Source organism: Pseudomonas sp. NFACC02 (assembly GCF_900110765.1).
Classification (GTDB): domain Bacteria; phylum Pseudomonadota; class Gammaproteobacteria; order Pseudomonadales; family Pseudomonadaceae; genus Aquipseudomonas.
Genome location: NZ_FOEO01000007.1, coordinates 1 through 114,124, shown reverse-complemented (window position 1 = coordinate 114,124; position 114,124 = coordinate 1). Strand labels below are relative to the sequence as shown.

The following is a 114,124-nucleotide window of genomic DNA, read 5'->3' as shown; positions in this document are numbered from 1 at the left end:
GCTGCGTCCAGGCCGCGACCGGGGGCGCGGTGCTGCCGTTCCTGGGGCTGATCCGCAAATATCCGGAGTGGCTGCGTGAACAACTGCTCAAACGCCCGTCATGTCGGCTCGTCGAGTACCTGCTCAGTCAACTGCCTCCCGGCATTGGCAAAGACATGCCGTGTGCGCGCCATGTCAGCGAGCCGTCAGCCTGCCATGGCAATGATTCGCTCAGCGCCCGCGAACTTGGCGTATTGCAACTCATCGCTCAGGGGTGTTCGAATCAGGAAATCAGCGAACGGCTCTTCATTTCCCTGCACACCGTCAAAACCCACGCGAGCCACATTAACAGCAAGCTGGGGGTCGAACGCCGGACTCAGGCGGTGGCGAAAGCTCAAGAGCTGGGGTTGCTCGGATAAGTAAATGATCGGTATTAAAGTGCCGATTATTTTCGACATGGGCTCTTTTCGGGGGGCCGCACGGCCCAATCTTGCGGCTCGAACGCTCAAGTGCGTGGAGCGGAAACGGCCTATCGTTCTCGCCTCTGCGGATCAACTGCATGCACGGGTATACATCGGGCCCTTGGCTTTGGTGCTGTTGAGTATGCTCGTACCGTAGAGGCGGTCTGCGCGGGTATCGCACCCTCGCATCTGCATCGGCCTTACCTGAGCATTCGCGAGCAAGCTCGCTCCCACAGGTACTGAGGCTACGGGGCCATCTGCACGCCAGATTCAAATGGGCCTCTTAACACAACCGCCGCTCGGAGCTTGGTGCGTGCCCGCTGATTGCCGTTATCTGCCTATAGGCTGCTTCGCACCGTGAAAACATTATCCCCTGTGGAAGATCAGCAACGAAGTTTTTTGTACAAGGTCGATCGGGAAAGCCCTAACTGGCTAGCTGTCGCCGAGATGTTGCCCTGATTCTGTGCCAGGGCCTTATGAATGGCATCAATCTCTAAGCGTTTGAGAGGGGATTGGCCCGAATTTTGGTCCCGATTGGACAGCAATTTGCCTTGCAGATCTGGAGGGAAGTTCTCTATATCGATGAGACTCTGTTCGCCGCTGAAAATACAGGCCACTTTCAGTGCTTGTTGCAACTGGCGAACGTTGCCGGGCCAAGAGTAATCAAGCAGTGCTTTCAGTGCTGCCGGTGATAGCGTCTTGGGGAGATCCGGAGAGAGTTGTTGCAACAAATCGTCGATCAGCGCTGCAAGGTTGCTTCTTTCACGAAGGGCTGGAAGTGTCACGCAAAAACCGTTGATACGGTAGAACAGATCCTCGCGGAATGTATGCTCTGCCACAAGTGCCTCCAGGTTCCGGTGGGAAGCGCTGAGCAGTCGAAAATCCAGCGGGATAACGCGCGTATCGCCGATGCGGCAGAGATTGCGTTCCTGCAGCACGCGCAGCAGGCGAGTCTGCATGTCTAGTGGCATGTCGCCGATCTCGTCGAGGAATAGCGTGCCACCGTTGGCCAGCTCGATCTTGCCGATTGCCCCTCCTTTTCGCCCGCCGGTAAAGGCACCATCACTGTAGCCAAAAAGTTCGGCCTCGATCAGGTTAGAGGGAATCGCCGAGCAGTTGATGGCTACGAATGGACCGGTGGCTGCGAGGTTATCGTGCAGTGCTTTAGCGAAGACTTCCTTGCCAGTGCCCGTCTCGCCCTGCATCAGGATTGGAACTTCACCTGCGAATGCCTGACTCGCCATTTTGAAGGCTTTTTCCAATATCAAATCATGAGCAAATGCACGCGATGGTGGTCGGCCAGAACTTGATAAAATCGCTGCGCTCTGCAGAGAGTGAACTCGTTCCGTCGGGCTTCGCAGGCGAGCGAAGAGCGGATGACCATTAATCAACGGTATTGAGTGGGTTTCGTCTGGAAACATCCGTAGTTTGTCAAAGATCCGCTGACCCCGAACGCCAAACAGGGTCTCCAACGAGGTCGATGTCTTTAAGGCGCTCTCCTGATCCAGGCCAAGCAAACACTTGGCACTTCGGTTGGCATGAAGCAGGCGACCTTCCGGGTCGACGGCGATGATGCCTTCAAGTGGGGTGTCGATTAATCGTGGATCGGCATGTACGTGCAGGAGCGAACAATCCTGAAAATCAAGGTACAGACGGTTCTCGATGGCCAGGGCTGTCAGGTTGAGGCGTTCTTGTAACCAAAGAGGGGGCTGACTGTCCACTCCAGTTACATCCAGCACACCCAACAAGTGGCCTTCCGGAGTGCGGATCGGTACAGCAGCGCAGAAGAATTTATCGAGTTCGCTGAGGTAATGCTGGTTCGAGTCCACGATAATGGGCCGACCTTCACGCAGCGAGCAACCTGGTGCGGTTGTCCCGATTTCATTTTCCAGTAACACACGCCCGGTGCTCAGGTATTTCAGGGTAGGAGTAGTTGCGGACTCGGAATTGTGGTGATGGATGATCAAGCCCTGATTGTTGATGCACAACAGTGTCCAGTATGGGTCTTTTAGTGATTGCCAGAGCAACTGCATTTCGGGCTGCACGTGGCTGATCAGCCACTGATTATCCTCAAGGGTCTGCTCGACTTTCAAACGTTCGGGCAGAACTTTGTCTAGGCCGCGACTATAGGGCGTGAGGCCGGCGCTGCGCGAACGCTCCCAGGAAAGTGCCAAGGCATCGGGAATCAGGTTAGGAGGAATCTCCAGCCCCTCGGCAAAGTCTTCGCGGGCTTTCAGAAGGGACTCCTGCGTAATGCTGGAGATCAACGGCATGGTGCGGACCTCTTTTTTTCTTTCATCATGCACCGACTCCCTACGCAGGTCTATCTCGTCCATGAGTCGAACTTTGGAGCTGCAAAGAAGACTGTTCGAAAAAACTACACTTCACGCCGAAATTGTCTAGAGACTGCACACTCATCTATCGCAATCCTGAAAAAATTCCTTGAATAACAATGTATTAAGGTTGTGGCACGCATTCTGCTATTTCTCATGACAGAGCTACCTTGGCGGAAATTAACACGGCCCCTGTTGAGAGAATAAAAATGAGCCAGCTTCGAAAAACACCTGCGAATACCAAACCGCTACTGCCCAATACTCGTTTCCCCCTTACTATCGCCGGCATGTCTGTCCATACCGAACGCCAGGGGGTCATTAACCCGGCAACGGGCGAGGTATTCGCTGAGCACTCAGCAGGTGGTCGAAAAGAACTCGAAGCAGCCGTGGAAAGTGCCCGGAGCGCTTTTCCCGCATGGAGCCAGACTTCGCTAGCCTATCGTCAGAGCAAGATTACCGAGCTGGCAGAGATGCTTACCCTGTACCAGGAAGATTTCATGCGCTTGCTGACCCTGGAGCAGGGCAAGGCACGTGCCGGCGCCGAGTGGGAAATCGGCGGCTGCATCCATTGGCTACAGGAGATCGCCAAGCAATCATTGCCGGAAAAGGTGATTCGCGATGATGCCGAAGGTCGAGTAGTGACCCGTCATGTTCCATTGGGCGTGGTGGGTGCTATCACACCGTGGAACTTTCCGATGCTCCTGGCGCTGTGGAAAATCGCCCCAGCACTGCTCGCCGGCAATACGCTGGTAGTCAAGCCATCCCCCTACACTCCTCTGTGCACACTGTGGTTCGGCGAACTGGCCCAGGCAATTCTACCTCCCGGCGTGTTGAACGTCGTCGCCGGTGGTAATGAGATGGGGCAGTGGCTGACTGAACATCCGCAGGTCGACAAGATCTCCTTCACTGGCTCTACCGCCACCGGTCGACTGGTGATGAAAAGCGCTGCTAGTAACATTAAGCGCGTCACTCTGGAGCTTGGGGGCAATGATCCGGCGATCGTTTTACCGGACGTGGATCCGCACGCGATTGCCAAAGAATTGTTTTGGGCCGCCTTCCAGAATAGCGCGCAGTTCTGTGTGGCGACCAAGCGCCTGTACATCCACGACTCGATCTACGACGAGGTGGCGCACGCTCTGAGTGAATACGCCGCACAGGTTACGCTCGGCAATGGTCTGGATCCGGAAACCAAGCTCGGCCCGCTGCAGAACCAAATGCAATACGACAAAGTGTGCGGGCTGATCGAAAGCAGCCGGAATGCCGGTCTGCGTTTCCTGGCCGGCGGCGAAGTGCCGCGCGGCAAAGGCTATTTCATCCCCATCACGCTGATCGATAACCCGCCGGACGACGCCCGCTGCGTGGTCGAAGAAGCCTTCGGCCCGGTACTTCCACTGTTGCGCTACCACTCCATCGACGAAGTAGTCGAGCGTGCCAACAACACTGAATACGGCTTGGCCGCATCAGTCTGGGGCCGTGATCTGGCGCAAGCCCAGGCGGTAGCCCAGAGAATCCAGGCTGGTACCGTATGGATCAATCAGGTCCACGTTTTCTCGCCACATATCGCCTTCGGTGGCCACAAACAATCGGGGCTGGGAATCGAGAACGCGCTCGACGGACTGAGTGAATACACCAACGTCCAGACCGTCATGAGCCGACCGCTGTAACCGGACTCAGCAGCAGTATTCCAGAACAAGAACAATAGGAGACGCAACCATGCTTAAGGTAAAAGCCGCTGTCGTTCGCGAAAAATTCGGCTCCTTTGGAATCGAGCAACTCCAGCTCGAAGAGCCGCGGGCAGACGAAGTGCTGGTTGAGATTGTCGCCACCGGCATCTGCCACACCGATATCGTCGTGCGCGACCAGTATTACCCTGTGCCATTGCCCGCAGTGCTCGGCCACGAAGGTGCCGGCATCGTCAGGAAGGTCGGCGGCCGTGTGACCAAGGTCGCCCCAGGTGATCATGTGGTGATGACTTATGCCAGTTGCGGCGAATGTGCCAACTGTCTGCAAGGGCTGAATGGCTATTGTGTGGAATTGTTTGGGCGCAATTTCAGCGGTGCCCGCCCGGACGGCAGCACCCCGTACCAGGATGAGCAAGGTCACAACGTGAGTGGTTGCTTCTTCTGCCAGTCCTCCTTTGGCGAAATGGCGCTGGCATCACCGCGTAATCTGGTAAAGATTCCAAAAGACGTACCGCTTGAGATCATGGGGCCTCTAGGTTGCGGTATACAGACCGGCGCTGGCGCAGTGATCAACGCCCTGAAACCCGGCGCTGGTAGCAGTATTGCAATCTTTGGTGTCGGCTCGGTCGGACTGTCCGCGATCATGGCTGCAAAGCTGGTCGGCTGTACCACCATCATCGCCGTGGACATGAATTCGACGCGTCTGGAACTTGCCTTGGAACTAGGCGCCACCCATGTGATCGCCGCGGGCACGCAAGATCCGGTCGACGCCATCCGTGCGTTAACTGGCGAGGGTGTGCAGTTCTCGCTGGAGTGCACCGCACTGCCTAAGGTCCTGCGTCAGGCAGTAGATGCTCTGCGACAAACGGGCGTCTGCGGTCTTATCGGCGCAGCCGCGCTGGGTACGGAAGTGCAACTGGACATGAACAGCATTCTCTTTGGTCGCACCGTACGCGGCATTATCGAAGGCGACAGCGTTCCCGACATATTCATTCCCCAGCTCATCGAGCTTTGGCGCCAGGGCACTTTTCCCTTTGACCGGCTCATCTCCTTCTACCCCTTCGAGCAAATCGAGCAGGCAGTGAAGGATTCCGAGAACGGCGAAGTGCTCAAGGCCGTGGTGCGCTTCAACACCTGAGGGAATTTAGATGAACGCAATAATGAGTACTCTGAGCTCACGTGCGTCGCAGCGTTTCGGCGACCGCACCGCGCTGATCATTGGCGAGGAACAACTGAGCTTCAAACAAATTGATGAACTCGCAGCAACCTTCGCTGGCGGTCTGCGCAAGCTCGGGGTCAAGCGGGGGCAGCGTGTACTGCTGCACTTGCCCAATGGCTGGGAGTGGATAGTTGCTTACTACGCCATCGCCCGTCTGGGCGCAGTGGTGGTACCCGCGAACTTCCTGCTCAGTATCGAGGAGGTCGCCTATATGCTGACTGACTCCGAAGCTGTCGCGGTTATTGCTCCTGACGAACGCTGCGCAGCATTGGAGCGCTTCGATCAAAGTCGCAATGCCCATCTGATAGGTATGCTGCGCGAGGGGAAGCAACGGGAAACCAAAAGCGCTACTGACTTTCGAACCCTGTTCGATGCACTGCCAGTGGAGCCGGTCGAGGTCGATCCTGAGGAGCTCTTCACCATCGGCTACACCTCTGGCACCACGGGCCAGCCCAAGGGCGCAATGCTCAGCCACCGCTGCGTTTTTACAAGCACTGCGCTAACGGCCACCGTTCATGGTCGCCACCCCGGTGAGCGTGTTGTCAGCGCACTGCCGTTCCCGCATGTATATGGCAACGTGGTGATGAATAGCTGCTTCCTGGTCGGTATGACGCTGATTACCTGTGAGCGCTTCGACCCCAGCTGGGCGTTGCAGAGTATCCAACGGCACAAGGCTACGCTCTTCGAGGGTGTACCGACCATGTTCTATTACATGTTGGTGGATCCCAGCTTTCTGCAAACCGACCTGTCATCGCTGCTCCATTGCACGGTTGGCGGACAAACAATGCCGACGGCCAAGATCGAGGAGATTGTCGCCGCCATGGGCTGTCCGTTGCTGGAACTGTGGGGTATGACTGAGACCGCCGGGCCTGTGATTTCCCATTCGCCCTACTTACCGCACCGGCACGGCTCAGTCGGTCAACCCTTTCCTGGAGTCGAGGCCAAGGTCGTCGATTACGAGAACCCGGAACGGCTGTTGAATACCAATGAACCTGGAGAACTACTGGTACGGGGCCCGATGATCATGCAGGGCTACTACCGCAACGAGCAGGCAACCCGAGACAACCTGCTCGAGGGTGGCTGGTTGCGAACTGGCGATATTGCATGCATCGACAAGCAAGGTTACATCCGCATTGTTGACCGCCTGAAGGACATGATCATCACTGCCGGTTACAAGATTTACCCGGCGGAACTGGAGCAGGTGCTGGCTAGCCATCCCGCCGTGGCGATGGTGGCGGTGGCCCCCATCCATGACGAGATCAAGGGCGAGTTGGCCAAGGCCTTCATCGTCCTCAAACCCGGAATGAATGCCAGCGAAAGCTCAATCCTCGACTTCTGCCGGGGCCAATTGGCCGCCTACAAGGTGCCGCGATGCGTGACTTTCGTGGAAAGCCTGCCCAAGACCAGTACCGGCAAAATCATGCGCCGCGAACTGCGCGAACTGCGCGCCTGAAATCCCTAACCTTCTTCCGTTCGTTGCGGGGGAGGGGAGATGAATAATTACAACAAACGCAAACGATAGGTGAGCTTCATGATCAATGCAGAAGATGCGCAATTCCATACCCCCGACAGTGGCCAGACCAACTGGGCGGAGACCAACTTCTTCGGTTTCTACAACGCGGAGGAGCATCTCAACATAGGCGTGTATGCGCTGTTTCGAACCAATCTGGGTATCGTCAGCTCAACGATCTGCATGAACTCCGGTCAGGCCACCACGCCTTGGCATGCTGACTATTGCGACTATCAAGCGGCGATGCCAATTCCCTCACCACGTAACTTGCTCGACTACCGCCTGGATAACGGCCTGCATGTGGTTTGCCTGGAGCCAAACAGCGTATGGAAAATCGACTTCGACGACGATGCGGGTACCCGTATTGACGTGACCTATCGCGCAATCATGCCGGCTTTCGATATCCACGATCCGGACATGGACCCAATGGTCAGCTTGCATGCCGATGACTTTTCCTGGGGGACCGCTTACAACGGGCACTTTGACCAGACCGGTCACGTCACGGGCTCAGTCACCTTGCGTGGGCGGGTAATCCCCATCGATTGCATCTCGACCATGGACCACAGCTGGGGACCGCGTCCGGAACGCGGCTCGCCAAACATGAGCTGGCTGCACGCGCACTTCTCGAGAGACCTGGCGGTGCATGCAATCTTCAGTTTCGACCCCGAAGATAATGGCCGTCAGCTTTCCCTCACCCACGGCTATGTGGTCGAGCGCGGACGCGTTTTTGGCCTCAAGGCCGGGACAGGTGAAGTCGTCCGCCACAGCGATCGCTACGCGCAGACGGTCGCCCTGGAGCTGGTCGATTGCGATGACCGCACCTGGACGCTCGAAGCCAACGGCCTGACCACCTTCCCTTGGCAGTGCTGGCCGAACATGACGTCGTTTAACGTTCTGGCGCGGTGGCAGTGCCAAGGACTGACTGGTTTCGGGGAAATCCAGGACTTTTTCGAGTTACCCCAACTGACCGCCTTGAACAGCCGGGCGATGACGCGCCATTTGCCGATTATCGAGGAGTAAACAATGAAGCCGGTACGTGCGCTTCTCTTTGACCTGGACGGCACTCTGGTGCAGACCCGCGAAGCTTCCTGGCAACTGTTTCGCCAGACAAATGAGCTGTTCGGCCTGGGCATTGATCGGCAGCAGGATTACTTCGCTCTGTTCGAGAACAACTTTTTCGAAGCCATGCATGCGCACTGCAAGGATCCATCCACCGCGCAGGCAGCCCAGGCACATTTTCTGGAACTGATGCGCCATGACTACCTGCCACCGTTCGTGCCGGGAATGCTGGATGTGGTCCGCGCCTGTGCCGGGCAGTACGCGCTGGCGATTATCTCCAGCAATGCCTTGCAGGCGATTCGAAGAATCACCGACATGGCGGGAATCACTCAATGTTTTTCCCAAGTATTTGCCGGCGACGTCATTCAAGACAAACGAGAGGCCATCCGCATGGTCATGACCGATCCGACCTATGCCACCCGACGCCGTGATTTGCCATGGTTCGAAGAGCGCGAGGAGACCGCGCTACAGGCGGACGAGGTGATGATGATCACCGATACCGTCGGGGATGTGCGTCATGCGCGGGAATGCGGCGTACGCGTGGTGGGCGTGTCTTGGGGCCTGCATTCCGAGAAGCAGTTACTGGAGGCGGGTGCCGAGCAGGTGGTGTATTGGCCTCAGGAGTTACTCAGCGCGCTATCGCTGCCTCTCGCTCCAGGGAAGGAGGTGTAGCGCCACCCGGACTTCGACAGCGAATCAACCCTACCTCCTGCCCGAGGTAAAGTTTCACAAACATTTCCATTACAAATACAAATCTAAGGAAAATCCCCATGACTACCATCGCACAAGGTTTCAACAGCTTCGAAACCAGCAAGTCCCCGGAAGGCACAATCATCTACCTGCCAGATCCGCAGTCAGTCATCAAGCTGATCCAGAGCGGCAAGCTGAAAGAGCACATCCTGCTGGTCCAAGGGGGCACTACAACCTTTCTCTCCCCCGCTTTGAGCATGGGTGCCATTGGTGTCATCACTATGTCCGGCGCGCCCGAGTCCCATCTGGGCATCCTCTCCCGGGAGTTCCAGATGCCATGTGTCATGACCACGAGCCTGCTGCATAGCAACCAGCGTTACGTCACCGGCGGCGACAACAAAAGCCACTTCGCCGAGATAATTGAGTTTCTGTCTGGCAGGCGCGTACGCCTGGAGTGCAGCGACCCCGAGATCGGGCGCATCGTTGCCCTGTAATCCCGCCAATCAAGAACAATAAGAGGCCGCGAAGATGAGCAACTACAAACAACGCTATCAAGAGTTCGACGAAGGACTACGTTTCCAGGATCTGTTGTACCAAGGCAACTTCAAGGGCATGCCACCGGTGCCAGATGGCATCCTCGGCGACCGGATCATGAAGGAGCGGGCCAAGAGCAATGTGCTGCAGCGGGTCAGCCGCGAAGACGTGCTCAGAGACCAGTTCACCCTCGACGAATTGAACGACCTGAACAACTACCTGGCCTGGAACATTTGGGACGTTCTGGTGATGCGAGCCACCGAAGGCGAGTCGGGCATGATTCCGCGCCAGGAGTACGAAATCCTCGCGTTCATGAACGAGTTCTATCGTTGGCCGGAAATTCTGCGCATGACCACTAATGAGGTCGGTGCCGAAGGTGTGATGAAGATCGGCGAAACCGCCCGCCGCGAAATCGGCACCAAGGTTAACTCAGTGCACGACTGGAGCATCGGCGCGGTAGGCTTCGGCATGGGCCGCTGCGGCCTGCTGGCCCTGGAAGCAATCAAACCCCAGGACTACATCGCCGAAAGCAACGACATTCTCAAGTTTATGCAGCGTGTGTTGTGGTCCAAGCGCCAGGACGGCTTCCTGCTGAACTCCCAGGACCGCTATCGTTGCGCGATCCACGATCAGGACGTGCTGGACAGCCTGACCCCACATATTGATTCGTTCGAAAAAGGCAGTCCTGCCTTCGAAAGCTTCGTGCGCTTCAATGCCGCCGCTGAGCTGTTGGCTTTCCTTGATCACTTCGACTGCCGACTGGGCCTGGGCGACACTGGTCCTTACGAGCTCCCGGATGGCAAGTTGATGATCATCCGCGACCTGTTTACCAACGAAGATGTCTACCACTGGAGCGATGTCTGCGACCGCGAGAATGTGCCCCACTGCTACACCTTGCTGATGGTCATCGACCCGGAAGGCATGAGTCTGGACGAGATTCGCGTCAACGACATTTCCACGACCTTTACCCGGCCGACAAACTACATCGAGCACCTGGTGGGTGGCGCGGTTTTCGTCCGCGAGAAGTGGGACACCCCGATGAGCGGAATCTACCCGGTGAAGATCGACAAGCTGGACGAGCGGCTGACGGGTATCCAGCAGGCGACCTTCGGCCTGTACTCAAAATTATCGCGTATGTCTCGTCGGCAACTGATCACCAACGGCATGTACGTGTACTACATCGACATGATCCTGCCGCACCTGCGCGTAGCCGGTACCTATGAGAAGGCCTGCAAAGACTATGACTTCTGGGAAATAGATCAGCGTGTGTCGAATTACTACTACGACATTAAGAAGCGAGGTTTCGCCCAAACGGTAGTGCCGCAAAAGATATTTTCCGGTGAAGGTTATCTGCCCTTCCCGGAAGGGAGTGACCTGCGTCGCTCCAAGTATTTCTGGAGCTGACCGCTAAAACGGTTGCCAACCGACTGGAATCGGACTGTGCGGCATACCTCGTCCAGCTGAAGTGGACGCAAAGTAATATCCAGGCAAGGCGCTAGACGCCTTCTGGCGTCGCGCCCTTGCCACTACTGAACAATGCAGGTGCACCATGCTGAGCGAACAGATTTTTTGCGTATTGAATGCCATTTACCTGCGCAAGATGGCAGCCCCCGTCCATGTGGCGGATGTGACCGGGTACGACCTGGCAACAGTCACTCACATCCTCGCAGAACAGGCCGAGGCTGAACGCGTCATCAACATCAACGATGCCTACCTGATGCAGCCAGAAGGTGTTCAAAAAGTGCTGGAGTTCTACCAACTAACCTACCAGCCAATGCGTGTGTCGGCGGGGGTGATTGCCTGGTACGAGCGTTTCGAACAAACCCTGAATGTCCAGTTCATCAAGGCCGTATCGGATTGGCAAACATCGGAGGGTGATGAGCGTGCCCGAGAGCGCATGGTTCGTATCGTTGAACGGATGATTCGCGCGCTGGGCGAACTTGTCATGGAAATCCCTCGCTACGCGGGCTACATCCAGCGCTTCGAGCGGGCGATGGCATTGGCCGACAAAGGGCAACTCGACTATGTGTGCAATCCAACCCTGGATTCAATGCACAACATCTGGTTCGAGTTCCATGAGGATATTCTGGCGGTCGTGGGCCGGCCCCGTGATGTGTGAGGTGACGACAATGAACATGCAGCAGTTTGTGTGGGACATCGAACATCTGGACGCCCTGGACAGTGCCCGTTTCGGGGGCAAGGCAACAGGGCTGGCGCGCATGGTGGAGGCAGGAATTCCAGTTCCGCCAGCCTTCGCCATCGGCACTGATGCTTTCCACGTTTATCGTCAGTCCGGGAAGCAACTCCCGCAGAGATTGATCCAGCAAGTACGAGAGGCCATGGATCAGTTGGGCGGCAAATGCGCCAAGTCGTTCAACACTGGAGGTATGCCCCTGCTGGTTTCTGTGCGTTCAGGGGCGCAGGTCAGTATGCCGGGAATGATGGACACGGTGCTCAACCTGGGGCTGGATGCCCGCGCTGCGTGGCGCATGATCGAGGCGAGTGGCAACTCTGCGTTCGTTATCGATACCTGGATGCGCTTCTGGCGCATGTACGCTGATATTGTTCTAGGGCTTGATGGTGAAGAAATCATCGGTCGGGTGACCGCGCAACGCACAGAAGCCGAGGCATCCCCCAGCGAAGCAACATTGAGTCAGCTGGAGATGGCGCTGGTGCGCTCCTTCGAGGAAGACGGTGAGCAAGTCTCACTGGACCCACACGAACAATTGTTGCATGCAGTGAAGGCCGTCTTCGACTCTTGGGACAGTTCGCGTGCCAAGGCCTACCGTAAGCATCTTGGAATCTCTGACGACCTGGGTACGGCAGTGACGGTACAGGCAATGGTGTTCGGGAATTCCGATGCCAACTCCGGATCAGGTGTGGCCTTTACCCGCAATCCGAACACCGGAGAACGCAAACTGTATGGCGAGTATCTTACTGGCCGCCAGGGCGAAGACCTGGTCTCTGGTGAAAGCACTCCCGTCGATCTGGCGCACACCCAGAGCGGTGAGCATGCAGCACTGTGTTCCGATCTGGAGGAGTACGGACGCACCCTCGAGGCGATCTACCATAACTCGGTGGACATCGAGTTCACCGTTGAGTCGGGTACGTTGTACCTGCTGCAAGTCCGTGCAGCCAAGTGCACTGCGTCAGCGGCAGTTAAGATTGCGAACGATCTGGTTCGCGAGGGCCTGATCCTTCCACGACAGGCTCTGACCATGGTCACATCCGACCAACTCAAGCGATTGCTTCGGCCAACCTTCGAGACTACGGCGTTGTCGGTAGCACAGGTGTTGACCAACGGCATTGGCTCATCCCCTGGCCATGCCGCTGGTGTGGCGGTGCTGGATGCTGACCGTGCCGCAGAACTGGCCGCCAGCGGTCAGCGCGTGATCCTTTTGCGCCCTACCACAAGCCCGATGGACATTCGTGGCATGCTCGCAGCGCAAGGTATTGTTACCGCCAAAGGCGGCGGCTTGAGTCATGCCGCGGTTGTCTCGCGGGCCCAGGACAAACCCTGCGTGGTGGGCTGTGAGTCGATCCAGATCGACTTGCAGGCACGTACCTTCGAGATCGACGGCAAGCTTCATCGCGAAGGGGACTATCTGTCCATGGATGGGGCCGCGGGCATTGTTTACGCGGGCGATCTGCCACTGACGAACAACCTTGGCGGTTCGCCTGAACTGATCCAGTTACTGGCCTGGGCAGATGAACTGTCGCAAGCGAATCTGTCGTGTTCTGTCGGTCACCTGCAAGAGATCGACAGGCTCCCATCAGAGGCACTCAGCATTTCGGTAATCGGCATGACCGATGTCGCCGAGACCCTTGGATTAATCGACGATCTGGTCAGCGCCGTCGCAAAAATAGGACAAACGGAATTCGCCCAGGCCGATGCCACAGATCTGTTATGCAGTGTCGCTGAACAAATCGGCCGGTGGCTGCTGGAGAAAATTGACCAAGGCCCAATCTACCTGCGCCTGCCACGCCTGAGTTCTGAACGTGCACGAAATCTGGTACCGGGATGGTCTGAGCTCGACCCGCGTTTGCACCTGCCGCTTGGCCATCCGGGCTTCTATCGACCTATCCTGGAAGGTCTTGAACAGGCTTGCCAGCAGGCAGAGAAGACTCTCACGGTGCTCCTCAGTGGTGTCACGGAGACCGAGGAATGGCAACGCTACGCCTGCGAACTGGAGGCGTTCCCGGCATTGAAGGGTGGAGTATCGATCAATAGTGTTGCGGGACTCGCGTCAGCGCCGGAAATGCATGCGCAAGGGGCCTGCCTGTGGCTGGATATGGACCAGATCGTACGCTCTTCTCACGGGTTCCTGGCCGAACGATATTTCTCTTCGGCATGCTTCGATGAGTTCTTGCAGCAGGGTGTAATGAGCAGGAATCCCCGGAGCGCGCTCAAGCCATTCCTTAAGGACCTGCTCGCACAACTGGGAACTCAGGCTGCACAGGCCGACGCTTGCGTGGGCGTCGACTGCGCTCTTGCCAGCGACTTGGATCTGGTCCAGGCGCTGTACCAATTGGGCTACCGTCACTTCGGCATTCCCTTGCAGCAGTGGCAGCTGGTCCGTCTGCGGCTAGGGCAAGCCGCCTCATAACGAAATGGTTGCGTAACAAAAACTCCTGGTGGCCTCCATTCCAGGCCGCCAGGGCCTGCGCGATGGAAAAACACGACGACCAAAAATAACAATAAATGATACGAAGGTGATTCACATGAAGACTCTTCTTTCTCGCTCGTCCGCAAGTTTGCTCTGCCCGCTGCTGTTCGCCTGCACACGTGCACTGGCCGGCGATGCAGATGCCGGTGACTATGAGGCTCTGCCACCTGGCAGCGATATCGGCCTGCTCTATTACGACCACAGTCATAGCAATACTTACCGAGACGCCAAAGGGCATGAAGTGCCGGGTTCCGCGCGCCTGGACACCGATATCGGCATCCTCCGCTACGCGCACTACACTCAAGTGTTCGGTATGACGATCAACCCGCAGATACTTATTCCCTTCGGTAAAATTCACGATGCAAAGGTCGGTGGGGCAGCCATCGACGGCAATGAAGGGATGGGTGATATCCAACTGGCAGCCACCCTCTGGCTACTTAATGACCCAGCCAAGCGTCGCTACTTTGGTATCTCCCCATTTATCATTTTACCCACTGGTAGCTACGACAAAAACGATCCACTTAACCTCGGTGAAAACCGGTGGAAGGGCATGTTACAAGCTGGTTATGTGCAAGGACTGAGCGATAAATTTACCTTGGACATCCTTGGAGATGTCACCTGGTATGGCGACAATGATCGCGCCAATGGCCAAAACCAAACGCTACAACAGGAAAATACATACACCGCGTATACCTGGTTGCGTTACCACCTCAACGACACCTCCCATATCGCTCTGGGGTACCAAAAGGCTTGGGGAGGAAAACAAGAGCTGGACGGTATCGACAACGGTACACGCACTCGTTGGGATCGAGTGCGGGTTAGTTACGCAAAAATGTTTACGCCTACTTTTCAAGGCATGTTCACGCTCTCGAAGGACCTGGATGCTGAAGGTGGATTCGAGCGTAGCTACGGTATTTACATGCGCTTTCTCAAGTTGTTCTAAGTGCAAGTTTAATTTACTTCCTGATACCCACTGTTTCTCAAGCATCTGCCATACAGGTCTGGTTTTTTCTCGCCAGGACAAACTACGGTGGGCTGACGTTCACCCTACGGGAAGCACACATGGCTATATTGCATACTCAACTCAACCCGCGCTCGGCAGAGTTCGCCGCCAATAGCGCGGCGATGCTCAAACAAGTCGACGCCCTACACACCCTGCTCGCCCAAGTGCAGCAAGGTGGCGGCCCGAAGGCTCAAGAACGCCACACCTCGCGGGGTAAATTGCTGCCCCGTGAGCGCATCAATCGCCTGCTCGATCCGGGCTCGCCGTTTCTCGAGATCAGCCAACTGGCGGCCTACGAGGTGTATGGCGAAGACGTTCCCGCCGCCGGCGTGATTGCCGGAATCGGCCGTGTGGAAGGCGTCGAATGCATGATCGTCGCCAATGACGCCACCGTGAAAGGTGGCTCGTATTACCCACTGACCGTGAAAAAACACCTGCGCGCCCAGACCATTGCCCTGCAGAACCGCTTGCCGTGCATCTATCTGGTGGACTCCGGTGGTGCCAACCTGCCGCGTCAGGATGAAGTGTTCCCGGACCGCGAGCATTTCGGACGGATTTTCTTCAACCAGGCCAACATGAGCGCCATGGGCATTCCGCAGATCGCAGTGGTCATGGGCTCATGCACTGCCGGTGGCGCCTATGTGCCAGCCATGGCCGATGAAGCCATCATGGTGCGCGAGCAAGCGACGATTTTCCTCGCCGGCCCGCCGCTGGTGAAAGCCGCCACGGGTGAAGTGGTCAGCGCCGAAGACCTCGGCGGGGCCGATGTGCACTGCAAGATTTCCGGGGTCGCCGACCACTATGCCGAGAGCGACGAACACGCCTTGGCCATTGCCCGACGCAGCATCGCCAACCTCAACTGGCGCAAGCTCGGTGAAGTCCAGCAACGTACGCCCATCGCCCCGCTTTATAGCAGCGACGAGTTGTACGGCGTGGTGTCGGCGGACGCCAAGCAGCCGTTCGACGTGCGCGAAGTGATTTCGCGGTTGGTAGACGGTTCGGTGTTCGACGAGTTCAAGGCGCTGTTCGGGACGACACTGGTGTGTGGTTTTGCCTACTTGCACGGTTACCCGATCGCGATCCTCGCCAACAACGGCATCCTCTTCGCCGAAGCTGCGCAGAAAGGCGCGCACTTCATCGAACTGGCCTGCCAGCGCGGCATTCCGTTGCTGTTCCTGCAAAACATCACCGGGTTCATGGTCGGCCAGAAATACGAGGCCGGTGGCATCGCCAAGCATGGCGCAAAATTGGTGACCGCCGTGGCGTGCGCCAAAGTGCCGAAATTCACCGTGATCATCGGCGGCAGTTTTGGTGCCGGTAACTATGGGATGTGTGGCCGGGCTTACGATCCGCGCTTCCTGTGGATGTGGCCGAACGCGCGGATCGGCGTGATGGGCGCCGAACAAGCCGCTGGCGTATTGGTGCAGGTTAAGCGTGAGCAGGCCGAACGCGGTGGCCAGGGTTTCAGCGCCGAGCAGGAAGCCGAGATCAAGCAACCGATCCTCGACCAATACGAAGAACAGGGCCATCCGTACTATTCCAGTGCTCGCTTGTGGGACGACGGCGTCATCGACCCGGCGCAGACCCGCGATGTATTGGCCCTGGCCTTGTCTGCGTCGCTGAATGCGCCAATCGACCCGAGCCGCTTCGGCGTGTTCCGGATGTGATCCTGTAGGAGCCGGCTTGCCGGCGAGGGCGTTTTCATGGGTGCTGCAAGGCTTAAGACCGCCTTCGCTGGCAAGCCAGCCCCTACAGAACAGAGTTGTGGAGACGGATGAATATGAGCGACTTCAACACCCTCGAACTGCTGACCGACCCACGGGGTTTTGCGACCCTGTGGCTCAGCCGAGAAGAAAAGAACAACGCCTTCAACGTGGAAATGATCCGTGAACTGATCCTCGCCCTGGGCAAGGTGTCGAGGGATGCCAGCCTGCGATTCCTCCTGGTGCGCGGCCGTGGCAAACACTTCAGCGCCGGCGCCGATCTGGCCTGGATGCAGCAATCGGCCGAACTCGACTACCCCACCAACCTCGACGACGCCCGGGAACTGGCCGAGTTGATGTACAACCTCGCCAAACTGAAAGTCCCGACCCTGGCCGTTGTGCAAGGCGCGGCATTCGGCGGCGCGCTAGGCCTGATCAGTTGCTGCGACATGGCCATTGGTGCTGATGACGCGCAGTTCTGCCTGTCAGAAGTGCGCATCGGCCTGGCCCCGGCGGTGATCAGCCCGTTCGCGGTGCAAGCCATCGGCGAGCGTGCGGCGCGGCGTTATGCGTTGACTGCCGAACGTTTCGGCGGGCAACGGGCGCGGGAAATCGGCTTGTTGTCGGAGAGTTATCCGGCCGCTGAATTGGAACAGCAAGTCGAGCAGTGGATCGACAACCTGTTGCTCAACAGTCCGGCCGCCATGCGTGTCAGCAAGGACTTGCTGCGTGAAGTCGGCAACGGTGCATTGACCCCGGCCCTGCGCTGCTACACCGAAGACGCTATCGCCCGAATTCGCGTCAGCCCCGAAGGCCAGGAAGGTCTGCGGGCCTTCCTGCAAAAACGTCCGCCGAGTTGGCAATCCGCCACCTCCACCAAGGAGCCGCGTTGATGAGCGCACCTGTTATCACCACCCTGCTGGTGGCCAACCGCGGCGAAATCGCTTGCCGGGTAATGCGCACCGCCAAGGCCCTGGGCCTGACCACCGTGGCCGTACACAGCGCCACCGACCGTGAAGCCCGGCACAGCCGCGAAGCGGATATCCGCGTCGACCTCGGTGGCAGCAAGGCCGCCGACAGTTACCTGCAAATCGACAAACTGATCGCCGCCGCCAAGGCCAGTGGCGCTCAGGCGATTCATCCGGGTTATGGTTTTCTTTCCGAGAACGCCGGGTTTGCCCGCGCCATCGAAGAAGCGGGCCTGATTTTCCTCGGCCCGCCCGCCTCGGCCATCGATGCCATGGGCAGCAAATCCGCCGCCAAAGCCTTGATGGAAACCGCCGGCGTGCCGCTGGTGCCGGGCTATCACGGGGAAGCGCAAGACCTCGACACCTTCCGCGACGCCTGCGAACGCATTGGTTATCCGGTGCTGCTCAAAGCCACCGCGGGGGGCGGCGGTAAAGGCATGAAAGTGGTCGAGGACGTCAGCCAACTGGCCGAAGCCCTGGCCTCGGCCCAGCGTGAAGCGAAATCCTCGTTCAGCGATTCACGGATGCTGGTAGAGAAATACCTGCTCAAGCCGCGCCACGTGGAAATCCAGGTGTTCGCCGACCAACATGGCAACTGCCTGTACCTCAACGAACGTGACTGCTCGATACAGCGTCGGCACCAGAAAGTCGTCGAAGAAGCACCGGCTCCCGGCCTGAGTCCGGAACTGCGTCGCGCCATGGGTGAAGCCGCCGTGCGTTCGGCACAAGCCATCGGTTACGTCGGTGCCGGTACTGTGGAGTTTCTGCTGGATTCGCGTGGCGAATTCTTCTTCATGGAAATGAACACGCGCCTGCAAGTCGAACACCCGGTCACCGAAGCCATCACTGGCCTGGACCTGGTGGCCTGGCAGATTCGCATCGCCCGTGGCGAAGCGCTGCCGATGATTCAAGCAGAGGTTCCGCTGATTGGCCATGCGATCGAAGTGCGGCTGTATGCCGAAGACCCGAGCCATGATTTCCTACCAGCCACCGGGCGTCTGGAGTTGTATCGCGAATCCGCCGAAGGTCCGGGGCGGCGTGTCGACAGTGGCGTCGAAGAAGGCGATGAGATATCGCCCTTCTACGATCCGATGCTCGGAAAGCTGATTGCCTGGGGCGAGGACCGCGAACAGGCGCGGCTGCGCTTGCTGAGCATGCTCGATGAGTTTGCGATTGGCGGGCTCAAGACCAACATCAACTTCCTGCGCCGGATCATCGGCCACCCGGCGTTTGCTGCCGCCGAACTGGATACCGGCTTCATCCCGCGTTATCAGGAGCAACTGCTGCCGGCAGCGTCCGACCTCAGTGACGAGTTCTGGCAAGCCGCTGCCCAGGCGTTCGCCCAGAGCCAGCCGCGCTCAACGCGCGCCGATGACCTGAGTTCGCCGTGGGCCAACAGCAACGGTTTCCGGACGGGTCTGCCGACAGAAATCACCCTGCACTTGAGCAGCGAAGGGCAAGACCGGGCGCTGCCCCTGGGCGGGTCCGATGCCCATACCGCACAGCTCAAGGGCGAACACTTGCTGACCGAACACAACGGCGTGCGCCGCCAGCATCGGGCAATTCGCCGTGGTGACGTTGTGTATCTGCAATGGGAAGGTGAACTGCGCCGCATCGAGTCCTACGACCCGATCAGTGCCGTCGAGGCCAGTCACAGTCATCAGGGCGGGCTCACCGCACCAATGAACGGCAGCATCGTGCGCGTGCTGGTGGCGGCTGGGCAAACGGTCGTGGCCGGAGCGCAATTGGTGGTGCTGGAAGCGATGAAGATGGAGCACAACATTCGCGCGCCACACGCCGGGGTCATCAAGGCGTTGTATTGCCAGGAAGGGGATATGGTCGGTGAAGGGACGGTGTTGGTTGAATTGGAGAGCGATGTATGAGCCTTCCCAAGTCGGTCAAAATAGTCGAAGTGGGTCCCCGTGACGGATTGCAAAACGAGAAGCAGCAAATCAGTGTGGCTGATAAGGTGCGGTTGATCGACGACCTGAGCAACGCCGGTATCAGCTATATCGAAGTTGGCAGTTTCGTCTCTCCCAAATGGGTACCGCAAATGGCCAATAGCGCCGAGTTGTTTGGTCTGATACGCCAAAAGCGCGGTGTTACCTATGCAGCGTTAGCGCCGAATCTGAAAGGATTCGACGCTGCCTTGCTAGCTGGGGTCAAAGAGGTCTCCGTGTTCACCGCTGCTTCTGAGGCCTTCTCGCAGAAGAATATCAACTGCTCCATTACCGAGAGTTTGCAACGCTTCGTTCCGCTGCTGGATAGCGCCCGGCAACATGGCGTAGCTGTACGAGGCTATGTCTCCTGTGCTCTCGGCTGTCCCTACGAAGGCACAGTGGCACCCGAGCGAGTTGCGTGGGTGACCCAGGAGTTGGTCGCTATGGGCTGCTACGAAGTTTCACTAGGCGACACCATCGGTACAGGTACGGCCCTCGAAACCCGTCGCTTGATTGAAGTGGTCGGACGAATGACGCCTCGTCAACTTCTGGCTGGACACTTCCACGATACTTACGGTCAAGCTCTGACCAACATATTTGCCAGCCTTGAGGAAGGTATTGCCGTGTTTGACAGCTCCGTCGCAGGCTTGGGCGGTTGTCCATATGCCAAAGGCGCAAGTGGCAACATCGCAACCGAAGATCTGCTCTATCTACTCGACAAACTTGGTATCGATACTGGTATCGATCTCAGCGCAGTGATTGCCGCAGGTGAACGCATCAGTGCAGTGCTGGGCCGGGGCAATGACTCGCGCGTCGCGCGAGCGCTTCGCTGAGAAGCGTTCAATAGTAAGCGTATTGCTAGACCGTCATTCAACTAGGAGACTCCCTAAACGCGAGACATAGGGTAATGTCCGCTCAACTCACCTTGCGTAAGTCAGGCCGGTACCCACTGATGCGGTAGCAACTGCCCAATCTCACTGGCCCGCTGTGTCGGCAATCGTGTCAGCACATCTTTGAGACAGGCATACGGATCATGCCCATTCATGCGCGCTGATTGGATCAGCTTTGTAGCCGGCGAAGTCATCACAGACCAACTTGCCGTTCCAGTTGCCCAAGAAGTAACGTGCGTGTTCGCCGGCACGACTTGGACTGAAGTCATACGCGACTGGGCGATGAGATGCGTGAAAACCCTTTCGTCCGTGCGTAAGCCTGTTCAGGCCCGGTTAAGGAATTTTTAACGGGGGTCGTGCTCTAATCGCCTGCATGGCCGGGCCTTTGTCACTTCCTCGACAGCGTCATGCCAACGAAAAGCAAAACAGGAGCTCTCCTTGATGTTCACCTTTCGCCGTTTGATCATCGCCACCACCGCACTTGCCGTGCTGTCGGGCTGCGCATCGCAAAATCCTTATGACAATCAGGGCCAGGCACAGAATTCCGGCGGCGTGAGCAAGACCGCCAAGTACGGTGGACTGGGCGCGCTGGCCGGTGCGCTGGCCGGTGCTGCCATCGACCATAACCACCGTGGCAAAGGCGCGCTGATTGGCGCCGCCGTGGTGGGCGCGGCTTCGGCAGGCTACGGTTACTACGCTGATAAACAGGAGGCTGCGCTGCGTGCCAGCATGGCCAACACGGGCGTTGAAGTGCAGCGTCAGGGCGACGTCATCAAGCTGGTGATGCCGGGCAACATTACGTTTGCCACCGATTCGTCGGCCATCGCCAGCAGTTTCTATTCGCCGCTGAATAATCTGGCGGGCTCGCTGAAGCAGTACAACCAGAACATGATCGAGATCGTCGGTTACACCGACAGCACCGGCAGCCGCCAGCACAACATGGACCTGTCGCAACAGCGCGCGCAGAGCGTGGCGACCTACCTGACGTCTCAGGGCGTCGATGCTTCTCACCTGTCAGTGCGTGGTGCCGGTCCTGATTCGCCGATCGCCAGCAACGCCGACGTCAACGGCCGTGCCCAGAACCGCCGCGTAGAGGTCAACCTCAAGCCGATTCCAGGCCAGCAGTATCAGCAGCAGTAAGTTGATTGAGTGACACGAACCCCGGCCTATGTGCCGGGGTTTTTCGTTTAGAAGCAATCAGCCCGGATATTGCTCGTGCATCCGTGCCAGCAGCGCATCTTTTTCTTCCCACAGCCGGTTGATCCACTGCTGGAATTCCAGGCGATACGCACCGTCCTGGTCATAACTCTTGCCGATGAACTGCGGTGGGATCTGCACTTCTTCGAAGTGCGCGACCACTTCACGCACGTTGCCGCACAGCAGGTCCCAATAGCCTGGCTGGCCTGCTGGATAATGAATGGTCACATTGACGATGGACTCCAGTTGCTCGCCCATGGCGTCCAGCACGAACGCAATGCCACCGGCCTTGGGTTTCAACAGATACCGAAAGGGCGATTGCTGCTGGGCATGTTTGCCCCGGGTAAAGCGCGTGCCTTCGACAAAGTTGAAAATGCCCACCGGGTTGTTGCGAAACTTCGCACAGGTGCGGCGGGTGGTTTCCAGATCCTTGCCTTTCTTTTCCGGGTGCCTGGCCAGATACGCCTTGGAGTAGCGTTTCATGAAGGGAAAGCCCAACGCCCACCACGCCAGCCCGATCACCGGCACCCAGATCAGCTCTTGTTTGAGGAAGAACTTCAGCGGACGAACGCGACGGTTGAGCACGTACTGCAGCACCATGATGTCGACCCAGCTCTGATGGTTGCTGGTGACCAGATACGAGTGTTGATAATCCAGACCTTCCAGCCCGCTGAGGTGCCAGCGGGTATGGCCGAGCAGGTTCATCCAGGCATTGTTGTTGCTGATCCAGGCTTCGTGAATGTGGCTCATCAGCCAGTCAGTCACCTTCTGTGCGGCGGGGAAGGGCAGGCACAGTTTGAAGATCGCAACGATAAACAGCGGGGTGCAGCAGACAATCGTGTTCAGCGCCAACAGCAGCGAAGCGATGACGCCGCGCAAGGGGGCGGGCAAGAAATCCATGGGGGATCGAACTCCGAAGGTAAGACAGCCACCGGTAGGTGCCCGGTGGCATTATTGTGAGTGGACGATGTTTCAAGCCGACGTTTATTGCGGCAGGGTCGCCGCCTGTATCGCGGTCAGCGCAATGGTGTAGACGATGTCGTCGACCTGGGCGCCGCGCGGCAGGTCGTTCACTGGCTTGCGCAGACCTTGCAGCATCGGGCCGAGGCTCACGCAGTCCGCACTGCGTTGCACCGCCTTGTACGTCGTGTTGCCGGTATTGAGGTCCGGAAAAACGAACACGTTGGCGCGGCCGGCAACCGGGCTGTCCGGCGCCAGTTGCCGAGCCACGTTTTCGTTGGCAGCGGCATCGTATTGCAGCGGGCCGTCGATCAACAGGTTGCGTTGGGTTTCCTGCGCCAGCTGCGTGGCTTCACGCACCTTTTCCACTTCCTCACCGCTGGCCGAATTGCCGCTGGAGTAGCTGATCATCGCCACACGCGGCGACAGCCCGAATGCGACGGCGGAGTCAGCACTCTGCACGGCGATTTCGGCCAGTTCCTGAGCAGTCGGATGCGGGTTCATGATGCAGTCGCCGTACACCAGCACCTGCTCCGGGAACAGCATGAAGAACACCGACGACACCAGCGTGCATCCCGGCGCGGTCTTGATCAGTTGCAGTGCCGGACGGATGGTGTTGGCGGTGGAGTGAACGACGCCGGACACCAGACCGTCGACTTCATCGAGCGCCAGCATCATGGTGCCGATGACCACCGGGTCCTCCAGTTGCTGTTCAGCCATCGGCGCGTTGAGGGCCTTGTTTTTACGCAGCTCGACCATTGGCGCCACATAACGCTCGCGAATCAGCTCCGGGTCGAGAATCTCAAGACCCGGCGGCAACTCGATACCTTGAGCACGGGCTACCGCGTGTACGTCTTCCGGTTTGGCCAGCAATACGCAACGCGCGATACCCCGAGCCTGACAGATGGCAGCGGCTTGCACGGTCAGAGGCTCCGCGCCTTCCGGCAGCACAATGCGCTTGTTCGCGGCTTGCGCGCGTTGAATCAACTGATAGCGGAATACCGCCGGGGACAGGCGCATTTCGCGCGGGGTGCCGCAACGCTGGTGCAGCCAGTTGGCGTCCAGGTGGCTGGCGACGAAATCGGTGATGATTTCCGCGCGCTCGCGGTCGTCGATCGGGATTTCCTTGTTCAACTGATTCAGCTGATTGGCGGTGTCATAAGAACCGGTACTCACCGACAACACGGGCAGACCGGCCTGCAGAGCGCCCCGGCACAGGTCCATGATACGAGGGTCGGGCCGGGTGTCGCTGGTCAGCAACAGACCGGCCAGCGGCACACCGTTCAATGTCGCCAGGCTGACCGCCAGGATGATGTCGTCCCGGTCGCCAGGCGTCACCACCAGCACACCCGGTTTGAGCAGTTGGAGCGTATTGAGAACCGTGCGCGCGCAGATGATGATCTTGGACATGCGTCGCTGTTCGTAATCACCTGCGTTGATTACTTGAGCGCCGAGCAGATCCGCCACGTCGCGGGTGCGCGGGGCATTCAGGTCTGCCTGGAACGGAATACAGCCCAGAAGGCGGAAATCACCGCTGCGCAACAGCGGCGAATGCTCTTTCAGTCGTGCCGAGAAGACTTCCATGCTTTCGTCGGTGCGCACCTTGTTGAGGATCACGCCCAACACTTTCGGGTCTTTTGGACCGCCGAACATCTGCGCCTGCAACTCGACACGCCCGGACAGTTCGGTCAGCACCTCGTTTTCCGGCGCCGACACCAGAATCACGTCCGCATCCAGCGCCTTGGCCAGATGCAGGTTGACCCGCGCCGCATAACTGGCGCTGCGGGTCGGAACCATGCCTTCGACGATCAGCACGTCGCGGCCGACACAGGCCTCCTGGTACAGGTTGATGATCTCTTCCAGCAGCTCATCGAGCTGACCTTCGCCGAGCATGCGTTCGACATGGGCCAGGCCTAGCGGCTTGGGCGGTTTAAGGCCGTGGGTCCGGGCAACCAGTTCGGTCGAGCGTTCAGGACCCAGGTCGCCGGGATGGGGCTGAGCGATAGGCTTGAAGAAACCGACTTTGAGTCCGGCGCGCTCCAGGGTGCGCACCAGCCCTAGGCTGATGGACGTCAAACCCACACCGAAGTCTGTGGGCGCGATAAAGAAAGTCTGCATGCGGGCTTCTCGAAAATGAGCAGTGCAAAGGCCGTGACAGGCCGGATAAAACAGGACGCCGTTCAGTCGCAGCGTCTCAATGGGGCACAAGGTTATCGTTATCTGCCGCTTGCGCACACCAGCCACAGCGAAAGGATTGACCTATTTTTTCCTGACGCATGGTTGCATCCAGCACCCAGGCCCGTGACTGCCAGGGCGGCTGATGGCGCAAGTGCTGAGTGTGGCCGCAGGACAGCTCGACAATCCAGTGACCGTCTTCGTCCTGACGAAAGCCGGTAATCGTGGTGTCGTTTCCAGGCAAAGTGGGGTCGTGCAATCGGGGCCGTCCGTCTGAGTTGCGTTCGCTTTCGCGCGAGTGCTTGGTTAGACTTGTTCGCTCATATCTCTATTTGCAAAAGGTCTCGCCCCATGCCGATCGCCGCCAACAAGGCTGTCTCCATTGACTATACCCTGACCAACGACGCTGGTGAGGTCATCGACAGTTCTGCCGGCGGCGCGCCGCTGGTTTACCTGCAAGGCGCAGGTAACATCATCCCGGGTCTGGAAAAGGCACTGGAAGGCAAGGACATCGGCGACGAGCTGAAAGTCTCCATCGAGCCTGAAGACGCCTACGGCGAATACTCGGCCGAACTGGTCAGCACCCTGAATCGCAGCATGTTCGAAGGTGTCGACGAACTGGAAGTCGGCATGCAGTTCCACGCTTCCGCGCCCGATGGCCAGATGCAGATCGTCACCATTCGTGATCTGGACGGCGACGACGTCACTGTCGACGGTAACCACCCTCTGGCCGGTCAGCGCCTGAATTTCCAGGTCAAGATCGTTGCCATCCGTGATGCCAGCGAGGAAGAAATGGCCCACGGTCACGTGCATGGCGAAGGTGGCCATCACCACTGATTTGTCCTGCTAAGCTCAGTTAGCTGGCCAGGCGTCCTCGCAGGCTTTGCGAAAAATCATTGTATTTTCGCAGCCTGACAGGGCGCTTTTTTCGGCCCATGGTGTTTTCGGTATGGTGAGTAGGGGGAGTTCGTCATGAGTATATTTCACGACCTGAAATTAAAAGCTCTGGATGGCCAGGAACTGCCTCTCGCGCCGCTCAAGGGCAAAGTGGTTCTCGTGGTCAATGTGGCTTCGAAATGCGGCCTCACGCCTCAATACGCGGCGCTCGAAAACCTTTATCAGAAGTACAAAGACCGAGGCTTTAGCGTTCTGGGCTTGCCTTGCAATCAATTTGCCGGACAAGAGCCCGGTACTCAGGAAGAGATCCAGGCATTTTGCTCGCTGAATTATGGCGTGACCTTTCCGCTGGGCGACAAGCTTGACGTGAACGGCCCTCATCGCCACCGGTTGTATCAGATGCTGGCGGGCGAAGGCGCCGAGTTTCCGGGCGACATCACCTGGAACTTCGAAAAGTTTCTGGTGGGGCAGGACGGTCGCGTTCTGGCGCGTTTCTCGCCACGCACTGCGCCGGATGATTCTGCGGTGATTCAGGCGATTGAAAAGGCGCTTCACTGAAGCCGCCCTTCCTTGCAGCCTTCCGACGCTCTCACGTAAACCCTGAATTCCTGTGGGAGCGAATTCATTCGCGATCGGTGGCGCATTCAGCGAGACTTTGAGGGCTGGACGACGCCTCGCAAATGACCCCGGCTGATTCATCCGCGACTCATCTATCCACCCCTGCTTTTAAGCCTTAATCACTCCAATCAATAGTGCTTCGCATCGAGGTGCACTCAGCTCATTCTGTATGACCTTCATAATATTCCCCGATGCCGAGGACGCCAGCATGCCGGTCAAAGCCTTATTCAAACCCTTTCATATGGGCAGCCTTGAATTACCGACGCGTGTGGTGATGGCGCCGATGACCCGTTCGTTTTCGCCCGGCGGCGTGCCGAATGCCAAAGTCGTCGAGTACTACCGCCGTCGTGCCGCTGCCGGTGTCGGCCTGATCATTACCGAAGGCACAACGGTGGGCCATAAGGCGTCCAATGGGTATCCGAATGTCCCTCAGTTTTTCGGCGAAGCCGCGCTGGCCGGCTGGAAAAAGGTGGTGGATGCGGTCCATGCCGAAGGCGGCAAGATCGTTCCCCAGCTCTGGCATGTGGGTGCCGTGCGCCGTCTCGGTACTGAGCCGGACGGCACGGTTCCGGCGTACGGACCGACTGAAAAACTGAAGGACGGCAACGTTGTCGTGCATGGCATGAGCAAGCAGGACATCGAGGATGTCATCGCGGCATTTGCGCAAGCGGCAAAAGACGCAAAAGACATTGGCATGGACGGCGTGGAAATCCACGGGGCCCACGGCTATATCGTCGACCAGTTCTTCTGGGAGGGCACCAACCAGCGCACCGATGAATACGGTGGCGATCTGGCGCAGCGGTCGCGTTTCGCCATCGAGCTGATCAAAGCCGTGCGCGCAGCGGTAGGTCCCGATTACCCGATCATCTTCCGTTACTCGCAGTGGAAGCAGCAGGACTACACCGCTCGACTCGTCCAGACCCCCGAGGAACTGGGCGCTTTTCTCAAGCCGTTGTCTGACGCGGGTGTGGACATTTTCCATTGCTCGACACGCCGCTTCTGGGAACCGGAGTTCGAAGGTTCCGACCTCAATCTGGCAGGCTGGACGCGCAAGCTCACCGGTAAACCGACGATCACCGTCGGCAGCGTTGGCCTGGATGGCGAGTTCCTTCAGTTCATGGTCAATACCGACAAAGTCGCGCAACCGGCAAGCCTTGAAAACCTGCTCAAGCGTCTGGGCAATGACGAGTTCGATCTGGTGGCGGTCGGTCGCGCGCTGCTGGTCGATCCGGATTGGGCAGTGAAAGTGCGGGAGGGTCGTGAGGGAGATATTTTGCCGTTCAGTCGCGATGCGCTGGGTAAGCTGGAGTAATCCGACTTCTTCTTTTCGGGCGAAGCCCGGTCGCGGGTTTCTGAATAATCCCGTTGGCCGGGCTGAACGAATGCAGTCCCACCGGTGCGATGTTCGCTCGAAGCAGGATTACGCGCCTAACGCGATCACATCCTGCGTCTCGCTGGCGGCGAGCAAATAGTGCTCAAACGCTTCGATGATCCCAGCCCAACCCTGACGGCTGGCGTGTTGCCGGGCGTTCAAACGGACGCGCCTGAGGTGCTCCTCGTTCTCCAACATCCAGCGTGCAGCATCGATAAAACCTTCTTCATCCCCCGGCATGGCGACGGCGCCATTATGGCCGTGACGAATATGCTGGGCCGCCGCCGCTTCATCGTAGGCAACGACCCCCAGCCCCGACGCCAGGGCTTCCAGTACCACGTTGCCAAATGTCTCGGTCAAGCTGGGAAACAGAAACAGATCGCCCGATGCGTAATGAGTGGCCAGGGCCTCGCCGCGTTGTGTGCCGCAGAAGATGGCGTCAGGCAGTTGCTGCTGCAAGGTGGCACGCACCGGGCCATCGCCGACGATCACCAACCTGAGTTTGCGCTCGGGATAGGCGCTGACCAGACTGTCGAACGTCGCCTTGAGCACGCCCAGGTTTTTCTCCGGCGCCAGACGCCCTACATGCAGCACCGCAGTGTCCCCAGCTTCCAGGCCCCAGCTTTCACGCAGAAATGCGGACCGTCTGGACGGGTGAAACAACTGACAATCCACCCCGCGCGACAACAGCGCCAAGCGCTCGAAGCCGCGTCTTTCCAGCTCGGTTTTCTGGCTGACACTGGGCACCAGGGTGGCATTTGATCGGTTGTGGAACCAGCGCAGGTAAGAGGTCAGAAGACGGGTGATAAACCCCAGTCCGTATTGGCGCGTGTACTGCTGAAAGTTAGTGTGAAAGCCGCTCACGATCGCAATGCGAAGCCGTCTCGCCGCACGCAGCGCCGACAACCCCAACGGCCCTTCGGTGGCGATGTACAACACATCCGGGCGATTGCGCTGCCAGCGGCGCAACAGCTTGTGCATCGACGACTGCCCCCATTGCAACCCCGGATACCCCGGAATCGGCCAGCCGCGACACAGCATCAGATCATCCCCGTTCCCACGTAGTTCGTCGTCGTTCTGCCGCGGCCGAATCACCTCCACCCGATGCCCGCGCAGCCGCAATCCGTCGCACAACCTGCTCAGCGTATTGGCCACGCCGTTGATCTCGGGTGCGTAGGTTTCGGTAATCAGGGTGATGTGCAGGGGTTTACTCATGACGCCCAGTTTCAGAGCCCGGCGTTGCGCTTGTGTGGCGGTTGGGTGATGGATTTGTGACGGTTGAACAATGGCTGTGATTGCCTGTGGTACGGGGTGCGAGGTGGTTTCATCTCCCGGCGACAAATGGCACTAGCCGCCAGGCTCGGGCTTCTAAGTAGGCAGGGCCGAGCCTGGGAGCGAGGTCGTCGGTGAGGTTGCATTTCTAAGGTTCATTTCCATGGCGATAGCACTCCTGATGTCGGGCAGCGATGCTGCCCCTAATGAGGGAGGTCCATGGTTGAACAGGTGGTGCGTGCGACATAGGGAAGATTTGAGTGGGAAACGTCCTGATTTTTGCTGCATCAATTTATAGGGCGCTGCGGTCGTTAGGATGCACGGGCTTAACAACCCGAGGGAACTATATGTCTGATTTTACTGATCTGGCGAATGCTGAGGAGCCGACAGTGGGCATCGCAAGCAGTCCTGCTTTCTTTACTGTTTCTATTTTCAAGCTCGGCCTGATGTACATCGTCACATTCGGGCTTTATGGGCCATATTGGCTGTATCAAAACTGGAGGGTGTACAAACAGTATTCAGGAAGTCCTATCTGGCCACTGCCGCGCACGGTGTTCGCGACGATTTACTTGCCTTGCCTGTTCTACAAGATTGACGAAACCTTCAAAGCCCAGGGAAGAGGAGCGATGCCTTACTGGGCTGCGTATGCATTTCTCCTCATGCTTATAAGCATTTCACCTCTGGTCATTGGATTTTTTATTGGCCTGTACCAGGCGCTTACCAACGGATCGCCTCAGCTCGGACCGCTTCTGATTATCATATTGTCAACCGTGCCGCTCATGCTTCAGTCTCTGGTGCTATGCAGGGTGCAGTCGTTTATTAACACGTTGAACGAGAACGTAGACGGCAGTGACAATTCAAGTTTCTCAGTTTGGAACTGGCTCTGGATGGCGATCGGTGTGGTCTGTTGGTGGACCTGGATGTACGCTTCGTTGAATCCTGAATACGTGCGCCTTTGATAAACGGCCTCATCAAAGGCCGCTCAATTTAACTAGCGAACCCGCTCCGCCAGCGTCTCCGCTCCACGCTCCCGGACCCAGAACATCGTTGCCCCGGCCACAGCAGCCGGCATCATCAAAATGTTGACCACCGGGATCAGCAGCACCAGGTACACGATCCCGCCGAAGCTCATGCTTTGCCAGCGTTTGGCGCGCAGCCAGGCGAGCATGTCTTGCCAGCTCATTTTGTGGTTGTCCGCCGGGTAGTCAATGTACTGAATGGCCATCATCCACACGCCGAACAGCAGCCACAGCGGCGCGGCGATGATGTTGACCACGGGGATCCAGGACAGGATGAACAGCCCGATGGCGCGTGGCAGGAAATAGCCGAGCTTGCGCATTTCGCGACTGAGGGTGCGCGGGATCATTTCGATCAGTTCGCCCCAGCTGAACGCCGGGAAGTCATCGGTGCCGCGCAGGACGACTTCGACCTTTTCCGATAGAAAGCCGTTGAACGGTGCGGCAATGATGTTGGCGATCATGGTGAACGTAAAGAACACCATCAATACCACCAACACCACGAACAGGGGCCAGAGGATGTAATTGAGAAAGCTCAGCCAAGCGGGCAGGGTCGGCATGAACGAATCGACCCACATACTGAATTCGTGACCGGCGAAATAAATCAGCGCGCTGAACAGCACCAGATTGATGGTCAGGGGCAACAGGACGAATAGACGCAGGCCGGGGCTGAGGACCAGTTTCAGGCCTTCGCGCAGGTATTGCGGACCGGACAGGGCGGGTGCGGGCATGTGATCCTCCAATGGTTGAAAACGCGCCGACCTTACCGGCTTTGTGTGGGCGGCGGAAGCCGGATCAGCGCCGTGACATTCGCCGAAACAATCTGTCGACGTTAAAGTCTATCGGCAGGACGAGAGAAACGGTTTGTCGGAATAGGTGTGGTCTATGAGCTGGATTGTGAATCGGTATTTCCTTAATCTTCCCCGCCCCGATAAGCTTGCGGGCAACTTTTAGACCTATTCCCATTCACTTTGAACCTCGAAGGAGTCTCAATGAGCGTTCTGGTAAACAAACAAGCCCCTGACTTTACCGCAGCGGCAGTGCTGGGTGACGGTTCGATCGTCGATAACTTCCAGCTGTCCTCTCTGCGTGGCAAATACGTTGTGCTGTTCTTCTGGCCACTGGACTTCACGTTCGTGTGCCCGTCGGAAATCATCGCGCACGACAACCGCATTGCTAAATTCCGCGACCTGGGCGTTGAAGTGGTAGGCGTTTCCGTCGACTCGCACTTCACCCACGCTGCATGGCGCAACACCCCGGTTGAGAAGGGCGGCATCGGTCCGGTCCAGTTCACCATGGTCGCCGACATCAAGCACGAGATCACTCGCGCTTACGGTATTGAACACGAGGACGGCGTTGCGCTGCGCGGTTCGTTCCTGATCGACCAGGCGGGTGTGGTTCAGCATCAAGTGGTGAACAACCTGCCACTGGGCCGCGACGTGGATGACATGGTCCGTCTGGTTGAAGCACTGCAGTTCACCGAGCAGCACGGCGAAGTCTGCCCGGCTGGCTGGCGTCCAGGCCAGAAAGGCATGAAGGCTGACGCCTCGGGTGTTGCCGATTACCTGGCTGAGAACGCCAAGAGCTTGTAATACCGTCGCTGCGACTTCGGTCGCAGCTTCCAGATGTACAGGATTGGCGAGTCAACCTTCCCCTAGCGTGCTCGCGGGTCCTTTTTAATTCAGCCGGTGCGCCGGTCCAGATTCAGTAACTCCGACCACACGTCACGATGGCCGGTCGATAGGAGTGTGTCATGTCTGATGTACGTCATTCGCGAGTGATTATTCTCGGCTCCGGCCCTGCCGGTTATAGCGCCGCGGTCTATGCGGCACGCGCCAACCTCAAGCCTCTGCTGATCACCGGCTTGCAGGCCGGTGGTCAGTTGACCACCACCACCGAAGTCGACAACTGGCCGGGTGATCCCCACGGTCTGACCGGCCCGGTTTTGATGGAGCGTATGCGCGAGCACGCCGAGCGTTTTGAAACCGAAATCGTCTTCGACCACATCAACTCCGTGGATCTGGCGGGCAAGCCTTTTACCCTCAAGGGCGACAGCGGCACTTACACCTGCGACGCACTGATCATCGCCACTGGGGCCAGTGCTCGCTACCTGGGTCTGCCGTCCGAAGAGGCGTTCATGGGCAAAGGCGTCTCGGCCTGTGCGACGTGCGACGGTTTCTTCTACCGCAACAAGCCAGTGGCTGTGGTCGGTGGCGGTAACACGGCTGTTGAGGAGGCCCTGTACCTGGCCAACATCGCGAGCAAGGTGACGCTGATTCACCGTCGCGAGACGTTCCGTGCCGAGAAGATCCTGATCGACAAGCTCCACGCACGTGTTGCCGAAGGCAAGATCGAGCTCAAGTTGAACTCGACGCTGGACGAAGTGCTGGGCGACAACATGGGCGTGACCGGTGCGCGTCTGAAGAACAACGACGGCAGCATGTCGGAGCTTAAAGTCGACGGCGTGTTCATCGCCATCGGCCACACGCCGAACACGTCGCTGTTCGACGGTCAGCTGGCGCTGAAAGACGGCTACATGGTGGTGCAGGGCGGTCGCGAAGGTAATGCGACGGCTACCAGCGTTGAAGGTGTGTTTGCAGCGGGCGACGTGGCTGACCACGTTTATCGTCAGGCTATCACCTCGGCCGGTGCCGGCTGCATGGCGGCACTGGACGTCGAGCGTTATCTGGACGGTCTGGCGAACGCGTCGTTCTGATCGAGCGCTTCAAAACAAAAAACCGGCTCATTGGGCCGGTTTTTTGTGTCTGATGATTGCACTCATTGTAGGAGCGTGGCTTGTCCCGCGATCGGCTGCGCAGCAGTCGTAAAGTCAGCCCCATCGTTGCATCTGGCACACCGCGCACACCGAATTCACGACGACTGCGTCGCCGATCGCGGGACAAGCCACGCTCCTACGAGGGCGAGGGGGTGTCAGTCCTTGCGCGTCAGCGGCTGTGCGCTGAACTTGACCCCAGCCAGGCCGTGGGCAATCAGCGCGCGGATGTTCCCGTGATCGCTGCCGTCCGGCGTGGCGACGACTGAGCGGTAGTGCTCGCCGAAGGCCAGCAGGGCTTCTTCATCGCTCAAGCCTTCCAGTAACGCCAGACCCAGTGTCTTGCACGAGCCTTCGTTCTGACCGGCAGCGTTCTCAACCGGGCCGTTGCTGAATGCTTGCGGCTGGTAGTCATAATGCGCAGCGATGAACGCCAGGGTGTCGGCAAAGACGTGCTCGCCACTGTTCAGGCTGCCGCGCAGGGCGTTCAGGTCAGTCATGCTTCTTTTCCTTGGCAAACGCGGCCTGCTGGTCGGCGCTGGCCTCTTTCTGATAAAGGGATTTCCACTCGCTGTAAGGCATGCCGTAAACCACTTCGCGTGCGTCATCAAGGGTCATGTCGATCTGCTTCTCGTCGGCGGCGGCCTTGTACCATTTGGACAGGCAGTTGCGGCAGAAGCCGGACAGGTTCATCAGGTCGATGTTCTGCACATCCTTACGGCTGTCCAGGTGCGCGACCAGACGACGAAAGGCGGCGGCTTCGAGTTCGAGGCGTTGTTGCTCGGTCATGATGGGCTCTGTACGAATGAAAGATGGGGCGGATGATAAGAGCGCAGGGCGGGGTGGGCAATGGCTGTCCGACGTCCACGGACACTGCAGGAGCGCGCTTGCCCCCGAATGTTCTTTCAGACACCGATGTGGCGCCTGATGTAGCGCAATCGCGGGCAAGCGCGCTCCTACAAAGTCACTGGCGCCTGTCTGGGCCGTAACTACCAGCCAGCGTGCTTCTACGGCCGCGACGGTCTAGCGTTCTGCCGCCAAAGTAATGGACACCGATTCGGCAAAGCGCAGCGCGTGCGGTTTGTCGACTTCTACTTCAGCGTACTGCACGGCGTCGTGGCTCATCACAAGATCCAGAACTTCCTGAGTCAGGCGTTCGAGCAGGGCGAAGCGGTTGCTTTCGACGTGCTGGATGATCGTTTTGGTGATGGTGCGGTAGTTGAGCGCGTGATCGATGTCGTTGTCGCGGACCGCTTCCTGCGCCGCATACAGAATCGTCAGGTTGATCAGCACGTCCTGCTTGTTGAGGATTTCGTCTTCGTTGATGCCGATGTAGGTACGCAGGCACAGGTCCTTGACCCGGATGCGTGCGGTGCCTGGTTCGAGTCTTGCCATGGGACTACTTGCTCCGTCCGATCAATTGCAGGAATTCCATCCGTGTGGTGGTCGATTCGCGGAACGCACCGAGCATCACCGATGTGTTCATCGTCGAGTTCTGCTTTTCCACACCGCGCATCATCATGCACATGTGTTGCGCTTCTATCACCACTGCAACGCCCGCAGCGCTGGTCACTCCCTGAATGGCATCGGCGATTTGACGGGTCAGGTTTTCCTGAATTTGCAAGCGACGCGCGAACATGTCCACGATGCGTGCGATCTTCGACAGTCCCAGGACCTTGCCCGTCGGGATGTACGCCACGTGCGCCTTGCCGATGAAGGGAAGCAGGTGGTGCTCGCAGAGAGAATACAGCTCGATGTCCTTGACGATGACCATCTCGTCGTTGTCGGAGGCAAAAAGCGCGCCGTTGACGATTTCTTCCAACGTCTGGTCATAGCCGTGACACAGGTATTGCATGGCTTTCGCTGCGCGTTTGGGGGTGTCCAGCAAACCTTCACGGTCCGGGTCTTCGCCCAGGCCGACAAGGATTTCACGGTAGTGCTGTGGCAGTGAAAGGGTCATCAAAGGGTCCTCGGGGCGGCTTACTTGACGTGCCGTCCACCGTTTACGGTCAGTGTGGTGCCGGTGACGTAGGGGTTGTCCATCAGGTAGCGCAGGCTCTGATAGATCACATCAGGACCGGGTTCGATGCCCAATGCCGATTTGGCCAGGGTGGTCGCACGGTACGCCGCATTGTCGTCTGGCTTGAACATCAGCATGGCAGGGGCGATGCCATTGACCTTGATGTCTGGCGCGAATCGAGCGGCGAACGACAGGGTCAGGTTGTCCATGCCCGCTTTGCTGGCGCAGTAAGCAATGTGCTTGCTGCTGCCTTTGCGGGTGACGTCATCACCGATATGGACAATGTCTGCCATGGTCGAGCGCTGCAGCAGTTCGGCGCAGTGCAGGTTGATCAGGTAGGGCGCGAGCATGTGCACATTGAACATGCGCATGAACACGTCGCCTTCGTCGCCCCGGGTTTCAGCCAGCCATTCGGAAGCGTTGTGAACGATCGCGCGCAGGCTGTCAGTGGTGTCCTTGAGCTGCGCGATGAAGGCCATCACGCTTTCTTGCGAAGAAAAATCAGCCTGAATCGCGATGGCGCCTTGTTCCCTGAGCGCCTGGACGCCGGGGCGGTCGGTCCGGTAGCTGACGATCACCGGATAACCATCGCCCAGCAACCGTTCTGCACAATGCAGACCGATGCGCTGGCTGGCGCCAGTGATCAGGACGGGGGCAAGAGAGGAGGCCATGGCTGCTCACGCGTTTATCAGGGAGAAAAAGCCGGAAGGTCGTGGGCGTACCGATGCTTGAGGCGCTGGCGGTAATTGGTTTCATTGCGCCATCAGGGATCGACCGTCAGGCGCAAAGTTAACCCAATGGTCAGTGCTGTACAACTGCGGGTTTGAGGCGGGTAACGTCCGAGTGGAAGCCAACTTGTTGCGAATGCGGTGGGTCGGTCACGGGTGATGGTGCTGACCCACTGCTTTCGCCAGCAAGCTCACTCCCACAGTATGAGGGTCGTGTCCAGATATTCGGCACGACGCGGATCCTGTAGGAGCCGTCCGAGGTTACGAGGGCAGCGAATGCGGTGTATCAGTCGCCGTTGATGGTGCTGATCCACTGCTTTCGCCAGCAAGCCGGCTCCCACAGGTCTCCGGTCTGGACACAGATTCGTGGCTCAACCCGGGACTCTGTAGGAGCCGTCCGAGGTTACGAGGGCCGCGAATGCGGTGGGTCGGTCACCATCGATGTTGCATTCCCACCGCTTTCGTCAGTAAGCCGGCTCCCCCCGTTTTGAGGCTGAGTGCCGGGACGAGCTGGGGTCAGCGTGTAGACGCCGACTCGGCGGGCGCAACGGGTATCTGAGTGCTGCGGTTCAGCCAGCCGGACAACACATGCGTGGAAAGCGGGATGAACCAGAACACCATTAATGGCGTGAGGATCAAGGTGCTGATCATGATGCGCGGCAGCAACTCGAACTGCGCAAGCAGCGGGCCCAGCACATAGTTGAAGATCAGCGACACGGGAAAGAACGCAAGCCAGATGGCCACGGCCTGTTTCCAGCGAGGAGGGCGCTGGCCGACGGTGCCGAACCAGCCGTCCATGCCACGCACGCGATGTACGGAATTTTTCGCGAACAGGCCGCTGCCACGCACCAACCAGGAGCGTCTGGACGCGGAATGCTCCCAGGCGTGCATGGTGGCTTCATCGGCGAAGCGAAAAATGATCTGGAATTCGTCGTCTCCCGGAGGCGGTGCGAGCACACCTGAACCCAGGTAGCCGGGAAAATCGGTGGCGAGTTGTTCGCCTTCATGCAGCCAGGCAATCAGTTCCTGATAGCGGCCGTGGGCGACGCGACGGGCAACCATCAGCGTGACGGGTGAGGTAGACATTGTGTATCTCCGATAAACGAGTGAGATTCCCGGGTAGGGAAATCACATGGCGTAACGCCGGGGTGATGGCGTTGCGTCAGCTTCGTAGAAAAAAGCAAGCAAGGATTATTCCTGAATCCCTGTATAAAGCCAGCAGTGTTTAGCCACGCGGCTCCCTCAAACGCCCAGCGGCAGTTGTACAATCAGCACTTCATTCGATTTGGTGACAGGCGTTCCCGATGACTCACGTGCTCCCCGATCCCTCGGTCGTCGAAGGCCATCCGCAGGCGTTGCTGCCTATCCGAGAAGTCTCACGGCTGACCGGCGTCAATCCGGTCACGCTGCGGGCGTGGGAGCGTCGTTACGGCCTGATCGTGCCAACGCGCACGGAAAGCGGTCACCGGCTCTACTCGCTGGCTGATGTCGAGACAGTGCGCACCATCATGGGCTGGATCGAGCGTGGCGTGGCCGTGGGTAAGGTCGGAAAAATTCTGGCTGGCACCCGCGATCTCGACGGCAGCATGCGCGGGCTGCACAGTGTCATCGACAGCGCCGAACAGCAGGCGTGGCAGCTGCAGTTGCGTCAGGCCGTCAACGATTTTGACGAGTGCCGCCTCGATCAGCTCTATGGACAGATTTTTTCGACCTATCCGCTGCCGGTGGTATTCGAAGACGTGGTCATGCCCGTCTGGCGTGAGTTCACCGTGCGACACGACGCGTTCGGCCAGACCAGTGAGTGGTTGTTCCTCGACAGCTTCCTGCGCGCGCGAACCCTCCAGCGTGTACAGCTGACGCGAAGCACGGCGCAACAACGCGTACTGCTGGCCGCCATGCCCGAGGGGTGTCGGGAGCTCGAACTGTGGGTGGCTGGCGTATTGATGGCTACGCCGCAGATAGCGGTCAGTGTGCTGGCGCCGGGGCAGCCGCTGGAAGAACTGAGTCTGGTCTGCGGGAAAATGAAACCCGACGCCCTGATCCTGTTTTCAACTCAAGTGCCGGCGATCGATGTGCCCAAGCGGTTGGTACGGCTCGGGCTTGGACTTGAGTGTCCCGTGCTGGTCGCGGGAGACATCTCCGATGCGATTCAGGAGAGCCTGGCAGGAACGGCGATTGGTTGTCTGGGCAGCGACGGGCTGTTGATGCAGCGTCGATTGCAGCGGTTTCTGGCGGGGCGGATGGATACCTAGGTTGACGCCGTATCAATGCACTACAGATGCATCGAGGGATGAATCTTGCGGTGTTCCTGAAGGATGTATTGGCGCAGGCGCTCGGTGTCTTCCTTGCTGTTCTGACTCAGGCGATAAGCGGCAAGGCCCTGCTCGGTCAGTCGTTCGAACGTTCCACGCAATGCGATGGGCGCAAGGCCTGCGGGTGTAAACCAGGCTGAGAAGTATTTGGGCGGTTTGGTTTGCTTACGGATTTCCAGCAGGATGCCCTTGAACGATATCTCGTGAACCCACAGTGCAGTCAGTGAACCTTTCTCCGTTTCGAGGGCGACGGGTTCGGGCAGGGACAGACGCCACGGGCGAATACGCGGGCCTTCTTCGAAAATGCTCGGGGCGCCCAGTTCCAGATGCAGAGCATGAAATTCATCCTCGACCAAGTGCAGCGGGAACGTCATCTGCTGATTGTCGAACTGAGCTTGAAGCGTAACTTGCTCATGCGCAGCCAGTCGCGTCAGCAGATCCTGGATCTGTACGCCTCCGTTAACCACCAGGCTGCGGGATTTGTCGCGCAGGTTCAGCTTGGGGTTGTGCTGCATGTTCTGGATGAAGTCCAGTTCATCCTGCGTCAGGATAGTGTCGCGCCGCATGGTCAAGCTCGATTAACCGGTTATTGAAAAAGCAGACAATTAATTCGGGGGTTGGTTGCTGCCGTTCGTCAGTTACGGATGTTACCGCTTTAACGCAGCCAGTTCTGAGCGAGCTTGCGCCAGTTCGGCCTGCAATTCGACTACTTTTTGTTGAGTCAGTACTTGCTCCGTCACGTCCTTCTGGATGCCGATGAAATACATGAGCTTTTCGGCGTCATTGAAGACCGGCGTGATCGACAGCTCATTCCAGAAAGACGTCCCGTCCTTGCGATAGTTGCGTAGAACCTGACGGCAGGGCTGGCCTTTGTTCAGCGCTTCGCGGATCGCCCGGCGCGCCAGTTGATCCCGGTCCTCGCCCTGCAGGATGCGACAGTCCTGGTAAAGGATGTCTTCCGCGCTGAATCCGGTCAGCTTCTCAAAGGCCTTGTTGGCATAAATGATGATGTTGTCGTCACCCTCATGCTCGGCAATCACGATGCCGTCGTTCGACGCATCGACCACCAACTGCATCAATTTCGCGCTGATCATGAGTTGCTCTCCTTAGCTCGAAAAGCCGGCATTCTAAGACATTGCGCCCTTCTGGGGCATAATGCTGCACGATTTTACTCAGTCACAGGATCAGAGAATGAAAGTCGCCATTGTTTCGGGCTCGGTATATGGCTCGGCCGAAGAAGTTGCCCGCCATGCCCAGCAGATCATCAAGGATGCCGGCCACGAGGTCCTCTTCGATCCGCGCGTGAGTCTGGCTGACCTGCAAGCCTTCGCCCCCGAGGCTTTTCTGGCTGTAACCTCTACGACCGGCATGGGTGAGTTGCCGGACAACCTTCTGCCGCTTTACGCCCAGATCCGTGACGTCTTGCCCGCCGCATGGCGCGGCTTGCCAGGCGGCGTGATTGCCCTGGGGGACGCCAGTTATGGCGACACGTTCTGTGGTGGTGGCGAGCAGATGCGTGAGCTGTTCATGGAGCTGGGTCTGCGCGAAGTGCAGGACATGTTGCGGCTGGACGCCAGCGAAACCGTAAACCCTGAGAGCGACGCCGAACCCTGGCTGGCTGACTTCGTCAGCAAGCTCGGCGCCTGACGCCTCTGGTGGCGTGGCCTACGTTCTCACCAGCGTCAGCCAGGCTTGGGCAGCCCTGGACAGGTAAGCGCCTTCACGCCAGATGAACGCGATGTCCCAGCGAAGACGGGTCGGCGCCTTCAAGGTGAGGTGTACGACGCCGGGTCTGACCAGCGCCCTGGCGACCACCTGAGGCAGCAGCACAACGCCTTGACCTGCCGCAACCAGTGCGGCAAGAAAGTCGGCCTGACCACTGCGTCCACCTTCTTTCGGGGTAAATCCCACCTGCTGGCAGGCCTGCAACAACCGGTCATTGAGCACAAAGCTGCGCTGATACAGCAGAAACGGCGTGTCAGCCAGCTGACTCAATTCGACTTCCTTTAGATGCGCCAGCGGATGATCGGCCGGGAGCAGCGCATCCAGCGGTTCGTCGCAGAACGGCTGGGATGCGAACGCCGGATCATCCGGTGTCAGGCTCGCGCCCAATTCCAGCTCGCCCGTCATCACGGCCTGTTCGATGGCGCGGCTGCCCCCTTCCAGCAGATGAATGGTGACGTTTGGATAACGCCGGCGGTATTCGGCAAACGCCTTGGCGAACAAGGTATCGCTGCCCAGCATGGGTAATCCCAGACGCAATTCGCCCCGCGCCAGGTTGCTCAGGTCGTCGAGCTCACGCAGCAAGCCGTTTCGCAGCATCAGCATCTCCTCTGCCCGTTGAAGCACGACCTTGCCTGCGGCCGTGAGGGTGACCTGTGAACCGTGCCGGTCAAGCAGCGTGACGCCCAGGTCTTGCTCCAGTTGAGCCACCTGTTTACTCACTGCCGACTGACTGATGAACAACGTCCGTGCCGCTTGAGTGAAGCCGCCCTCGCGCACCACTTCGACGAAACTGCGCAGCTGTTTGAATTCCATTGGGTTGAGCGCCCGTCCTGAGGATCATCGTCGAGAGTATGCGTCGTATAATTCTCATATGGAATAGCTATAAGTCGGACAATTCGTTTTTGGGATGACTGATGAATCGATAAACTGCGGTCCTCAGAGGACTTCAACATCATGAAACGTTTAGCTCGTCTCGCCCGAATCACCGGTGAACTCGTTGCCTTGTTAGCTATTTATCAGGTCGGCTGCGAGATTGCGTCATGGCTGCACTGGCCCATCCCCGGCGGTGTAATCGGCCTTGCCCTTCTGCTGCTGACGTTCGCCAGCGGCCTGGTGAAACCGTCCACGTTGCAAACCGGCGCGGGCTTGCTGCTCGCCGAGATGCTGCTGTTCTTCATTCCGCCGCTCATGAGCCTGCTGGATTACGGGACGCTCGTGCGTACCGAGGGCTGGCGGATCATGCTGGTGATCGGTTTCAGCACGCTGATGGTAATGGTGGTCACGGCGCTCACCGTCGAACTGGTCTGTCGTGTCCGCGATCGGTCAGAGGAGAAGCGCGCATGAGGTTCGAGCCGATGCCGATTTTCTGGCTGTTGGCCACTGTTGGCGCCTACGTTTCCAGTCGCTGGCTGTACCGCCGCACAGGCCGGTATCTGCTATCGCCTTTGATTTTGGTGCCGACCGTGCTGCTGGCGATTGCCTTGCCGATGCACACGGGCTATGCCGAGTATTCCACTAATACCCACTGGCTGATGTTGGTTCTGGGGCCGGTCACCGTGGCGTTTGCCATCCCCATCTGGCAGCAGCGCGCGTTGCTGGCGCGTCATTGGCCTGCGCTGCTGATCGGCATGCTGGCAGGTAGCGCGGCCTCAATCGCCAGTTCCTTCGGTCTGTCCAGGTTGTTTGCGCTGGACACCTCGGTGGCGATGTCGCTGGTGCCGCGCTCCATCACCACCCCGTTTGCCATGCCCTTGGCCCATGACCTGGGTGGTGTGCCCGAACTGACCGCTGTGTTCGTGATGTGTACCGGCGTGTTCGGTGCAGCTCTGGGCGGAGTGTTGCTCAAATGGCTGCCATTGCGCACCGCGCTCGCCCGCGGCGCTCTGTTTGGCGTAGGGGCGCACGGCGCGGGCGTCAGTCGGGCGCGTGAGGTGGGCAGTGAGGAAGGGTCGGTGGCCGGACTGGTCATGGTGCTGACCGGATTGTTGAATCTGTGTGCGGCGCCGCTTTTGGTCTGGGTGCTCTGAGCGTCCCGCGCCAGAGCCACCCTGGCGCGGCTGACTCGCCGGGTCATTAAGGTGGCTGCGAAGGCAAGTACCGCGATTGCAACGGCTGTCTAGACTGCTGATCCATTGGAGCAGGATAACCGCCGAGGATCGCCAATCGTGAACGTCGCACAGGCCGTCGCCGATACCGTCAGTCAGCTCGATAACACCGTGAAGGACCAGGTCAGTGCTATTGAATGGCAGGCACGGGTTGACCTTGCCGCCTGTTATCGGCTGGTGGCCCTGCACGGTTGGGATGACCTGATTTTCACGCACATTTCGGCCAGGATTCCCGACACTGAAGACTTCCTGATCAACCCGTACGGTTTGATGTTCCATGAGATCACCGCGTCGAGCCTGGTCAAGGTCGATCCGTCGGGCAAGAAGCTCATGGACAGCCCGTACGAAATCAACCCCGCCGGCTACACCATCCACAGTGCGGTTCATGAGGTTCGCCACGACGTCGCGTGCGTCATGCACACCCATACGGCTGCGGGAGTCGCGGTTTCGGCGCAAAAGCAGGGTGTTTTGCCGATCAGTCAACAGTCACTGTTTGTGCTGGCGAGCCTCGCTTATCACGCTTATGAGGGCGTGGCGCTGAATCATGAAGAGAAAGCGCGTCTTCAGGCGGACCTTGGGAACAGCAACTTCCTCATGCTCAATAACCACGGCTTGCTGACCTGTGGTTCCAGCATCGCCGACACCTTCCTGATGATGTTTATCTTCCAGCGTGCCTGCGAAATTCAGGTGCTTGCCCCAAGCGGCGGCGCTGAATTGATCCCCATCGACGGACAGATTCTGGCGGGCGCCAGAGCGATGATCGCGGGTGTGACGCGCAGTGCCGAAGGCATGGGCGGAGCGCTGGCCTGGCCAGCCCTGTTGCGCAAACTCGACCAGTTTTCACCGGGATACGCGCAGTGAGGAGGCTCGCGGAAATCCCCCTCCGGGTGTGGCGCACTCGCGGGCACGATTTCATGTTTCGCGGGCACACGATACGTTACTGGGTCGCCGGTCAAGGTGATCCATTGCTGCTGATCCACGGGTTTCCGACGGCCAGTTGGGATTGGCATTATCTGTGGCAGCCATTATCGCGACAGTATCGGGTGATTGCCTGCGACATGCTGGGGTTTGGCGACTCGGCCAAGCCTCGTGACCATCACTACAGCCTTGTAGAACAGGCCGACTTGCAGCAAGCGCTGCTTGAACATCTGGATGTTCAATCGCCGGTTCATGTGCTGGCACACGACTACGGCGACAGCGTGGCGCAAGAACTGCTCGCCCGGCACAACGAAGGGCGGTTTGAAATGGGCAGTTGTGTGTTTCTCAATGGTGGTCTGTTCCCGGAAACGCACCGAGCGCTGCTGGTCCAGAAATTATTGCTCAGCCCGGTAGGCTGGCTCATCGGCCGGACCTTCGACCGTGGCAGCCTGGATCGGGATTTCAGTCGTGTTTTTGGGGCGAGCACCCGTCCCAGCGAGAGCGAGCTTGATGACTTCTGGAGTCTGATCTGCGCCAACCGTGGCCATCACATCCTGAATCGACTGGTTAGTTACATTCCCGAGCGCGTCGTTCATCGCGACCGTTGGGTCCGGGCGATGCAACAGGGGCGGGTGCCGCTCAGGTTCATTAACGGCGCATTCGATCCCGTGTCCGGCGAGCACATGGTCGAGCGGTATCGCCAATTGGTGCCCAACCCGGACACCGTCCTTATCCCGGACATCGGCCGTTACCCGCACACCGAAACGCCGGCGCTGGTGCTGCGCCTTTACGAAGCGTTTCGGGCCGCTGTCGCGGACTTTCAGCCTGCCGAATCGGCCCCCTTTCTTCTTCATGACGCCAAGCTCCCCGATCATCCCTTTGTGTTATCGAGCACCATTCAGAGCGCCTCGTATTGATTGTGACCCGCGTATGACTGGTTGACACTCGATGACTGTTTCGCGCGCTTTTGATCTTTCTGCCAAACCAGAACGGGCCTGATGCCCAGGCGCAAGAACGCACACCATCCTCGGGGGAGAGCGGCATGAGTGAATCCGTACGTTTTGAAGACAAAGTGGTGATCGTCACGGGGGCGGGCGGAGGTCTGGGACGCGCCCATGCATTGTTGTTCGCCCGTCACGGCGCACGCGTCGTCGTCAATGACCTGGGCGGCTCGGCGCATGGAGAGGGCGCCAACGCGTCGGCAGCTGATCGTGTGGTGGCGGAAATCCGTGAAAGTGGCGGTCAGGCCGTTGCTAACCATGACTCAGTCACCGATGGCGACAAGATTGTGCAGAACGCGCTGGATGCGTTTGGGCGAATCGATGTCGTGGTCAACAACGCCGGCATCCTGCGCGACAAGAGTTTTGCCAAGATGGAAGATGCCGATTGGGACCTGGTTTACCGCGTTCATGTCGAGGGCGCCTATAAGGTGACCCGCGCCGCGTGGCCGCACCTTCGGGAACAAAACTATGGACGCGTGATTTTCACGTCTTCAACCTCCGGCATCTATGGCAACTTCGGTCAGTCCAATTACGGCATGGCCAAGTTGGGGCTTTACGGCCTGACCCGTACGCTGGCCCTTGAGGGCCGCAAGAACAACATCCTGGTCAACGCCATCGCACCCACCGGTGGTACACGTATGACCGAAGGCCTGATTCCGGCCAGCGTCTTCGAATTGCTCAAACCTGAGCTGGTCAGCCCGTTGGTGGTGTATCTGGGCAGCGAACAATGTCAGGACAGCGCCGGCCTCTACGAAGTCGGCGGCGGCTGGGTCGGTAAAGTGCGCTGGGAGCGCAGCCTCGGCGCCGGTTTCGACCCGCGAGCCGGCTTCACCCCGGAGGACGTTGCCGCGCAATGGAGCGTGATCGGCGATTTTACAGATGCAGCGCATCCGGCGGACAACGTAGAAGCGTTGAAAGAGATGATGGCGAACCTGCAGCGGTTTGGCGGCTGATAAGTCTTCGAGTTGTTGATAGTGGCCAGTTCGAGCGATCGGATTGGCTTTTTTGTAGGAGGATTATTCGGGCAGTTGTAGGACTGCTCTCTAAAAAAGGCAATGATCCCGTCTTCATCCTTCATCGCTCAACTTGCCAGCAATAGACCCGACAGCCCTGAACATCACGATTCATTTCAGGAGGTAACATGATCGGGAATTTGAGCAAGGTGGATCAGCGGCTGAAAGCGTATGTATGCGTTCCAGACAAGCGGTTTGAAGTGAAGTCGGGGCTGAGTCCACAGGAAGAGGCGGTGAAGCAGCGGGTTCGTCAGTACTGGGCGGACGAGTCCATTCCCGATGTGAAAAAGCTACAAGGGTTGAATATTGATTTAAGGGGGTTTGACCCCAGGCACACGACCGTGAAGGAACTGAGAAGTCTGGGCGTCATGTTGGCGGATTTAGGCCTGATCGACAATGATCTAATTGGTGCAGTGTCGAGTATTAACGTTGAGTTCGACAGTCAAGGTAATGAGATCGAGACGAACGAAACGGTCGATGCCTATGCATTTATACAAAAAAATCTGGATTTTCTGAAGAAGCACATCTCCTCGGGTAATGACTATGCGAAAAGTGCGCTGGTCGATTTAAATACTGCAACGTCGGTTTTGATGGCACTTGAACGCTTTGGGAACGCGCCAAAAATTCCTTCTCTAGTGAATATTCGTGTCTAGATCGGTTAGTCACTATCACTTGAGTCTGTCGCAAGGTACAGACTCAAGCGTTTCATGCTTGGGGCTTACATTGGAACGCTATAGCTTCCTCGGTAGCTCACTGATTGGCCGTTTCCCAGATTATCCAGCACGAGACGAAACGTTCCCGCGCCATAGCGTCCCGATGGATCATAAGTGGGCGACGTGACCGAAACCCAGCTGCCGTTTGTCAGTTTTTGCACTTTTACTGGCAATTGCCCTGACGCACCGCTGACCTGAAAGTGATGCGCGGTCGTCCCGCACCTGACTGTATAGGGTCCATAGATAACCTTCTCTTGTCGGGCTCCCACTGTCCCGACTGTAATTGTCCCTGAAAGTTTAGTGCAGAAGTTAAGGTTCACGGCCGGCTCTGCCATGACCGTACCCGCCAGTTGGCCCAGTCCGAGTGCCAAAATTATCGCTGCTATTTTATTCTTGTTCATGGTGAAACTCCGTTAGTCATTGGTGTTATTCATCGTTGCGCGGGCATCGGATCCCGTTTTGCTTCGATGACTAACGTTTAAACATATAACCAATGATGCATGTGTAGGGCTGTAGCTATTTGTCTTGTAGGAAGTTTCCGAGATGGCGTTAAAGTCATGCTAAAACAAATTTGCAGATTTTAGGGTGCCGTTACTCGTTCTGATAGAGCAAGTAACCGCTCTCTCGGAACAAGGAGATTCCCCTTGGCGTTTTCCTACACGTCACGTCGTTCATAAAATTTCGCACGATAAATAATTATTCAACGAGCGTGGTGTGTCTGACGTTTCATAGGGGCTCATTTTCGTTGTTCGTCTGTCTTCCCGCTCGGCTGGATGCCGGGAGGGAGACGAGCAACCTACCTTGGAGCTACACCGATGAACGATACATCCACCCAATCCGCCGGGCTTCCTGAAAACATTGCGCAGCACTTCGCAGACCTGACCGAGGCCTGTGCGCGCTCCAGTGAGCTGATGGCTAAGAACCTGACGTTGCGAGAAGTCGCGTCGAACCTGCTCATCTCCACTGTCCGGGCGATCAATCTGAAGGTTTGCAGTCCAGACGCCCTTTTCTTCAACCGCCCCGATGGCGATCAGCAGATTGTCTCGATTGCGATGCCCGATTTGCTCGTAGACGTCATGCGTCACGGGGATTCAGTGATGGAGGAGGCCGGCGCCGCGTTCTTCACTCGACACGATTCGCTTGACGCGGAGCACGCGCTTTCTGATGGGCAAAATCAGGAGTTGAGAGAGGCTGTGGTGCGGTTTTCAGGCACATTGTCCGAGACCTATCAGGCGCACCTCGAGGGATTGTGGCAAAAGCCCGTTGTCACCTCTGACCACCTGGAGTCCGCTGTTACGACGGTTGACGAGCTCATCCAGCAGCAGGGTGCCGCGCTGGACACCGAGTTGGCGTTGTGTGGTTTTGCGCAGCTAATGTCCACGCAAGAGCAAAAACGGCTTTCACGCGTGATTGAGGGCCATTCGACCGACGGTGTATTTGGTCTTGAATGGACCGCCGCCGATGGTTCGCGCAAGACTGTGCCTTCAGCCTACGTCGTGAGCGAGTCCGTGGAGAATGACGGGCAACCTTCAGGCGTGGTTTTCCTGGTCATGCCTGCTCGCGGTATTGAGCGCTTTGAGTCCGTGGCGTTGTTGCGAGAAGGCCTCAGCAGCAAGCTCGCGGGTTCACTGAAGGATTCACTCCTGATCCGCGATCTGACGCAGCTTGGGGAGCAGGGCACGGTCGACCCGGACGCGTGGACGTTCGAGCGCCTGAACGATCCCCTCATTCAAACCCATGTGCACCAGGTGCGGCATAAACAGACGCACGATTGCCAGTTCCTGCTGGCGCGGGACGGTGAGCCCACTGACCGTAACGCGTTCTACACGCAATTGCAGAGCGTGCAGGTGTGTGCCCATCTCGACGAAGGTATGGGTCAACGTTTCAACTCATGGATGGCCAGGCTGAGCGAGATGGCAGAACCCGATTGGCGCAAGTACGGCGACGCCGAACAGAAAGCGCATCTGCTTCGTCTGGAACAGGCTCACGATGATCGTAAAAAGGCAGTGGATGCACTCTTAGGTCATCTTCACTCCCTTGAGACATTCGCTTATTCAGAAATGACTCAGTACATGCGCCAGCATTTAGGTCGGGTGATCGATCCGAGTCGTGTCCGGATCCATGTGCATGACACTATTGAGCTGAGGCTGGATGACGCCCTGAACACTGTTTACGAATACTCGCTGCTGGAGTTCGCGGTTAAGGGGGTATCGATTGCTGCCTCAAGAATGAGGTTCTCCCCGTCACCCGATCAGCTGCATGCCGATTTTTCCGGGGCGTTCGTCAAGCAAATGCTCGATACGCTGAATCTTCACGTTCGCTATGAGAAGGCCCTGGAACAACGCTTGAATGACGAAAGCGTGCTGCGTGCCATGACGCATCATCGCGACAGTGCAATTGCGCTTGGCGCCCACGCGGCGAAGATGCAGGGACATTTACTGCAGGAGCGCAGTCATGATCTTGTTCACTTGATCCGTGGTGACAAGGCTCCTGCAGGCACCGTGCACACGATGGGCAGCTTGCACCTGACGGCGACTGATTCCCGGCTCAGGGATGTGATAGTCATCAAGGAGCGAACGCACACTGACGAGCACTATGTACTGTATGCCCCCGGTGCTCCGGGTGGACGTGACTTTTTCGAATTTGGCTCATGGCGCCAGTTGAGCTTTCACATTGGTGGGTGGCTGGCTGACGAGGCGGGTCGTAACTATCTTCATGGCCAGTTGTTCGGCCCTTCCAAGGCTGGAGCGATTGCGTTTCTGAACGAGGCGCAACTCAATGCTGCTCTCTGGACACCCGACAGTTGTCGCCTGGTGAGCTGCACTGGGCAAAATTTCGAAGGTAACCTCTCCAGTCTTGTTCGCCAAAAAGCATTGGGCCGCTTTCCTTTCTTCAACGGAGAAGCTCGACCGGCCGCGGACTTACCGTCGTCTGCCAATGCCTCGGTTCTCGCCATGCTGAATGTCCAGATCACCGCGTTGAATAACGTCTTCGCCAAGCTCAGCCCGGAAATGATGACGCTGCGCGATTACATTCATAAGGAGACGAGCAGGCTGCTTAACGAGTATCTGCAAAGCGTGGGATACCCGGGGCATATCGACCCTGACACGCTGTATCTGGCGCTTGGTATTCCGTTTACCGAAACGCCCGATTTCGGCAAAAACAGTGAATTGCGATCGCTGACGGAACTGATGATGTACGGCAGTGAGGACATTAAAAGCTACAGCCCGCTGATTCATTTGTATTCATCGGCTGGAACGGACGTGAAGGCTTTGCCTGTTAATCTCATCAGCTTCCTGGATAAGCAGGTTCGCGAAGCGGATCTCGCCGCGCGTTATATGAAATACCTGACGGATGAATTCCTGGGCCGGCAGCACCCGCTTCATAAACGTCGCAAGGCATTGATCGCAAGACGTATCCAGTGCGAGATGAGCCGAGGAGCGTTATTAACGTTTCAACAACGTCATCTGAGTCTGGCTCAGTACACCTGGTTGCGTCAGGCAATCGACGGCCTGTCGGTGGACGCACCCGTCGTGGCCGCCGTGGAGCATACAGCGGTGTCGGTGTTCAAAATCGCTAATCAGACGATTGAAGGCGTTTATATATTCAGGGATTTCAACCGTCAGGACCCGGATTACAACTTGTTGTATACACCTGGGGCACCTGACGGCCTTGATTTTCGACCGCTGTCCGATTACGCCCAATTGTTGAGTTCTGAGAAGATGCAACGCTATTTCGCATCCCGTGTATCACATGTCGGGGAGAAGCGAGTGCGCATTTTCCTTGATGAGTTCGTCCGAGGCAGCAAGTACGACCCAGACTTCATCAGGATTCATAATCGGCCGGAAAACCGGATAACTAACATTGAACAGCTCTACGGTGAAATGTTCGAGCGCATGATCGCAGACGTGGACAGCCAGACAGAAAGCGTGGCGGAAAAACGATTCGCGCTGGCGTATACGATTATCAGATGGACGGGCACCATTGTGTTTATCCCCTTCCCTGGCTTGAATGTGCCGTGGGGATTGATGATGGCCTCGCTTACTATTGTAGAGGCAGTTGACGCCTATGAATCGGGTGACCGCGCGGCTGCGCTTCCGCTGTTTATTGAGGGTGCGGTAGGCCTCGTTCTTGGCGGCGGAGGCGCCAAGGATCTGATTAAAGGAGTGGATGGGTTGACCATCAAGCTTGCAACCAAGGCCGGTCGCTGGGCGTGGAAAAAATACGATCTGGGTGTCGCTTACCGGTTACCTGCCTAATGAATGGCTTGACCCGACGGGAGTTGCACTAACCGTTGGGTCAACCGGATGCGCTGCACAGGATCGTCACTCAACATCAACGCATGCTCCAGGTCGAAACGTTCGGCCTGCGGGCATTCGAGCGCCTGGTAGAGGCTGGCACGGGCGAGGTAGTCACTGGTGTTGCCTGGACCCAGTTCCATGACCCGCGTCGCATCTTTCAATGACGACAGCAGATCATCGTTGATCTGGTGCAAGTGACGCAGGTTGCGGGACAACCGCTGAAGCATGGCTTGGGCCGTGGCCGTGCGCATGTGTTCGGCCAGCAGCGGCATGCTGGGACCGAACTGGCGCAAGAGCAGCTCCCGGCAATCCCTGGGGTAAAGCCTTCGGCCGTCGCACGGGTCCAGCGTGTGGTCGGCGCCCGGCACGCGCAGCAGAAAATGGCCGGGGAAATTCACACCTTCCAGCGGAATCTCCAGACGCCTCGCCAACTCCAGTGCAACCATCGCCAGAGCCAATGGCTGACCCCGCCGACGCTCCACCACCTTAGGCAGCAAAGCGACCTGAGGTCTGGGCTGGGCAACATCGTCTTGCTGAAAGCCGATCGTCGCCATGTTCCGCAGCAGTGGCTGGGCCAGCTCCGCCGCTGGCAATAAAGGCAGAGCGGCGCTGACACGGCGTTGCAGTTGCCCCATCCGCTCATGGGTCTGTTGCGGGTCGGCCTGCGGGTCGTGCTCGACCGCTATCCACAGCGCTGCGTCGAACGTCGACGGGGGCGTGCGCTGCAGGCAATCAAGGCAGTGTTGGCGTGGATTCATCGACTTCTCCAATCGGATCAGGCGTCTGAAAAAACGGTGCTGAAGGCTCCGTTGTAGCCCTGGCCACGCGCTTCGTCCAGTGCCGATTGTGGGCGCGGGCATTCTCACCGGTCACTGCCGACAGACCGTCTGGATATGACGGAGGACCGCCCCCGTTTTTTTTATCAGCGCCTATACTCGCAATACAAAAAAACGGGAGCACTGCCGATGTTCGCTCTCATGCAAAGTTCACGCGTTCAATCGCTGCACATGATCGTTGACCCGCACACTTGCCTGAAAGCCGTGGTCGCGATCCATAGCAGTCGGAAGGGGCCGGCGCTGGGCGGCTGTCGCTACCTTTCCTATCCAAACGAAGAGAGTGCTATCGAAGACGCGATTCAATTGGCAAGGAACATGAGTTACAAGGCGGTGATGGCTGGCTTGTCGCTGGGCGGCGGGACGGCCGTCATTTTACGGCCCGCCCATGTACCCGATCGCGCGGCCTTGTTCGAAGCCTTCGGGCGGTTCATCCAGACGCTGGATGGTCGCTACATCACGGCGATGGACAGCGGCACGTCCAGCGAAGACATGGACTGCATCGCTCAATACACCCAGCACGTCACCAGCACCACAGAATCGGGCGATCCGTCGGCGTATACCGCCATGGGTTTGTACGCCGGTATCCGCACGACCGCGATGGCACGGCTAGGCAGCGACAACCTGGAAGGGCTGCGGGTGGCGATTCAAGGGCTGGGCCACGTCGGTTATGCGTTGGCAGAGCAGTTGCACGCGGCGGGGGCCGAGTTGCTGGTTGCGGATCTGGACAGCGGCAAGGTGCAGTTGGCGATGGAGCAGATGGGCGCCAAGCCCGTCTCCAGCGATGCGCTGCTCAGTACGCCTTGCGACATACTCGCTCCGTGTGGGCTGGGCGGGGTGCTCAACAGCCACAGTGTGACCAAACTGCGGTGCGCCGCCGTGGCCGGGGGCGCCAACAATCAACTGAGCTGCCCGGCCATTGCTGACCAGCTCGAGTCTCGCGGCATCCTCTACGCACCTGATTACGTGATCAACTCCGGTGGATTGATTTACATGGCGCTGCAGCATCAAGGGGAAAACCAGAACACCATCACCGCACATCTGTCTCAGATAGGAACACGGCTGACTGAAGTATTTGCCCATGCCCAGGCCGAGAAGCGCTCACCCGCGCGGGTTGCCGATGCATTGGCAGAACGCCTGTTGAACATCGACTAGGCGCCCCACCGGCGTCTGTCGATCCAAACTCGCGACCACAAGTGGCGAGTGGTGACCATCACGCGTGCGTCGCTCAGGCGTCGCCGCGTGCTCAGGAGTGTGCAATGTCCAATAACAAGATCGATCTTGCGTACACCCGTTATCTGTCCCCCGACGGTCGTCTGACCGGAGCACTTCCCCCTTGGGCCGATGACTTCAACCTGCTTACTCGTCTCTATCGCCACATGGTGCTGACCCGGCTCTTCGATCAGAAGGCCGTCGCGTTGCAGCGCACCGGACGCATCGGTACGTACGCCCCGACGTTGGGTCAGGAAGCCATCGGCGTTGCCATTGGCAGTCTGATGCACCCCGAAGACGTGTTGATTCCGTATTACCGTGACACGGCTGTGCAGTTGATGCGCGGCGTGCGCATGGAAGAAATCCTGCTGTATTGGGGCGGCGACGAGCGTGGCAGTGATTACGCTGAACCTGCCGTGGCACAAGACTTCCCTCTCTGCGTCCCGATAGCGACTCAGTCGCTGCATGCCTGTGGCGTCGCCAGCGCCTTCAAGATTCGCGGCGAGCATCGGGTGGCGGTGACCACCTGCGGCGATGGCGCCACCAGTAAGGGCGACTTTCTCGAAGCCTTGAACGTGGCCGGTGCCTGGCAATTGCCGGTGGTGTTCGTGATCAACAACAACCAGTGGGCGATCTCCGTGCCCCGACGTATCCAGTGCGGCGCGCCGACGCTCGCGCAAAAGGCCATCGGTGCCGGGTTCCATGGCGAGCAGGTGGACGGCAACGACATCCTCGCCGTTTACGACCGGATGCAGGTTGCGCTGGAGCGCGCACGCAAGGGCAAGGGGCCGGTGCTGCTGGAGTGCCTGAGTTATCGCTTGGGCGACCACACCACCGCCGACGATGCCACGCGCTATCGAGCGGCTGAGGAAGTGAAACAGGCGTGGCAGGAAGAGCCGATCAAACGGCTGCAATCGTTCATGGCCAGTCAGGGCGTTTGGGACGAGGGGCGTGAACAGGCACTCATCGCCGAATGCCAGGGCTTGGTTCAGCAGTCTGTGGATAACTTCGAGCGTGCAGGCAATCAGGCGCCGGAATCGGTGATCGACCACGTGTACGCGAAGTGGCCCGCGCCGTTGGCCGATCAGCGTGAGTGGTTCCTTGAGCGCGTGGCGCGTCGCAATGGAGGTGCCGGTCATGGCGAATGATCTGTTCACAGACAAAAAACTGAGCTTGCTGGAAGCCGTCAATCTGGCGATGCACCGGGCCATGAGCGAAGACGAAAACGTCGTGGTGCTGGGCGAAGACGTTGGCGTCAACGGTGGCGTGTTCCGGGCGACACAAGGGCTGCGCGACGCCTTCGGCTTCAAGCGCGTGATCGATTCGCCGCTGGCTGAAACCATGCTCGGCGGACTGGTCGTCGGCATGGCCGCGCAGGGCTTGAAACCAGTGGTCGAGATTCAGTTCATGGGCTTCATCTACGCCGCAATGGAGCACCTGGTTTCCCATGCGGCGCGTATGCGCAATCGCACCCGCGGTCGGTTGAGTTGCCCCATGGTTCTGCGCTCTCCGATGGGCGCAGGGATTCGCGCGCCGGAGCATCACAGCGAAAGCACCGAGGCGATATTCGCCCATGTGCCGGGCTTGCGTGTTGTGATCCCGTCCTCGCCTGCCCGAGCCTATGGATTGCTGCTTTCGGCCATCGACGATCCTGATCCGGTGATTTTTCTGGAGCCCACCAGGCTCTACCGCATGAGTCCACAAACGCTGGTGAACGATGGCAAGCGCCTGCCGCTGGACACCTGTTTCACGCTGCGTGAAGGCAGCGACATCACCCTCGTCAGTTGGGGTGCGAGCGTCCACGAAACCCTCCAGGCTGCAAATGCCCTGGCCGAACAGGGTGTTTCTGCGGAGGTGATCGACGTCGCATGCGTCAAGCCGCTAGACCTCGACACGCTGGAAGCGTCGGTGCGCAAGACCGGGCGCTGCGTGATCGTCCATGAAGCGCCTCGCTCGGGTGGGCTAGGCGGGGAAATTGCCGCCAGCCTTTATGAGCGCGTCCTGTTGGACTTGCAGGCGCCCATTCAACGGGTTACCGCGCCGGACATTCCGCCGCCGCTGTACCGGTTGGAGCAACTGTACATCCCGAGCGTCGAAGACATTCTTCACGCCTGCGACAGCGCCCTGAATTTCGCCTGACGGCCGAGGAGGCTTGCGATGAAATATTTCAAACTGCCCGATCTGGGCGAAGGTTTGCAGGAAGCGGAAATCGTCGAGTGGCACGTCAAGGCAGGGGATACGGTCAAAGCCGATCAGCTTGTGGTGTCGGTCGAAACGGCCAAGGCCATCGTCGATATCCCCGCGCCGTATGACGGTGTAGTGGCGAAGGTCTATGGCGGCGACGGCGACATCTTGCACGTCGGTGAGCCGCTGATGGCGTTCGAGGGCGAGGGCGATGCGGGCACGGTCGTTGGCCGTCTGGAGGGCGGGGGAGACAGCCACGACGATCAGTTCTACGTCGGCGCTGCGCCGTCGACCCGAGAGCACATGTCGACCCGCGCGACACCGGCGGTCCGTCAACTGGCGCGGCAATTGGGTGTTGACCTGAATGCGCTGAGCGGTTCGGGCAGTGATGGCCTGATTACCCGCGCCGATGTGGAAAATGCCTCCCAGGCGGAACGAGACAGGTTTGGCGGGGAAAAGCTGCGCGGCGTCCGGCGCAGCATGGCGTTGAACATGGCCAGGTCCCACGCTGAAGTGGTCCCAGTGACGATTTTCGGTGACGCCGATCTGCATCGCTGGGGTTCAGCGCGCGATCCATTGATTCGTATCGGCAAGGCGATGGCGGTGGCGTGCAAGGTCGAGCCGGTCCTGAACAGCTGGTTCGACGGCAAGTCGCTGTCGATCAAGCATCACGATACCCTCGACCTTGGGATTGCCGTGGACACGCCAGACGGCTTGTTCGTGCCGGTGCTGCGCGACGTCGGCAATCGTCAGTCAGCGGACCTGAAAGAGGGCATGAATCACCTGCGGGCTGACGTCAAGGCGCGCTCGATTCCGCCACGGGAAATGATGGGCGCCACGATCACCCTGTCTAACTTTGGCACGTTGTTCGGCCGCTACGCCAATCCCGTCGTCGTGCCGCCGCAAGTGGCGATCATCGGCGCGGGCGGCATTCGCGAAGAGCCAGTGGCTGTGGATGGGCATGTGGTGATTCACCCGATCCTGCCGCTGTCACTCACCTTTGATCACCGCGCAGTGACCGGAGGAGAGGCCGCGCGGTTTTTCAAGGTATTGGTGGAGGCGCTGGAAAAACCGGAGTAGCCACAAGGCGACGCACAATTCTGTTCTGGCCTGAAGGCGGGGGAGATTCTGTGGGTCCCAAACCCGTGGTGTCAGTCACTGTGGATGTTGCTGGCCCACCGCATTCGCCAGCAAGCCGGCTCCTACAGTATTCGCGTCGTGTTCATGTCTTTGGAACGACGCGAACCCTGTAGGAGCCGTCCGAGGTTACGAGGGCCGCGAATGCGGTGGGTCATTTATTGTTGATGGTGCTGACCTGACGCCTTCGTCGGAATGCCGCCCAGAGCAAGCTCACTCCCGCAGGTCTGCGGTGTGTCAATTACTGTGGATGTTGCTGACCCACCGCATTCGCCAGCAAGCCGGCTCCTACGTTATTGGCATCGTGTTCAAGCCTTCGGAACGATGCGAACTCTGTAGGAGCCGTCCGAGGTTACGAGGGCCGCGAAAGCGGTGGGTCATTTATTGTTGACGGTGCTGACCTGACGCCTTCGTCGGAATGCCGCCCAGAGCAAGCTCACTCCCACAGGTCTGCGGTGTGTCAGTCACTGTGGATGTTGCTGACCCACCGCCTTCGCCAGCAAACCGCCTCCCGCAGGTTTCGTTTTCGAAATTAATGAAACGATATTCCATAAATAGTATTGGTTGAGTGCCTTCGACTGCCTGTGGTCGGCAAAAAATCTGTGCTTTATCGATTAACGGCAAGGTTTGGCGTTGACGAGGAAGAGCGCAAAAGTTAGCGTTAACGAAACGGTATTTCAAAAACAACAGAATCCGAGGTTTTCGTATGGGCTTTTTCGCGCCGCCTCCCTCCGTCACGGCTGAGGTTTTTACCCGTCTGCCAGACCGGTTTCGGTCGAAAAAAAAGACGGCCTGGGCGAATGCCAATCGGCAGGGAAAGGAAATCGACTCCTTTCTTGAGGGGCCGTCATTCGATCGCGATGGGCGTCTCTACGTGACCGATATCCCAAACGGGCGGATTTTCCGGATCAGCGCAGACGGCGACTGGGAGCAGGTGGCCGATTACGATGGCTGGCCGAACGGCCTGAAAATCCACCGCGACGGACGTATCTTCATCACCGACTACAAGCGCGGGATCGTTGTGCTGGACCCCGAGTCCGGCGAGGTGACGCCGTTGCTGGAAAGCGCGGGCTCGGAAGGATTCAAGGGCGTCAACGATCTGGTTTTCGCTCCCAACGGGGACATGTATTTCACCGATCAGGGGCAGACCGGCTTGCAAGACGCCAGCGGGCGGGTCTACAAGCTCAGCGCCGATGGCCAGCTGAGTTGCCTGCTCAACACCGTTCCCAGTCCTAACGGTATCGTCTTCGACCCTCGGCACAATCACCTGCTGATCGCGGTCACGCGAGCACAACAGATCTGGCGCATTCCGCTGGGCAACGGATCGATCACTGGAAAGGTCGGGGTCTTCGCCCAGCTCCATGGCGGCCTGGGTGGCCCTGACGGCTTGGCGCTGGATGAGCAAAGCAATCTTTATATTGCCCATACCGGGTTTGGCTCGGTGTGGCGGTTGTCCCCTGTCGCCGAACCCTTGCTGAGGATCGTTTCAGGCGCGGGTATCAGTAACACCAACCTGGCATTCGGCGGCGAAGAGAACCGGTTTCTCTATGTGACTGAGTCCGAGACCGGCAGCATTCTGCGGATTCAGGTACCGGTGCCCGGCATGCAGATGTATTCCCACACCTGACGCGTTGTCTGTCTCGTGCTCATGAACAACTACAAAAGAGCGACGCCATGACTTTGCAATCCAATCAAGACACGAGCCCCGCATTGACCGATGCCGAGGGCGAACTGCTGCTCAAGCGCGTGCTGCGCCGCATTGTGCCGTTCATCTTCCTTTGCTACGTGATCAGCTACCTGGACCGCACCAACGTCGGTTTCGCAGCCATCACGATGAACAAAGAGCTGGGGCTGACCGCCACCATGTTCGGCTGGGCGGCGGGGCTGTTTTTCTTCGGTTACTTCATCTTTGAAATTCCCAGCAATCTGCTGATGCAGCGCTTCGGCGCCAGGGTATGGATCGCCAGGATCATGATCACCTGGGGATTGATTTCGATGGCGACCGCGTTCGCCACTGGCCCGGTCAGCTTCGGTATCGCACGGTTTCTGCTGGGTGTCGCTGAAGCGGGTTTCACGCCCGGCGTGTACTTGTATTTCACAATGTGGTTTCCGGGGAAATGGCGTGCCCGGGCCACCGCCGCATTTCTGTTGGGGATTCCCGTTGCCAATATTCTGGGCTCGCCGTTTTCCGGATGGTTGCTGGGTATTCACGGGGTCGCGGGACTTCAGAGCTGGCAACTGCTGCTGATTACCGAGGCGCTGCCTGCGGTGATCCTGGGGATTGCCTGCCTCTTCGTTCTTGTGGACTCGCCCGACAAAGCCAAATGGCTGACGCCACGCGAAAAGCAATGGCTGGGTGCGCGCCTTGCGCATGAGCAGAGCGACATCGCCAGCCGCCATGGCAGTACCTTGCGCGGTGCACTGACTGACAAGCGGGTGTTTGTGCTGGCGTTCATCAACTTTTGCTGCATTGTCGGTTCTGTCGGAATTGGCATCTGGTTACCGCAGATCGTCAAAGGCCTGGGGATGGAAAATGCGACGGTGGGATTTGTCACCGCGATTCCGTACCTCGTCGGTGCGTGTGCGATGACGCTCTGGGCAAAGTTGGCCAATCGAAGCAAGCAGCGTATGCCCTATGTCATCAGTGCGTTGTGCCTGGCGGCGCTGGCGCTGGTGGTCAGCGGCTTTGTCAGCGGACCGTTTTTGAAGGTGACCTGCCTGAGTGTGGCGGTGGCCAGCATCCTGTCGTTCCAGGCGACCTTCTGGGCGATCCCTTCGACCTTTCTGACAGGGCGCGCCGCGGCAGGCGGGCTGGCGCTGATCGTATCGATCGGTAACCTGGGCGGATTCGCCGGCCCCTCCATGATCGGCTTCATCAAGGATCTGAGTCAGAACTTTACCGGCCCGCTGTTTGCTGTGGCCGGGGTGCTGATCCTTGGCGCGCTGACCATGCTCATGCTCGGGGATCCCGCTCGGCGTGAGCCGCAACCCTTGCCATCGCGGCCCTTGAAGGCGGCATCTGCACAGCCTTAGCGCCGCGGGACATCATGACATGACGTGAATGCCGTTGCCCGGCGAATCTGGGCAACGGCATTTTTTATGCCTTCGAGGTTTTTTTGCTGCGGGCTGTCTGCGCCATAGGGGTGCCGTTTTCAACGGCCAGCGCGTCACCGCCCAGGCTGCGGGTCAGTTCCAGCGCTGCCTGCTGGAAAAGCGGATGAAGTGTCTGGGCCTGCTCGGCGGTCAGTCGGCTGGCAGGTCCTGACAGCACCAGAGCACCAATCAGGTTTTCACCCGGACCGAATATCGGCAACGCCATCGAAGACGCGTGGGGGTCAGTGGCGCCGACCGAATAAATCGGCTTGATCATTTTCGCGGCGAGCGAATAAGGCGTACGCAGCGCCTCTGCTCCGGCTGCGCCATCCATTGGGCGGGTGTCGCCGGGTTGCAGGTGCAGGCGCAGATGATGAGGCGAGTTCACGCGGTAGAGGCACATTCTGTAGGCGCCATGACGTACGTAGAACGAGGCCGTTTCACCGGTCTCCTGGGTCAGTCGGTGGAGCAGCGGGGTGATGTGTCGTTCCAGATCGAGGCCGTCCTGGTACACGGTGTTCAGCCTCATGATTTCAGTCGCCAGCTGGTAACGCCCATCGGCCATACGGGTGATCAGGCCATAGTTTTCCAGCGAAACCATCAGGCGCATGATCGTGCTTTTGATCAAGCCGGTGCGCTCGGCCAGCTCGGCCAGTTCCAGTGCGGTATCGCCCACTTTGAATGCGGTCAGGACGGTCAGCACCCGATCGGCCGAAGCGACCCCGGTGACGGCCGGGCGCGGGCGGATTTTTACCATTGGGTTGCTCCTTTTAATTGTGGGCATCGGGTGATGCGTGAATACGCTGCAAAATACTGCCAATGCCGTGATGGGGCAATCGGCAAGCGCTTGAGGTGCAAGCCTTTTGCGGCGTGGCCGGGAGGAGAGCGGGGCGGTCTGGAGAGTCGACGCGCAAAAAAAACGCCGCTTGCGGGGCTGGCCCGAAAGCGGCGTAAGCACACGCTTGCATCGATCAGTGGGCGTTAGCTTCCTGTTTGAAGCCAGCGTTATCGGAAGTGTCTCGCTGTTTGCGCCCCATCAGCAGCACCATCGCACCGCCTGCCGCGCAGAGGGCTGCAAGCGGCAATAGCGCGATCGCGTAGCTGCCGGTGGCATTGTGGATCGCGCCGTAGACGTTCACCATCATGCCGCCGCCGATCAGGTTGGCCAGCGCGCCAATCGCCGCCAGTCCTGCCGCGGCAGTCGACGAAGACAGCCAGGAGGAAACCAGTGCCCAGAAGGGGCCCTTCATGGAGTACGCGCCGATCAGCACCATCGAGAGCAGGCATACCGTGGCCACGAGCGAAGACGTGACCAGCGCCAGCAGCAAGCCTGCGGTGATCAGCAGCAAGGTTGTAGCGGTGTGCCAGCGACGTTCGCCGGTTTTGTCGGAGCTGCGGCCCCAGACAATCATCAGCACCGATGCAAGCCCGTAAGGGATGGCGTTGACCAGACCGATTTCAAGATTGCTCAGCCCGAATGTCTTGAGCAATTGAGGTGCCCAGACACTCATGGTGCTGCCCGCCGCCGACGCGCCGGAGTAAATCAGCGCCAGCACCCAGATATGTTTGTGGCGCAGCAGTTTCCACAGCGAGATGTGGCCGATTGGGGTCTTGCGACTGCGCTCTTCATCCAGGCGTGTGGTCAGCCAGGTGCGTTGCTCCGGGCTGAGCCAGCGGGCTTGTTCGGGACGATCCGTGAGGATGAACAGGCAGGCAATCCCCAGCAGGGTCGCGGGAATACCTTCAAGGATGAACAGCCAGTGCCAGCCGCGCATGCCCATCCATCCGTCCATGCTCAACAAGAGGCCGGAAATGGGAGAGCCGATGAAGTTCGCCGCCGGGATCGCCACCATGAAGATGGCGACCATTCGGCCTCGATAGGCTGCAGGCAGCCAGTAGGTGAGGTAAAGCAGAACCCCAGGGAAGAAACCGGCTTCGGCGGCGCCCAGCAGAAAGCGCATTACATAAAGCGAATTGGCGCCTTGCACGAACGCCGTCCCGGCTGAAATCAGGCCCCAGGTGATCATGATTCGGGCGATCCAGCGGCGCGCGCCGAACTTCTGCAGGGCCAGGTTGCTCGGTACCTCCACGAAGAAGTAGGAGACAAAAAACAGGCTGCTGGCGAGCCCGAAGATGGCCGGAGTCAGGCCAAGGTCGTGGTTCATCTGCAACGACGCCATGCCGATGTTGCCGCGATCAATGATCGCCAGCAGGTAGCAGATGATCAGGAACGGCAACAGTCGCCAGGCGACTTTACGCATGGTCGAGCGCTCGATGGCGCTGATCTCGATAGAACTGACAGGCATTGCGTTCTCTCCCGTTTTGTTTTTTTTGGAGAATCGATGTAAAGGTCCGGGCTCATTGAGAAGTTCCGGACAGTGCTGGCTCGATCAGCTCTGAAAGAGGTGGCGATTGACGACTGCGCGAGGGTCCGGCGCGGTGCCGCTCCAGAAGTTGACGATCTGCTGCACGGCCAGCAAGCCCACGCGATCCCGCGCCTCGACCGTGTTGGCGCCAACATGGGGTGTCGCGACCAGCGTCGGCAGCCCCCACAGTGGCGAGTCCGCCGGCGGCGGCTCAGGGTTGAAGGTGTCCAGCCCGGCTCCGGCGATCTTGCGACTGCTCAGCGCTTCAACCAGCGCGTCGGTGTCGATCAGCTCGCCTCGGGCGGTGTTGATCAGAATACTGCCCGGGCGCATGCGGTTGAACTGCGCTTCACCGAACAGGTTGCGGTTCTGTTCGGTCAGCGGACAGTGCAGGCTGATGATGTCGCTCTGCGCCACCAGTGCTTCAAAATCCCGCTCAAGATGAACGTTCGGCGCCGAGGGGAGTTCCTGCAGATAGGGATCGTAAACCTTGACGGTCATGCGCAAAGGGGCGACCAGCTCCATCAGGATGCGGCCAATCGAGCCCAATCCCACCAGTCCCAGTGTCTTGCCCGACAACTCCATACCCACGGAGGTCGCTTTATCCCAATGACCTTCGCGCATCCGCGCGTCCAGCAGGGCGGTCTGACGGGCGACGCTGAACATCAGGGCGAACGCATGTTCGGCCACCGATTGGGCATTGGCGCCCAGGGCGATGGTCACTGGAATGCTGCGATCAGCGGCGGCGGCGATGTCGATGGTGTCGTAGCCGACCCCATGCTTGGCAATGATCGTCAGTTTGGCGGACGCATTGATCATCTCGCGGGACAGCTTGCCTTGACGAACGATGATTGCGTCAGGCTGTTCTGCCGAGATGATCGAGGTCAACTCATCAGCAGGGGCGTAGGGGGTGGTCGGGATGACTCTGATGCCCTGAGAGGCAGCGTATGCCATCGCCTCGGCGGTCAGTTCGGGGCCGGTCAGAAGGAGGGTTCTGGTCATGTGCACACCTTGGTTTTTTTGTCTGAGTGCGGTTCGAGCGGTCGTGTGACGGCAACGATTTCGAATGAAATTACCATAATGAAATGGCGTTGCAATAAAAATGATTTCGATGCGTTTTGGTTTCTCAGGCTGAGCACCCTTCGGAGCGTTAAGTAAACGTTTGAAAAAGAATGAATAACTGGATTTCATTGGGCTTTGTCCCGTTCGTCACTTTTCCTTTGGTCGGAGGAAACCCATTTGCAGACTTGCTGCGTTCAAAAACCAGTGTTAATTTCGAAATGCCGTTTCATTAAATACGTTTCAGATGTCTGACGGCACACAAAAAAACACAAGAGGAATGCCGCATGTCCATTGGTTTCAGGGTGCTCAAGCAAGAGCGCAAGGTTGCTGCCGAGTGGGTCGAACGCTATCGCGCCGTGCCTGTCGCTAACGTCAGTGATTCGATGAATCGCATGACCGCCGGCGGCGCGCGACTTCACGCCATGCACCGCAAGGGCGTGCTGGCAGGGCCTGCGCTGACGGTCAAGGCGCGTCCTGGCGATAACCTGATGCTCCATCACGCCCTCGATATCGCCCAGCCAGGCGACGTCATCGTTGTGGACGCAGGCGGCGATCTGAGCAATGCGCTGATTGGCGAGATGATGGTGGCCTACGCGATCAAAAAGGGCGTTGCAGGCATCGTCATCAATGGCGCCATTCGTGACGCCGACGCCATTGGTGCGGGTGATTTTCCTGTGTTTGCCGCCGGGGTGACGCATCGCGGCCCGTATAAGGATGGACCGGGTGAGGTGAACGTCCCGATCGCTCTCGACGGCATGGTCATCGAGCCGGGGGACCTGGTGATCGGTGACAGCGACGGTCTGCTCTGCGTGCCTTTCGATCAGGTTGCCGAAGTGTACGACCGCGCACACGCCAAGCATGCGGCGGAGCAGAAACAGCTCGAGCAGATTGCGCAGGGTGAGAATGACCGCTCATGGGTCATGAAAGCATTGCTGCAAAAGGGATGCGAATTTCCGGCTTGAGATTTGAGGGCTCTACAGCCCATTTGCCGGGGCTCCACGAACACGTTGAAGAGCCCGGGGACGGTGGCGTTAGGCCTGATGGCTGCTAGTGCGGGCGGTTTGATGTCCTGGTATGGGCAATTCCGCAACGCTGCTTTCAAGTCAGCATCCAGGTCAGTTGTTGTGTGATCAGAGGCCCCCGGACGGGGGCCTCTTTTACGGCAACATCAATCGCCAGCTTTCAATGATCTCCCCACCTAGCCGCTTCAGTCTGGAGACCCTGGGCACTCCGGGGCAAAGCGTTTCCACCAGTCGGGACGGTCGGCCTGTTGCTGATAGGTCTGTACTTGATCGGCCGCGCTCCCCAGCAGTTGTTCAACGCTCAGGCCGCGACGGGCGACATACTCGTCCAGATCTTGTACGGCGCGTGAAAGGACCGGGTAGCCGCCGGCGAATACCGCCGACGTCATCTCAGTCGCGCAGGCCCCCGCCAGGAGGAAGCGGGCTACATCCAGGCCAGTACGGGCGCCGTTTGTGGCGATCAGCGGGTAGTTGTCGCCCATTGCCTTGCGGGTCATCATCAACCACCGGGCGGTCAGCGGCAGCGCCCAGCCGCCACCAATCGCTGCACTGGTTCCCAGCATGGGCAGGCCGGTGTCCAGATCCGGCAAAAATCCCATGAAGCGGCCCATCATTACCACGCTGTCCGCGCCACCTCGACGTGCCGCCTGAGCCAGCCCGACCACGTCCTCGCTTTGTCCGGTCAGTTTGATCCACAAGGGGAGGGTAGTGGCTTTGCGAATGCGCGACACAATCGCCTCGATTCGCGCCGCTCCCCGCTCCAGCACGATGGCGCCCTTGGCCGCTTCTTCGCCGTGGGGGGCGCCGATGTTCAGCTCCAGGACGCGCAAACCCGCCTGTTCGATCTGCCGGGCGTAATCGGCGCATTGCTCAAGGTCACTGAGGATCAGGCTTGGAATGACATAGGCGTCTCGCTGGCGGGCTTCGATATCCAGTGTCGCCAGTTCATCGAGCCATTCGGCAAACTCGCGCTGAACCAGCCCGGAACGACCGAACAGGCTGGCATCGGCTGGCGGCGAGAAGTCCCACGGCAAGCGCCTCCAGTTCGAATCCAGCAGCACATAATCGGTCTTGTCCAGTTGCTGCTTGGCAGCCTGGGATTCATTGGTGGATTTGGCCACTACCGCGCCGACCCCGGTGGCCAGGGCGGCACGAATGGCCTCGCGGGTCATGGTTTGTTCCCCGGCGCCGCAGATGACCGGGTTTTTCAGCGTCAGCCGGCCGATAGGTGTGGTGAGTCGCGTCATGGTCGGTCCACTCACAGGTTCATCAGGCGTGAGGCGTTGCCGGAGGTCATCTTGCGAATGTCTTCATCGCTGTAACCCAGGTCCAGCAGTTGGCCGATTACGTTGCGAAAGCCTTCGGCAATGCTTGGGTTGCCCTGTTGGCCAAGGTCAGAACCGAGGATGGTCAGATCCACCGTCCCGGCTTCGATGACCTGTTGCAGAAATTGGTCATCGTAGAATTTGAACTTGGACCCCGGGACCCACATGCACATGGAGTGCTCCATGAACACACCTTCGCTGGCCAGTTGGCGCATGTCGTCGAGCGTGGCATCGACCACATAGGTCGGGTGGTTGACGAGCAGGCGTTTGACCCCGCGTTTACGGGCTTCTTCGAACAGCGGCCAGATCTCCCGGATGTTCAGGTGGCCGGCAGAGAGCACGACATCTTCGGCGGCAATCAGGTCCAGGATCGCTTTGACTTCTTCTTTCAAATGGCCGTCGTCATCGAGCACGGTCAGCGGGATCGGCTGCAGCATGCGCTGGGTGGTCTGCGGAAATTTCTCGGTGAACTTGGCGTCCTGATGATGGTGTGCGATGTGGTTGGCCGACGAAAAGGTTGGCATCCAGACCAGGTTCGCGCCCAGTTTCAGGCCGTGTTCGACCGCGTGAACGTTCAGACCGCCAACCGCGTTGTTCAGCGGTACGCCGGAAAGCATATGCACGTCGAGTTCACTGAAATGCTTGTTCAGCAACGTCGTGACCGGCGTGCAACTGTAGTAGTGATCCTTGAGCAGCACGGCTTTGAGCCCCGCTTCGCTGGCTTCGCGCATGGCCTCGACGTGGTCGCAGTAGCGTGGCATCACCGAAGGGCCGCTGTGGCAGTGCAGGTCGATGGCGCCGCGCATCAGGCTGTCGATGTGGGCTTTGCGGTCTTCGGTAGCAGGTTTGACGATGGCATTCATGGTGTGACCTCTTGTTGTTTTGATCAGGCTTCAGCGGACCAGGCCGTGAAAGTGACGGACCTGTTGCGTCCAGCCCGCGCGCAGCACCGCCTGGTCCGCGCCCAGAATGAAAAAGCGCACGCCCATGGCACTGAAGCGCGCCAGGTCGTCGCTGTTGGAAACAAAAATGCCGGCCGCCTTGCCGGCGTGTTGTGCGGCATCGATCACCCGACTGACCGCAGACTCCACGCGCGGGTCATCCAGCGCGCTGACGCCCAGCGAGACGCTCAGATCGGCCCGTCCCACCAACAAACAGTCGATCTGTTCGACGTTGGCGATGGCCGCGAGATTGTCCAGCGCTTCCCGGTCTTCGATTTGCGCGATGATTGCGTGACGTCCGTCTTCGGCGGCCATGTGGTCGGTCAGATTCGCGCGGCCATAGCCCCCGGCTCTCGGCGAGTTGGAGAAACCTCGGTTGCCACCGCGGTAGCGGGTGGCCTGCAACACCTGACGGGCTTGGGCGGCGTGCACGATATGCGGCAGCACCAGACCGTCGGCCCCCAGATCCAGCGCCTGCAAAAGGGTGGAAGAATGGTCGTTGGCGACGCGAACGAGGCCGGCGACCTGGCTGGCGCGGCACGCCAGCAGGCCACGGTCGAGACTGCCCTGGTCGAACGGCGCGTGTTCGGCATCCAGCACCACCGCGTCGAGGCCGCAGTCACCTGCGATCTCGACCACGGCATGGCTCGGCGTCTTGATGAAGGTGCTGATCAACGACTCGCCGCCGCGTAGCCTGGCTGCGAAATCCGTGCGGCTCATGACGTCTTCTGCCCGGCGTCCGCAAACTCGGCAGCCTGGTATTCGATCAGGTGGCGATAGTCATCACGAATCGGCGAGAACACGTCCAGGTTCATCACCACTTCATCGCCGACGGGCTCTGCGTAGTGCACCACGTGAGGCGGGATGCGAATCATGCTGCCCGGCCCCCCCTCGACGACGTCGTCTCCAAGATGAAAGCGCACCCGTCCCTGCACGATGATGACGAGTTGCTCGAAGGTGTGACTGTGGGGAAATGTGTCCATTCCCGGCGTCAGCCAGTTCATGACACAGAGCGTATCGTCGCCACGGAATGCGACGCGCTCCACACCTTTGCGGACAGTCTCCCGTGGCAGGTCATTCCAGTTGTGAAGCAATGCGTTTGCTAGGCTCATCAGGGCTTCCTTTTGTTTCTATTGTAGGAATTGTGTTTCGCTGTAAGACAAAGCTAACGCTCGTGCAAATAGGTGGTCAAGTGACTTTTTTCGGCTTGACACCGGTTCTGTGAGAAACCTAGGATTACGCCATACAGAGAAATACTATTTCTCTCAATGAAATCAAATGCGGTTAATTCCTGAAAGGTCCCATGCTATGCGAGTGATTGAATCCCTGCTCATTGATGGCCAGTGGTCCACCGGTGCTCACGAGCGCCAGGCGGATGTCTTCAACCCTGCCACTGGTGAGGTCGTCGCGAAGCTGAGCCTGGCTTCGACGGCCGACCTGGACCGGGCGCTGGCCGCCGCTCAGCGTGGTTTTCAGACCTGGCGCAAGACGTCCGCCTATGACCGTTCGAAGATCCTGCGCCGGGCTGCCGACCTGGTGCGTCAGCGTTCGGACGAGATTGCCGCGCTGATTACGCTGGAGCAGGGCAAGCCGTTGGCTGAGGCCAGGCTTGAAGCGTTTGGCGCGGGTGACCATATCGACTGGTACGCCGAGGAAGGACGACGTGCCTATGGACGGGTGATCCCGCCCCGTGCCCGTGGTGTGCGGCAGACCGTCCTGCGTGAGCCGGTCGGTCCGGTCGCAGCGTTCAGTCCGTGGAATTTTCCAGTCAGTCAGCTAGTCCGCAAAATCGCGGGGGCACTGGCCGCGGGTTGCTCGATCATCGCCAAAGGACCGGAAGAAACACCGTCGTCGTGCATCGAGCTGTGCCGGGCGTTTCAGGATGCTGGCGTGCCGGACGGCGTGCTGAACCTGGTGTTCGGCGTGCCTGCCGAAGTCTCCGATTACCTTATTCGCTCCGAGGTCATCCGCAAGGTGTCGTTCACCGGTTCCGTGCCGGTTGGCCGTGCACTGGGCGCGCTGGCCGGGCAATACCTGAAGCGCTGCACCCTGGAGCTGGGCGGGCATGCGCCATTCATTGTGTGTGACGACGTGGACGTCAAGGCTGTGGCGGCCTTGGGCGCGGGCCTGAAGTTTCGCAATGGCGGGCAAATCTGCGCGTCGCCGACCCGCTTCTATGTGCAGTCGTCGATCTACGAGCAGTTCATCGACGCATTCTGCCAGGCCGGTGCGGCGATCAAGGTCGGTGACGGTCACGATGCCTCCACCCAACTGGGACCTTTGGCCAATGCGCGTCGGGTCAGTGCGGTGCAGGAATACGTCGATGACGCGATGGCCGTTGGTGCGCAGCTGGCGCTGGGTGGCAAACCGGCGCAAGGCGCAGGCTTTTTCTACCCGGCCACGGTACTGACCGATGTGCCAGACAACGCACGGGTAATGAGCGAAGAACCGTTCGGGCCTATTGCCTCGATCGTCCGCTTCGACACCGTCGAGGAGGTGATCGAGAAAGCCAACGGCCTGTCGTTCGGGTTGGCTGCCTTTGCCTTCACCCGCTCGATTCAGCGCGCCACCTTGCTGGCCGACGAGCTGGAATCCGGCATGGTGTCGATCAACCACTTTGGCCTCGCAGCACCTGAAACACCGTTCGGTGGTGTGAAGGACAGCGGCTATGGCAGCGAAGGTGGCAGCGAAGGGCTGGACGCCTACTTCACCACCAAATTCGTCAGCCAGATTGGCTGAAAAAACGTCACACAAAGAGAACAATAACAATGCAAACCTTCGATTACATCGTAGTCGGCGCTGGCTCGGCGGGCTGCGCGTTGAGCGCACGGCTGGCACAGGCGGGCAAGCAGGTGCTGCTGCTTGAAGCAGGTCCTGCCGACAATCATCCCTACATCCATATTCCCGGCACCTTCATTCGTGTTCACGGTTCGCAGCGGACCTGGATGTACCGAACCGAGCCTGAGCCCTTCGTCAATCAGCGTCGGGTTTTTATTCCGCAAGGCCGTACCCTGGGCGGCGGAAGCTCCGTGAACGCGATGATCTACATTCGCGGTCAGGCCGAAGACTATGACGAGTGGCAAGCCAGCGGCTGTCCTGGCTGGGGCTGGCAGGACGTCCTGCCGGTGTTTCGCCGCTGTGAGTCCAACGCCCGGCTCAGTGGCGAGCTGCATGGCCAGGATGGCCCGTTAAAGGTCAGCGATCCGGATCACCGGCATGCCCTGAGTCGTGCATTCGTCCAGGCGGCGGTGCAGGCCGGCGTGCCCGAGACCGATGATTTCAATGGAGCGAAGCAGGAAGGCGCAGGTTTCTTTCAAACCACCACCTCCCAAGGACGACGCGCCAGCTCCGCCGTCACTTACCTGAAGCCGATGCGACGCGATTCTCGCCTCACCGTCATGACCGATACCCATGTCACCGGTTTGCTGTTCGATGGCAATCGCGTCACCGGTGTCCAGGCGCTTGGTCGTGGCGGCGCTGCGACACAGTTTGCTGCGCGGGCCGAAGTCATCGTCAGCGCTGGCGCGGTGGCCTCGCCCAAGTTGCTGATGTTGTCGGGCATCGGTCCACAGGCCCACCTTCAAGCGATGGGCATCGTTACCCGGGTGCATTCGCCGGGGGTAGGTGAAAACTTCCAGGACCACCTCAGTGCCTCGGTCTACGCCCAGACCCGCGAGCCTGTCAGCTTACTGGGCCATGATCGTGGCCTGCGCGCCGTGGGGCACGGGCTGAAGTACCTGGCCAATCGCTCGGGGCTGTTGAGCTCCAATGTCGTGGAGAGCGGAGCATTCGTCGACGCCACGGGCTGTGGTCGCCCAGACGTGCAGTTCCATGTGGTGCCGGCGTTGGTTGGCGACATCGATCGCTTGCCCCCGAGCGGCCACGGCATCTCCATCAATCCTTGCGCGCTGCGGCCACGCTCTCGAGGCCAGTTGCGCCTCAAGAGCGCCGACCCGATGCAGGAAGTGTCGCTGAAGGCTAACTACCTGAGCGATGAACATGACCTTCGCACCATGGTCGCGGGTGTCAGGTTCGCCCGTCGTATTCTGCGCGCACCCGCGTTGGCCAGTATCGTGGAAAACATGCTCCTGCTGCCCAATCACGACGACATCCCCGATCAGGTTCTGGAAGACTATGTGCGCAGTGTGGCCAAGACGGTTTTCCATCCCGCGGGGACTTGCCGGATGGGCACCGACGCCGATGCCGTGGTCGGCCCGGACCTGAAGGTACACGGCGTGCAGGGGCTGCGGGTGGCTGACGCCTCGATCATGCCGACGATCGTCAGTGGCAATACAAACGCGCCCAGTATCATGATCGGCGAACGCTGTGCCGACTTCATCCTGGGGAGTGCCGCCTGATTTTGTGAACCTTTGGATGTTTTGAAACAAGCCGGTTTTTCGGAGCCGGTTTCTCTTCGCATGCACAACAATTACAAGAGTACAGCGATGAATCTAATCTCTCGTAACACCTTCAATAACGAGCAGGACAGCGTGCTCTGGAACCGCATCGCCTGGCGTCTGCTGCCGTTCCTTTTCGTGCTGTACATCATTGCCTTCCTGGATCGGGTGAACGTGGGGTTCGCCAAGCTGCAGATGGCGGCCGACGTTGGCCTCAGTGACATGGCTTACGGGTTTGGAGCCGGCGTATTTTTCATCGGCTATTGCCTGTGCGAAATCCCCAGCAACCTGATGCTGCAGCGGGTCGGGGCGCGGTTCTGGATCACCCGGATCATGATCACCTGGGGGCTGCTGTCGGTGTCGATGATGTTCGTCCAGACCCCGACGTCGTTCTACATCCTGCGTTTTCTGCTGGGCATGGCGGAGGCGGGGTTCTATCCCGGCGTCGTTCTGTACATGACGTACTGGTTCCCGGCCTACGCCCGCTCGCAAGGCATGGCCTGGTTCAATCTGGGGATCGCCATGGCGGGTGTGCTGGGCAGCCCGTTGTCCGGCTGGATCATGCAGACGTTCGCAGGTGTCCACGGGCTCGCTGGCTGGCAGTGGCTGTTCCTGCTCGAAGGCACGCCAGCGGTGCTGATGGGGATCGTGGTGTTCTTCTACCTGGATGACCGTCCCGGCAAGGTTCACTGGCTGACCCCGGCGCAGAATGAGCGTGTCGTGCAGCATCTGGCCGAGCAACAACAGGAGCATGAGGCGGCCGGGGCCGGGCATAATTTCCGCGCGGCATTCGTCAACAAGGGCCTGTGGTGCCTGATCTATGTGAACTTCGCGCTGTTGTGCGGCACCTACGGCGTCTCGTTCTGGCTGCCGCAGATCGTGCAGAGCCTGGGGGTCAAGAGTCTGTTTCACACCGGCTTGATTGCAGCGATTCCATTTGCCGTGGCATCGGTGGTCATGGTGCTGGTCAGCCGGCATTCGGACAGCACCCGTGAGCGCCGCTGGCACGGCACGTTTTGCAACCTTGCCTCAGCGTTGGGTCTGGCCATCGCTGCTTTCTTTCATGATCAACCGGTGCTGTCGCTGGGCGGCCTCAGTCTGGCGATGTCCGGTGGTCTGGCGGGCTTCTGTGTACTGTGGGCCTTGCCGGGCGTGTTGCTGACCGGCACGGCTGCTGCTGCGGGCATTGCGCTGATCGCCACTGTCGGCAATCTGGGCGGCTACGCCAGCCCGTTCATGATGGGCTGGATCAAACAGAGCAGCGGGCATCTGGAGTACGGGCTGTATGTGTTGGCGATCATGACGCTGATCGGCGCGTGGGTCATGTCGTCGGTCAAGCCGCCCAGCGCGCAAAGTGTGGGGGCCATGCCGCAACCTTCCACGATTTGATATCGCAGAACAACACAAGCGTTTCGGCAGGCGATACAATCGGGCTTTTCCAGCGTTCGATCTGAGGTGACCTCTTGGAACAGGATGACGAAAAGCCCGCCACCGGCCCGGTATTGCTGGAGTCGGTCGAAATGGTGTTCCGTCTGCTCGATGAGTTGACGGCCGCGCGCCGACCACTGGGCGTGACCGAACTGGCGCATCAGCTGCAAACCGCCAAGCCCAGAACCTATCGGCATCTGGCTTCGATGCGTCAGCTCGGGATCCTCGAGCAGGACCCCGTCACCGAAAAGTACCTGCTGGGCGCGCGCCTGGTGGCGTATGGCGAGGCCGCAGGCGAGCAGTTCGACCTGCGCGCCATTGCCGACCCCTACCTGACCCGTATCCGCGATGCCACGGGGCAGACGGCCTTGCTGGCCGTTGCCACCCATGACACCGCGCTGGTCGTTTCCTGCGTCGAGTCCAAGGCCAACGTGTGCATTTCGGTCAAACCGGGGAACCGTGTGTTGCCTTACTGCTCGGCTCAGGGCCGTACGGTGCTGGCTTTCGCCGATGCCGCCAGCCAGCAGCGGGTGATGCGTCGCAAGATGCCGCAACTGACTGAGCGCACCCTGAATGAGCCTGAATTGCTGGCCCGTCGTCTGGAGCTGATTCGCCAGCGACTGTACGACGACGCCGACGGCGAAGTGACCATGGGCATCAACGCCCTGTGCTGCCCGATCTTTCGCGAGAACGATGTAATCGTCGGCACTATTGGCATCGTCGGGCCGAGCGCGGCCATTCCTTCACCCCCGCCAGCCGGCATGTTGCGTGAGTTGCAATCGGCGGCGGCGGAAATCAGCGAGCGCCTGCACGCAGGGACTTACCAGCGTCTGTGATGGCCCGCTTCGGCGGGTCAAAACAAAACCCCAGCCTTATTCAGGTCTGGGGTTTTTTTATCGTTCAGGCACTGACCATCAGAAAACGTTGATCGGGTACTCGGTGATCAGCCGGACTTCGTTGAAGTCCAGCCCGCGATCCGGACTCCGGAAGCTGGCCTGACGCACTCTGAAAGACAGGTCTTTGGCCGGACCCGATTGCAGCACGTATTTCATCTCGATGTCGCGTTCCCAGGCATGACCATCGTCGGTCCGCGCCGTGTGGAAATCGGTGCCTTTGAGGTACCGGGTCATGAACGTCAGCCCCGGTACGCCGAGCGCGGCAAAGTTGAAGTCGTAGCGTGCCTGCCACGAACGCTCGTTTTCATAGTTGAAGTCCGAATATTGCACCGAGTTGGCGAGGAACACCGTGCTGTTGCCGTCCACCCCGTAGGTGTAATTACCGGTGCCGGTGACGCGCTGGTGGGCGATCAGGAACGTGTGAGGCCCGGCCGCCAGAGACGCCGACAGGCTCCATATACGGTTGTCCAGGACGCCGCCGCGTTGTTGGCCCTGACTTTTGGTGTCGTAGCCATTGAAGTCGAAGGTTGCGCTGTAGCCGGTGCCCAACGGCAGGACCGAAGTGGCGCCCACGTAGGTCTTGCGCCAGTAATCGTCGACGTCCGAATGATAGACCCGAGCGTTGAGATTGGGCGTGAACTGGTAGCTGCCGCCGATCAAATCCAGATCGGTCAGGCGCCCGCTGTCGTGCTCGCTCTGATCGCGCCCGCGCAGCGCAGTGAAATGCCCGGCATTGAGGGTCAGGCCGGGCACTTCCTTGCTGGTCACCAGCCAGCCCTGGGTGGTTTCCGGGAGCAACCGGTTGTCACTGGTCGCCAGCACCGGAAGGTTCACCAGTTGCTCGCCGAACTTCAATACGGTTTTCGATATCTTTGCCTTGAGCGCCATACCGCCTTTGGCGTACTCGTCCTTGGCCCCGTCGCTGTCTTCTTCGAGCAGCAGCGTGCCGCCCCCTTTGCGACCGTTGCCTGTGTCGAGTTTGATCCCCAGCAGGCCGATGGCGTCCACACCGAACCCGACCGTTCCGGGTGTGTACCCGGACTCGAAGATGCCGATGAAACCCTGTGCCCATTCTTCGGAATAATTCTGCGAAGTGCGGTCATCGAGAAAGTTGCGGTTCATGTAGAAGTTGCGCGCCTTTATCGAGAAGTGGGAATCCTCGACAAACCCGCCGTTATCGGCAAGGGCGCTCAGGGGAAGGGTGCAAGTGAGGGCAACAGTCAAAGCGTGTTTTTTGTTCATGGGCGTCATGTTCCAGGCGTACGCAAGCGTCCAGCCATTTCCTGTTGGAAGGAAACAGTCAGCGCTGTAATTGTTGTTATGGGTGTGCAGCGTCATGCCAGTGAAGAAGCATTTTCGGTCGTTCAGGTTTTCATGGACGCTCCTGTATTCGGGGGCATTCGAGACAATGACGGGCTCGGTTGCGCCTTGCTGCACACGCAATCACGAGTCTGAAATTGAATTATTTTGTATCTCTCAGAAAAACTGTGTTTCTCTTTTCGTGTCGATAGTAGGGACAGTGGAAGAACACTGTCAAGCGCCGACGATGGATTCGGAGCAGCTGATGCGCAGGGCCGTTCAGAGGGGCCGTTCAGAGGTGCAGTTCTTGAGTGTCGGGGGATAAAAAGCGTTCGGGCGGCATGTAACAGAAGGCGGGACGGAAGTCAGTTATTGCATTAGCCAGGTGTGAACGGACGGCGGTGATCTGCAAGCTTCTGTGGAAGCTTGCTTCAAGGTTTGCGCTGCGGGAGCCGAGCTCTTACGAGGAGGGGTGTCTGCGTCTCAGGTCATTCATTTATCGGCGGCCATACGCAGGCTGTCCCATAGGCCCATCACTTGAGTGACGGCGGCGTCGAGGGTGGCATGCGCAGCTCCATCTCGTGCCAGTGTCGACAGACCCAGCATGAAACTGTCGAATACGGTAGCGAGTACTTCCGACGTCACCGTCGCAGGCAACTCGCCTGCGGATATCGCGCGGTCGATACAAGCAACGATCCCGGCACGGTTCGCGCTTCTCGCCTGCGCGAGCGGCTCGGAGATGGCTTTGCTCTCGTCCGAGCATGCGCTCATGAGACCCAACGACACGAGGCAGCCCTTGGGATGGTCGGCCTCGCATTGCATTTTCGCCGACCGGCGCAGGGTACGTTCGATCGCCTCTCTTGGCGGCAGGGTCGTATCGAACAGGCTATCGGTTACCCGGCCATGCGTGGTGAGGTAGCGCTCCATGACCTCATTGAACAGCGCCTGCTTAGAGCCAAACGCAGCGTAAAAGCTGGGGGCCGTGATGCCGCCACCGATGCTGGCTTTGAGCAGGCTGAGAGAAGTCGCGTCATACCCATGCTCCCAAAACAGATGCAATGCCTGAGTGATTGCCATGTCGCGGTCAAACGTGCGGGGACGGCCCATTTTCGCCATGTCGAATCTCCAGCAGAATTACTTAAATACTAATCGATACATAAGTCATTGACCACCTGCCATGTCTTCTCTATCTTTTGTACCGATCAGTATATTAGTGGGGTGATGGGATGGTCGTAGACGAGAAGCAGGGCGAAAAACTTCCGCTTGGAGCGTTACTGGCACTGGCGATGACAGGTTTCATCTGCATCGTGACCGAGACGTTACCCGCGGGCTTGCTACCTGAAATCGGCAGTGGGCTGGCGATCTCCGCGTCGATGGCGGGGCAGATGGTGACCGTTTACGCGCTGGGGTCGCTGCTGGCAGCCATTCCGCTGACCATTGCCACGCAAAGCTGGCGCCGCAGAACAGTCCTGCTGCTGACGATTGTCGGCTTTCTGGTGTTCAATTCTGTCACCGCCTTGTCTTCCAGTTACTGGCTGACGCTCATCGCAAGATTTTTCGCTGGCGTCTCTGCGGGGCTCGCCTGGAGCCTTATCGCGGGTTATGCGCGACGCATGGTTGTCCCGCAATTGCAGGGCCGCGCGCTGGCGATCGCGATGGTGGGAACGCCCATTGCGTTGTCGCTTGGGGTTCCGTTGGGAACCTGGCTGGGTGGGTACATGGGCTGGCGCATGGCGTTTGGATTGATGTCCGGGCTGACCCTGGCGTTGATCGTCTGGGTGCTGAGCGAAGTGCCGGATTATTCGGGGCAGGCCGGCGCACGACGCAAGTCGTTGCATGAAGTGTTTTTCACGCCCGGCGTGCGCTCGGTGCTCGGCGTCGTGTTCACCTGGATGCTGGCTCACAACATTCTTTACACCTATGTCGCGCCCTTTGTTTCCGAGGCGGGCCTGGCAAGTGACGTTGATCTGGTATTGCTGGCATTTGGTGTTGCCGCGTTGGCGGGCATCTGGATCACCGGAAGGCTCGTTGATCGTCATTTGCGAAAGACCGTATTGGTCAGCCTCGCAACCTTCGCAGCCGTTGCCGGTTTCTTCGGTTTGTTCTCAGGCGTTGCCGTGGCGATTTATATCGGGGTATTTATCTGGGGCCTGACGTTTGGTGGCGCCGCCACGCTTTTGCAAACCGCGCTCGCCGATTCAGCAGGAGAGGGCGCAGACGTCGCGCTGTCCATGAACGTTGTGGTATGGAACAGTGCTATCGCAGGGGGCGGTCTATTGGGGGGCGTATTGCTTGGCCATTATGGGGTGAGCGCTTTTCCCTGGGCATTGGTGACGTTGCTACTGCTCAGTCTGATCATCGCCTTGCGAGCGCGAGTACATGGCTTCGCAGAAGGTGAAAGACGGTCCGGTCAAATGGTCGTCGGGCATTGAAGTGAATGTTCTGACATGAGAGTGACTTGCCGTTCGAGTCGCGGCGGCCACTGACGCATGCCGCCCGCCCGGATGTTGGCTGGTATCTGATCCTGTTCCGTAGCCGCAGGTCAGGGTCAGGCGTTTCCGAAAATCCTCGGCTGACGGGATCGCTAGCGGGTAATGCTCACCACCTGTCCCGGTTATTTCAATCGCTCGAGATGATCTGTGATGGATGCACTTTGCCGCTGAAAATCCGGAAACCGAACGTGTTGTAAAAGAGGGTCACCGGCATCAGCAGGGCAAAACCCACCAGCATAAAAGTCTGGCTCTTCGCGCTTGAGGCGGCAGCGTACAGACTGAGGTGAGGCGGGATGATCAAGGGAAAAATCGTGGTCACCATCAACGCGAATCCCAGGATGAAAAGACTGATGGCGGCTATCAACGGCAACACGTCATGGCGGCTCTGGAAACTGATCCAAAAAGCGATAAATGCTGCCAGTCCCACTCCGACGGTTGAGTACACCACGACAGGGCTGGAAAGCCTCTGTGCATAGTCCGGGTTCAGTGTGGAGGTCCAGACGAGCAGGAGGGCCATCAGCGCCAGCGTCGCAACAGAAAGGCATTGTGCCTGCCGGCGAGATGTTCGTTGCAAGGCGGAGTCGGTTCTCCAGTAGAGCCAACACGCTCCCAGCCATGCGTAGCCGACGATCAGCACCCCCGCGCAGTACAAAGCGAAAGGGCTGACCCATTCCCAGCCGGTTCCGGTGAATTTGCCGTTCTGGCTGGGAATACCCTGGACTAACGCGCCCAGGGCTGCACCCTGACAGCCTCCTGCTGTTAACGATCCGCAGAGGTGCAGCACGTCGATGCCGCGCTTGATGCCGGGGTCAGGCGCATAGTCGCGAAACTCCAGTGCCATCGCGCGGACGATCAGCGCGAGAAACATGGTGATAAACGGGACATACAACGCAGGTAGCAAAATGGCGTACGCCAGGGGAAACAGCGCCAGCAGTCCCCCGCCACCCAAGACAAGCCAGGTTTCGTTTGCGTCCCAGATCGGCAAGATGGACACCGCCATGGCGCGGCGTCGTTTGGGGCAGCGGGTTAATCCCAGCAGGATACCCACTCCCAGATCAGTACCGTCGAGCAACACATAGCTAAGCACCGAAAATGCAAGGGCCGCAGCGGATAGCAAAACGATCATGTCACCGTCCAGCATGGGGGCACCTCATGGCTTGCCGATTTCGTCAGGAAGCGTCGGTTGGGGTCCTTGTTCTCCTTCACTGGCCGGGTGCCGCAGAATGCGGAGCAACACCCATAAGCCGATACCGAAAACCACCAGGTAAAAAAATAAAATCGTAAACGTCGAGCTGATGACCTGTTCACTGGAGACGGGTGAGGCGCTGTCGGCCGTTCGCAGCAGGCCGTAAACCGTGAAGGGCTGTCGGCCCACTTCGGTGACGATCCAGCCGCTGATCATGGCCATGAACCCGACGGGCGCCATCAGCAAGCACCCATGCTGCAGCCAGCGCGTGGTGTATAAACGTTTTCGATAGAGCAACACGAGGCTGGTAATCCCCAGGGCCAGTATGAGCAGCCCCAATCCCACCATCGCACGAAAGGCCCAGAACACGACCGCAACAGGAGGGATGTCCTGAGGCGCAAACTCCGTAAGTGGTTTGATCGTGCTGCTCAGGTCATGACGCAGGTACAGCGAGGCGACACGTGGAATGGCCAACTCCAGATGGTTACGGCGTTCGGTCATGTCGGGCAATGCAAATAAACGCAGTGGTTCACCGGCGCCGGGAGCAGGGCGGGTCCACGCTCCTTCGATCGCCGCCACTTTTTGCGGCTGGAATTTCAAGGTGTTTTCGCCGTGAAGATCACCCACCACAATCTGCACAGGAGCCAAAACGACGACTGCCCACAACGCCATCGAAAACTGCACGTTTGCATGAAGGTGGGTTGGCTCGCGCAGTAATTGCCAGGCGCTGGCCCCGGCGACCAGCAAGGCAGTTGCCAGGTAAGTGGCCAGCATCATGTGGACGAAACGATAGGGAAAAGAGGGATTGAAAATGATTGCCCACCAATCCTGAGCAACAAACCGCCCATCAGCGCCGACGCCGAAACCCTGCGGGGTGTGCATCCAGGAATTGGCAGACAGGATCCAGAACGCACTGATGATGGAGCCGACAGCCACTGCGGCGGTCGCGAGAAAATGCAGGCCAGGTCCCACCTTTTTCATCCCGAACAACATGATCCCGAGGAAGCCCGCTTCCAGAAAAAACGCAGCCATCACTTCGTAAAACATCAGGGGCCCGAGAACTTCCCCTGCCTGCGCGGACAGTCGCGCCCAGTTCAGCCCGAATTGATATTCAAGCATCAGCCCTGAGGCTGTACCGATGGCTACATTGAGCGCGAAGATTTTCAGCCAGTACCGGTAAATATCCAGGTACACCTGCTGTCGGCGCCACAACCAGAGTGCTTCGAGGACCAGGAGAAAGCTGGCCATCCCGATGCTGAATGCCGCCAGCACGATATGGAAGCTGATAGTCACGGCAAACTGGCCTCGCGCCGCTAACAGCCCCCACTCGACACCGTCCATACCGTCTCCTCCGCTCGACCAGCCGCTAGACGATCTGGTCCGTTTCAGGCACGGCGCGATCAAGGTCATACGCATCCGGCTGGGCGCGAATCAGAATGATCGGTACGGACTTCGCAGCAGGCACCTTGCTGCGTTTGGCGTAATGCCACAGAGGGATCAACGCATTGGATTCAGGGTAGTACGAGGCCGCGCACCCTTCTGGAATGTCGTAAGCGATGATCTGGAATGGACCCACCTCGCGACCGACCGCTGGCTCGATGGCCGTACGCAGGCGAACCCACTCACCTGGCGCAAAGCCCAATCGCACGATGTCGTTGCGGTTCAGGAACACGACCTTTCGCGTGCCCTTTACTCCCCGGAAGCGGTCGTCGTAGCCGTACACCGTCGTGTTGAACTGGTCATTGCTGCGTAGCGTCATCAATTGCAGCACGTCCCGACCCGCTTCCCCCGTCAGGACATCGTCATCTTCGTCCAGTGTTTCGGGCGTGATGAACCGGGCTTTGCCCGAAGGCGTTGCCCATTGACGATGTGTTGCGCCCAGCGGGCGATGGAACCCGCCGGGTTTCCACATGCGCGTCTCGAAATCATGAAAGATTTCAGGGTAAACCTCACTGATGGCTTTGCGAATCAAGGCATAGTCGTGCTGCCATTGCCGCCACGGAACGGCCACGCTTTCGCCCAGCGTGGCGTGAGCCAACGCCGCGATGATGGCTGACTCCGAGCGCAACTGCTCGCTTGCGGGTTCCGCATTGCCACGCCATGCGCGGATGCAGCCGGTACTGTCCTCGGTGGTGTACACCTGTTCGACACCCTGTTGCCGGTCGATCTCGATTCTTCCCAGGCACGGCAGTAGCCAGGTGTGTTCCCCCGGCACCAGATGTGTGCGGTTGAGTTTGGTCGCGATCTGTACGTTCAGGCGAAGTCCAGACCAGGCAGGTTCCATTCGACTCGTATCGGGAACGGCGCGTAAAAAGTTGCCTCCAAGGCCGATAAAACCTTTCACGCTACCGTTGACGATCCCTTCGCAGGCGTCGATGGTCGCCATCCCTTTGCGCTCAGGCACGGAGAATCCAAACAAGGCCTCCAGCTTGTCCTTGGGGACCTTCGCAGGGTCTTCGGTAATACCGACGGTACGCTGGCCCTGTACGTTTGAATGACCTCGCACGGGGCAGATGCCGGCGCCTGGCTTGCCAATGTTGCCGCGCAGTAACAGCAGGTTGACCAGCATCTGTACGTTCGCAACCCCGTGTCGGTGTTGGGTCATGCCCATGCCGTAAACGATCATCACTTTCTCGCTGCGCGCATAAACCGTCGCTGCGGCTTCCAGTGCGCTGCGGGTCAGGCCGGACCGCCGCTCCAGTTCGTCCCATGAGTAACCCTTTACCGTGTCCATGAAGTGGGCGAGGCCGTCGGTGTGTTGCGCGAGGAAGTCGTGATCCAGAACGGGCGGTTCGCCGTCGCGTTTTGCCCGTTCCTCCAGGTCGAGGAGAGCCTTGGCGACGCCCATGACCGCAGCCGTATCGCCGCCGATGGCCACTTGGTGATACTGCGTGCTGATAACGGTCGATTTCGGACCCAGCATCTCGACAGGCGATTGGGGATTTACAAAACGCTCCAGTCCGCGTTCACGGATCGGGTTGAAGGTGATGATGGGCACTTTGCGCTTGCGCGCCTCCTGAAGCGGATGGAGCATCCGCGGACTATTGCTGCCGACGTTCTGCCCGAAGAAAAAGATGCAGTCGGTGTGTTCAAAATCTGCCAGCGTGACCGTGCCCACCGGCACGCCAATGCTCTCCTGCAAACCGACTGAAGTGCTTTCATGGCACATGTTGGAACTGTCAGGGAGATTGTTCGTGCCATAGGCGCGCGCAAACAACTGGTACATGAATGAGGTTTCGAGCGATGCACGCCCGGACGCATAGAACACCACCTCGTCGGGGCTCAATGCGCGTAGCTGCGCCCCAATCGCGCTGGCCGCTTCTTCCCAGGTGGTCGTCACGTAACGATCAGACTGAGCGTCATAACGCATCGGATGAGTGAGACGGCCATGCTGCTCTAGGTCGTAGTCCTGCCAGCCGCGCAGCTCGGTCACCGTATGGGCCTGAAAGAAAGAGGGAGCGGTGCGCAAGGATGTCAGCTCCCACGCCGTCGCCTTGGCGCCGTTTTCACAGAACTCCAGCGCGTGCGGATCGCCAGGCTTGGCCCAGGCGCAACTGACACAGGCAAACCCCTTGGGTTTGTTCTGTTTGATCAGCGCGGCGCTGCCTTTGACGAACGCCTGTTCACGCCAAAGGATGTTCAACACCGAATGCGCCGATCCCCAACCGCCCGACGCCGAAGTGTAAGGCCGAAAACGTGAAGTACCGTGGATCAACCTCATACCGACCTCGCCTAGTTTTTTGTGTCTAGACGTTACGAGCTAAGAGCGCAGACGAAGTTCGCAGATTCTGCTCGATGGTTGAGCCATCCAGGTCAGAATGCATCAGTCGTTCACGTATTCGCTGCGGGCAGTTGGGCAACTCGTTTTCGTTACAAGAGGCGGGTGAACCTGGGTCGAAGATAAGTTATCCACCCACAACTGAAGGTGAATGGCTCGTGGTTGCGTCGACGCTTTTCAGTCAGCATCATCAGCGCTCGACAAGGAGACGTCCCCATGCCCAAACCAGTGCTTCACCTCATGTCAGGCAAGATTGCATCCGGCAAATCGACGCTTGCGAAACGCTTGGCGGCCGAAGGGGATGCCATTCTGCTGAGTGAGGATCATTGGCTGGCACGGCTTTATCCTGATCAGATCAAGTCAGTAACCGATTATGTGCGCCTTGCACGGCAGATTCGGGAGGTGGTGGGCCCGCTCGTCATTGACCTGCTGAAGGCCGGTGTTACGGTGGTTCTGGATTTCCCTGCCAACACGCCTCAGGATCGACAATGGTTACGCAGCCTGGCTGACTCAGCCGAGGTCCTCCACCGTGTCCACTACATCGAAGTGGACGACGAGACCTGTCGAAACAGGCTGCACCTTCGGAACCGCCGCGCCGAACATGAGTTTGCTGCGACCGACGCAGAGTTTGACCTGATCACTCGTTACTTCCGGGCGCCGGATAAGGATGAAGGACTCCAGATCGAAATTCACCGCCTTTGAAGGGTGGTCATATCAAGCGATGTGACGTAAGCATTCTGTGAGCATACCTTTCAATTGGTTTGCTCCTACAGACATCCAGCCGACCACCTCGTTGTTCACCTCCGCGACGAATACATTGGATTCCCGCTGATGCAGCGAAGCACCCAATGACTGCAAGTATTCTGCAGGCATCAAATCACGATACGCAGCTTGCCAACTGCTGATATGGACCCGAGCAATGGCTTTTGCGTCGGAGGGCCGCAGTGATGCTGGACCGATATTTGCCATGGCGCTCCATGTGCACCTGGCGGCTGCATATCCGACGGAGGCGCGGCGACTGGTGACCTCGGCCCCTATGCTTATGCATCCTGCCCAGGACTGGCCCACTGCCCGACGAAGTCTTTAATCCTTCGCTCAATGCCACTCTCAACGGTCCTCAGCCGCAGAACAGGAATGTCACCTCTGGCCAGAATCTCATTTTTCATGGCGTCCCGAGCTGCCTGCACGGGGAGGTCGTGGTACCCGCCATCGACCTCGATCACCCCGATCGGTTTTTTGCCCACTTTGAAGTAGATGACGAAATCGCAACTGGCACGCCTCATGAACGCCTGCTGGGGCTCCGTCCAGTTGAGGCTACTCGGCGATACGAGCTTATCCAGATGGATTTGGGTGTGGTACGTCAACGCCCGGCACGCGGGGGCTGACAGCGTTTCGCGCAACGACTGAGCCACGATCTGCTCGGACTTGTAGCGTGAATCTTCGGACCGAAGGCGTGCGTTCAAGCGGTCCAACGACTGGTCGTACTCGCGGTACAGCAAGTCGAACGCCGACACCACCGGCGCGCGTACGATCTGCTCGTCTTGCGCGTAGTAGCTGATGTAGCGGATCAGCGCGGCGATGTGGCCATTGTTGTCCGTGAACACTTCGTCGCCCGTCACCAGCGTGAAGCGATGTTTGGCGCGCGAAACGGCCACGTTGATCATGCGCGGGTCGTCGACGAAATCCAGGCGCGTTCGCGCCTGGTTATAGCGCTTCTTGTCCAGAACGGTGGAAAAGACGATCTCGTCGCATTCGCGCCCTTGGAACTTGTGCACGGTGTCCTTTACGAAGTCCGTCGGCAAGTGCGTGTCGGAGAGGTTGACTTGCGCACGGAACGGGGCAATGTAACCGCGGCCTTCACCGTCGATTCCGACGGGCTGCCCCTCGTCTTCAAGCACCTTCAGCAGGGAGTCCAGTTCCCGAAGGTTGGTGTTTTTCCTGGCGTGGTTGCCCTTGGCTGTCACCACCAGGCGCAAAGGGGCAAGGCCGTTGTCCTCGGTCATTGGCACTAGCGCGTTGTCGTAGAACTGCTGATTGCAGAACTGGATGATCCTGGGGTGGCAGCGGTAATGCTCTTTCAGCAGGGTCCTGGGCAGAGCGTCCTGGAACACGGCAATGCACGAATCCAGAAGGCTGTAGCGCTCGCAGTCGTAGGCTTCGGCAGGCGCCTGAAGGCCCAGTGCGACGGGGATATGCGGTAACTGGCGATTGTCTCCAACGACGATCAGGTTCTTTGCGCAGCCCAGTGGCAGGATGCCGGGCACAATGTCCTGCAACGAGGCTTCGTCGATAATCACGTAGTCGAGGACCGCGCCCGGCGCGATCGAATTGACGATGGAGTGCGTACCGCTGCCCAAGACAGGGAAGCGTTGCAAGAAGGCATCAAAATTCCAGCAGTAAGTGTTGACATCAAAGTTGCTCGACGGCGGTTCCTGACGTTGCAGATGCTGCTTCAGATGAAGCATCGATGCTGTTGTCAATTCGTTCAGCACGGCTGTGAAATTCGCCTGTGCCAATGATTCACGGCACGCCAGAAGCTCCGTTTCCTTGTCCCTTATTGACGCGTCGTAGTAATGCATTTGCAGTGCATGGAAAACGGCCATGCGCGCCTCGTTCTCAGCGAATGGCTTGGTGCGAAAGATTTTGAATTTGAACAACAGCTCAATGCGGTCTTTGAGATGAATGCGCTGCTCGCCGAGGTACGCCAGGTAGGCCATGAGGTCCGCAGTCTTGCGCGGTGTCAGTCCGTACTTGTCGAGCGAACCCGTGGCCTGTACACCGCTTTCTGCCTGCCACTGCTGCAGGTACTGCCGCTCGATGACCAACTCATCCAGCTCGATTTGCAGTTGTGCCGACCTGTTGTGGTCTCGCAGGTGCTGCTTCAAGCGGGTCAGCAAGGCCTGGATATCATCCAGGGACGGTGCCGGCTCTGGCGCGCTTGATGGCCACGCAGGCAGGTCGGCGAAGAAGGCCTCACGTTTGTCCTGGTTGCCAAGCTTGGCCACCAAGTAGCCCAGGCCGTGTTTCTCAAGCTTTTCGTAAACGTTTTCCACGGCAGCATTGTTGTTGGACAGCACCGCTACCGTCTGCCCTCGTAACAGAATATTGGCGAGGATGTTGAGGATTGTCTGGGTCTTGCCGGTCCCTGGCGGGCCTTCTATCACGCTGATTTGTGCGCTGAACGCCCGCTCGACCGCCTGAAGCTGACTCTCGTTAAGCCCGAACGGATAAATGAGCCCTTGGTTCTGCGCCAGCGTACCGTTAAGCCCCGTGCAGTAGGCCTGCAAGGCAGTGCCAGCGATGGCCGGAAGTTTTTCGAGCTGGCGCACCACATTACTGGCTATTTCACGATCAGTCTTCGACGCAGCATGATCCTGTCGAGCATTCGCCACGGTCGTGAAATAGCGGAAGACCGGCGTGTCCTTCATCGAGGTCGGGGCGGTCAATCCGATGCCGTCCATCTTGTAGACGTAGGGCTTTTCGACGCCGGGATAATGCACAACGGCATATCGCTCGTCGTAAATCGTCGCTTTGACAATGGGCTTGGCGACCTTACTGCCGTGCTTGTGCAGCAGTACATTGATCAATTCGCGGCTGGGTGAAACGTGGCAGTTGCTGAGAGGACGGATGTATTTTTTCCTGGAGGGGAAGTGACAGGTCAGTGTCAGGGCTTCGTACTTATCGCTCCAGCTAATCACCCAGTCGCTGATCTGGGCGGTCTTGTCCTCGCCATCCACCTGAATCGAAGCCATATCGCTGTCCCTATCCGTATGGCATTCGGCTTCGCTTCGCGCCGAATGCAATTTTCTCCGTGAGTGATCATATTGCCATCATTGCCCGTTTTTTTCAGCAATGGGGGCGGGGGGGGGCGTGCGTATCGGGCGAGCGTAACGCCGATTGATTCTGTTCCTCATCTTCAAACACCCGCTTCGGTAATCGAAGCATCGACCTTGACGGACCTTCCATTGCTCGATTGAACCGGCTTCCCGTCCGACCTGATACACAAGTCGAGTCGATGCGTGAAAAGGTCTCACGAGGGCAATGGGTCGAAGCAACCGCTCGCCAATCAGCCCGTCGATGCCAGGTCGGTCCGGTCCAGCCGTTGAACGCTGGCGAACGTCGATTCGTTTCGTGCCTGATCGAGCGCTGTCAGCGGTTTAATCATTGAGGGCGATAACGCCTGCTGACGACTCGTCTCAGAACCTGAGCGTTCGCTGCTCGGGGGGACGCCAAATTGCTCGCGATAGCATTTGGAAAAATGAGGTGTGGAAACGAAGCCGCAGACATATGCCAGCTCGACGATCGTCAGGGAGGTTTGCTTGAGCAGTTGGCGTGCGCGAATCAGCCGTAACCTCAGGTAGTAACGTGAGGGCGTGCAGTGCAGGTATTTCTGAAACGACCGCTCCAGCTGTCGGCGTGACAGATCGACGTACTCAGCCAGCGTGTCCAGGTCAATCGGCTCTTCAAGATTGGCCTCCATCAAGGCGACCACTTCTTGCAGCTTGGGCTGGTGAGTGCCGACCACATGTTTGAGCGGCACGCGCTGACGATCCTGCTCGCCACGGATGCGTTCGTAGACAAACATCTCGGAGATGGCGGTGGACAGCTCACGACCATGATCGCGGCCAATCAGGTGCAGCATCATGTCCAGCGGCGCGGTCCCGCCAGAACTGGTGAAGCGGTTGCGATCAAGGGTGAACAGATTGCTGCTGACGCTGACGCGCGGGAAGGCTTCCTGCATGGCGGCCAGAAACTCCCAATGCACGCTGCATTCGTAGCCGTCGAGCAGCCCGGCCTTGGCGAGCGCCCAACTGCCGGTGCACACCCCGCCCAGACGTTTGGACTGACGCGCCAAGGCTTGCAGCCAGGTGGTATGTTCGCGGGTGATCACGCTCTGGATGCCCACACCGCCGCAGACGATGACGGTGTCTGCTACGGAAGGGTTGCACCAGGCAGTATCCGGCGTGATCGGCACGCCGTCGCTGGCCCAGACGGCCGCGCCGCTTGGGCTGAACGTATGCCAGCGATACAGCGTGCGCCCTGACAGTTGATTCGCCATGCGCAATGGCTCGACGGCGGAAGCGAGCGACATGAGCGTGAATTTGTCCAGCAGCAGAAACCCGATGGATTGGGGCGTACCGTCGGCCACGGCGAGGGGCGATGACATCGAGAAGTCCTTGCAAGATGAGTCTGCGACACGGGTATGGGTCATGCGCCCCTCGGCGTTAACGAAGGGCGTATCCGTTACGGGGTCAACGCTTACCCCGCCGACGTGGCCTTCGCGGCCGCCGGCGCAGGGTGACGCGACGTCATCAGGCCGATAAAGGAAATCATCAGGGCCAGGCCAATGGTTGTGGTGACTTCAGTGCGGTGTTGCGGGGTAATCATCATCACGGCCAGCGCGGCGCAGATGAACACGATTACCAGCCACGTCAGCCATGGAAACAGCCACATGCGGAAGGTCAGCTCGACATTGCGTCGACGTAATATTCCGCGCATGCGCAACTGTGACACCGCGATCGCCAGGTACACCAGCAAGGCAATTGCGCCAGAGCTGGCCAGCAGGAATTCAAACAAGCCGGCGGGCATGAAGTAGCTCCACACGGTGATCGATGCACCGAGCACCGTGCTGGCAATGACGGCTGCGCGTGGTACGCCTTGCGAAGACGTGGCCTTCAGCGCCTTCGGAGCGTCGCCGCGTTTGCCCAGCGAGTACAACATGCGCGAGGCAATGTAGATCGAGGAGTTCATGCAACTGGCCACGGCGATCAATACAACGACATCCACCATGAACTTGGCATGGGGAATGTTCATGATTTCCAGAGCGCGTTGATAAGAGCCCACCGAGGCCAGCAGCGGATCGTTCCAGGGCACCACGGAAATCACCACGAAGATCGACAACAGGTAGAACACGCTGATGCGCCAGATCACCGAGCGCGTGGCTTTGGCAATGTTCTGCGCCGGATTACTCGATTCGGCGGCTGCGATCGTCACCGCTTCAGTCCCGATAAAGCTGAACATGATGGTGATGAACGCACCGACGACGGCCGACAGACCGTTGGGCGCGAATCCGCCGTGTTCGGCCATCAGACGGCTTAATCCGCTGGCGTCGCGATCGGGAATCCATCCCATCAGCACGGCAAACCCGACGCCAATGAACCCGATGATCGCCACGACTTTGGCCATGGCGAACCAGAATTCGAACTCACCGTACTTGGAGACGCTGAAGAGGTTGGTCACCACCAGCGCAATGATCGAACCCAATGCGAACAGCCAGGCATCGACTTGCGGAAACCACTGGTTCAATACATGGCCGGCCGCCAGCGCTTCGATAGGAATCACCAACACCCAGAACCACCAGTAGAGCCAACCGATGGTGAAACCGGCCCAGCGCCCGATGGCCTGGTCGGCATAGGTCGAGAATGACCCGGTGTCCGGATTGGCCACGGCCATTTCACCGAGCATGCGCATGACCAGAACGACCAGCAAACCCGAGAACAAATAAGCCAGAAGGACCGCGGGTCCCGCTGCGGCAATCGCATGCCCTGAACCGACGAATAAACCGGCGCCGATAATCCCGGCGATGGACAGCATGGTGACATGACGAGGCTTGAAGCCCTGCGCCAACTGGCTACTCGAATCCATGGAGTTCGGGCTGATCATTGGTCTTTTTATTCTCTGCAGATCGACATTTGAGCAAGTTGACCGGGGGCAATCGATACCTGTCATTGCGTGGTGAGCGCTTCGAAAGACGCCCGCTTCAACCCAAGAAGCGCTTACAACCCGGTCATCGTGATGGAGGCTGTTGGTGTGAAGACGCGCCACCTTACCCGGCCCGTCCGGCGTCTCAGTAGCCTGATTGCGCCATATCCGTGTCCGATATCGACACGACAAGGCGTGTGCTCAAAGCCGCGCAGGTTCAAACCGAACACACCTGACAGTCTTTTTGTGTGGGCTATCGATGAACCTGTTACCCCCTTCTGTTCGGCTCTATTTCGCGATCTTGAGCTCCCGGTTTCAAGGATGAGTTGACCGAAAAAACGATGGAAACATCTGCCGCTGACTCGGTCGATAGAAATGGAATGGGGCGTGCTGTCGCTGGATTACAGCCGCTAAATCGAAAGTGCCAACACGGAGAATCGTGATGATGAGCAACAAAATTCTGTGTCATCTGACCTTCGCTGCTTTGTGCGGTTTGAGCAGTCTCAGCCATGCCGCGCAAGAGCCGAGCGTGACGATGGACCGGCCGGGTGCGGGCGTCAGGGAGATCAAAGAAGGAGACAACGTGCCCGATCAATTCCAGCGTCCGAGCATGGCCGTGAAAGACTGGAAGAAACATCACCTGAGCGCCCCTGGCAAAGACGAGCAGTGGGTCAAGATTCAGGACAAGTTCGCGCTGATCAGCATCCCTACCGGCACGATCAAGCAAATGGTCGATCCGTCCAGATAGCACCACTCGCCCAAGGGCTTCGTTCCGAGCGCAGTGAGATCAAATAGAGCGAACTCGGATGCAATGGGCGCAGTCCACTTTTTAGCGTGAGACTTTGTAAACAATCGAGGAGAACAGCGATGAGTGATTATCCGACCCCCCCTTTCAAAGCCCAGCAGCAGCCTGTGCCTGGCGATCAGAGCAGGATGGAGCCATACCCGGATTGCGGCGAAGCCAGCTATAAGGGTTCCGGCCGTCTGGCTAACAAAATCGCCCTCATCACAGGCGCTGACAGCGGAATAGGCCGAGCGGTCGCCATCGCTTTTGCGCGCGAAGGCGCCGACGTTGCGATCTCCTATCTCGATGAACATGAAGACGCCAAAGAAACGGCAAGGTGGGTTGAGGAGGCCGGCAGGCAGTGCCTTTTGTTGCCGGGCGATCTGGCGAACAAGGCGCATTGCTCAGCCATTGTGAATGAAACCGTCGAGAAATTCGGTCGCATCGATGTGCTGGTTAACAACGCCGCTTTTCAGATGAGCCATGAAACGCTGGAAGAGATATCTGACGAGGAATGGGTCAAGACCTTCGATATCAACATCACCGCCATGTTTCGCATCTGCAAGGCTGCGCTGCCGTCGATGCCGGCGGGCAGTTCCATCATCAATACCAGCTCAGTGAACTCTGACTCACCCAAGCCTACCTTGCTGCCTTATGCAACGACCAAGGGCGCCATTGCCAACTTTACCGCCGGCCTTGCCCAACTGTTGGGCCCTAAAGGAATCCGCGTGAACAGCGTTGCTCCAGGTCCGATCTGGACACCGTTGATCGTCTCAACGATGCCTGAAGATCAAGTGAAATCGTTCGGTGAGGAAACGCCCTTGGGAAGACCCGGTCAGCCGGTCGAGGTCGCGCCCATCTACGTGCTGCTGGCGTCGGATGAGGCGAGTTATATCTCTGGCTCGCGCTACGCTGTTACGGGTGGCAAGCCCATCCTCTAGGCGGTTACTCCATGAAGGCTCATGACCGGGAAATGCAGGACAGGCGTCACCCCGTAGATGAAGACATTGCTCTGCAGCGCCGAATCTGGCGCTTTGAGCGGGCGGGTTGGTATGTACTGGTGACGCTTGTGCTGCTGACGCTGTGTGGCCTTTTCTCACACGGTTGGCTCAGTGCGACGACAACGACATCGGCGCAGAAGGATCTGACCGTTGAGTACGAGAGGTTCCATCGCAGCGGAGGGGTCGATGCAATGGTTATCCATAGCCGGGGAGAGCCGAACAAGCCTCACGTCATCGTGCTGGGTAAAGCCATGATGGAAGGCTTCAGCATTGACTCCATCCAGCCTCAGCCAGTGGGCTCTGCAGGCACTCGGCAGGGCCTGAGGCTGACATTGAACGGCGATGATCGTGGTGAGAGCACGCTGTACCTGGCATGGCGCAGTGACGGGTTGGGGTTGTTCAAAAGCAGCATCGCTGTCGAGGGTGGTGGCGAGGTGCCTGTCAATCAGTTCATCTATCCGTAGGTACGAAAACATGGATGCGGTCTTGCGGGCGGGTGCCATCTATATCGCCCTGATGGTGCTGTTTCGAATTTCGGGGCGACGCGCGTTGGGCGAGATGACGTCGTTCGATTTCGTGCTGCTGTTGGTCATCGGCGAGGCGACTCAACAAGCGCTGTTGGGCGATGATTTTTCAGTCACCAATGCCATTTTGGTTATCGTGACGTTGCTCAGCATAGACATTGGTTTTTCCCTGCTGAAGAGGCGCTCGAAGCGCATTGGGAAGTTGATCGACGGTGGGCCGACCATTGTGGTGGAAAACGGCACTTTCCTGCGCCACCGCATGCACGAGGCGAGGGTTCAAGAAGACGACATCATGCAGGCAGCGCGGCTGGGGCAGGGCGTTGAGAGCGTTGATCAGATCAAGTTCGCGATCATTGAACGCAATGGCAAAATCTCGATTATCTGTCACTGACCGGCCGTTTTTACCTGCCCTCCACGTCGACTTACATAGGGCTATTCGCCGTTGGGATCTGCCACTGCAGGCCGACCCGAAAAGGCCGGCCCTTTGTCTCTTTGTCGTGTCTGGCAGTGCTATATGGACGTCGACTCGTCGATATTATTTTGCAGCGTCGCTGCCATGCGCTTTCGACAGCGCCTGAGCCTGGGACAGATGCGCTTTCAGCTTAGGCAGCGTCTCAGCCGCAAAGGCTTTGAGATCTGCATCTTTGCCGTTTGCCGCTTCTTCCTCGAACAATTTGATTGTCGCCTCATGAGCCTTGACCTGATTGTTCGCGTAGGCCTGGTCGAACGATTTCGCGCTTCGCAATTCCAGAATCATGGCTTTGGCCTTGTCCATCAACTGAGCATCGTCGGACACCTTCAGGTTTTTGGAGGTCGCCAGCGCTTTTAGCTTGTCGTTGGCCGCGGTGTGGTCCTTGACCATCATTTCAGCAAAGCTCTTCACGTCGGCAGCGGTGCCTTTTTCCTGCGCCAGTTTCCCTGCTTCCACCTCGGCAACACCTTTGGCCGAAGCATCTTCTACAAAGTCTTCGTTATCTTGAGCTGCGTAAACGCCTTGGCTCGCCATTCCGATAAGGATCGCCAGCAGTGAGGTACGTACTAAGTGGGTCATTTGATCATTCCTTTGTTGATAAAAAAGATGGGTGCCCCAGGCACTTGAATCTCGACTGGCTAATTTTTTTACGGTTCCGAGAATTTTCATCAACGGTCAAAAAGTGCATCGACGCCGTCAAAAATGTGCATTTCGTCGGCCTGCGTGACAGGCGCTCGAACATCTTTCGTTTGAGAGGAGTCGAGTAAGTACTGGCGTGCAGACGCTCAGTGTTCCCTTGACTGACCCTTTCACTGGATGAGGATTGAATCATTGCAAGAGAAACCAACCATGACCAATGAGTCACTCAGGAAATAACTCCGTGCTTGCCGTTTGAGGTCTTCCTGGACTGGACGAGCCGGCGCAACAGGCAGTTATTTACATTCAGTTGATAACTGTTGCCATAGACAGCTAACGAAAAATTCGCGTGCAGCCAGTTGCGTGTATTTAAGCGGCCAGGATCTGCTCGTCTCAAGAAAAGTGCTGATGGGAGAATTACCATGTTTCTTCACAACAAAAGACTTCAATACACCGTGCGAGTCGCTGAGCCCAATCCGGGGTTGGCCAACTTGCTGCTTGAACAATTTGGCGGAGCCCAAGGCGAGCTTGCAGCCGCTACCCGCTATTTCACCCAGGCACTGGCCGAGGAAGATCCTGGCCGTAAAGACCTGCTGCTCGACGTCGCGACTGAAGAATTGAGCCACCTTGAAATCATCGGCTCGATCATCGTGATGCTGAACAAGGGAGCAAAAGGCAAGGTGGCAGAAGGCGTTCAGGAGGAGGGCGAGTTGTACAGGGATATCAACGGCGCGGGCAACGATTCACACATCACCAGCCTGCTCTACGGTGGCGGCGCACCCCTGGTCAACTCGGCGGGTGTTCCCTGGACGGCGGCCTACATCGATACCATCGGCGAGCCGACGGCTGACTTTCGCTCGAACATCGCGGCTGAAGCTCGCGCAAAGATCGTTTATGAACGGCTTATGAACGTCACCACCGATCCCGGCATCAAGGACGCACTTGGCTTTCTGATGACGCGCGAGATCGCCCATCAGTTGTCGTTCGAGAAAGCACTTCACTCCATCCAGCCGAACTTCCCTCAAGGGAAGCTTCCGGGCATGCCGGAGTTTTCCCGCACTTACTTCAGCATGTCCAATGGCGAGCCGAACGTTCGGGGCCCCTGGAATAGCGATGCGGAATTCGACTATGTCGAGAATCCCCATCCTGCGGTAGACGGCGGCGACGGAACAGCGTCGGTGACACTGAGCGAAGACGATTCCGTCACGCTCACCATGATGAAGGAGCGAACCAAGTCCGACACCGAGAATGATCCCGTCACGGGCGCAGATCTGGGCTCAGGGTTGGCGCAGGGGGCCAAAGAGTGAATGGCCGGGGAGGTTCTGACACCGTTGTTCCCGGCAATCCATAACAGCTAAATCAAGAGGGCTAAAGCCATGAGTGAATCGACAAAGACCACCATTATGGGCGGCGCCGATCCGGTAGAGCGTCCCTCCTATGATGCCTACCTGAGACGTTTTGAGGCTGAGGCGACGGCGTTCGAACGAGGATTCAAGACAGCACTGTTCATTGAACAGTTCAGAGCGGGTTTGCTGCCAAACGCCGGTCGCAAAAGCCATCGCTTGCAGTAATGCTGTCCATCTTTTTTTCGTGACACTTCGAAAACGAGACGAGTGAGTCAGTCGTCAAAAGTGCTGACTTTCTAATAAAGACTCCTTCACTTGCCCGCATCCAATGCGGGCTTTTTTTGTTCGTCGCAAGCCTGGATGTGTCGCGGGTCGACTGAGGACATGCGCTGCTGAATATATGAAGACCGAAAACATCAGGGCGTACGAGTTCTTTCACGTGGTTGGCCAATTGGCTAAACAGAAGATGTCGGGTCGCCAGGCATGTGCTGACTTAAATCGAATGACTCGCCACGCAGGATCAACTAACATCGCCTGCATCATCTGAACACTTGGAGATTTACATGTCGCGTCTCGCTGAATTTCGCAAACTCGAGCAACAGCTGGCGGCCCAACTGGCTGAGTTGGAAACGCTTAAAAATGACGATGGCCTGAAAAAGGAAATCGAGTTTGAAACCAAGCTCCGCGATTTGCTTGGCGAATATGGCTGCAGCCTGAAAGATGTGATCAACATTCTCGATCCACAAGCCGCGACCCGCAAGGGGGCTCCAGTGGTCACTGAGAAACCGGCTCGTCGCGCGCGTAGCGTCAAGGTGTACAAGAACCCGCACAACGGCGAGATCGTTGAAACCAAAGGCGGCAACCACAAGACCTTGAAAGCCTGGAAAGCTGAATACGGAAGTGATGAAGTCGAGTCCTGGCTTGCTCGGTGATCGCCGACGCTTACAGCAAGAGCCGCCCGACCGGGCGGCTTTTTTGTTCAAACCTGGAGTTTACCCTTCACTTCCAGCCGGCTCGGAAAGCTCACTCAACGCGCTCGCGTTGTTTTTGAACGCTGCTGCGAACACTGAGCGATTTTTCGCCATATAGATGCTCACATCCTCTGCATGCTTCTCGGAAAGCCCCGGTACGTGCTTCATCAGTGTGTCCGTCAGGAGCTCTGCCAGCTCAAGCATTTGGTCGTGCGCATCGGCGAGTTTGCGGTCCACAAAAGTCGTCTCCAGATCCCGGGTACTGCGATAAAGGGTTTCAACTGCCATTTTGGCCTCGTCGTCTGTTCGATGTGTATGAGGGCGCATGCGTCCAGCGAGAAGGCTGGACGTTGAAGCTTGCGAAGCACTGCTCTGGTACCCCTTCGACGGCCATTTACCACCTCATCTGCCTTCACGAGAGTCAGTCTTCAAGCGAGTACTGTTTATTTATACAGTGCAAAGCATAAGGGAATCGACGCCGCTTGGGTAGTGGCAATTCATAGGCATTTTTAGCGCCAAAAACGCACTTGCGACATCCGGTCGCGTTCTCAAGGGTAGTCAATGGCCCCTTTAATGCTTGGCCAATGGCGCGAGCAAAAGCTTCATGCGCGCACGGCATCATTGCTCTGAATCACTCAAGGATGTTCATCGTGAAAATCAACTGGGCCGAATCCCTTCGTCAACACGTGCACAGCTGTGCCGAGTCGCTGGGCAATCTGTTTGTCGAGACCTTCCATTATCTGGCGCTGTTCGCCATCGGCGCGGTCACCGCGTGGGCGGCGGTCATGGCATTTCTCGGGATGCTGGAAAAAGGGCACATCACGGTCGATGACATCCTGCTCTTGTTCATCTACCTGGAGTTGGGGGCGATGGTCGGGATCTATTTCAAGACCAATCACATGCCCGTGCGCTTCCTGATCTACGTGGCAATCACCGCGTTGACGCGCTTGCTCATCTCCGACGTTTCGCATCATGCGCCGCCGGATCTGGGCGTCGTGTACCTCAGTGGTGCGATTCTGTTGCTGGCGTTTGCGATTCTGGTCGTGCGGTATGCCTCGTCGCAGTTCCCGTCGGTTAAAGTGTCGGACCCGCACGGTAAGACCAAAGGCGCTGTGATGGAGGAGAAGGGCGAGTTGTAACTGACGTGCTGCTGGCCTGAATGAAAATGCTCCGTCGATGCGGAGCATTTTTCTTTCTGCATGATGATCAGGTCGTCAATTCACCCAGACCCCGACATGGTAATGCCAGCCGTCGCCCCGGCTTTCCCAGTACGGATGCTGGTAGCGATACCCAGGCCGCACGGCTTCCCAATGGCCATGAACCGGGACATAGCGGTTGCCGTTCCACCGCCAGTATGCGCGGGACCAAATGTAGCCGGGGCGGGGTGCCGGCTCTTCTTCAATAATGCGCTCCGGCGGTGCCTGCGGGGCGATGACTTCGACATACTCGGTGCGCGACGGCGGGCCACGCCGCTCATGCACGACCCTTTCTTCCACGCAGCCGGTGGCCATCACCAGAACGCCAGCCATCACTAAATACCGTAAATACATTTCGCCACCTCGAACTTGTCCACATCCGGCCACTACCCTTTGCGTTGCTCAGGGCGTGTGGGCTCGATACAGATTTGTTGTAACAGTTCGTTTCTGTCTGAGGGCTGAATCGGCGGGAAGTTAGAGCGAGAACGCGATCGCCGGCAGTGCGGCAGGGCAACAAGAGCGAAGGGGGAGGCGACAGGAAATGTTCGCCTCCGTCAGGTTCGCATCATTGATCAGAGGCCTATTGCCTGATTTGAACGGTTGAGCATTGCCGCATTGGCGGCCTGCGGTGCCAGTTGTTTTACGTCACCATCGGTCATGGCGGCGAGGATCTTGATTGCGCTGTGGCCCTGTTCGATGGCGATGCCGAATTGCACGCTCTCGATCAAACGACGCAGGCGCTTGGGTGAATTACGTTGTTCGGGGCTGATCAAGCGTTTAGCGACCACACCTGACTCGTTGGAAAGTGTCAGCATGATGGTTCCGTCGAGGCCCTGGATACTCAGATTGACCCGGTAGTCTGGGTGAAAAGCATCAGTGATTTGTTGAAAAGGATTGTCCATGGCCTGTTACCTGATTATCGATCTGCATGAATTGACTGAACGTTTGTCCTTTTAGTTCTCGACGCAGGATCAACGGTATTAAAAAACTGCGTCTGTGTTGGAGGTCAACTACCCATCGGGCCGGAAAGGGCAAGGCTTGCAGAGGTTGGAGGCCCGATGCTCTGACACTTGCAGGGTTCGGGCCATGCGCAACTGACAGAGGATTTAAATCGAGCAGGAATGTTTTCAGCGCCGAAACTGTGACGCGGTTGACTCTTTCAGATTAAGAAATAAGTAGTAGCAAACTGCCGCTTTAATTGTGCGGCAGCACCATTACGGCGCTGCCTGCATTGTTTGTGTGCGCACGGTAGATAAACAAAAGGGCGGGCCTGTCTCCACAGGCCCGCCCTTTTTTACCGAAGGATCGAATGTTTCAAGCCGCTGGATTAACCATGCAGGGCTTCGTCTTTTTCCAGAAATTCTTCCTGCAGCAGAGCATCGGGATTATCCGCGTCATTGCCCCGAACACTGCTCAGGGTGGTGGCACCACCGCGTTTGCTGCGCAGTTTGCCAAACAAGTGCTCCAGCGCGTGATCGAGTTTCACGGCCGCGCCGTCCACGGCCTGATCCAGCGAGTCGGCCTTGTGGGTGACGGAAATAGGTTGGTGTCCTTTTGGCCGGGCTTCCATCTGGCAGCGGATGTCATGCGGGCCGGGCTTGTCGCCGTTCTCATCGCGGATATGGACTTCAACGCGGGTGAGATCTTCATCGTAGCGTTCGAGCGTGCTTTCAACGGTGGTTCGTACCCACTCCTCCAGTCGGATGCTGCTTTCGATGTGGTTATCGCTATTGACCTGGATTTGCATAGTTCTTCCCTTACTTTGGCTTGCTCGGGAGAGTCTCGACGACACTGATGTTTTCGTCTGCCCTCATTCACAGTGTTGGCGCCGATGAAGAAACAATTCAACCCCCAGATGCGAGAAAATATTTCCAGGTCAGATTCCCCGGCGGCGAGGAGCGTGGCAGACATGCATTGCCCGGGATCGCAAAGCGCACGATCGCCCCGTAACGACGGGGGATTCCCTTCATATTCTTTTGCGCATGAGAATATTTATCATTAATATCGCGCCATGATTGATCTCCCTCCACCCGCCCTCGATCCGGTCTCGTCCGAGATCGATTCACAGGCTGCGCGCGCGCACTTCCTCAAGGTGTTTCTTTCCCAGCGTCCACACATGGAAGCGCTGGTGAGTCGGCGTGTCGGTTGCCGTGCGACGGCCGCCGATCTGGTGCAGGACCTGTTCGTCCGGTTCTGGCGACGGCCGCTGGTGCAGGTCGAAGAGCTGAACAGCTACCTGTTGCGTTGCGCGGGCAACATTGCCATCGACCATCTGCGTAACGAGGGCACCCGCGCCCGTCTTCATGAAGAGCTGATGCCTGACGAGCAGGAACCCGGCAGCGACGAACCGCAGGCCGCGCTGGAAGTCAGTCACGATTTGCGACACATCGAAGCGGCGCTGTGCGGACTGCCGGACAAGACGCGGCAGATCTTCCTGCTCAATCGCATTCACGGACGCAAATACGGTGAGATCGCCGCGGTCATTGGGCTGTCGCAGAGTGCCGTGGAAAAACACATGATGCGTGCCTTGCAGGCCTGCAAGACGAGTCTGCAACAGTAACCCGTTCGGGCCATATCGCTCCGGGTGAAGTCCGGGGGCGCGCGTCGATGACGGTGTCTTCGAATTCGACTTTGGTCGTCACGCTCGAACATCACGACACCGCTCTGATCGGATTGAGCGTGTTGCACGATCAGCCGACGGTGGCCGAATGGGCGCACTCCTTGTGCGAGCTTGCTCGCGAAAGTGTTGTGGCAGGTCAACATGAGTGGGACTGATCTGACGTCGCGAGCAAGCTCACTCCCACAGGACTGCGGTCTGGACACTCGGAATGCCGCCCAGACCAAGCTCGCACAGGGTAAACCGTGTCAGTCCATTACATTCATGATTGAAACGCCAACCGGTATTCCCCGGCCGTCGCGCCCATGGCTTGCTTGAAGCGATTGCTGAAATGACTGGCGCTGGCGAACCCGCAATCAAGGGCAATTTCTCCAAAGGGTAGACGCGTGCTGCGAAGCAGCTCTCGGGCGCGGTTCAGGCGGCGGGCGAGCAGGTACTGATGGGGTGGCAGGCCGAAGCTCTCGCGGAACATGCGCGCAAAGTGATATTCCGACAGCGCACACATCCCGGCCAATTGCCCCAGGCTCAGCGGCTCTGCCAGATTCAGCTCGATGAAGTCCACCAGTTGTCGACGCAGATGTGGCGCGAGTCCGCCCTTCAAACGCAGCCCCTCACGCATCCCGACCTGTCTCAGGATCATGTGGTCGAGCAGTTCGTGGGCCAGGCTGCTGGTCAACAGACGCTCGCCTGGCTCGCTCCAGTTCATGCGGATCAGACGACGGAAGCGTTCGGCTTGCAGGGGATCATCGATGAAGGTGTTTTCCCGCAGCATCATTTCCCGGGGCTCACGGTCAAGCAGGGTGACGCAGTTGAGCGCGAACTGCTCCGGACGGATATAAAGATGCGCGAGCCGCAGGTCGCCGTTGACCACCCAGGACGACTGATGCCCGGCGGGCAGAACGCAGAGCTTGCCTGGCGCGCCTTTATTGTTGGGCTGATCGCGACGAAACGTCTGCGTGCCGCCCGAGATGTAGCAGGACAGGGTGTGATGGCTAGGGCCGTGATAGTCCTGCGCATCGTGCCGGTTGTTCCACAACGCCGCGACCACGCCGTCGCCCAGCGACGCACTCTGCTCCAGCTGCGCATGAGGCGAGCTGTTCAGGGATTGAAAGACCTGGAGGGTGTCCAGTGACGACATGGGCATCTCGTGAAATACAGGTGGGCAGTGTCGGGTCGGCAGATAAACAGACGTGTGGGAGTGAGCTTGCTCGCTCCCCCAGGGAACGTCGTCATCAGTAACCCGGCGTTGTGTCAGGAACATCGTCTATGTGCCGAATCCTACTCCGCCAGCGGGCGCTGCCAGCCTCCCATCGATCAAATGCGCAAGTTTTTGCAAGTGGCCACAGCGGCTGATGCGCAGACTGGAGCCTCAATGAGGAGCCTGTCATGAACATCTCGCTGTATCTGCTGACCGTGTTGATCTGGGGCACGACCTGGATTGCCCTGAAACTGCAACTGGGCGATGTGGCGATTCCGGCGTCGATCGTTTACCGCTTCGCCCTTGCGGCGTTGATCCTGTTCGCGATTCTGCTGGTCAGCGGCAAGCTGCAGAAGGTCAATCGCCGCGGGCAACTGATCTGCCTGGCGCAGGGCCTGTGCCTGTTCTGCGTGAACTTCATGTGCTTCCTGCACGCCAGCCAGTGGATCCCCAGCGGTCTGGTCGCCGTGGTGTTTTCCACCTCGACGCTGTGGAACGCACTCAACGCTCGGGTGTTCTTCAAACAGAGGATCGCGCGCAATGTGCTGGCCGGTGGTGCCTTGGGCCTCGTCGGCCTTGCGTGCCTGTTCTGGCCTGAGCTGTCCGGGCACAGCGCCAGCCATGAAACGCTGATCGGCCTTGGGCTGGCGTTGCTCGGCACACTGTGTTTCTCGGCGGGCAACATGCTTTCCAGCCTGCAACAAAAAGCGGGCCTGCGTCCGCTGACCACCAACGCCTACGGCATGTTGTACGGCGCGGCGATGCTGAGCGTTTACTGCCTGGTGAGTGGCACGCCGTTTGGCTTTGAATGGAACGCGCGCTACATCGGCTCGCTGTTGTACCTGGTGATTCCGGGCTCGGTGATCGGCTTCACGGCCTACCTGACGCTGGTCGGGCGCATGGGCCCGGAGCGGGCGGCGTACTGCACGGTGCTGTTTCCCGTGGTGGCGCTGAACGTGTCGGCGTACGCCGAAGGTTACCAATGGACCGTGCCCGCGTTGATGGGGCTGGTGTTGGTGATGGTGGGGAATGTGCTGGTGTTCAGGAAGCCCAAGGCGGTGGCGCCGGTGGCGGGGAAGCTGGCGTAACGGGAGGTCGCTTGACTGGTTTTTTGTGGGAGCCGGCTTGCTGGCGAAGGCGTTGGGTCAGTCAGATTGATGTCGACTGACTCACCGCATTCGCCAGCAAGCCGGCCTACAGGGGCGGTGCGGAAGTCGGGATATCAGCCCTTCCACACCTGCGCGTTCACTAGGTCCTGCGGCTTATCGCCCAACAGCGCGGCACGCAGATTGTCGTAGGCGCGATCAGCCATGGCCTGGCGGGTTTCGTGGGTCGCGGAGCCGATGTGCGGCAATGTCACAGCATTGCTCAGATGGAACAGTGGCGATTCAGACAGCGGTTCTTTCTCGTAAACGTCCAGACCTGCGCCACGAATGGTGCCGTTTTGCAGCGCCTCGATCAGGGCAGGTTCGTCGACGATCGGACCGCGCGCGATATTCACCAGGATGGCGCTTTTCTTCATCAGCGACAGTTCGCGGGTGCTGATCAGGTGCCTGGTTTTCTCGCTGAGCGGCACGACCAGACACACGAAGTCGGACTCGGCCAGCAGTTGATCCAGCGTGCGGAATTGCGCGCCCAGCTCCTGTTCCAGGGCCGTTTTGCGGCTGTTGCCGCTGTACAGGATCGGCATGTTGAAGCCCAGACGGCCGCGGCGCGCCACTGCCGCACCGATGTTGCCCATGCCGACGATGCCCAGCTTCTTGCCGTAGACGTCCGTGCCGAAATGCGGCGCTTCGATACTGCGCTTCCAGTTGCCGGCCTTGGTGTAGGCGTCCAGCTCGGCGACGCGACGTGCGCTGCTCATGATCAGCGAGAAGCCCAGATCGGCGGTGCTCTCGGTGAGCACATCCGGGGTGTTGGTCAGCATGATGCCGCGTTCGGTGAGGTAACCGACGTCGTAGTTGTCGTAGCCGACCGAGATACTCGACACCACCTCCAGCTGTTTTGCGCCTTCCAGTTGCTCGCGGCCCAGCTTGCGCCCGGCGCCGATCATGCCATGGCAGTGCGGCAGGGCTTCATTGAACTGCTCGTTCAGATCACCCTTTTTCGGGTCCGGAATGATCACGTTGAAGTCTTGCCGCAGGCGCTCGGCCATTTCCGGGGACACGCGGCTGAAGGCAAGGACGGTCTTTTTCATCGGATAGCTTCTCTCGGGCAGGTCAGACGGGAAGTGCGTAGCACGCTAACATTCTTGTCGTTTGGTTGGCGAGGGGGGAAAGGGGCAGTCCATATTGTAGGAGCGCGCTTGCCCGCGATGGCGTGGGGTCGGGCGATGGAGATGTGTCGGGTGTACCGGCCTCATCGCGGGCAAGCGCGCTCCTATAGGTGAGCGGTGTTTTTTCTACACCATCTCCGGCAACACGTGCGTCTGCAAATCCGCCTCGTGCGCCGCCATGATTTCCGGGAGCGAGCCGCGCAGGTATTCGACCCACGTTTTGATCTTCGCATCCAGGTACTGGCGCGACGGGTAGATCGCATACAGGTTCAGCTCATGGGATCGGTATTGCGGCAGCACGCGAACCAGCGAGCCGTTGCGCAGGCCTTCGATGGCCGAATAGATCGGCAGAATGCCAATGCCCATGCCGCTGCTGATCGCCGCTTTCATGGCGTCGGCCGAGTTCACCAGGAACGGTGAGCTGGCGATGGTCACGGTTTCCTGGCCTTCGGGGCCGTCAAAGGCCCACTTTTCCAGGGGGAACACCGGGCTGACCAGACGCAGACAGGCATGGTTGAGCAGGTCTGCCGGCTTGTAAGCCATGCCGAACGCTTTGATGTAGGCAGGCGAGGCGCAGACGATGCTGTAGGTAATCCCCAGGCGCTGTGAAACGAATCCCGAGTCCGGCAGTTCGCTGGCCAGCACGATCGACACGTCGTACCCCTCTTCGAGCAGGTCGGGCACGCGGTTGGTCATGGTCAGGTCGAACGACACGTCCGGGTGATTGCGGCGATAGCGCGCAATCGCGTCGATCACGTAATGCTGTCCGACGCCTGTCATCGAATGCACCTTCAACTGGCCGGCCGGGCGCGCATGGGCGTCGCTGGCTTCTGCTTCGGCTTCTTCGACGTAACCCAGAATCTGCTCGCACCGCAGCAAATAACGCTTGCCCGCTTCCGTCAGGGCAATGCGTCGCGTGGTGCGGTTGAGGAGTCGGGTCTGCAGGTGTGCTTCGAGATTGGAGACAGCGCGCGAAACGTTGGCGGTGGTCGTGTCCAGTTGAGCTGCGGCAGCGGTGAAGCTGCCTGCTTGCGCCACGCAACTGAAGGCGCGCATGTTTTGCAGAGTGTCCATTGGCCGTTCTCTGGTGAGATAGCCAAATTGTGACATGAAGTTACTGATCCATGTCAGCCATACCAAAGGATTATCTTCGGTTCGGTAACAAAGATTCGCACAAGTCCTGGCTTATCGCCGCCCTGGACGCATCCTAGAATCGCGGCTCGTTCCATTTTCCTTTCATTCAGGTAATCGCAGCTGTGCCGCGTCGCATCATCAGAGGGCTCAAACCCCTCAGTGTCTGGGCTTTAACGTTACTTGTCAGCGGCTGCATCGGAACCGGCGGTATTGCCCCTCAAGGGACCTCGTTGTCGCCCGACAACCTGGCCACCGATGACGCGATCAAAGAAGCCGCGAAAGATGCCCACTGGCCCGACGGTCAATGGTGGCGCGCTTATGGCGATGATCAACTCAATCACTGGATCGAACTGGCCGCTCTCGGCAGTCCGGGGCTGGCGATTGCGGCGGCGCGTGTGCGGCAGGCCAAAGCCATGGCCGGGATCGCGGAATCCGCCGAGTCTCTGCACATCAATGGCGACAGCACCCTCAAACGTCATAACTGGCCAACCGATCAGTTCTACGGGCCGGGCGAGCTGTCGAACACCAGTACCTGGGACAACAGCGCGTCTATCGGGCTGAGCTATTCCCTCGATCTGTGGGGACGAGAAAGCAACCACACCGAGCAGGCGCTGGACATGGCGCACATGAGCGCGGCCGAAGAGCGCCAGGCTCAGCTGGAATTGCAGGACAACATCGTCCGTGCCTACATCCAGTTGTCGCTGAACTATGCCCAGCGCGACATCGCCGAGGCCACGCTGGCGCAGCAACAGCAGATTCTCGACCTGGCGCAGCGTCGCTTGAAGGGCGGTATCGGCACGCATTTCGAAGTCAGTCAGGCCGAAACGCCGCTGCCCGAAACCCATCGCCAGATCGACGCGCTGGACGAAGCCATCGCCCTGAGTCGTAACCAGATTGCGGCATTGGCCGGCAAAGGCCCGGGGGAGGGCGCCCGCCTGCAGCGTCCGACCTTGTCGCTTAACGCCGTTCTGAAATTGCCGTCGGCGTTGCCGGCTCAGTTGCTGGGTCAGCGTCCCGATGTGGTGGCCAGCCGTTGGCGCGTGGCCGCGCAGGCCCGCGGTATCGATGTCGCTCACGCCGGTTTCTACCCCAACGTTGATTTGATGGGCAGCCTGGGTTACATGGCCACGGGCGGCGGCGTGCTGGAGTTTCTGACCGGCAAGAAATTCAACTACAGCGTCGGCCCGGCAATTACCCTCCCGATCTTTGATGGCGGGCGTCTGCGTTCCGAACTGGGCGTCGCCTCTGCCGGTTACGACGCCGCCGTGGCGCAGTACAACCAGACGCTGATCAACGCGCTCAAAAGCATTTCCGATCAGTTGATTCGCCGTGAGTCGATGAACAAACAGCAAGTGTTCGCCGATCAATCGGTGGCCGCCGCGCAGAAAACCTATGACATTGCCATGATCGCCTACCAGCGCGGCCTGACCGATTACCTGAACGTGCTCAACGCGCAAACCTTGCTGTTCCATCAGCAGCAGATCCAGCAGCAGGTTCAGGCCGCGCGTCTGACGGTGCATGCCGAACTGGTGGTGGCGCTGGGCGGTGGCTTGATGGCGGGCAACGATTCGCCCGCCGCCGACAAGACCGCCGCGCCAAAGACCCCGGCTGCGTTGGCGGTGTTTGATCGGTGAGCCAGATAGATATGCGTCGCCTGGACAGGCCCTATCGCGGGCAAGCGCGCTCCTACAATGGAATGGGATTTCCGCTGGGAACGCGGTCGTCTGTAGGAGCGCGCTTGCCCGCGATAGCGATGTATCAGCCGCAGCGGGTCTTGAACTGAAATGAACACTGCCTTGACCTGGTTCAAATCCCTGGAATGGCGCCGGGCGCTCAATGGTTGGGCGCGCAGTGACGGGGTGACCTGGATCTACATCTTCAAGGTGTTGATCGCGGCCTTCCTGACCTATTGGGTGGCGATGCGGCTTGAGTTGCCGCAGCCGCGCACGGCCGTCATCACCGTTTTCATTGTCATGCAGCCGCAAAGCGGCCATGTGTTCGCCAAGAGCTTCTACCGTCTGCTGGGCACGCTCGCCGGGTCGGTGATGATGGTGGTGATGATGGCGCTGTTTCCTCAGGACAGCGCGCCGTTTCTTCTCCTCCTGTCGCTTTGGGTCGCGTTCTGTTGCGCCGGCGCCGCGCGCTACCGCAACTTCCGTGCGTACGGGTTCGTGCTGGCGGGTTACACGGCGGCGTTCACCGGTCTGCCGGCGCTGGCGCATCCCGACACCTCGTTCATGGCAGCCGTCTGGCGCTTGCTGGAAATTTCACTGGGGATTCTCTGCTCGACGCTAGTGACAGCCGCCATCCTGCCCCAGAGCACCGGCGCGGCCATGCGCAACGCGCTCTACCAGCGCTTCGGTACGTTCGCCGGGTTCGCCATCGACGGTTTGCGCGGCCACAGCGACCCGCAGCGTTTCGAGGCCAGCAACGTCCGTTTCCTCGCCGACGCCGTGGGCCTGGAAGGGTTGCGTGCCGTCACCGTTTTCGAAGACCCGCACATGCGTCGGCGCAATGGACGGCTGAACCGCCTGAACAGCGAGTTCATGACCCTCACCACGCGTTTCAACGCCCTGCACCAGTTGCTTGAACGCCTTCGCCGTCATGGTGTGACATTGACGGTTCAGGCGATCGAGCCCGGTCTGAACGAGCTGGCAGGGCTGTTGGAGCCTTTCGCCGGGCGTGCGCTGATCGCCAGCGACGCTGCACAACTGGCCAGTCGTCTGAGTGAATTCAAGGCAGCTCTGCCCGTGCAGGTACGACGCCTGCGTGCCGAATTCGTTGACAGCGCGCCGAGTGATGACGAACTGCTGGACTTCCATACCGCCTACGAATTGCTCTACCGTTTCGTCGACGACATGCACGACTACGCGCAGACGCATGCCTCGTTGGCCGATCACAATCACGTGCGTGAAAAATGGGTCGAGTCGTTCGTCAACACCACCAACTGGACCCTGTCGCTGGCGTCCGGCGTGCGCGCCCTGGCGGTGATGGCGGTGATGTCGACGTACTGGGTGGCGACGGCCTGGCCGAGCGGGGCGACGATGACCCTGGTGTCGGCCGCCACCGTGGCCCTGTCGGCGACCACGGCCAACCCGCGACGGATGTCGTTCCAGATGGCCTGCGGTACCGCGCTCGGCGCGGTGCTGGGGTTCTTCCAGACGTTCTTCGTGTTGCCATTGATCGACGGGTTTCCGCTGCTGTGCATGGTGTTGGCCCCGGTATTCGCCTTTGGCGCGTTTCTCACTACCCGGCCGCAATGGGCCGGTGTCGGTATCGGCCTGCTGATCTTTTTCAGCATCGGGTCGGTGCCGGACAATCTCACCGTCTTCAACCCGTACACCTTCATCAACGACTACATCGCCATGGTCATCGGCATGCTGCTGTGCGCAGCGGCGGGCGCAATCATTTTGCCGCCGAACAGCAGCTGGCTGTGGCGCCGTCTGGAAGACGACTTGCGTCAACAGGTGAGCTTTGCGATCAGCGCGCCGTTACGCGGGCTGCGCTCGAACTTCGAAAGCCGTACCCGCGACCTCGTGCATCAAGCCTACGGTCTGGCCGCCGGGCAACCGGTGGTGCAGCGCAACTTGCTGCGCTGGATGTTCGTCGTACAGGAGATCGGCCACGCCATCATCGAGCTGCGTCGTGAGCAATCCATTCTGCCGGTGCATCCCAGCTATGCCGAGTCCCAGCCCTGGCGTCAGGCGATTCGCGCGATGGGGCGTTCACTGGTGCGTCTGTTCATTCAGCCCGACCGGCACAATCTGGCACGGAGTCTGTATGCGGTGGATCATGCGATCTTCTGCGTGCAGAACACCGATGAGCCGTTCGCCCCGCATTTCGACACCTCGGCGTTGCGCCGGGTGAAGAGCTACCTGCATTTCATCCGCACGTGCCTGTTGGACCCGCAATCGCCGCTCGCGGCCTGCACGCCGGCACAGGCATCCGCGCTGCCGCCGCAAGGACTTTCCCATGCCACGTGAAATCGCTTTCCACGGCGTTTACATGCCCACCGTCACAGTGATGTTCCTGGTCGCCATGGTGCTCGCCTGGGCACTGGATCGCTTGATGTCCGGGCTCGATCTGTACCGCTTTTTCTGGCACCCGGCGCTACTGCGCCTGAGCCTGTTCAGCTGCATTTTTGGCGCGATGGCGCTGACCGTTTACCGTTAAGGCACATGTGAATTCGAGATGAAAAAGCTCTTCAGTCTGATCGCGACTTTATTGATTCTGGCACTGGCCATCTGGATTGGTCGCCTGCTCTGGATTCACTACATGGACACCCCATGGACCCGTGACGGGCGGGTGCGCGCGGACGTGATCAACGTCGCCGCGGACGTCACCGGCGTGGTGATCGACGTGCCGGTCAAGGACAACCAGCCAGTGAAAAAGGGCGACCTGTTGATGCAGATCGACCCCGAGCATTATCAGTTGGCCGTCAAACAGGCCGAGGCCATGGTGGCTTCACGCAGAGCCACCTGGGAAATGCGCAAGGTCAACGCCAATCGCCGCAAGGACCTGGACGCACTGGTGATCTCCGCCGAGAACCGTGAAGACGCCTCCAACGTCGCCAACGCCGCCCAGGCCGATTACCAGTTGGCCGTGGCGCAACTGGAAGCCGCGCAACTCAACCTGCAGCGCACCAAAGTGCTGGCCGCCGTGGACGGCTACGTCACCAACCTCAACGTCCACCGTGGCGACTACGCCCGGATCGGCGAAGCGAAGATGGCGGTGGTCGACAAGAACTCGTTCTGGGTCTACGGCTTCTTTGAAGAAACCAAACTGCCCCACGTCAAAGTCGGCGACCCCGCCGACATGCAGCTCATGAGCGGCGAAGTGATGAAAGGCCACGTCGAAAGCATCGCCCGCGCCATCTACGACCGCGACAACCCCGAAAGCCGCGAATTGATCGCCGACGTCAACCCGACCTTCAACTGGGTGCGCCTGGCCCAACGCGTGCCGGTACGGATACACCTGGACAGCGTACCGGACAGCGTGGTGCTGGCGGCGGGGATTACGTGCACGGTGATTGTTAATCCGCGGTGAGAGCCGGGATTTACCGTTAGCGGAATGGGCGGGCGGTGGGTCGTTGGATTGGCAACCTTTCAGTCCACACTTGACCCGGGCTGTCGGTAACGGGCACGCGCTCTGAACTGCTGCGGCCTACAAGTTCAGTACTCGCCTGTCTGGTCACGCATCCGTTCCTTATCATGCAGCTAAGTTGGAAGATGGTTACACCTGTTGGATATCAGATTTAAAAGATATAGCGAATCGCAATTTATGTTATCGCAAAGAAGTCTAAGTCAGGCCTCGATACGTATTTCGCATAACGTATTGAAAATAGTATTTTTTCGGATTCCTGTTAAGTCCGGCTGGTAGTTGTTGCTATTGGGGTCAATGCCTGGTTGATCTACCTTGATTTAAGGCGCTATGCCTAATTTCAAGGAGAAAAACCATGGACGACGTACTCGTACCTCGCGGCGGTGACTCGCCCGCAATGACTCTCACTACTCCTCCCGACCCGAGCGATCCGAATCAGCGTTCTGGAACTGAGATAACCGCCATCAACGAGCACCGCGGCACGTGGATGACGGCTTATGCCGGTGCCGGAGACTTGAGAGTTGTGGATTTGATACTTCCGGGTTCACATGATGCGGGAATGGATAAAGACGCCCCCTATACTAACTCTTACGAAACGACTCAGGACAAATCTCCTTGGTATCAGATAATGTCCGGCATCAGGGCACTGGATCTACGGATAGAGTTTTTTTTTGGATATGCTGTAAATGACCCAAGGCGATTTCAAATTTTTCACGACTTATCGTCGGGACGCACCGTGAGGGGCGACATATTGCAAGCAGTTACTAATTGGAGAAATGGTACTTTTCCAAAGGGCGATCCCAAAAATGAAATAATCATACTGGACTTTCACCAATTCAAGAACTTTACCGATGAAGCCCATTATGAACTAATGAAGCTTATAAAAGATTATTTTGGTGACCTGATCATTCGTCCTGAGCAGCGCAACCTTTACGTCCGGGAGCTTTGGGGGGGGACGGGGCGTGTTGTGGTGGCCTACCACGACGTGATACGCGATGACGAATTTTTTTGGGACCTCGAACAGAAATATGAAGGCTCTGGTTATATATCCACAGAACGCTTAAAGGGATTTATGGATGAGGTGGCGAGGACGTCAAAGCCTGATTCTGAATTGCAAAGTATTCAATGCCATAAAATAACGAAAGTCGGACAGCCTGATGACTTTCAAGACCAAATTGGGCGATGGTTCTACTCCAACGATGATGTCGGGTTCAATGCTTACATTCAAAAATTTCATATCATCAATACAGACTGGTCGACGAGGGGGGCGTATATCGATTATTGCATTCATGCCACATGGATTAGAGCCAAGTCCTATGCTGCGGTCAGAACGTCTTTGTGGACAATCCTGGCAGTTTCAAAATACCACCCTTGCAAACTCCGCTTATTTACGTGATTATTCGTGCCGAGGTGCCGAATGTATATTTGCCTGTCTATGAGTGGTTCACACTGTTGAAAGGCCAACTGCTGCGGATCTACAATATGTCGGGAATATCTTCCATTCTTCACATGGCGGGTTCTGACCATTACGCTGACAGTATAGAGATCAAAGCTAACGTCGAGATATCTCTGACCTACGATAAGAGTGTGGGTCTTTGGAGGCTTGATCACTCGCCTACTATGCCTACCGAGATCAGTAACTTTCGCGTCACTTCTCCGTACCCTGCGTTTCCCGTTGAGTTTGTGTGGGATCCTTTGCCTTTGGTTTCTGAATATACAGTGTTTGAGATAAATGGAGAGAGGGTTGAAAAATATGTTGTCCACGAACCGAGATTGGTAGTTGATAGTATCGCCGGCGGCGTTTGGCACGTTGAGGCTGACTTTCAAGGAGCGCCATTAAAATCAGCGGAAATAGTTGCGAGAATTACCAATTTGAAAATAAACTCGAGCAATGGGCGCTACCCCATTACGTTGTCATGGGATGATGTGCCTTATAGAATCACGGATTACAAGGTCATTGGGCGTGGCTACAATGAACACTATGAAGCATTCGTGTCCGAACCTTCGCTGGTTATAAGTAGTGGTCAAAGTGCAGTATTTTCGGTCAGTACCCAAGTCGATTCAGAGGGGACCACTTTGAAGTCTGCCGATGTGGCGTTTTCGCTCGAGGACATTACTCAAGTCAATAACTTCCGTATTACTTCCCCTGGAACCTCATCACCCTTGATATTTGAATGGGATCCGGTACCCGACGCATCTAGTTATCGGTTTATAGCGCTGGCGGATGGACAACCCTCCTCTCAGCAGGTCGTAGAGTCCCGACTTGTGGTGGACAACTTTACGAGTGGACTTTGGCATGTTGAAACCTGGTGGGGCACGAACCTGGTAAGATCGAAGACACTGATGACACATACAGGATCTGGCGAACCCCCACCGGTATTCAAAAACTTTCGTGTGAGTTCTCCAGACTCTTACCCGTTGATATTTACGTGGGATCCAATACCCGAAGCCTCTGAATATACTGTATGGGTGCGACGGCTTGCGGGCAATAAAATGTATCACGTTAACGAGCCCACGTTGTCAGTGGAAAGCGATGGAGATGGAATCTGGCACGTCGAAACTGACGTGAAATGGCTTCGAATAGTTTCAGAAGATCTCACCGTAGAAATTCCACCCAAGGCAGCGCAGTAACTTCTGAGTTGTTGGTGGTTTATTGGTCAAGGTCGGGCACAGGCTGGGTGAGTCGTTCCGCCATGCGGCAGAGACCTCCTGAAAATGCCCGACGTCCAGGCTTGCAGAACTCACCGGCTCGCGTTCCCACACTGCACAGTGTTCAGCTTGCGGTAGAGTTGCCTGAACCGTGATCGTGAGTTCGCTTTGATCGTATAGCTCATTACCCTCATGACGTGCGCTATACACTGTTATTCTTCACGCGGTCTGCCGCCTCCTGTATCGCGGCTTTTTTGGCTGCTTGAGCAGCCGCTTCTGCCAGTTGAACCTCGATTTCACTGGCACGACGCCTGGCGAAATAGTCCAGAGCGATGTCGTTGGGAATGAAGTTTCCCGATTTGTCATACGCGCCGAGAATGATGTCAGGAGGGATGTTTTCTCCGTAGTTGATTTCTGTTGGCCGTAGGTTGATGTGCCGGGTATTGGGGTATTTGGCCATGTGGTGATTGGCATACAGGTGATAGCCGTCCATGTCCACGGTGTCGATAACGTAGGTGTAGCCGCCGCGCTGTCCGCCGTAAACGTAAGCGCCGGTGTGTTCCTTGTAATAAAACGCGGAGGTGGAAATGCCCTTGCCGTCAGGATCCAGCGCGTTGCGCCCTCCACCGAAGCCGCCTCGCACACCTGTGACCTGGTGGATATCCCGACGGATTTCATCGGCGGGTGTGCGCAGTTCGAAGCCTTCTTTGAAGATGGTTTTCGGTGGGCGCATGTCGCCGCGAAAGACTTGGCCGCGATAGATGATCAGCTCATGCCCTTCAACCGTTTGCCGGGTCGCACGGGCGTATTCATACACCATGTCCTGCGCCGCGTTCGGGCCTTTGCGCAGGCGCTCTATCAGTCTGCGCTTCAAGTGCATGGCGCCCAGCTCTGACGGGATAATGTTGCGTTTCATCACTGGAATGTCGTGATACAAGGGAGGCGCAACGCCATCGAATCGCATCCTTTTGAGCACGGTGTTCGTCAACGCCCTCTTGTCTGGCTTGGCGAGACCGGACCGTAAGATCGCAGGTGCGATGAGCCCCACCATTTCGGCAAGTGCTGCAATAATCGCAGCCCGGTAGTGCTCGCCCGCTTCATCTGGATGATCGGCCAGAGAGCCGCGGGCGACTTCCACGCCCACCGTTCCCATGCCGAACAGGAATGCCAGCAGAGGCCGTGCCGTCAGCCCCGCTCCGATGGTAGGCATCATGACGGCCATCGACATCACCGTCATTACCACGCCGCCGAGTTCCAGGAGTTTATCCATCATGCGTTCGTGTCGGGTGGAGACCAGGGTGTCCATGTCTGAAAGCGTGTGTTCGAGATGGGTGAGGTAGAGGTACGAAATGATGTCGTCGGTTTTGTGAAACGTCAGTGACGGCTTGCGCAGGAAATCGTTGCTGCGCTCCATGATCCCGGTGTACTTCATGCTGAAGGAGCCAATGGCCAATCGGTCATACAGCTTCAGGCGTGCGTAGATAAGTTCCGCCAGCAGGGTCGACGATTCGACCACCGCCTTTCGCCCGGCGGCAGGGGCGGGTAGCTCGATGACCGCATCTGTATCCGACGCGCCTAGGAACACCAGCAAAGCAGCGCCGGGAATAGTGCCTGTCAGGGCGACGTTTGCTTCCAGGTACACGGCCTGCGTGACGGTGTAGCGATTCTGGAACCTTACCGTTTTGGGATGAACCTTGTTGTCCAGATAGCCTTTGACCAGTTTTCTGTAGCTGTCGGACGTATTCGCCTTGGCGGCGTAGGATTGCAACCGGGCCGCCAGGGTTTGTTTCGCGAGCAGTTTGTAAACGTATTCGTTGTCCGGATGCGTGAAATGCGCAAGCACCTGCTCACGATAAAGCGTTTGTAGGTCGGCGTTTTCCAGGCTGTCGATCAGCGCGGGCGGAAAATCCCTCGGCCAGATCACCTTAACCAGCGCTTTGTCCTCCAGTTCGACGAGATGCTGGTCAGTAACAATGTCCCGCAACTCAAAATGCCGAGTGCTGCGCTTGGGCGTTGAGGTGCCGATAAAACCCGTATTCGACGGTCGCGTGGTGAAGTCGACGCGTATGAGCGTTCGGCTATCAATCGTTCTTTTGATCCCCGACAAAGCGTCTGATTGCGTTAACAAACGCTCAATCTGCACTTCAATGAATCTGAGTGGATCCAGAAGATCCGGTTTGGCGTACGCTTCGATCAGCTCGGCCAGAAGGTGGGCGTCCTCATCTTGTGCCTGTGTGGCGGGATCCAGCCAGCGCGGCAGGGCGAGCCCCGTTTCAGCGTCGTGGGCGATGAGGTTTTCTTCGTACAGCGGCAGATTTTCCATGTGAGTCATTCCTTGACGTTTCTACAGCACGGGGTGCTGTTGCTTCATTCGTTGAAGCGCCAGGAATGGTGGTACGAACCGCTATGGGATGTCTGTCAGAGGGAGGCCGCCGATACAGGTAGTTCTCGATCTGAGGTTTGGAGGATTTACGCTCGTTGCGGGTAGGGCGATTCATCAAACCAGCAAGCGTTTGCCCATTCCGGGGACGGCCGCGCCGGACGATCGTCTTACAGTTTCACGTTCAAACCAAACCGCCTGATCAGAATCCTTTCCAGTAACGCCTTGGGCAGCAGACGTTCCATCAGTGGCAGCGCCCGGCTGCCATTGCCTGAGCGCAGCAGGCGCGGCGGTTTGGGTTGTTGCACGGCGTTGAGCACATCGAGCGCAAAATCGCTGGCTGGGGTTGGGTTGCCCTGCGAAGCGTTAGCTCGCGCACGAATGCCTTCGCGCAACGGCCACCAGGGCGATCCTTCATGAATCACTTGCTCGGCCTCATGGCTGGCGTTCTGGGCGAAGTGGGTGTCGATGGCGCCTGGCTGCACTTCCATCACCCGTATGCCGAAAGGGGCGAGTTCCATGCGCAGCGCGTCACTCATTGCGTGAACGGCCGCCTTTGAGGCGCAGTACGCGCCGCCGAACGGGGTTACCAGTACGCCGGACACGCTACCGATATTCACCACCAACCCTTTATTGCGCCGCAGCGCCGGGAACAGTGCCTGGGTCATGCCGACGATGGAAAACACGTTGGTCTCGAACTGCCTGCGCATGGCCTCGACCCCTCCGTCGAGCAGCGGGCCAATGCCGCCGTAGCCGGCATTGTTGATCAACACATCCAGGCCCTTGCCGTGCCGTTCGAGTTCAGCCGCCAGCCTGACTACGGCCGCGCCGTCATTGACGTCCAGCTCAACCGCCCGAAACCCCGCGCCGATCAGTCCGTCTACATCCGCTTTCTTGCGCGCCGTGGCCCAGACCTCGTGGCCCGATGCCTTGAAGGCGTCCGCCATGGCGCGACCCATACCGCTGGAGCAACCGGTGATTAAAACGACAGCCATGATTCATTCCTTGAAGTGTGGGTGGGTGTCAGTCGGAAAACGTACCTTGCAGGCGTTCGGCGCGAAACTCCAGCGTTTGCGGTCGGTAACCATTGCGCAGCGGCGGCAGTGGCAGGCAATCCTGCCACTGGCTGCCCGGCAGCAACTCGCCAGGCCCGCGATAACGCGGCGCGGTGTACGTGTCGTCGGCAAGGTTGACGGTGTCGCCCGGCGCGTAGGCGGCGACTTTCCAGCGCAGCTCCTGCAGCGGCACATCATTGCCGTTGTCGATCAACACCAGCAACGGCCTGCCGGTCGGGCATTGTTGTGGTGCGTAGTCCAGACGCAGTTGCAGGCGTTCGAGTCGCTTGGCATCGCGTTTGTCCTGCCAGACGACCACGCCGGCCACAATGCCCAGCCCAACGGCTGCTGCCAGTGAAACCGGCAGGGCTTTGGCGGGGTAACGCAGCAGCAGGATCAGCCAAGTGAAGATCAATACGGCGCCGATAATCATGTTTTCGGACTCGCGAATACAGGTGAGGGCATCCTACCGAAAGGGGGTGGGAAGACCAATTGGCGTTTTTGACAGAGTGGTCGGTCTTCCAGACTAAAGGTCAGTCAGGTGGGCGGCCTGAAGGCTAGTCTTTGATGGATCCTTGCAATGGAATGCATGTGCCATGTCCGACGTCTGCGCGCTACACGCCCATACCCCCACATTGACGGTGGTCGATCCACGCGGGTTAGCGGTTCGGTCGGTTTCCTTTCATCGCACGCGTGCCGACGACCCGGTGACTGAGCGGGTTGATCGCTCCAGCGTTGATCCTGCACGTCGACTGATCCGGCGCTGGGATCCGCGATTATGGGCCAGTGGCGGGAGCGAGGCCGATACGCCGAGCAATTTGCGTTCTCTCTTTTCGCTGACCTCCCAAGCGCTGTTGAGTGAAAGTGTCGATGCCGGTTGGGAGGTTGCGCTGTTTGGCAGTGGTGGAGAGCGACGTTGTCGTTGGGACGCAAGGGCTCAACTGCAGCGGTTCGAATACGATGCGCTGTTGCGTCCCGAGGCAGTTTTCGAAACCGATGGCCTCACTGAGCGCTGCACCGAGCGTCTGACCTACGGCAGCGCCAATGATGCGTTCGCCAATCAATGCGGTCAGTTGATTCGGCATAATGATCCAGCCGGTTCGCTGACTAATCGAGTGTTCAGTCTGACGGGCGAGGTGACCGAGCAAACGCGCAGGTTCTCGAAAGACCTCGGTGTGCCGGACTGGCCTGATGTGGTGGCTGAACGAGACGATTTGCTGGAGCCGGGAGAGGGAGCCAAATCGTCCTGGCGTTTTGGACCGTCGGGCGACGCACTTGAACAGATCGATGCGATGGGCAACGTTCAGACATTTGCGCACACCGTGGCGGGACAACTCAAGTCCACAGTTTTGCAATTGCCAGGGCAGCCTGCGCAAACGCTGGTCAGCGATATCGACTATGACGCTCAGGGCCGTATCCAGTCTGAAACGGCCGGTAACGGTATCATGACGGCCCTTGATTACGATCCTGTCGATGGCCGCCTGATCAGGTTGCGCGCTGACAACGGTCTTGTTCAGGACCTGAATTACGTCTACGACCCGGTCGGGAATGTCCTGAGCATCGAGGACCTGGCCCAACCCATTCGCTACTTCGCCAACCAGCAAGTTGAACCGCTGCGCACATTTGCCTACGACACGTTGTATCAATTGATCGAAGCCACCGGGTATGAGGCGAAAACG

At 58.5% G+C, this 114,124-nt stretch carries 104 protein-coding genes and 3 pseudogenes (1 of these 107 cut by a window edge); 61 read left to right on the top strand and 46 right to left on the bottom strand.

Going from position 1 to position 114,124, the window contains the following annotated elements:
* Window positions 1-398 carry the 3' portion of a helix-turn-helix transcriptional regulator gene (locus BMY73_RS08890; protein WP_092406513.1) on the top strand. 2,362 nt of this gene lie to the left of the window's left edge, so 398 of the gene's 2,760 nt are visible here — the last part of the coding sequence; its start codon lies off the left edge, out of view; the stop codon is at window positions 396-398.
* 425 nt (window positions 399-823) lie between these two features.
* Here BMY73_RS08890 and BMY73_RS08880 read toward each other — a convergent pair whose 3' ends face one another.
* The gene (locus BMY73_RS08880; RefSeq protein ID WP_092406509.1) at window positions 824-2,776 is read right to left on the bottom strand and encodes a sigma-54-dependent Fis family transcriptional regulator; all 1,953 of its coding nucleotides are present in this window, start codon (window positions 2,774-2,776) and stop codon (window positions 824-826) included.
* A gap of 206 nt (window positions 2,777-2,982) precedes the next feature.
* Between BMY73_RS08880 and BMY73_RS08875 the strand changes: the two genes are divergently transcribed.
* The 14 genes from BMY73_RS08875 (at window position 2,983) to BMY73_RS08810 (ending at window position 20,581) form a co-directional block, all read left to right on the top strand.
* A complete protein-coding gene (locus tag BMY73_RS08875) occupies window positions 2,983-4,437 on the top strand; it encodes an aldehyde dehydrogenase family protein (protein ID WP_218190150.1) in 1,455 nt (484 codons plus the stop codon).
* 49 nt (window positions 4,438-4,486) lie between these two features.
* Entirely contained in the window at window positions 4,487-5,593 is a 1,107-nt protein-coding gene (locus BMY73_RS08870; protein WP_092406507.1) for an NAD(P)-dependent alcohol dehydrogenase, read from the top strand.
* 10 nt (window positions 5,594-5,603) lie between these two features.
* Window positions 5,604-7,127 (top strand): class I adenylate-forming enzyme family protein, encoded by a 1,524-nt coding sequence (locus BMY73_RS08865; protein ID WP_092406505.1) that lies wholly within the window; start codon window positions 5,604-5,606, stop codon window positions 7,125-7,127.
* 78 nt (window positions 7,128-7,205) lie between these two features.
* Entirely contained in the window at window positions 7,206-8,204 is a 999-nt protein-coding gene (locus BMY73_RS08860; RefSeq protein ID WP_092406503.1) for a DUF7064 domain-containing protein, read from the top strand.
* Between the two features lie 3 nt (window positions 8,205-8,207).
* Window positions 8,208-8,915 (top strand): HAD family hydrolase, encoded by a 708-nt coding sequence (locus tag BMY73_RS08855; RefSeq protein ID WP_092406501.1) that lies wholly within the window; start codon window positions 8,208-8,210, stop codon window positions 8,913-8,915.
* A gap of 98 nt (window positions 8,916-9,013) precedes the next feature.
* The gene (locus tag BMY73_RS08850) at window positions 9,014-9,427 is read left to right on the top strand and encodes a PEP-utilizing enzyme (protein ID WP_092406499.1); all 414 of its coding nucleotides are present in this window, start codon (window positions 9,014-9,016) and stop codon (window positions 9,425-9,427) included.
* 34 nt (window positions 9,428-9,461) lie between these two features.
* Window positions 9,462-10,871, top strand: coding sequence for a hypothetical protein (locus tag BMY73_RS08845; RefSeq protein WP_092406497.1), 1,410 nt, complete (start codon window positions 9,462-9,464; stop codon window positions 10,869-10,871).
* A gap of 145 nt (window positions 10,872-11,016) precedes the next feature.
* A complete protein-coding gene (locus tag BMY73_RS08840) occupies window positions 11,017-11,586 on the top strand; it encodes a hypothetical protein (protein WP_092406495.1) in 570 nt (189 codons plus the stop codon).
* On the top strand, window positions 11,492-14,074 hold the full coding sequence (locus tag BMY73_RS08835; protein WP_092406493.1) for a pyruvate, phosphate dikinase: 2,583 nt from the start codon (window positions 11,492-11,494) through the stop codon (window positions 14,072-14,074). Before BMY73_RS08840 ends, BMY73_RS08835 begins: the two co-directional genes overlap by 95 nt.
* A 115-nt stretch (window positions 14,075-14,189) precedes the next feature.
* On the top strand, window positions 14,190-15,077 hold the full coding sequence (locus tag BMY73_RS08830; RefSeq protein WP_092406491.1) for a transporter: 888 nt from the start codon (window positions 14,190-14,192) through the stop codon (window positions 15,075-15,077).
* A 119-nt stretch (window positions 15,078-15,196) separates the two neighbouring features.
* A complete protein-coding gene (locus tag BMY73_RS08825) occupies window positions 15,197-16,804 on the top strand; it encodes a carboxyl transferase domain-containing protein (RefSeq protein WP_092406489.1) in 1,608 nt (535 codons plus the stop codon).
* 113 nt (window positions 16,805-16,917) lie between these two features.
* Window positions 16,918-17,733 (top strand): gamma-carboxygeranoyl-CoA hydratase, encoded by an 816-nt coding sequence (locus BMY73_RS08820; RefSeq protein ID WP_092406487.1) that lies wholly within the window; start codon window positions 16,918-16,920, stop codon window positions 17,731-17,733.
* Entirely contained in the window at window positions 17,733-19,691 is a 1,959-nt protein-coding gene (locus tag BMY73_RS08815) for an acetyl/propionyl/methylcrotonyl-CoA carboxylase subunit alpha (RefSeq protein WP_092406485.1), read from the top strand. The genes BMY73_RS08820 and BMY73_RS08815 overlap by 1 nt, the downstream gene beginning before the upstream one ends.
* Window positions 19,688-20,581, top strand: a complete 894-nt coding sequence (locus BMY73_RS08810) for a hydroxymethylglutaryl-CoA lyase (RefSeq protein ID WP_062386850.1) — start codon at window positions 19,688-19,690, stop codon at window positions 20,579-20,581. The genes BMY73_RS08815 and BMY73_RS08810 overlap by 4 nt, the downstream gene beginning before the upstream one ends.
* Window positions 20,582-20,682: 101 nt before the next feature.
* On the opposite strand, the pseudogene BMY73_RS08805 reads toward BMY73_RS08810, so the two are convergent.
* Window positions 20,683-20,871, bottom strand: a pseudogene (locus tag BMY73_RS08805) (transposase domain-containing protein); the annotation flags it as partial.
* Window positions 20,864-20,965 (bottom strand): annotated as a pseudogene (locus BMY73_RS28785) (hypothetical protein); the annotation flags it as partial. The pseudogenes BMY73_RS28785 and BMY73_RS08805, both read right to left, overlap by 8 nt.
* Before the next feature lie 114 nt (window positions 20,966-21,079).
* On the opposite strand from BMY73_RS28785, the gene BMY73_RS08795 reads away from it, so the two are divergent.
* On the top strand, window positions 21,080-21,778 hold the full coding sequence (locus tag BMY73_RS08795) for a YiaD family glycine zipper/OmpA-like lipoprotein (protein ID WP_092406483.1): 699 nt from the start codon (window positions 21,080-21,082) through the stop codon (window positions 21,776-21,778).
* Between the two features lie 57 nt (window positions 21,779-21,835).
* Here BMY73_RS08795 and BMY73_RS08790 read toward each other — a convergent pair whose 3' ends face one another.
* From BMY73_RS08790 to BMY73_RS08780, 3 genes are all read right to left on the bottom strand, one after another.
* On the bottom strand, window positions 21,836-22,735 hold the full coding sequence (locus tag BMY73_RS08790) for an acyltransferase (protein ID WP_092406481.1): 900 nt from the start codon (window positions 22,733-22,735) through the stop codon (window positions 21,836-21,838).
* Between the two features lie 84 nt (window positions 22,736-22,819).
* Window positions 22,820-24,913, bottom strand: a complete 2,094-nt coding sequence (pta, locus tag BMY73_RS08785; RefSeq protein ID WP_062386838.1) for a phosphate acetyltransferase — start codon at window positions 24,911-24,913, stop codon at window positions 22,820-22,822.
* Between the two features lie 76 nt (window positions 24,914-24,989).
* Window positions 24,990-25,229 carry a DUF3565 domain-containing protein gene (locus BMY73_RS08780; RefSeq protein ID WP_092406479.1) on the bottom strand — a complete coding sequence of 80 codons (240 nt, stop codon included), beginning with the start codon at window positions 25,227-25,229 and terminating at the stop codon, window positions 24,990-24,992.
* Between the two features lie 92 nt (window positions 25,230-25,321).
* Between BMY73_RS08780 and BMY73_RS08775 the strand changes: the two genes are divergently transcribed.
* From BMY73_RS08775 to BMY73_RS08765, 3 genes are all read left to right on the top strand, one after another.
* Window positions 25,322-25,807, top strand: coding sequence for an FKBP-type peptidyl-prolyl cis-trans isomerase (locus BMY73_RS08775; protein ID WP_062386835.1), 486 nt, complete (start codon window positions 25,322-25,324; stop codon window positions 25,805-25,807).
* Between the two features lie 135 nt (window positions 25,808-25,942).
* Complete coding sequence (locus BMY73_RS08770) at window positions 25,943-26,425, top strand: glutathione peroxidase (protein WP_092406477.1); 483 nt, start codon at window positions 25,943-25,945, stop codon at window positions 26,423-26,425.
* Between the two features lie 268 nt (window positions 26,426-26,693).
* Window positions 26,694-27,797, top strand: coding sequence for an NADH:flavin oxidoreductase (locus BMY73_RS08765; protein ID WP_092406475.1), 1,104 nt, complete (start codon window positions 26,694-26,696; stop codon window positions 27,795-27,797).
* 108 nt (window positions 27,798-27,905) lie between these two features.
* On the opposite strand, the gene BMY73_RS08760 is transcribed toward BMY73_RS08765, so the two are convergent.
* Window positions 27,906-29,072, bottom strand: a complete 1,167-nt coding sequence (locus BMY73_RS08760) for a glycosyltransferase family 4 protein (protein ID WP_092406473.1) — start codon at window positions 29,070-29,072, stop codon at window positions 27,906-27,908.
* Window positions 29,073-29,476: 404 nt separating this feature from the next.
* Between BMY73_RS08760 and BMY73_RS08755 the strand changes: the two genes are divergently transcribed.
* A complete protein-coding gene (locus tag BMY73_RS08755) occupies window positions 29,477-30,088 on the top strand; it encodes a hypothetical protein (RefSeq protein ID WP_092406471.1) in 612 nt (203 codons plus the stop codon).
* Window positions 30,089-30,120: 32 nt separating this feature from the next.
* Here BMY73_RS08755 and cysZ read toward each other — a convergent pair whose 3' ends face one another.
* Window positions 30,121-30,876, bottom strand: a complete 756-nt coding sequence (gene cysZ / locus BMY73_RS08750; protein WP_062386826.1) for a sulfate transporter CysZ — start codon at window positions 30,874-30,876, stop codon at window positions 30,121-30,123.
* 261 nt (window positions 30,877-31,137) lie between these two features.
* On the opposite strand from cysZ, the gene BMY73_RS08745 reads away from it, so the two are divergent.
* Entirely contained in the window at window positions 31,138-31,737 is a 600-nt protein-coding gene (locus tag BMY73_RS08745) for a peroxiredoxin (RefSeq protein WP_092406469.1), read from the top strand.
* Between the two features lie 161 nt (window positions 31,738-31,898).
* On the top strand, window positions 31,899-32,861 hold the full coding sequence (trxB, locus tag BMY73_RS08740) for a thioredoxin-disulfide reductase (protein ID WP_062386822.1): 963 nt from the start codon (window positions 31,899-31,901) through the stop codon (window positions 32,859-32,861).
* Between the two features lie 215 nt (window positions 32,862-33,076).
* On the opposite strand, the gene BMY73_RS08735 is transcribed toward trxB, so the two are convergent.
* The 6 genes from BMY73_RS08735 to BMY73_RS08710 form a co-directional block, all read right to left on the bottom strand.
* Window positions 33,077-33,418, bottom strand: a complete 342-nt coding sequence (locus BMY73_RS08735; protein WP_092406467.1) for a HopJ type III effector protein — start codon at window positions 33,416-33,418, stop codon at window positions 33,077-33,079.
* Entirely contained in the window at window positions 33,411-33,707 is a 297-nt protein-coding gene (locus tag BMY73_RS08730; protein ID WP_092406465.1) for a DUF1244 domain-containing protein, read from the bottom strand. The genes BMY73_RS08735 and BMY73_RS08730 overlap by 8 nt, the downstream gene beginning before the upstream one ends.
* Window positions 33,708-33,941: 234 nt before the next feature.
* On the bottom strand, window positions 33,942-34,313 hold the full coding sequence (folX, locus tag BMY73_RS08725) for a dihydroneopterin triphosphate 2'-epimerase (protein ID WP_092406463.1): 372 nt from the start codon (window positions 34,311-34,313) through the stop codon (window positions 33,942-33,944).
* 4 nt (window positions 34,314-34,317) lie between these two features.
* The gene (folE, locus tag BMY73_RS08720; protein ID WP_062386810.1) at window positions 34,318-34,878 is read right to left on the bottom strand and encodes a GTP cyclohydrolase I FolE; all 561 of its coding nucleotides are present in this window, start codon (window positions 34,876-34,878) and stop codon (window positions 34,318-34,320) included.
* Between the two features lie 20 nt (window positions 34,879-34,898).
* Complete coding sequence (gene folM / locus BMY73_RS08715; RefSeq protein ID WP_062386807.1) at window positions 34,899-35,609, bottom strand: dihydromonapterin reductase; 711 nt, start codon at window positions 35,607-35,609, stop codon at window positions 34,899-34,901.
* A gap of 573 nt (window positions 35,610-36,182) precedes the next feature.
* Window positions 36,183-36,752 (bottom strand): antibiotic biosynthesis monooxygenase, encoded by a 570-nt coding sequence (locus tag BMY73_RS08710; RefSeq protein ID WP_092406461.1) that lies wholly within the window; start codon window positions 36,750-36,752, stop codon window positions 36,183-36,185.
* Between the two features lie 218 nt (window positions 36,753-36,970).
* Between BMY73_RS08710 and BMY73_RS08705 the strand changes: the two genes are divergently transcribed.
* A complete protein-coding gene (locus BMY73_RS08705; RefSeq protein WP_092406459.1) occupies window positions 36,971-37,918 on the top strand; it encodes a MerR family transcriptional regulator in 948 nt (315 codons plus the stop codon).
* A gap of 20 nt (window positions 37,919-37,938) precedes the next feature.
* Here the strand turns inward: BMY73_RS08705 and BMY73_RS08700 are convergent, their stop codons facing one another.
* Together BMY73_RS08700 and BMY73_RS08695 are read right to left on the bottom strand one after the other, a co-directional pair.
* Window positions 37,939-38,544: a hypothetical protein gene (locus BMY73_RS08700; protein ID WP_092406457.1), complete on the bottom strand. Its 606-nt coding sequence runs from the start codon at window positions 38,542-38,544 to the stop codon at window positions 37,939-37,941.
* Window positions 38,545-38,625: 81 nt separating this feature from the next.
* Entirely contained in the window at window positions 38,626-39,072 is a 447-nt protein-coding gene (locus BMY73_RS08695) for a PAS domain-containing protein (RefSeq protein ID WP_062386795.1), read from the bottom strand.
* 97 nt (window positions 39,073-39,169) lie between these two features.
* On the opposite strand from BMY73_RS08695, the gene BMY73_RS08690 reads away from it, so the two are divergent.
* Window positions 39,170-39,625 carry a flavodoxin gene (locus tag BMY73_RS08690; protein WP_062386792.1) on the top strand — a complete coding sequence of 152 codons (456 nt, stop codon included), beginning with the start codon at window positions 39,170-39,172 and terminating at the stop codon, window positions 39,623-39,625.
* Between the two features lie 18 nt (window positions 39,626-39,643).
* On the opposite strand, the gene BMY73_RS08685 is transcribed toward BMY73_RS08690, so the two are convergent.
* Complete coding sequence (locus BMY73_RS08685) at window positions 39,644-40,516, bottom strand: LysR family transcriptional regulator (protein WP_092406455.1); 873 nt, start codon at window positions 40,514-40,516, stop codon at window positions 39,644-39,646.
* Between the two features lie 141 nt (window positions 40,517-40,657).
* Here BMY73_RS08685 and BMY73_RS08680 point away from each other — a divergent pair, with 141 nt between their 5' ends.
* From BMY73_RS08680 to BMY73_RS08655, 6 genes are all read left to right on the top strand, one after another.
* Window positions 40,658-41,047, top strand: a complete 390-nt coding sequence (locus tag BMY73_RS08680) for a CidA/LrgA family protein (RefSeq protein WP_092406453.1) — start codon at window positions 40,658-40,660, stop codon at window positions 41,045-41,047.
* Window positions 41,044-41,730 carry an LrgB family protein gene (locus BMY73_RS08675; protein WP_062386783.1) on the top strand — a complete coding sequence of 229 codons (687 nt, stop codon included), beginning with the start codon at window positions 41,044-41,046 and terminating at the stop codon, window positions 41,728-41,730. The genes BMY73_RS08680 and BMY73_RS08675 overlap by 4 nt, the downstream gene beginning before the upstream one ends.
* Window positions 41,731-41,919: 189 nt before the next feature.
* Window positions 41,920-42,669 (top strand): class II aldolase/adducin family protein, encoded by a 750-nt coding sequence (locus tag BMY73_RS08670; RefSeq protein ID WP_175500157.1) that lies wholly within the window; start codon window positions 41,920-41,922, stop codon window positions 42,667-42,669.
* A 53-nt stretch (window positions 42,670-42,722) separates the two neighbouring features.
* On the top strand, window positions 42,723-43,643 hold the full coding sequence (locus BMY73_RS08665; RefSeq protein ID WP_092406449.1) for an alpha/beta fold hydrolase: 921 nt from the start codon (window positions 42,723-42,725) through the stop codon (window positions 43,641-43,643).
* A 125-nt stretch (window positions 43,644-43,768) separates the two neighbouring features.
* The gene (locus tag BMY73_RS08660; protein WP_062386776.1) at window positions 43,769-44,680 is read left to right on the top strand and encodes an SDR family oxidoreductase; all 912 of its coding nucleotides are present in this window, start codon (window positions 43,769-43,771) and stop codon (window positions 44,678-44,680) included.
* Between the two features lie 188 nt (window positions 44,681-44,868).
* The gene (locus BMY73_RS08655; RefSeq protein WP_092406447.1) at window positions 44,869-45,393 is read left to right on the top strand and encodes a hypothetical protein; all 525 of its coding nucleotides are present in this window, start codon (window positions 44,869-44,871) and stop codon (window positions 45,391-45,393) included.
* Between the two features lie 65 nt (window positions 45,394-45,458).
* Here the strand turns inward: BMY73_RS08655 and BMY73_RS27905 are convergent, their stop codons facing one another.
* Window positions 45,459-45,854, bottom strand: a complete 396-nt coding sequence (locus tag BMY73_RS27905; protein WP_139214162.1) for a hypothetical protein — start codon at window positions 45,852-45,854, stop codon at window positions 45,459-45,461.
* Between the two features lie 414 nt (window positions 45,855-46,268).
* On the opposite strand from BMY73_RS27905, the gene BMY73_RS08650 reads away from it, so the two are divergent.
* The gene (locus tag BMY73_RS08650) at window positions 46,269-49,712 is read left to right on the top strand and encodes a dermonecrotic toxin domain-containing protein (RefSeq protein ID WP_092406445.1); all 3,444 of its coding nucleotides are present in this window, start codon (window positions 46,269-46,271) and stop codon (window positions 49,710-49,712) included.
* Here BMY73_RS08650 and BMY73_RS08645 read toward each other — a convergent pair.
* Window positions 49,709-50,512 (bottom strand): SirB1 family protein, encoded by an 804-nt coding sequence (locus tag BMY73_RS08645; protein ID WP_092406443.1) that lies wholly within the window; start codon window positions 50,510-50,512, stop codon window positions 49,709-49,711. The genes BMY73_RS08650 and BMY73_RS08645 overlap by 4 nt on opposite strands.
* A 207-nt stretch (window positions 50,513-50,719) precedes the next feature.
* Here BMY73_RS08645 and BMY73_RS08640 point away from each other — a divergent pair, with 207 nt between their 5' ends.
* The 6 genes from BMY73_RS08640 (at window position 50,720) to BMY73_RS08615 (ending at window position 58,153) form a co-directional block, all read left to right on the top strand.
* Window positions 50,720-51,742, top strand: coding sequence for a Glu/Leu/Phe/Val dehydrogenase family protein (locus BMY73_RS08640; protein ID WP_092406441.1), 1,023 nt, complete (start codon window positions 50,720-50,722; stop codon window positions 51,740-51,742).
* A 104-nt stretch (window positions 51,743-51,846) separates the two neighbouring features.
* A complete protein-coding gene (pdhA, locus tag BMY73_RS08635; RefSeq protein WP_062386762.1) occupies window positions 51,847-52,947 on the top strand; it encodes a pyruvate dehydrogenase (acetyl-transferring) E1 component subunit alpha in 1,101 nt (366 codons plus the stop codon).
* On the top strand, window positions 52,937-53,938 hold the full coding sequence (locus BMY73_RS08630; RefSeq protein ID WP_092406439.1) for an alpha-ketoacid dehydrogenase subunit beta: 1,002 nt from the start codon (window positions 52,937-52,939) through the stop codon (window positions 53,936-53,938). The genes pdhA and BMY73_RS08630 overlap by 11 nt, the downstream gene beginning before the upstream one ends.
* 18 nt (window positions 53,939-53,956) lie before the next feature.
* A complete protein-coding gene (locus tag BMY73_RS08625; RefSeq protein ID WP_092406437.1) occupies window positions 53,957-55,063 on the top strand; it encodes a dihydrolipoamide acetyltransferase family protein in 1,107 nt (368 codons plus the stop codon).
* A 763-nt stretch (window positions 55,064-55,826) separates the two neighbouring features.
* Window positions 55,827-56,747 (top strand): SMP-30/gluconolactonase/LRE family protein, encoded by a 921-nt coding sequence (locus tag BMY73_RS08620; RefSeq protein WP_092406435.1) that lies wholly within the window; start codon window positions 55,827-55,829, stop codon window positions 56,745-56,747.
* Between the two features lie 47 nt (window positions 56,748-56,794).
* A complete protein-coding gene (locus BMY73_RS08615; protein ID WP_092406433.1) occupies window positions 56,795-58,153 on the top strand; it encodes an MFS transporter in 1,359 nt (452 codons plus the stop codon).
* Between the two features lie 64 nt (window positions 58,154-58,217).
* Here BMY73_RS08615 and BMY73_RS08610 read toward each other — a convergent pair whose 3' ends face one another.
* The 3 genes from BMY73_RS08610 to BMY73_RS08600 all read right to left on the bottom strand — a co-directional run bounded on the left by BMY73_RS08610 (window position 58,218) and on the right by BMY73_RS08600 (window position 61,581).
* Window positions 58,218-58,970 carry an IclR family transcriptional regulator gene (locus BMY73_RS08610; RefSeq protein WP_062386750.1) on the bottom strand — a complete coding sequence of 251 codons (753 nt, stop codon included), beginning with the start codon at window positions 58,968-58,970 and terminating at the stop codon, window positions 58,218-58,220.
* A gap of 214 nt (window positions 58,971-59,184) precedes the next feature.
* Complete coding sequence (locus BMY73_RS08605) at window positions 59,185-60,519, bottom strand: MFS transporter (protein WP_062386746.1); 1,335 nt, start codon at window positions 60,517-60,519, stop codon at window positions 59,185-59,187.
* An 84-nt stretch (window positions 60,520-60,603) separates the two neighbouring features.
* Window positions 60,604-61,581: a hydroxyacid dehydrogenase gene (locus tag BMY73_RS08600; RefSeq protein WP_092406600.1), complete on the bottom strand. Its 978-nt coding sequence runs from the start codon at window positions 61,579-61,581 to the stop codon at window positions 60,604-60,606.
* Window positions 61,582-61,925: 344 nt separating this feature from the next.
* Between BMY73_RS08600 and BMY73_RS08595 the strand changes: the two genes are divergently transcribed.
* Complete coding sequence (locus BMY73_RS08595) at window positions 61,926-62,603, top strand: RraA family protein (protein ID WP_062386743.1); 678 nt, start codon at window positions 61,926-61,928, stop codon at window positions 62,601-62,603.
* Window positions 62,604-62,848: 245 nt separating this feature from the next.
* On the opposite strand, the gene BMY73_RS08590 is transcribed toward BMY73_RS08595, so the two are convergent.
* From BMY73_RS08590 to BMY73_RS08575, 4 genes are read right to left on the bottom strand one after another with little or no spacing between them, the layout of a single operon-like run.
* A complete protein-coding gene (locus tag BMY73_RS08590; protein ID WP_092406431.1) occupies window positions 62,849-63,910 on the bottom strand; it encodes a beta/alpha barrel domain-containing protein in 1,062 nt (353 codons plus the stop codon).
* 11 nt (window positions 63,911-63,921) lie between these two features.
* A complete protein-coding gene (locus BMY73_RS08585; protein ID WP_062386738.1) occupies window positions 63,922-64,851 on the bottom strand; it encodes a DUF6282 family protein in 930 nt (309 codons plus the stop codon).
* Window positions 64,852-64,881: 30 nt separating this feature from the next.
* Window positions 64,882-65,649: an HpcH/HpaI aldolase family protein gene (locus tag BMY73_RS08580; RefSeq protein ID WP_092406429.1), complete on the bottom strand. Its 768-nt coding sequence runs from the start codon at window positions 65,647-65,649 to the stop codon at window positions 64,882-64,884.
* Entirely contained in the window at window positions 65,646-66,041 is a 396-nt protein-coding gene (locus BMY73_RS08575) for a cupin domain-containing protein (protein WP_092406427.1), read from the bottom strand. Before BMY73_RS08575 ends, BMY73_RS08580 begins: the two co-directional genes overlap by 4 nt.
* A gap of 196 nt (window positions 66,042-66,237) precedes the next feature.
* Here BMY73_RS08575 and BMY73_RS08570 point away from each other — a divergent pair, with 196 nt between their 5' ends.
* From BMY73_RS08570 to BMY73_RS08555, 4 genes are all read left to right on the top strand, one after another.
* Entirely contained in the window at window positions 66,238-67,668 is a 1,431-nt protein-coding gene (locus tag BMY73_RS08570) for an NAD-dependent succinate-semialdehyde dehydrogenase (protein ID WP_092406425.1), read from the top strand.
* A gap of 29 nt (window positions 67,669-67,697) precedes the next feature.
* Complete coding sequence (locus tag BMY73_RS08565) at window positions 67,698-69,287, top strand: GMC family oxidoreductase (RefSeq protein WP_062386726.1); 1,590 nt, start codon at window positions 67,698-67,700, stop codon at window positions 69,285-69,287.
* An 87-nt stretch (window positions 69,288-69,374) separates the two neighbouring features.
* A complete protein-coding gene (locus tag BMY73_RS08560) occupies window positions 69,375-70,715 on the top strand; it encodes an MFS transporter (protein WP_082060925.1) in 1,341 nt (446 codons plus the stop codon).
* Window positions 70,716-70,789: 74 nt separating this feature from the next.
* Window positions 70,790-71,590 (top strand): IclR family transcriptional regulator, encoded by an 801-nt coding sequence (locus tag BMY73_RS08555; protein WP_062386721.1) that lies wholly within the window; start codon window positions 70,790-70,792, stop codon window positions 71,588-71,590.
* Between the two features lie 78 nt (window positions 71,591-71,668).
* Here BMY73_RS08555 and BMY73_RS08550 read toward each other — a convergent pair whose 3' ends face one another.
* Window positions 71,669-72,892, bottom strand: coding sequence for an OprD family porin (locus BMY73_RS08550; RefSeq protein WP_092406423.1), 1,224 nt, complete (start codon window positions 72,890-72,892; stop codon window positions 71,669-71,671).
* Window positions 72,893-73,441: 549 nt separating this feature from the next.
* Window positions 73,442-74,065: a TetR/AcrR family transcriptional regulator gene (locus BMY73_RS08545; RefSeq protein WP_092406421.1), complete on the bottom strand. Its 624-nt coding sequence runs from the start codon at window positions 74,063-74,065 to the stop codon at window positions 73,442-73,444.
* Between the two features lie 110 nt (window positions 74,066-74,175).
* Between BMY73_RS08545 and BMY73_RS08540 the strand changes: the two genes are divergently transcribed.
* The gene (locus tag BMY73_RS08540; protein ID WP_092406419.1) at window positions 74,176-75,381 is read left to right on the top strand and encodes an MFS transporter; all 1,206 of its coding nucleotides are present in this window, start codon (window positions 74,176-74,178) and stop codon (window positions 75,379-75,381) included.
* Window positions 75,382-75,568: 187 nt separating this feature from the next.
* Here BMY73_RS08540 and BMY73_RS08535 read toward each other — a convergent pair whose 3' ends face one another.
* The 3 genes from BMY73_RS08535 to BMY73_RS08525 are packed head-to-tail and all read right to left on the bottom strand — an operon-like array spanning window position 75,569 to window position 80,348.
* Window positions 75,569-76,582, bottom strand: coding sequence for a cytochrome d ubiquinol oxidase subunit II (locus BMY73_RS08535; protein ID WP_092406417.1), 1,014 nt, complete (start codon window positions 76,580-76,582; stop codon window positions 75,569-75,571).
* Window positions 76,583-76,591: 9 nt separating this feature from the next.
* A complete protein-coding gene (locus BMY73_RS08530) occupies window positions 76,592-78,037 on the bottom strand; it encodes a cytochrome ubiquinol oxidase subunit I (protein WP_256571152.1) in 1,446 nt (481 codons plus the stop codon).
* A complete protein-coding gene (locus BMY73_RS08525) occupies window positions 77,994-80,348 on the bottom strand; it encodes an FdhF/YdeP family oxidoreductase (RefSeq protein ID WP_092406413.1) in 2,355 nt (784 codons plus the stop codon). Before BMY73_RS08525 ends, BMY73_RS08530 begins: the two co-directional genes overlap by 44 nt.
* A gap of 273 nt (window positions 80,349-80,621) precedes the next feature.
* Between BMY73_RS08525 and BMY73_RS08520 the strand changes: the two genes are divergently transcribed.
* Entirely contained in the window at window positions 80,622-81,107 is a 486-nt protein-coding gene (locus BMY73_RS08520; protein WP_062386713.1) for a P-loop nucleotide/nucleoside kinase family protein, read from the top strand.
* Window positions 81,108-81,161: 54 nt separating this feature from the next.
* Here the strand turns inward: BMY73_RS08520 and BMY73_RS08515 are convergent.
* From BMY73_RS08515 to gabP, 4 genes and pseudogenes are all read right to left on the bottom strand, one after another.
* Window positions 81,162-81,374: pseudogene (locus BMY73_RS08515) on the bottom strand (hypothetical protein); the annotation flags it as partial.
* A 71-nt stretch (window positions 81,375-81,445) separates the two neighbouring features.
* Window positions 81,446-84,157 carry an AAA domain-containing protein gene (locus BMY73_RS08510; RefSeq protein WP_092406411.1) on the bottom strand — a complete coding sequence of 904 codons (2,712 nt, stop codon included), beginning with the start codon at window positions 84,155-84,157 and terminating at the stop codon, window positions 81,446-81,448.
* Between the two features lie 314 nt (window positions 84,158-84,471).
* Entirely contained in the window at window positions 84,472-85,572 is a 1,101-nt protein-coding gene (locus tag BMY73_RS08505) for a choline metabolism transcriptional regulator GbdR (RefSeq protein WP_092406409.1), read from the bottom strand.
* Between the two features lie 92 nt (window positions 85,573-85,664).
* Window positions 85,665-87,068: a GABA permease gene (gene gabP / locus BMY73_RS08500; protein WP_062386707.1), complete on the bottom strand. Its 1,404-nt coding sequence runs from the start codon at window positions 87,066-87,068 to the stop codon at window positions 85,665-85,667.
* Between the two features lie 481 nt (window positions 87,069-87,549).
* On the opposite strand from gabP, the gene BMY73_RS08495 reads away from it, so the two are divergent.
* From BMY73_RS08495 to BMY73_RS08480, 4 genes are all read left to right on the top strand, one after another.
* On the top strand, window positions 87,550-87,855 hold the full coding sequence (locus tag BMY73_RS08495) for an RcnB family protein (protein ID WP_092406407.1): 306 nt from the start codon (window positions 87,550-87,552) through the stop codon (window positions 87,853-87,855).
* A gap of 119 nt (window positions 87,856-87,974) precedes the next feature.
* A complete protein-coding gene (locus tag BMY73_RS08490; RefSeq protein WP_092406405.1) occupies window positions 87,975-88,832 on the top strand; it encodes an SDR family oxidoreductase in 858 nt (285 codons plus the stop codon).
* A gap of 11 nt (window positions 88,833-88,843) precedes the next feature.
* On the top strand, window positions 88,844-89,356 hold the full coding sequence (locus BMY73_RS08485) for a hypothetical protein (RefSeq protein ID WP_139214160.1): 513 nt from the start codon (window positions 88,844-88,846) through the stop codon (window positions 89,354-89,356).
* 10 nt (window positions 89,357-89,366) lie between these two features.
* On the top strand, window positions 89,367-89,807 hold the full coding sequence (locus BMY73_RS08480) for a DUF421 domain-containing protein (protein WP_092406403.1): 441 nt from the start codon (window positions 89,367-89,369) through the stop codon (window positions 89,805-89,807).
* A 144-nt stretch (window positions 89,808-89,951) separates the two neighbouring features.
* On the opposite strand, the gene BMY73_RS08475 is transcribed toward BMY73_RS08480, so the two are convergent.
* Window positions 89,952-90,467 (bottom strand): DUF4142 domain-containing protein, encoded by a 516-nt coding sequence (locus tag BMY73_RS08475; protein ID WP_092406401.1) that lies wholly within the window; start codon window positions 90,465-90,467, stop codon window positions 89,952-89,954.
* Window positions 90,468-90,946: 479 nt separating this feature from the next.
* Here BMY73_RS08475 and BMY73_RS08470 point away from each other — a divergent pair, with 479 nt between their 5' ends.
* From BMY73_RS08470 to BMY73_RS08460, 3 genes are all read left to right on the top strand, one after another.
* Complete coding sequence (locus BMY73_RS08470; RefSeq protein WP_062386690.1) at window positions 90,947-91,831, top strand: manganese catalase family protein; 885 nt, start codon at window positions 90,947-90,949, stop codon at window positions 91,829-91,831.
* A gap of 69 nt (window positions 91,832-91,900) precedes the next feature.
* A complete protein-coding gene (locus BMY73_RS08465) occupies window positions 91,901-92,095 on the top strand; it encodes a hypothetical protein (protein ID WP_092406399.1) in 195 nt (64 codons plus the stop codon).
* Between the two features lie 338 nt (window positions 92,096-92,433).
* Window positions 92,434-92,802 (top strand): histone-like nucleoid-structuring protein, MvaT/MvaU family, encoded by a 369-nt coding sequence (locus BMY73_RS08460; protein ID WP_062386685.1) that lies wholly within the window; start codon window positions 92,434-92,436, stop codon window positions 92,800-92,802.
* A 60-nt stretch (window positions 92,803-92,862) separates the two neighbouring features.
* Here BMY73_RS08460 and BMY73_RS08455 read toward each other — a convergent pair whose 3' ends face one another.
* Window positions 92,863-93,129: a YebG family protein gene (locus tag BMY73_RS08455; protein WP_062386682.1), complete on the bottom strand. Its 267-nt coding sequence runs from the start codon at window positions 93,127-93,129 to the stop codon at window positions 92,863-92,865.
* 362 nt (window positions 93,130-93,491) lie between these two features.
* Between BMY73_RS08455 and BMY73_RS08450 the strand changes: the two genes are divergently transcribed.
* Complete coding sequence (locus BMY73_RS08450) at window positions 93,492-93,980, top strand: phosphate-starvation-inducible protein PsiE (protein WP_062387060.1); 489 nt, start codon at window positions 93,492-93,494, stop codon at window positions 93,978-93,980.
* Between the two features lie 75 nt (window positions 93,981-94,055).
* Here the strand turns inward: BMY73_RS08450 and BMY73_RS08445 are convergent, their stop codons facing one another.
* The 3 genes from BMY73_RS08445 to BMY73_RS08435 all read right to left on the bottom strand — a co-directional run bounded on the left by BMY73_RS08445 (window position 94,056) and on the right by BMY73_RS08435 (window position 95,784).
* Window positions 94,056-94,391, bottom strand: a complete 336-nt coding sequence (locus tag BMY73_RS08445; RefSeq protein ID WP_062386678.1) for a YXWGXW repeat-containing protein — start codon at window positions 94,389-94,391, stop codon at window positions 94,056-94,058.
* Between the two features lie 218 nt (window positions 94,392-94,609).
* On the bottom strand, window positions 94,610-94,939 hold the full coding sequence (locus BMY73_RS08440; protein ID WP_062386676.1) for a DUF3509 domain-containing protein: 330 nt from the start codon (window positions 94,937-94,939) through the stop codon (window positions 94,610-94,612).
* 425 nt (window positions 94,940-95,364) lie between these two features.
* A complete protein-coding gene (locus BMY73_RS08435) occupies window positions 95,365-95,784 on the bottom strand; it encodes an HPF/RaiA family ribosome-associated protein (RefSeq protein ID WP_062386673.1) in 420 nt (139 codons plus the stop codon).
* A gap of 264 nt (window positions 95,785-96,048) precedes the next feature.
* On the opposite strand from BMY73_RS08435, the gene BMY73_RS08430 reads away from it, so the two are divergent.
* Window positions 96,049-96,597, top strand: a complete 549-nt coding sequence (locus BMY73_RS08430) for an RNA polymerase sigma factor (protein ID WP_092406397.1) — start codon at window positions 96,049-96,051, stop codon at window positions 96,595-96,597.
* 319 nt (window positions 96,598-96,916) lie between these two features.
* Here the strand turns inward: BMY73_RS08430 and BMY73_RS08425 are convergent, their stop codons facing one another.
* On the bottom strand, window positions 96,917-97,792 hold the full coding sequence (locus tag BMY73_RS08425; RefSeq protein WP_092406395.1) for a helix-turn-helix domain-containing protein: 876 nt from the start codon (window positions 97,790-97,792) through the stop codon (window positions 96,917-96,919).
* Window positions 97,793-98,040: 248 nt separating this feature from the next.
* On the opposite strand from BMY73_RS08425, the gene BMY73_RS08420 reads away from it, so the two are divergent.
* Window positions 98,041-98,940, top strand: coding sequence for a DMT family transporter (locus BMY73_RS08420; protein ID WP_092406393.1), 900 nt, complete (start codon window positions 98,041-98,043; stop codon window positions 98,938-98,940).
* Between the two features lie 134 nt (window positions 98,941-99,074).
* Here BMY73_RS08420 and BMY73_RS08415 read toward each other — a convergent pair whose 3' ends face one another.
* A complete protein-coding gene (locus BMY73_RS08415; protein WP_092406391.1) occupies window positions 99,075-100,049 on the bottom strand; it encodes a 2-hydroxyacid dehydrogenase in 975 nt (324 codons plus the stop codon).
* 204 nt (window positions 100,050-100,253) lie between these two features.
* Window positions 100,254-101,201, bottom strand: coding sequence for a LysR family transcriptional regulator (locus BMY73_RS08410; RefSeq protein ID WP_062386659.1), 948 nt, complete (start codon window positions 101,199-101,201; stop codon window positions 100,254-100,256).
* A gap of 182 nt (window positions 101,202-101,383) precedes the next feature.
* Here BMY73_RS08410 and BMY73_RS08405 point away from each other — a divergent pair, with 182 nt between their 5' ends.
* From BMY73_RS08405 to BMY73_RS27900, 6 genes are all read left to right on the top strand, one after another.
* Entirely contained in the window at window positions 101,384-102,895 is a 1,512-nt protein-coding gene (locus BMY73_RS08405) for an efflux transporter outer membrane subunit (RefSeq protein WP_092406389.1), read from the top strand.
* Window positions 102,896-103,045: 150 nt separating this feature from the next.
* Entirely contained in the window at window positions 103,046-105,244 is a 2,199-nt protein-coding gene (locus BMY73_RS08400) for an FUSC family protein (protein WP_092406387.1), read from the top strand.
* Entirely contained in the window at window positions 105,234-105,434 is a 201-nt protein-coding gene (locus tag BMY73_RS08395; protein ID WP_062386650.1) for a DUF1656 domain-containing protein, read from the top strand. The genes BMY73_RS08400 and BMY73_RS08395 overlap by 11 nt, the downstream gene beginning before the upstream one ends.
* A gap of 18 nt (window positions 105,435-105,452) precedes the next feature.
* Window positions 105,453-106,307: an efflux RND transporter periplasmic adaptor subunit gene (locus BMY73_RS08390; RefSeq protein ID WP_062386648.1), complete on the top strand. Its 855-nt coding sequence runs from the start codon at window positions 105,453-105,455 to the stop codon at window positions 106,305-106,307.
* A gap of 409 nt (window positions 106,308-106,716) precedes the next feature.
* Window positions 106,717-107,757: a PI-PLC domain-containing protein gene (locus BMY73_RS08385; RefSeq protein WP_092406386.1), complete on the top strand. Its 1,041-nt coding sequence runs from the start codon at window positions 106,717-106,719 to the stop codon at window positions 107,755-107,757.
* The gene (locus BMY73_RS27900) at window positions 107,700-108,992 is read left to right on the top strand and encodes a hypothetical protein (RefSeq protein ID WP_175500154.1); all 1,293 of its coding nucleotides are present in this window, start codon (window positions 107,700-107,702) and stop codon (window positions 108,990-108,992) included. Before BMY73_RS08385 ends, BMY73_RS27900 begins: the two co-directional genes overlap by 58 nt.
* Before the next feature lie 220 nt (window positions 108,993-109,212).
* On the opposite strand, the gene BMY73_RS08380 is transcribed toward BMY73_RS27900, so the two are convergent.
* From BMY73_RS08380 to BMY73_RS08370, 3 genes are all read right to left on the bottom strand, one after another.
* On the bottom strand, window positions 109,213-111,333 hold the full coding sequence (locus tag BMY73_RS08380; RefSeq protein WP_092406384.1) for a hypothetical protein: 2,121 nt from the start codon (window positions 111,331-111,333) through the stop codon (window positions 109,213-109,215).
* A gap of 227 nt (window positions 111,334-111,560) precedes the next feature.
* Window positions 111,561-112,385 carry an SDR family oxidoreductase gene (locus BMY73_RS08375; protein WP_092406382.1) on the bottom strand — a complete coding sequence of 275 codons (825 nt, stop codon included), beginning with the start codon at window positions 112,383-112,385 and terminating at the stop codon, window positions 111,561-111,563.
* A gap of 28 nt (window positions 112,386-112,413) precedes the next feature.
* Entirely contained in the window at window positions 112,414-112,878 is a 465-nt protein-coding gene (locus tag BMY73_RS08370) for a hypothetical protein (protein WP_062386635.1), read from the bottom strand.
* Between the two features lie 163 nt (window positions 112,879-113,041).
* Between BMY73_RS08370 and BMY73_RS08365 the strand changes: the two genes are divergently transcribed.
* Window positions 113,042-114,124: RHS repeat domain-containing protein (locus tag BMY73_RS08365; RefSeq protein ID WP_371914957.1), on the top strand; the 1,083-nt coding region annotated here is incomplete at its 3' end.

Coding starts and splice junctions, on each gene's coding strand:
- BMY73_RS08645 (WP_092406443.1), bottom strand. CDS start 50,512: ATGAATCCACGCCAACACTGCCTTGATTGCCTGCAGCGCACGCCCCCG.
- BMY73_RS08395 (WP_062386650.1), top strand. CDS start 105,234: ATGCCACGTGAAATCGCTTTCCACGGCGTTTACATGCCCACCGTCACA.
- folM (WP_062386807.1), bottom strand. CDS start 35,609: ATGGCCTCCTCTCTTGCCCCCGTCCTGATCACTGGCGCCAGCCAGCGC.
- BMY73_RS08630 (WP_092406439.1), top strand. CDS start 52,937: ATGGCGAATGATCTGTTCACAGACAAAAAACTGAGCTTGCTGGAAGCC.
- BMY73_RS08770 (WP_092406477.1), top strand. CDS start 25,943: ATGAGTATATTTCACGACCTGAAATTAAAAGCTCTGGATGGCCAGGAA.
- BMY73_RS08835 (WP_092406493.1), top strand. CDS start 11,492: ATGTGTGCAATCCAACCCTGGATTCAATGCACAACATCTGGTTCGAGT.
- BMY73_RS08710 (WP_092406461.1), bottom strand. CDS start 36,752: ATGTCTACCTCACCCGTCACGCTGATGGTTGCCCGTCGCGTCGCCCAC.
- BMY73_RS08660 (WP_062386776.1), top strand. CDS start 43,769: ATGAGTGAATCCGTACGTTTTGAAGACAAAGTGGTGATCGTCACGGGG.
- BMY73_RS08440 (WP_062386676.1), bottom strand. CDS start 94,939: ATGGACAATCCTTTTCAACAAATCACTGATGCTTTTCACCCAGACTAC.
- BMY73_RS08820 (WP_092406487.1), top strand. CDS start 16,918: ATGAGCGACTTCAACACCCTCGAACTGCTGACCGACCCACGGGGTTTT.
- BMY73_RS08425 (WP_092406395.1), bottom strand. CDS start 97,792: ATGTCGTCACTGGACACCCTCCAGGTCTTTCAATCCCTGAACAGCTCG.
- BMY73_RS08860 (WP_092406503.1), top strand. CDS start 7,206: ATGATCAATGCAGAAGATGCGCAATTCCATACCCCCGACAGTGGCCAG.
- BMY73_RS08880 (WP_092406509.1), bottom strand. CDS start 2,776: ATGGACGAGATAGACCTGCGTAGGGAGTCGGTGCATGATGAAAGAAAA.
- BMY73_RS08435 (WP_062386673.1), bottom strand. CDS start 95,784: ATGCAAATCCAGGTCAATAGCGATAACCACATCGAAAGCAGCATCCGA.
- BMY73_RS08495 (WP_092406407.1), top strand. CDS start 87,550: ATGATGAGCAACAAAATTCTGTGTCATCTGACCTTCGCTGCTTTGTGC.
- cysZ (WP_062386826.1), bottom strand. CDS start 30,876: ATGCCCGCACCCGCCCTGTCCGGTCCGCAATACCTGCGCGAAGGCCTG.
- BMY73_RS08845 (WP_092406497.1), top strand. CDS start 9,462: ATGAGCAACTACAAACAACGCTATCAAGAGTTCGACGAAGGACTACGT.
- BMY73_RS08825 (WP_092406489.1), top strand. CDS start 15,197: ATGGCTATATTGCATACTCAACTCAACCCGCGCTCGGCAGAGTTCGCC.
- BMY73_RS08575 (WP_092406427.1), bottom strand. CDS start 66,041: ATGAGCCTAGCAAACGCATTGCTTCACAACTGGAATGACCTGCCACGG.
- BMY73_RS08675 (WP_062386783.1), top strand. CDS start 41,044: ATGAGGTTCGAGCCGATGCCGATTTTCTGGCTGTTGGCCACTGTTGGC.
- BMY73_RS08565 (WP_062386726.1), top strand. CDS start 67,698: ATGCAAACCTTCGATTACATCGTAGTCGGCGCTGGCTCGGCGGGCTGC.
- trxB (WP_062386822.1), top strand. CDS start 31,899: ATGTCTGATGTACGTCATTCGCGAGTGATTATTCTCGGCTCCGGCCCT.
- BMY73_RS08415 (WP_092406391.1), bottom strand. CDS start 100,049: ATGAAAAAGACCGTCCTTGCCTTCAGCCGCGTGTCCCCGGAAATGGCC.
- BMY73_RS08665 (WP_092406449.1), top strand. CDS start 42,723: ATGTTTCGCGGGCACACGATACGTTACTGGGTCGCCGGTCAAGGTGAT.
- BMY73_RS08760 (WP_092406473.1), bottom strand. CDS start 29,072: ATGAGTAAACCCCTGCACATCACCCTGATTACCGAAACCTACGCACCC.
- BMY73_RS08535 (WP_092406417.1), bottom strand. CDS start 76,582: ATGCTGGACGGTGACATGATCGTTTTGCTATCCGCTGCGGCCCTTGCA.
- BMY73_RS08490 (WP_092406405.1), top strand. CDS start 87,975: ATGAGTGATTATCCGACCCCCCCTTTCAAAGCCCAGCAGCAGCCTGTG.
- BMY73_RS08870 (WP_092406507.1), top strand. CDS start 4,487: ATGCTTAAGGTAAAAGCCGCTGTCGTTCGCGAAAAATTCGGCTCCTTT.
- BMY73_RS08560 (WP_082060925.1), top strand. CDS start 69,375: ATGAATCTAATCTCTCGTAACACCTTCAATAACGAGCAGGACAGCGTG.
- BMY73_RS08390 (WP_062386648.1), top strand. CDS start 105,453: ATGAAAAAGCTCTTCAGTCTGATCGCGACTTTATTGATTCTGGCACTG.
- BMY73_RS08580 (WP_092406429.1), bottom strand. CDS start 65,649: ATGAGCCGCACGGATTTCGCAGCCAGGCTACGCGGCGGCGAGTCGTTG.
- BMY73_RS08640 (WP_092406441.1), top strand. CDS start 50,720: ATGTTCGCTCTCATGCAAAGTTCACGCGTTCAATCGCTGCACATGATC.
- gabP (WP_062386707.1), bottom strand. CDS start 87,068: ATGATCAGCCCGAACTCCATGGATTCGAGTAGCCAGTTGGCGCAGGGC.
- BMY73_RS08695 (WP_062386795.1), bottom strand. CDS start 39,072: ATGATCAGCGCGAAATTGATGCAGTTGGTGGTCGATGCGTCGAACGAC.
- BMY73_RS08510 (WP_092406411.1), bottom strand. CDS start 84,157: ATGGCTTCGATTCAGGTGGATGGCGAGGACAAGACCGCCCAGATCAGC.
- BMY73_RS08570 (WP_092406425.1), top strand. CDS start 66,238: ATGCGAGTGATTGAATCCCTGCTCATTGATGGCCAGTGGTCCACCGGT.
- BMY73_RS08625 (WP_092406437.1), top strand. CDS start 53,957: ATGAAATATTTCAAACTGCCCGATCTGGGCGAAGGTTTGCAGGAAGCG.
- BMY73_RS08735 (WP_092406467.1), bottom strand. CDS start 33,418: ATGACTGACCTGAACGCCCTGCGCGGCAGCCTGAACAGTGGCGAGCAC.
- BMY73_RS08375 (WP_092406382.1), bottom strand. CDS start 112,385: ATGGCTGTCGTTTTAATCACCGGTTGCTCCAGCGGTATGGGTCGCGCC.
- BMY73_RS08600 (WP_092406600.1), bottom strand. CDS start 61,581: ATGACCAGAACCCTCCTTCTGACCGGCCCCGAACTGACCGCCGAGGCG.
- pta (WP_062386838.1), bottom strand. CDS start 24,913: ATGCAGACTTTCTTTATCGCGCCCACAGACTTCGGTGTGGGTTTGACG.
- BMY73_RS08545 (WP_092406421.1), bottom strand. CDS start 74,065: ATGGCGAAAATGGGCCGTCCCCGCACGTTTGACCGCGACATGGCAATC.
- BMY73_RS08650 (WP_092406445.1), top strand. CDS start 46,269: ATGAACGATACATCCACCCAATCCGCCGGGCTTCCTGAAAACATTGCG.
- BMY73_RS27905 (WP_139214162.1), bottom strand. CDS start 45,854: ATGAACAAGAATAAAATAGCAGCGATAATTTTGGCACTCGGACTGGGC.
- BMY73_RS08730 (WP_092406465.1), bottom strand. CDS start 33,707: ATGACCGAGCAACAACGCCTCGAACTCGAAGCCGCCGCCTTTCGTCGT.
- BMY73_RS08865 (WP_092406505.1), top strand. CDS start 5,604: ATGAACGCAATAATGAGTACTCTGAGCTCACGTGCGTCGCAGCGTTTC.
- BMY73_RS08480 (WP_092406403.1), top strand. CDS start 89,367: ATGGATGCGGTCTTGCGGGCGGGTGCCATCTATATCGCCCTGATGGTG.
- BMY73_RS08470 (WP_062386690.1), top strand. CDS start 90,947: ATGTTTCTTCACAACAAAAGACTTCAATACACCGTGCGAGTCGCTGAG.
- BMY73_RS08705 (WP_092406459.1), top strand. CDS start 36,971: ATGACTCACGTGCTCCCCGATCCCTCGGTCGTCGAAGGCCATCCGCAG.
- BMY73_RS08430 (WP_092406397.1), top strand. CDS start 96,049: ATGATTGATCTCCCTCCACCCGCCCTCGATCCGGTCTCGTCCGAGATC.
- pdhA (WP_062386762.1), top strand. CDS start 51,847: ATGTCCAATAACAAGATCGATCTTGCGTACACCCGTTATCTGTCCCCC.
- BMY73_RS08595 (WP_062386743.1), top strand. CDS start 61,926: ATGTCCATTGGTTTCAGGGTGCTCAAGCAAGAGCGCAAGGTTGCTGCC.
- BMY73_RS08530 (WP_256571152.1), bottom strand. CDS start 78,037: ATGACCTTGATCGCGCCGTGCCTGAAACGGACCAGATCGTCTAGCGGC.
- BMY73_RS08385 (WP_092406386.1), top strand. CDS start 106,717: ATGGACGACGTACTCGTACCTCGCGGCGGTGACTCGCCCGCAATGACT.
- BMY73_RS08550 (WP_092406423.1), bottom strand. CDS start 72,892: ATGAACAAAAAACACGCTTTGACTGTTGCCCTCACTTGCACCCTTCCC.
- BMY73_RS08455 (WP_062386682.1), bottom strand. CDS start 93,129: ATGGCAGTTGAAACCCTTTATCGCAGTACCCGGGATCTGGAGACGACT.
- BMY73_RS08815 (WP_092406485.1), top strand. CDS start 17,733: ATGAGCGCACCTGTTATCACCACCCTGCTGGTGGCCAACCGCGGCGAA.
- BMY73_RS08520 (WP_062386713.1), top strand. CDS start 80,622: ATGCCCAAACCAGTGCTTCACCTCATGTCAGGCAAGATTGCATCCGGC.
- BMY73_RS08540 (WP_092406419.1), top strand. CDS start 74,176: ATGGTCGTAGACGAGAAGCAGGGCGAAAAACTTCCGCTTGGAGCGTTA.
- BMY73_RS08775 (WP_062386835.1), top strand. CDS start 25,322: ATGCCGATCGCCGCCAACAAGGCTGTCTCCATTGACTATACCCTGACC.
- BMY73_RS08475 (WP_092406401.1), bottom strand. CDS start 90,467: ATGACCCACTTAGTACGTACCTCACTGCTGGCGATCCTTATCGGAATG.
- BMY73_RS08585 (WP_062386738.1), bottom strand. CDS start 64,851: ATGAATGCCATCGTCAAACCTGCTACCGAAGACCGCAAAGCCCACATC.
- BMY73_RS08875 (WP_218190150.1), top strand. CDS start 2,983: ATGAGCCAGCTTCGAAAAACACCTGCGAATACCAAACCGCTACTGCCC.
- BMY73_RS08590 (WP_092406431.1), bottom strand. CDS start 63,910: ATGACGCGACTCACCACACCTATCGGCCGGCTGACGCTGAAAAACCCG.
- BMY73_RS08380 (WP_092406384.1), bottom strand. CDS start 111,333: ATGGAAAATCTGCCGCTGTACGAAGAAAACCTCATCGCCCACGACGCT.
- BMY73_RS08755 (WP_092406471.1), top strand. CDS start 29,477: ATGTCTGATTTTACTGATCTGGCGAATGCTGAGGAGCCGACAGTGGGC.
- folX (WP_092406463.1), bottom strand. CDS start 34,313: ATGGCAAGACTCGAACCAGGCACCGCACGCATCCGGGTCAAGGACCTG.
- BMY73_RS08465 (WP_092406399.1), top strand. CDS start 91,901: ATGAGTGAATCGACAAAGACCACCATTATGGGCGGCGCCGATCCGGTA.
- BMY73_RS08605 (WP_062386746.1), bottom strand. CDS start 60,519: ATGCCTGTCAGTTCTATCGAGATCAGCGCCATCGAGCGCTCGACCATG.
- BMY73_RS08615 (WP_092406433.1), top strand. CDS start 56,795: ATGACTTTGCAATCCAATCAAGACACGAGCCCCGCATTGACCGATGCC.
- BMY73_RS08795 (WP_092406483.1), top strand. CDS start 21,080: ATGTTCACCTTTCGCCGTTTGATCATCGCCACCACCGCACTTGCCGTG.
- BMY73_RS08420 (WP_092406393.1), top strand. CDS start 98,041: ATGAACATCTCGCTGTATCTGCTGACCGTGTTGATCTGGGGCACGACC.
- BMY73_RS08485 (WP_139214160.1), top strand. CDS start 88,844: ATGAAGGCTCATGACCGGGAAATGCAGGACAGGCGTCACCCCGTAGAT.
- BMY73_RS08830 (WP_092406491.1), top strand. CDS start 14,190: ATGAAGACTCTTCTTTCTCGCTCGTCCGCAAGTTTGCTCTGCCCGCTG.
- BMY73_RS08790 (WP_092406481.1), bottom strand. CDS start 22,735: ATGGATTTCTTGCCCGCCCCCTTGCGCGGCGTCATCGCTTCGCTGCTG.
- folE (WP_062386810.1), bottom strand. CDS start 34,878: ATGACCCTTTCACTGCCACAGCACTACCGTGAAATCCTTGTCGGCCTG.
- BMY73_RS08690 (WP_062386792.1), top strand. CDS start 39,170: ATGAAAGTCGCCATTGTTTCGGGCTCGGTATATGGCTCGGCCGAAGAA.
- BMY73_RS08850 (WP_092406499.1), top strand. CDS start 9,014: ATGACTACCATCGCACAAGGTTTCAACAGCTTCGAAACCAGCAAGTCC.
- BMY73_RS08505 (WP_092406409.1), bottom strand. CDS start 85,572: ATGTCATCGCCCCTCGCCGTGGCCGACGGTACGCCCCAATCCATCGGG.
- BMY73_RS08840 (WP_092406495.1), top strand. CDS start 11,017: ATGCTGAGCGAACAGATTTTTTGCGTATTGAATGCCATTTACCTGCGC.
- BMY73_RS08655 (WP_092406447.1), top strand. CDS start 44,869: ATGATCGGGAATTTGAGCAAGGTGGATCAGCGGCTGAAAGCGTATGTA.
- BMY73_RS08855 (WP_092406501.1), top strand. CDS start 8,208: ATGAAGCCGGTACGTGCGCTTCTCTTTGACCTGGACGGCACTCTGGTG.
- BMY73_RS08620 (WP_092406435.1), top strand. CDS start 55,827: ATGGGCTTTTTCGCGCCGCCTCCCTCCGTCACGGCTGAGGTTTTTACC.
- BMY73_RS08765 (WP_092406475.1), top strand. CDS start 26,694: ATGCCGGTCAAAGCCTTATTCAAACCCTTTCATATGGGCAGCCTTGAA.
- BMY73_RS08610 (WP_062386750.1), bottom strand. CDS start 58,970: ATGGTAAAAATCCGCCCGCGCCCGGCCGTCACCGGGGTCGCTTCGGCC.
- BMY73_RS08460 (WP_062386685.1), top strand. CDS start 92,434: ATGTCGCGTCTCGCTGAATTTCGCAAACTCGAGCAACAGCTGGCGGCC.
- BMY73_RS08745 (WP_092406469.1), top strand. CDS start 31,138: ATGAGCGTTCTGGTAAACAAACAAGCCCCTGACTTTACCGCAGCGGCA.
- BMY73_RS08680 (WP_092406453.1), top strand. CDS start 40,658: ATGAAACGTTTAGCTCGTCTCGCCCGAATCACCGGTGAACTCGTTGCC.
- BMY73_RS08700 (WP_092406457.1), bottom strand. CDS start 38,544: ATGCGGCGCGACACTATCCTGACGCAGGATGAACTGGACTTCATCCAG.
- BMY73_RS08810 (WP_062386850.1), top strand. CDS start 19,688: ATGAGCCTTCCCAAGTCGGTCAAAATAGTCGAAGTGGGTCCCCGTGAC.
- BMY73_RS08400 (WP_092406387.1), top strand. CDS start 103,046: ATGAACACTGCCTTGACCTGGTTCAAATCCCTGGAATGGCGCCGGGCG.
- BMY73_RS08685 (WP_092406455.1), bottom strand. CDS start 40,516: ATGGAATTCAAACAGCTGCGCAGTTTCGTCGAAGTGGTGCGCGAGGGC.
- BMY73_RS08525 (WP_092406413.1), bottom strand. CDS start 80,348: ATGAGGTTGATCCACGGTACTTCACGTTTTCGGCCTTACACTTCGGCG.
- BMY73_RS08410 (WP_062386659.1), bottom strand. CDS start 101,201: ATGGACACTCTGCAAAACATGCGCGCCTTCAGTTGCGTGGCGCAAGCA.
- BMY73_RS08445 (WP_062386678.1), bottom strand. CDS start 94,391: ATGTATTTACGGTATTTAGTGATGGCTGGCGTTCTGGTGATGGCCACC.
- BMY73_RS08370 (WP_062386635.1), bottom strand. CDS start 112,878: ATGATTATCGGCGCCGTATTGATCTTCACTTGGCTGATCCTGCTGCTG.